Raw genomic sequence first — 98,738 nt, 5'->3', positions numbered from 1 at the left:
GGCCCATCGAATGGCCAGATCAGGAAACATCGCGAGACATCGCGAGAGACATGGCCCGATGCGCTCCCACTTCCTCCGGCATCGCTTCTCCCTGATCCGCAGCGCGTTCGTGTAACCCGTCAGCTTGCCCATATCCACGACATACGTGCACGGGTTCTACACTCCCATCCCTCGCAGAACACGCTAATTCTGGTTTCGTTCGCATAGCAGCAACCCCAAGGGGACAGCTCTCTCGCAGGCGAAAAACCAGCAACAAGGCAGCTTCAATAACTCCCTTCAGAGTCTTCTTGAGCGTTTCGCTGCATCGCTTTGTCTTAACATCCTCCTCAAAATACTGTATAAATATACAGTGAAAATGGTCGCCCCTATCTTTGTCCGAGGCCGGGCAGGGCGGAGCGTTCCTTATTGAACGAGCGTGACTATGGCAGCAGCGATTCACCTGATGACAACAACGCTGTCGTCACAATTGAGGCGTCAGGTGTGGCAGGGCAATGAGCTTGCCGAGGCGGACTCGCGGGCGATTTCCAGCGGCTATGCCGCGCTGGATCAACTGCTGCCGGGGCAGGGTTGGTCGACCGGCGGCCTGACGGAGTTATTGATTGAGCACGAAGGAGTTGGCGAACTGCGCCTGCTGGCCCACGCGCTTCGGCATCTTACGGCACACGCTGCACGAAACGTCATGCTCGTAGCGCCCCCTTATCAGCCTTGTGCTTCGGCACTGAGGGCTTGGGGTATCGATGTCGAGCGCGTCTTATGGATACGCTCGGGTGAAGACCAGGCGCTGTGGGCTGCCACTCAGGCATTGAAGCAGGATGGCGTCGGAGCAGTGCTGGTATGGCTGTCGAATGCGCGCGCCGATAAGGTTCGGCGCCTCCAGGTGGCGGCTCAGGAGTCGGCGTCGTTGGCATTTTTAATCCGCCCTGTCGAGGCAGCCACGCAATCTTCGCCGGCGCCATTACGAATGATCTGCGAGCCGCTCTTACCGGCCAATGCGCAGACGATCAATCGTCGTCAATGGTTGCAGGAGATCGGCATCTCGATCGACATTTTCAAGCGCCGCGGGCCGCCGCTAGTTGAGCCTCTACGTCTCATTTTGCCGTTACAAAGCGTCTTGTTGCCGGAAAACCGAGTCGGCAGCAATCAAGGACGAGAGATCAAACATGCTGTGGATCGCAGTCACATTGCCACTCTTATCGCTGGAAGCAGTGAAACCACTGGAGCCGCTTCCGGATGGTTCGCCCGCGAAGCCGAATCGGTGTGAGCCGGGCGACAAGGCAAGCCAACCTTCAGGTGCCGAAAACGTCACGGAGGTGCGCTGCTATGCGCTGGCCGATCACGCGCACATCTTGATGCCGGATTCCGATGCATTGCGTGCTGGAGTGCATGCGGGTCATCCGCGCTCGTACGCATTGGCTTTGGCTCCTGGTCTCAAGATGCTTGCCGCGGATACAGGCCGCGAAACCCAGGCGTTCGAAGCGATGGCGCTCGCTTTGCTGACGTACACACCGAAGGTGTCGCTCGCGCACGCGCACACCTTGTTGCTGGAAGTCGGCTCTGGTTTGCGGATGTTTGGTGGCTTGCGCAAGTTGCTGGCACGGGTATCCGCGACGGTGGCTGAATTCGGCTATACGGCGCGCATCGCGTGCGCTCCAACAGCTTGGGGCGCGTGGCTTTTGGCGCAGGCGCATGCTGCCCGGCAGGGGCACCGTTGGCATGTGATAAAGGAAACGTTGCTTGTGCGCGTCCTCGACCGCGTATCGGTGTCGTTGCTGCCGGTTGCGCAGGCGCATCGGGATGCGTTTACACATATTGGTTGCTCGACGCTGGCCGATTTGCGTCGGTTGCCAAGGTCGGGTGTCGTACGGCGGTTTGGCAGCGGCATTCTGGATTTGCTGGCGCAAGCATATGGCACGCGTCCAGATCCGCGCGAATCGTTTTGTGCGCCGGCATCGTTTCATGCGCAGCTGGAATTGCCGTCACGGGTCGATAACGCTGACGCACTGCTATTCGCCGCACGTCGGCTGATTGCGCAACTGGCGGGCTGGTTGAGCGCGCATCATGCCGCGCTCAGTGGTTACACGTTATTGCTCGAACACGAATTGGCATCCCGTCACGCGCCGAAGACGTCGAGCTTGAAGGTCGCATGGGCTATACCGTCGCGCGATGCCGAGCATCTGATCTGGCTGTTGCGTGAGAAATTGAATCAGACGGTTCTGGTGGCGCCCGTGATCGAGTTGAAGCTGGTTGCGGATGAGATTGGCGAGTATGCAGGGCGGTCGGACACTTTGTTTCCAATGCCCGAATCAGATGGCGATTCGATCGCACGGCTGCTCGAACGTTTGAGCGCGCGGTTGGGGCCGGAGAACGTGTTACAGATGTCGGTGCAGGACGATCATCGGCCTGAGCGGGCAATGCGCGTCGAGGCCTACCAGGCGCAAGCGTTTTCGCGCAAGAGGCGTTCGTCTGCGAAAGCCAGGAAAAAAATCAAAGCGGATAAAACCTGGCTGACCGATGAGTTGCAGCTTGCTGCATTGGAAAGTGTGCGCGCAGACGACGATACGGCGACACAGACGACACAGACGACACAGGCAGAACAGGCAGAACAGGCGGAGAGCGCAGCAAACACAGCAGACATATTCCAACAGCCTGACAAAACGAGTGGTGCTAAAAGCAGCCGCATATTCGCCAGGCAACCTGTCGATGCCCAAGCTTCACTCGATCTGCCCGACAGTGCATTGCCATCGCAGCCTCGCCCCGTCTGGATGCTCGACAAACCGCTGCGCCTGATGATGCGCGACCAGCGGCCGATCTATCGTCGGCCGCTGAAAATGCTCACGCGTACCGAACGGATCGAGGCCGGGTGGTGGGACGGTAATCTTGTCGAGCGGGATTACTACGTCGCGGCAGACGATCGTGGACATATGTTCTGGGTGTTCCGTGAACGTCTTAATGGTGAGTGGTATTTGCAGGGTTTGTTTGGCTGAGCATCATGGCAAATTCTCAGCCCTCGTTCACATTGGAGCAGACGCTTGCAGCCCAACTGCCGCCCTATGCGGAACTGCATTGCCTGACTAATTTCTCGTTTCTACGCGGCGCTTCGCATCCGCATGAACTCGTCGAGCAGGCGATGTCGCGCGGCTATAGCGCGCTCGCGATCACCGATGAATGCTCACTGGCAGGCGTCGTGCGTGCGCACACGAGGGTGAGAGAAATCAAACAGGAGCGGGAGCGCCAACAGAAGGAGCGCGAAGACAAGGCGAAAGCCGCGCAAGCAGGAACGTCTTTAGAGGAAGCAGCAATGCCGGCGGCCGCAGCGTCAGCGGGTTCGCAACAGGAATCCCCACAACAGGAATCCCCACAACAGGAATCCCCACAACAGGAATCCCCACAACAGGAATCCCCACAACAGGAATCCCCACAACAAGAACCCACCCAACAAGAACCCACCCAACAAGAACCCACCCAACAAGAACCCACCCAACAAGAACCCACCGACCAGGAAGCACTAAAACCCATCCCTCACCTAATCATCGGCAGCGAACTCAACCTGACGAACGATGCAGGTGAACCCTTCTGCACACTGGTTGCACTCGCAATCAACCGCAATGGCTACGGCAATCTTTCCGAACTGATCACGCTCGCCCGCTCGCGTGCCGACAAGGGCAGCTATCGCCTCAGCCCATCTGATTTCACTGATGCGTTGCCGCATCTCGAACATCTCAAAACCTTGCCCGATTGCGTCCTGATTCTTGTGCCGCAACGTACGGCGACGCTCTCACACACGTTGCGCTGCGCGCATTGGCTCGCCTCATTGGCTCCGCAACGCTCATGGATCGCACTAGAGCTCTGGCAAACCGGCAGCGACGATCTTCAGATTGACGCGTTGCGGATGATTTCAAATGCGAGCGGTTTGCCTCTGGTGGCGGCAGGTGGTGTCCTGATGCATGCGCGATCGCGCAAGCCACTGCAGGACACCCTGACCGCGATCGGCCTCGTCACTCCGCTATCGGCGTGTGGTCACGCGCTCGAGGCCAATGCCGAGCGGCATATGCGCACTCGCGTGCGGCTCGGCAAACTGTACCCTCACGCCACGCTCGAAGAAACGCTGCGTATTGCAGCCCTATGCCGCTTCTCGCTCGACGAACTCAAGTACGAGTATCCCGAAGAACTGGTGCCCAGCGGCGAAACGCCGTCGAGTTATCTGCGCAAGCTGGTCATGGCCGGCGCAATCGAGCGTTGGCCCGACGGCATGGATCTGAAACGAATTGGTCAGATCGAGAAAGAGCTGTTGCTGATCGCCGAATTGAAATACGAAAAGTACTTTCTGACGGTGCACGATATCGTGCGCTTCGCGCGCTCCAGAAACATTCTGTGCCAAGGTCGCGGTTCGGCGGCAAATTCGATTGTGTGTTACTGCCTGCATGTGACGGAAATCGATCCGGTCAACATGAATATGCTGATCGAACGGTTCATCTCGCGTGCACGCAACGAACCGCCTGATATCGACGTCGATTTCGAGCATCAGCGCCGCGAAGAGGTGATTCAATATATCTACGGTAAATACGGCCGTCATCGGGCGGCGTTGACGGCATCGCTGATTACGTATCACGCGCGCAGTGCACTGAAGGATGTCGGTAAGGCATTGGGACTCGAAGCGTCGCTGATCGAACGGATCAGTAAATCGCAGCAGTGGTGGGACGGCACGGAAGCGGTCGCCAAATATCTGGCTGAAGCGGGTTTCGATGCCAGATCCCATATCACGCGCAATCTGATTCGCCTCACCCAGGAGTTGCGCAACTTTCCGCGTCATCTGTCGCAACACGTCGGCGGCTTTGTGATCGCGAAAGACAAGCTGTCGCGACTCGTGCCGATCGAAAACGCGACGATGAAAGACCGCAGCGTGATCGAATGGGATAAGGACGATATCGACGCGCTCAAGCTATTGAAAGTCGACGTGCTGGCGCTCGGCATGTTATCGGCGATTCGGCGCGCGCTGGAATTCGTCGCATTGCGGCGCGGCTTTCCGAAATTCAGGGTGCAGGATATTCCTCGCGAGGATCGAGCCGTCTACGAAATGTGCGGCCATGCCGACACGATCGGCGTATTCCAGATCGAATCGCGTGCGCAGCAAAGCATGTTGCCGCGGCTGAAGCCCAACAAGTACTACGATCTCGTGATCGAAGTCGCGATCGTGCGACCCGGGCCGATTCAGGGCGGCATGGTGCATCCGTATTTGCGCCGTAAGCAGGGTCTCGAGGCAGTGGACTACGCAAAGGATGAATTGCGGCCGGTGCTCGAACGTACGCTCGGCGTGCCGATTTTTCAGGAACAGGTGATGCACCTCGCGATGGTTGCCGCGCTCTACACCGGTGAGCAAGCCGACCAGTTACGACGAGCAATGGCTGCATGGCGACGCAGCGGCAATCTGGCGAAGTATCAGAAGGATCTGACCGACCGCATGTCGGCGCGTGGTTATGAGCCCGATTTTATCGCCCGCATCTGCAAACAGATCGAAGGCTTCGGCGAGTATGGCTTTCCGGAGAGTCACGCGGCCAGCTTCGCCTTGCTCGTCTATCTCAGCGCGTGGTTGAAACGTTATGAGCCGGCCGCTTTTCTGGCGGGTTTGCTCAACAGTCAGCCGTTGGGATTTTATTCGCCGTCGCAACTGGTGCAGGACGCGAAGCGTCACGGCGTCCCTGTATTGCCGCCCGACGTAACCTTGAGCGATTGGGAATCCACCTTCGAGCGACGCGGTCAGGAAGGGCAACGGATTTCATCGAGTGAGACCTGTTTGCATCGTCAGCAGGGCGTATTATCCGCGCAGCAATTACGCGACCTGTCACTGCGGCGCTTCACGGTGGCCCGGACGATCCGGCGCGCGGCAAAACGGCTGACCGCACGCGTCTTCCAGGCGTCGAATACCTATGGTGCACGCGGTCCGGCGGTGCGCATCGGCATGCACTTGATCAAAGGTTTTTCACAGGTGGCTGCCGAACGCATCATGGCGGCTCGCAGCGACGCGCAGTTTACCGACGTCGACGATCTGGCGCGCCGCGCGGCATTGACTCGGCGTGATCTCGAAGCGCTTGCCGCGGCGAACGCGCTGGTCAGCATCGCAGGCCATCGGCGCGAAGCGTGGTGGGCGGTGACCGCGCAGCACACGGTGCCCAAGCTGCTGCGCGATGCGCCGATCGACGAAGCGCGGTTGGCATTGCCGCAGGCAGCCGAAAGTCACGAGATCGTCGACGATTACGCGAGCCTCGGCCTCACGCTCAATCGTCATCCGCTCGCATTCTTGCGCGAGCGTCTTGTCAAACAACGTTTTCGCACGGCAGCCGAACTCGCCGCGTGTCAGCACGGCACGCTGGCGCGCGCTTGCGGCATCGTCACCGTGCGGCAGCGGCCGGGCACGGCAAACGGCACGGTGTTCGTTTCCATCGAAGACGAGACTGGCTCGATCAATGTGATCGTCTGGCCATCGCTGGTGGAAAAGCAGCGCAAGGTGCTACTGGGTGCATCGTTGCTCGCGGTGTATGGCGTCTTGCAGCGTGACGACGGCGTTTCTACCGGTGGTCACGGCGCCGGCAACGTGGTGAACGCCAATCAGGCGGCCAACGTGAAAAAGAAACAGAAGGGCGAGGTCGTTCATCTCGTTGCGCATCGACTCGAGGACCACAGTGAATGGCTCGGCGATCTGGCTACGGCCAGCCGCGATTTTCATTGATGCCGATCTGCAGCCGCCAGGCTTGCAGGCCCGATGCCAGGCAGCCTGTCGACGAGCCGTGGAACGTGGGCGCCACCTGTCGCGGTTAAGCCCGCAGCCGGGCGCTACGCCGGCATTTCACCTCGCCACGGAAACCCCGCCAGTACTTGCCGGATCGCCACGTCGAACGGCGTGCGGCGGCCGATGCCGAGCGCCTCGAGCCGGTCCGACGCCAGGTGGCAGTTATGCGGACGCGGCGTGGCGTCAGTGGGCAGGTGCTGTGGCGTCAGTTGCGCATTGAGTTGCAACGCTTCTGCAAGTCGCATGGCGATTTCATACTTATTCATTGGCTCGCCGCCCGACCATTGCACGATGCCGTGGATCGTTTCACCATTCGCATGCCGTTCGAGCATCTGCCGGATCACGAACGCGACGTCCGGCGTAAAGGTGGGATAGCGAATCGCCCATGCATCCATGACCGCCGCGTTGCCATCGCGCGAAGCCGATGCGGCAATCGCCGGCACGAGACTCGTCACCGCCGATTCTGCCCAATCAACGATCGGCCCATACAGCAGTGGCAAACGCAGCACGCAGCCGAGATCGGTGGAAGCCGTCAGCGCGTGCTCGCCTTCGAGTTTGCTGCGCCCATAGGCATTGAGCGGCGCGGGCGCGCAATCGTGCTGATAGGGCGGGTGAGTGCCGTCGAACACATAGTCGGTTGAGATCGAGAGCGTCCATGCGCCGCGACGCCTTGCGGCTGCAGCCAGTGTGCGTACCGCCTCGACGTTTAACGCCCGGGCGAGCGCCGGGTCGTGCTCGCATACATCCGGCCGACGTTCCGCTGCAGCAATCACGAGCGCGTCCGGCGCTTCGCGCTCGACAAATTGCTCGACCGCCCGCGCGTCGCGAATATCCAGCGCAACGGTGTTCGGTCCCGGCCGGCTGAACGCCGTAGCGACAATTTGCCAGCCTGCCTGTCGCGCCAGTTCGTCGACGAGAACCCGGCCGAGCAGTCCGGAAGCACCAATGACAGCAACTTTGAACATACAGGCCAGCCTAGCGGGCCGAGCCGTTGGTCACGGCCGTAACCGTGTAGCCGGCCTCGTCGATAGCGGTCTTCAGCGTGTCAGCGGATTGTGCCGATTCGACCGCCACACGGCCGGATGCCAGATCGACGTGTACCTGCGCGGCCCCATCGTGTTCACGAATCGCATTCGTGACCGCAGCCACGCAATGCTGGCAGCTCATGCCTTCTACCTGGAATTCGATCGTCATGGGAATTGCCTTAAAAAAGTAAATGCTGCGATGGTTGAATTATGCCTGCCGATGCGCATTTGAGTAGCTGACCTTCCCACCATGGGAAGGTGTACGATCGACGCGCACACTGGGGAAACAGTCATGAATATCGGTGAAGCGGCCCGCGCGTCGGGCGTCACGGCGAAGATGATTCGCTACTACGAAAGCGTGGACCTGCTGGCGGCAAAGGCGCGCACGAGCGCCGGCTATCGCGTATACGGGCCGCAGGAGGTTCATTCGCTGCGTTTCATCCGGCAGGCGCGCCGGCTAGGTTTTCTGGTCGAAGACATCCGCCGGTTGCTGGCGCTGTGGCACGACCGCTCGCGCGCCAGCGCCGAAGTGAAGGCGATTGCGCTGGAGCACGTCGCGGAACTTGATCGCCGCATTGCCGAACTGACCGACATGCGCGACACATTGGCGCACCTGGCGGATCATTGCCACGGTGACGAGCGCCCCGATTGCCCGATTATCGAACGGCTCGCGGATACCGATCTGGTGTCGGGGAAGGGTTGTCATCCGATTTGAGTCGGTTGGGTGCAACCCTGATCGGAGATTTGGGGCAGCCGGGCAGTCAAAAGCACTGTGATGGTGCAAAATAATTTGGGGCAATATCAGGCGTCTCGAAAAAATCATCTTGAATTGAGCTAAATCAATGACTTAAGTGCACCGTAAGCGTGCACCATTCCAAAACGGAATGCACGTCATGCGGGCATTTCACTGGCAAGGTTGCACCATAGGGCTATAATCCGGGTTAACCCTTTTACGGGAAATCCCTGATGCAAAACTCACCGGGGATTCAATCTGATCCTTGGAGAACATCATGTTTGCATACGTACTTGAAAAGCTGAGCACCTGGTTTGAAACCGCAGAACGCAGCCGTCGTGAAGCCTATCTGGCATCATCGTCGGATATCGTTCAGCTCGAACAACGCATTCGCTCGCTCGAAACCAACGGCTACTCGCTGTAAGTTTCAATCGCATTGAGTTTGACCCGGCAGCGCTAGTGCGGCCATCGCGGTAAAGTGTTGAGCCCCGTATAGACGGGGCTTTGTCACATCTGGGCCGCGAAAAATTGCGCGCAAGCGGCGCGCCGACGCTACTCATGGCCAATAACGACTAGCCTGACAGTTACCGGCGCGGTAAGGTAAAGCGTTTTCTGCGCAATCCGGCATTTTCAAACCTAACCGGTCCGCCCAATGCTTCCTGTCCGCTTGCTCAAAACCGTGGTGGTCATGGCCGTCGCGGCCTCGCTGACAACGGTTTTCGCCGTACCCGCGACTTTCGCCGCGTCCAGCAATAACGCCCGCAAGCCCGTGATACTCGATTCGCAGGGCGGGATAAGCGACGGTCAGAGCGGCACCGTGCTGCAGACCGCGCCGCTTTCGCGACAGCCGATCGTAGAGGCGCAACCCATCGCGACGCCTACCGAGTTGGCGCCCAATTCGTCGATGCCGGTTGTTGTCGCGCCTTACATCCCGGTGCCTGTCGGCGGTGGCACGCCTTATCCACAACCACGGCCACAACCTCGTCCGGCGCCGCGCGCGCAATAAGCGTCTTTTCACGCGCTACCTCCCGGTCGTTTCTTTTCCGTCTGTTGAGCCTCGAGCGGCGGCTCCGCTGTCGTGCCGCCGCATGTGCACGCAAGCCTGCGGCTAATAAGCGAGACTCTGTGCGGCATTCGGGTTTCGGCGCATGGCGTGCAAGAAACCGTCCGACGACAATCGTTGCGCGCTCTCTCGCCCGCGATGTGGGCCATGCACGATGCGTTGCACCATCGCATCGAATGAAAACAGAACAAGGAGACATTCAATGCCTACTCACTGGATGCGGCGTGCCGCCGGTATTTGCGCGACATTGATCGCGCTGATCGTGACCACGGCACCGCCCGGTGTCGCGTTCGCCAAGGACACACCGGAGAAACCCACGCTGACGATGGCCGTCGGCGGTTTGCCGGGCCTCTACTATTTGCCGGTACTCGCCGCGCAGCAGTTGGGCTACTTCAAGGACGAAGGGCTCGACGTTACGCTAGAAGATTTTGCGGGCGGGTCGAAGGCGCTGGAAGCGGTCGTGGGGGGCAGCGCCGACGTGGGAGCTGGCGCATTCGAGCACACGCTGTTCATGCAGGCAAAGGGGCAACGCTACCGTGCGTTCGCGCTGATGGGCCGCGCGCCACAGATCGTCGTCGCTGTGTTGAAGTCGAAGGCGGATCAAATCAAGACATTGGCGGACTTCAAGGGGGCGAAAGTCGGCGTGAGCGCGCCGGGTTCGTCGACGGATCTGGTGCTCACCGTGGCTTTGCGCAAGGCCGGCGTGCAACGCAACGAGATTTCGGCGATCGGCGTGGGCAGCGGGGCCACGGTACTCGCCGCGGTGAGCGGCGGTCAGCTCGACGCGTTGTCGAATGTCGATCCGATGATGACCAAACTGACGCGCAGTGGCGCGATCAAAGTGCTGGTCGATACACGTACCGTGAAGGGCACGCAGGAGATATTCGGCGGCACGATGCCGGCGGCGACGCTCTATGCATCGGAGACTTTCATCCAGAAGTATCCGAAGACGACGCAGGCGCTCGCCAATGCGATCGTGCGCGCGGACCGCTGGTTGCAGACCGCGAGCGATGCCGACTTGCTGAAGATGGTGCCGCCGGCTTATTTGCTCAACGATTCGGCACTCTATGTGGAGTCGTTCCACAACGTGCGCGACGCGTATTCACCAGATGGCTTGATGCCCGCGGATGGTCCGGCCACCTCATTGCGTGCCTTGTCGTCGTTCGATAATCGGCTCGATCCGAAAAAAATCGATCTGAACGCGACTTATACCAACGACTTCGCTCGTAAGGCAGCAGAGCAACTCAAGTGACGCTCCCGTGCGCAAACTAGCAGAGCGGATTGAGTGCCATGAGATGGTTCCGCGCAAACCGCGATCGTGCCGTGCCTGGCCGCCACGCTACAAGTTCGCGCGGAGCCCGCAGCGACGCTCAATCGCCGCGATATTCGACCTTGAACTGCGCGGCCTTGTCCTCGCCGAGCGCCTGGACCAGCCAGGGCATCTGGTCTTTCAGCGTTTTCGCCAGCGTATAAGGCGGGTTCAGGATGAACATGCCGCTGCCGAACAAGCCGAAGCCGTCGGTCGGCGGATTGCTGACGGTCAGGCTCACATGCAGCCAGTTGCGCTCCTGCAGCTTTTTCAACTGATCGGGGAAGCGCTGCGATTCGAGGCGTCTTACCTGCGGATACCAGACCGCGTAGGTGCCGGTCGGAAAGCGCTTCAGGCTTTCTTCGACGCAGCGCAGCGTGCGCGTGTAGTCGCGCTTGTCTTCATACGACGGATCGAGCAGCACCAGCGCGCGGCGTGGCGCCGGAGGCAACAACGCCAGGATGCCGTCGAAGCCGTCGCCCGCATAAAGCATCGCGCGGCGGCCTGCGTCGCGGAAGTTATGGCGTAGCACGTCGATTTCAGTGGTGTGCAGTTCGAACAGGCGCATGCGGTCCTGCTCGCGCATCTGCCGCCACGCGATATACGGCGAACCCGGGTAGAAGCGCAACTGGCCGTCCGGATTCAGCGCACTCACTTCGTCGACGTAATCCGCGAAGATCGGTGGCAGGTCGTTACGCTCCCATAGCTTGGCGATGCCGGTCTGGAACTCGCCCGTTTTGGTCGCGTAGCCTTCCTTCAGCGAATAGACGCCGGCGCCCGCGTGCGTGTCGATATACCAGTAGGCTTTGTCCTTCTGGCCGAGGTAGCGCAGTAGCTGCAACACGACGGCGTGTTTCAGAACGTCGGCGTGATTGCCTGCATGAAAGGCGTGGCGATAGCTGAGCATGATGAGGAGACGCTGAAAGAGGGCGTGGCCGGTCCAGGGCGGATTCGGCGATGCGAGTGCAATGCGGCAGCACAACTGAAGTGCGGCGCGGTCGCGTATTGTACGCGACCGCGCGTTGCCCTCCGCAGTGCGTTACGCGGAACACGGCCCGGATGGCGCGCGGGCCATGCTCCGTGGTCCGGCGAGCGGCTGATCAGTCGTGGGCGTCGCCGATGATTTCCTCGATCCGTTGCTTGATCTCCGGCGTGATCTGCTCGGCCACATCGGCGGATTTCATGTTCTCAGCGATCTGTTCGACGCGCGACGCGCCGGTGATGACCGTGCTCACATGCGGATTCTTCAGAATCCACCCAATCGCCAACTGGCCGACCGTGCAGCCCAGCTCGTCGGCCAGTTCGCCCAGCTTGCCGACCACGTTGTTCTTGCCGGCATCGGTGACCTGCTTGCGCAGCCACTCGTAGCCTTGCAGTTGCGCGCGGCTATCGGCAGGTACGCCGTCGCGGTACTTGCCCGTCAGCAGGCCGGATGCGAGCGGACTCCATGTGGTCAGCCCAAGGCCGATATCCTCGTAAAGCCGCTTATATTCCTGCTCGACGCGCTTGCGGTGAAACAGGTTGTACTGCGGCTGCTCCATGACGGGTTTGTGCAGGTGATGCCGCTCGGCGATATCGTAAGCCGAGCGGATTTCATCGGCGCTCCATTCGGACGTGCCCCAGTACAGCGCCTTGCCGCGTGTGATCATGTCGCTCATGGCCCAGACGGTTTCCTCGACCGGCGTGTTCGGGTCAGGACGATGACAGAACACCAGATCGACATAATCGAGTTGCAGGCGTTTTAGCGACGTGTCGATCGCATTAAGCAGATATTTGCGGTTCAGCGTGTGGTACTGGTTCGGCGCTTCGTTGAGCCCCCAGAAGAATTTCGTCGATACCACATAGCTCACGCGCGGCCACGCCAGTTCCTTGAGCGCCTGGCCCATGATCTCTTCGGACTGGCCGGCGGCGTAAACCTCCGCGTTGTCGAAGAAGTTGACTCCCGCATCGCGCGCGGCCGCGAGGGATTCGCGCGCCGCACGATGATCCACCTGATTGCCGTAGGTGACCCATGAGCCGATGGACAGTTCGCTGACTTGCAGGCCGGAACGGCCCAGACGTCGATAATTCATGCATTCCTCCTTGATAGTGATGCCGCCGGAATCCCGCTGAAAACGCCTAGTTTAAAGAGATAAGGCTCGATGTGCGGTTTACGGATGCAGTTCACACGGTTCATGCACAATAGCAGCGTTGGCCGCAGTGCAGCATTCGGCCAAACGGCCTATGCCGTTTGGCGGACTTCACGCCGCCTGCGGCCCATGGTCTCATTGCTCATCAACTGCATGGAGGTTCTGGATGTCATCACTGAACACGAATCTGAATGGCAAGGTCGCGGTGGTTACCGGCGCCGCGAGCGGCATCGGCAAGCAGATTGCGCTCACGCTGTCCGCCGCGGGTGCCGCGGTCGCGATCGCCGACCTGAACCAGGACGGCGCGAACGCCGTCGCTGAAGAAATCAAAAAGGGTGGCGGAAAAGCCATCGGCGTGGCGATGGACGTCACGAACGAAGACGCCGTCAACCAGGGCATCGACAAAGTCGCGGCCGAGTTCGGCTCGATCGACATTCTGATTTCCAACGCCGGCATTCAGATCGTCAATCCGATCGAGAACTACTCGTTTTCCGACTGGAAGAAGATGCAGGCAATCCACGTGGACGGCGCCTTCCTCACCACCAAGGCCGCGCTCAAGCACATGTACAAGGACGATCGCGGCGGCATCGTGATCTACATGGGCTCGGTCCATTCGCACGAAGCATCCCCGCTGAAATCCGCCTATGTGACGGCCAAGCATGCACTGCTGGGGCTTTCGCGTGTACTGGCCAAGGAAGGCGCGAAACACAATGTGCGCTCGCATGTGGTGTGTCCAGGCTTCGTGCGTACGCCGCTCGTCGACAAGCAGATTCCCGAGCAAGCCAAAGAGCTCGGCATCAGCGAAGAAGACGTGGTCAAGCGCGTGATGCTGGGTGGCACGGTCGACGGGATTTTCACCACGGTGGAAGACGTCGCGCAAACGGTGCTGTTCCTGTCCACATTCCCGACGGCGGCGCTGACCGGCCAGTCCTTTATTGTGAGCCACGGCTGGTATATGCAATAAGGAGGCGCCCATGGCGCAACGCAATCTCAAGCGGGCGCGCGTCGGCGCGTCCGGCGGTGGGGAAGGCGAGGGTGCCGGCCCCGCGCCCGCCGCGCATCCCGGCCGGCATCTCCATTTGCCTAACTACGAAACCGTCGCGTTGATGCTGCAAGGCGGCGGTGCGCTGGGTGCCTATCAGGCCGGCGTCTTTCAGGGACTTTACGAAGCCGGCATCGAGCCGAACTGGCTTGCCGGCATTTCGATTGGCGCGCTGAATACGGCCGTCATTGCTGGGAATCCGCCCGAGAAACGCGTCGAGCGGCTGCTGCAGTTCTGGGAGACGATCTGCCAACCGGCGTTCGGGCCGCCGTTGCCGGCTTTTATCGAGCATGCGCTGTTCAATTCCAGCGACGCCATTCGCAAGGCCTTCACGGCCACCCAGGCAATCGGCGCGATCGTGGAAGGCCAAAAGGGCTTTTTCGTGCCGCGTTTCCCGCCGCCGTTGCCCACCGTTTCCGGGCCGCCGCAGTTGGCGAGCTACTACGACACCACGCCGCTGAAAGCAACGCTCGAAGCTTTATGTGATTTCGACCGGATCAATTCCGGTGAGATGCGTGTGTCGGTGGGTGCGGTGAATTGCGGTACCGGCAATTTTGCGTACTTCGATAACAGGCATACGAAACTGAAGCCGGAGCATTTCATGGCGTCAGGTGCGTTGCCGCCGGGTTTCGCGGCGGTCGAGATCGACGGCCAGTACTATTGGGATGGCGGCTTGATGTCGAACACGCCGCTCTACGAGGTGATTCAGTCCACGCCGCGTCGCGACACGCTCGCGTTTCAGGTCGATCTATGGAGCGCGATCGGGCCGGTGCCGGACAACATCACTGATGTTCAAGGGCGCATGAAAGACATTCAGTACTCGAGCCGCACGCGTCTCGTGACCGATATGCTGCAACGTTCGCAGCGTTTCCGGCATGTGCTGCGCGAGGTGCTCGATCGCGTGCCGTCCGACCAGCGCGACGATCCGTGGTGCAAGCTGGCGGATGATCTATCGTGTTCGAAGCGCTACAACGTCATCCATCTCATCTACCGGCACAAAGAGTACGAAGGACACTACAAGGACTTCCAGTTCGGTCTGTCGACAATGCGTGAGCACTGGCAGAGTGGTCTGGAAGATATTCGTCACTCGCTTGCTCAACCCGATTGGCTGGCCATGCCTGACAACGACTCCGGGTTTGTCACGCATGATATTCATCGGGATGCGCGCTGAAGCGGTAGCAACTCGTGTGGTGCGGTCGCATCAGAGTTGCAGTAGCAGCCAATAAAAAACGGCGCCCGAAATGGGCGCCGTTTCTACAAGCAGTTCAGGCAGCCTAAGTAACACGAGCTAACACGAGCAGCCCAGGCGGCATCAGCAAAGCGCGCGCAATAGTCGCTCGCGCTCTGAATGCCTTACTTCAACACGTGAGCGATTGCGCCAGCCACCAGGTCGAGGTTGCGCGTATTCAGCGCAGCCACGCAGATGCGGCCCGTGCTCACAGCGTAGATGCCGAACTCTTCACGCAGACGGTCCACTTGCGGCGCGGTCAGACCCGAGTACGAGAACATGCCGCGTTGTGCGTTCACGAAGCCGAAATCGCGATCCACGCCGCTTGCCTTAAGACGTTCGACCAGACCGTTGCGCATCGCGCGAATGCGGTCGCGCATTTCGCCGAGTTCCGTTTCCCACGTGGCGCGCAGTTCTGCCGACGCGAGCACCGCTGCGACCACCGAGCCGCCGTGCGTAGGCGGGTTCGAGTAGTTGGTGCGGATCACGCGCTTCAGTTGCGACAGCACGCGAGCCGATTCTTCCTTGCTTGCCGTGATGATCGACAGTGCGCCGACGCGCTCGCCATACAGCGAGAACGACTTTGAGAACGACGACGACACGAACACGTTCAGTTCCGATGCCGCGAACAGGCGGACTGCTGCAGCGTCGGAATCGATGTTATCGCCGAAACCTTGATACGCGATGTCGAGGAACGGCACCAGATTGCGCGCCTTGACGACTTCGACGATCTGCTTCCATTGGTCGACGCTCAGGTCGACGCCGGTCGGGTTGTGGCAGCACGCGTGCAGCACGACTACCGTGCCTGCGGCATAGCTGTTCAGCGCGCCCAGCATGCCTTCGAAATTCACTCCGTGCGTGTGCGCGTCGTAGTACGGGTAGGACACGACTTCGAAGCCGGCGCCTTCGAACAGCGCGCGGTGGTTCTCCCAGCTCGGGTCGCTGATCGCGACCTTGGCCGAAGGATTCAGGCGCTTCAGGAAATCGGCGCCGATTTTCAGCGCGCCCGTGCCGCCCAGTGCTTGCGCCGTTACGACGCGGCCTGCGGCGATCAGCGGCGAGTCGTTGCCGAGCAGCAGCTTTTGCACGGCGGCGTCGTAGGCAGCGATGCCTTCGATCGGCAGATAGCCACGCGGCAGCGCGGCTTCGACGCGTGCCTTTTCCGCGTCGCGCACGGCGCGCAGCAGCGGAATCTTGCCTTCTTCATTGAAGTACACACCAACACCAAGGTTGACCTTGGTGGCGCGCGCATCGGCGTTGAAGGCTTCGTTCAGGCCCAGAATCGGGTCGCGGGGAGCAAGTTCGACGGCGGAGAACAGAGACATGATGGGTAGCAGCGGTAGTGAGAAGAAGGCGGCTTCGAGCGCGGGCGGCCCGGCCAAAGGTGTCTGACAGACGATTCAGACAGAAGGCGGGCCTCGGCGAGCGAGCGCAACTTGCCATTGTAGCGAATCCGCGAGCGTTTTTCGGACGACAACGCCTGTTGGGCTGAATTATTTGCTTGAAAAACAGGCACTCAGGCGTCATCTGCTCGTAGTGGATCTGCGCGGGACGGCCGCAAGCGAGCCGCCAGGCAAGCCCTCGAGCAAGCCCGCAAAACGGGGCCGCAAGCATCCCCCCGCCGCCCCAGCCCCCTACGCAGACCCGCTCGGCTCGGGTTTCCACAACCCGTTAGAATAGTTCTTTGCCCAAGGCCCGGTGCCGCTCCCCATGTCCGAACAACATCTGACTGAAGCCGACGAGACGCTCGACGAATCCAAATTCGTCACGTTCGAAGGCTCGCCGTTCCAGCTTTACCAGCCGTATCTGCCCGCCGGCGACCAGCCGACGGCGATCGACACGCTCGTCGAAGGCGTGGAGGACGGTTTGTCGTTCCAGACGCTGCTCGGTGTGACCGGCTCCGGAAAAACTTTCACGATGGCCAATACCATCGCGCGGCTCGGCCGGCCGGCAATGGTGTTCGCGCCGAACAAGACGCTGGCCGCGCAACTCTATTCCGAGTTCCGCGAGTTCTTTCCGCGCAATGCGGTCGAGTACTTCGTCTCGTACTACGACTACTACCAGCCGGAAGCGTACGTGCCGCAGCGCGATCTGTTCATCGAGAAAGATTCGTCGATCAACGAGCACATCGAGCAGATGCGCCTGTCGGCCACCAAGAGCCTGATGGAACGGCGCGACGTGATCATCGTCGGCACGGTGTCGGCGATTTACGGTATCGGTAACCCGTCGGAATATCACAAGATGATTCTGACGCTGCGTACCGGCGACAAGCTCGGCCAGCGAGACATCATCGCCCGGCTGATCGCGATGCAGTACAACCGCAATGAAGCCGACTTCCAGCGCGGATCGTTCCGCGTGCGCGGCGACACGATCGATATTTTCCCGGCCGAGCACGCCGAAATGGCGGTGCGCATCGAGTTGTTCGACGACGAGGTCGAGACGCTGCAACTGTTCGATCCGCTCACCGGCCGCGTGCGGCAGAAGATTTCCCGCTTTACCGTGTACCCGTCGTCGCACTACGTGACGCCGCGCGATACCGTGGTGCGCGCGGTCGAAACGATCAAGACCGAATTGCGCGACCGGCTCGAATTCTTCTATAGCGGCGGCAAACTCGTCGAAGCGCAGCGGCTCGAGCAGCGCACCCGCTTCGATCTGGAGATGTTGCAGGAGCTGGGCTTCTGCAAGGGCATCGAGAACTACTCGCGGCACTTCTCGGGTGCGGCCCCGGGCGAACCGCCGCCGACGCTGGTCGACTACTTGCCCTCCGATGCGCTGATGCTGCTCGACGAGTCGCACGTGCTGATCGGTCAGTTGAACGGCATGTACAACGGCGACCGGGCGCGTAAAGAGAACTTGGTGGACTACGGTTTTCGCTTGCCGTCGGCACTCGATAATCGCCCGCTCAAGTTCAACGAGTTCGAGCGCAAGATGCGCCAGGTCGTGTTCGTGTCGGCTACGCCAGCCGATTACGAGCAGAAAACGGCAGGGCAGGTGGCCGAGCAACTGGTGCGTCCTACTGGCCTCGTCGATCCGGAAATCGAGGTGCGGCCGGCGCGCACACAGGTCGACGATGTGCTCGCGGAGATCAACGAACGCGTCAAGGTCGGCGACCGCGTGCTGGTCACCGTGCTGACCAAGCGGATGGCCGAGCAACTGACCGAGTTTCTGGCCGATCACGGCGTCAAGGTGCGTTACCTGCACAGCGACATCGATACGGTGGAACGGGTCGAAATCATTCGCGATTTGCGGCTGGGCACATTCGATGTGCTGGTCGGGATCAACCTGCTGCGCGAAGGGCTCGATATTCCGGAAGTCTCGCTGGTCGCCATTCTCGACGCGGACAAGGAAGGTTTCCTGCGCGCCGAGCGCTCGCTGATCCAGACCATCGGCCGGGCCGCGCGGAACGTGAACGGTAAGGCGATTCTGTATGCGGACCGGGTGACCGACTCGATGCGCCGGGCGATCGACGAAACCGAGCGGCGGCGCGCCAAGCAGATCGCTTTCAACCTCGAAAACGGGATTACGCCGCGCGGGGTGGTCAAGCGGATTCGCGACATCATCGACGGGGTGTACAACGTCGACGACGCGCGCGCCGAGCTGAAGGAACAGCAGACTCGCGCGAAATTCGAGGACATGTCCGAGAAGCAGCTCGCCAAGGAACTCAAGCGTCTCGAAAAGCAGATGATGGAGCACGCCAAGAATCTCGAGTTCGAAAAGGCCGCACAGACTCGCGACCAGCTAGCGTTGCTGCGTCAGCGCGTGTTCGGCGCGAACGTCGGCGATCACGTGCCTGGCGTCTAATAAAGCGCGCTTCCGCCCTGGGCGCGGCAATGTGCCGTGCCCAGTCTCACCAAGCCTGGCAACACGCCAGGCGTCCCGCCATCACCTCCTCACATCCGATTCCTTAAGACGGCCTTAAGACCCTGCTGCCATGAGGCTTGGCCTTCCGCCAGATTTGTTCTCCCTGGCGAAGAATGATAAACTCGACCAATATTGAGAATGGTTCGCATTAACGTTCGCATATGCGGTTTGCTTGCGGTCAGCGCCCATTTTTTTTGCGGCCTGCGCCGTGCACCAAGGCATGCGCAACGCACTGTTCCAATGGGTTCGATTCCAGTCAGATAAAAAAACAAGGAGTTTCAATGCGGATTTCCTCATTTGTGCGCGGCGGCGCCGCAGCAGTGGCCGCGATGGCGGCCTTCTCGGCAACGGCCGCGGAATACCCGATCGGCCAGCATAAAATCCAGGGCGGCATGGAAATCGGCGCGGTCTATCTGCAGCCCATCACCATGGAACCGGAAGGCATGATGCGCAAGGCGTCGGAGTCGGACGTTCACCTCGAGGCCGACATCCACGCAGTCAAGAACAACCCGACGGGTTTCGCCGAAGGTGACTGGATGCCGTATCTGCAGGTGCGTTATGAACTGACGAAAGCGGGTTCGAATCAGACCCAGAAGGGCGACATGATGGCGATGGTCGCCAACGACGGTCCGCATTACGGCGACAACGTCAAGCTGCAAGGTCCGGGCAAGTACCATCTGAAGCTGATCGTCGAGCCGCCGATGCAAACCGGCCATATGGCTTTCGGCCGCCACGTCGACAAGGAAACCGGCGTGGGTCCGTGGTTCAAGCCGATTACGCTCGAATACGACTTCACGTTCGCGGGTATCGGCAAGAAGGGCGGCTACTGAGCGCCGCGCACACAGATCGTTACCGTCACGGCTCGCCACGCATCGCTGCGTGGCCGCGCGTCAGTGGGTGAATGAATGCAGCAGGCGGCGTGCGGGTCATGAAACCCGCCGTCGCGTTTTCCGGAAGGGCTAATGAGAGTTAACCGAAAGATCGCGATGTTCGCCGTGACCGCTTTGCTGGCGGGCGCCGCGCACGCAGCGGATCTGCCGACCTTCAAGCTGGAAATGAACGACGGCAAGCTGAATCCGGTTCGTATCGAAGTGCCGGCGGGGCAGCGTATCAAAATCGAAATCCACAACACCGGCAAGGGCGCCGCCGAATTCGAAAGCGTGCAATTGCGTAAAGAAAAGGTGCTGGCGCCGGGCGGGGAATCGTTCGTCGTGATCGCGCCGCAGCAGCCGGGCGAGTACAAGTTCTTCGACGATTTCCATCAGCAGGCGCAGGGCGTGATCGTCGTGAAATAGTGGCTTGGGATGCGAGCGCGGGCCCTGAGCAGCCGGGTCACACGTTCGCCAAAGCAGTAGAAGGTTGAAGGGAGAGCTTGGATGGGTCAGATTCTATTCATCGTGTGGCGGGAAAGTGTCGAGGCTTTGCTGGTCGTCGGCATCCTGTACGCGTGGCTGAAAAATGGCGACGACGATGCGCGCCGCGGTTTGCCGTACCTGTGGGGCGGCGTGGCCGCCGGTGTGATCGCGGCGATCGCGCTGGGCGCGGCGCTGGTCGGTGTCACCGACGTGCTCTCCGGTGACGCACAGGATTATTTCCAGACCGCGATGGTGCTGGTCGCGTGCGTGCTGATCGTGCAGATGGTGCTGTGGATGAAGCAGCACGGCCGCACGCTCAAGCGCGAGATGGAACAGTCGCTGCAAAAGAGCAAGCGCGATTCGAACTGGTGGGGCGTCGCGTTGCTGGTCGCGCTGGCGATCGCGCGTGAGGGCAGCGAAACGGTGATCTTCCTGTACGGCCTCGGTTTCGGCCAATCGGGTCATGTGGATGGCAGCCAGATTCTCGCGGTCGTGATCGGCCTCGGTCTCGCGTTCCTGACTTTCTACATCTTGCAGCTAGGCGGCAAGTTCTTCTCGTGGCGGCTCTTCTTCCGCGTCACGGAAATCATGTTGCTGTTTCTCGGCGCGGGTCTGTTCCAGACCGGTGTGGACAAGCTGATCGACAAGGAAATCCTGCCGACGATCGTCGACCAGGTATGGAATTCGTCGGCCATTCTCGATGATTCGAGCACGTTCGGTTCACTGGTCGCGACGCTCACCGGTTATCGCGCTCACCCGGCATTGATGAATCTGCTCGCCTACGCGGTGTATTGGGCGGTCGTCTATTTGCTGGTGCGTCGCGCGAATCGCAAGCCGGCGCAGCAGACCGCGGGGCGCACGGCATGAGCACCCTGATGACCCGCCCCGGGCGCCTCGCCGCGGCCGGTCAGTGGATGCAGCGCCACGGCACTGCGATCCGCGGCATTCAGTGGGTCGTCGTGGCGGTGTACGCGTTCCTGATTCTCGTGCCGGCGGTGATGCCCCTGCCGGACGACACCGCCCATCTGTGGAATAACCTGACGCTTGCCGCGCAGTTCGTGTTCTGGGGCATCTGGTGGCCGTTCGTGCTGCTGTCGATGGTGATGCTCGGCCGCGTCTGGTGTGGCGTGCTGTGTCCGGAGGGCGCGCTTGCCGAATTCGCCAGCAAATACGGCCGCGGCTGGGCGATTCCGCGCTGGATGCGCTGGGGTGGCTGGCCGTTCGTCGCCTTCGGTATCACCACCATCTACGGCCAGATGGTCAGCGTCTACCAGTATCCGAAGGCGGTGCTGCTGGTGCTCGGCGGCTCGACCTTTGCGGCGATGATCATCGGCTTGCTGTACGGACGCGAGAAGCGTGTCTGGTGCAAGTATCTGTGCCCCGTCAACGGGGTTTTTTCGCTACTCGCGCGTCTCGCGCCGTTCCATTACAAGGTCGATGAAGATGCGTGGCGACGTTCGTACAAGAACGGCGAACATGGGCATCGGGTGATTCCGATCAATTGCGCGCCGCTGGTGCCGCTGCGCAATATGAAGGGCGCGTCGGACTGTCATATGTGCGGCCGCTGCAGCGGACATCGTGACGCGATCGCGTTGACGTGGCGTGCGCCGTCGTCGGAAGTCGTGCAGCTCGGCGACAAGCAGGCCAACCCGTGGGATACCGCGTTGATCCTGTACGGCCTGCTCGGCATCGCGATCGGCGCGTTCCACTGGACCGCTTCGCGCTGGTTCGTCGACCTGAAGATGTTCTTCGCAACATGGCTGGTCGATCACGACATCACATGGCCGCTCGACACCAACGCGCCGTGGTTTCTGTTCACGCATTACCCCGAGCAGAACGATGTGTTCTCGTGGCTCGACGGCACCATGGTGATCGGCTATATCCTCGCCACGGCGCTAGTGTATGGCACGGTACTGCTGATGTTGCTGATGGGCGCGACGCGCATGCTGGGGCGTTTCAGCGCTGTGCGTCTGCATCATTTGACGCAAGGTCTGATTCCGATTGCCGGCGCCGGCGTGTTTCTCGGTTTGTCGGCGACCACGCTGTCGTTGCTGCGCGCCGAACATGTGTCCCTGTGGTGGGCATCGGACATGCGTATCGCGATTCTGGCGATTGCCAACCTGTGGAGCGCGTGGCTCGCCTGGCTCGTTACACGCCGCTATAGCGAGCGCTTCGTTGAACGCGGCCTTGCGATGGTTTGGTTTGTCGCGGCGCTGGGTGTGGTCGACAGCGCCTGGTGGCTGATGTTCTGGGGCTGGGCTTCGAAGTAAGTCTGAACGCTCCGGCACGCTCCAGGAACCAGGAGCCGCGCCCGTGCCAAACAAAAAGCCGTGGAGATGACCGCATCCCACGGCTTTTTAATTTCTGAGTCCGCGATACACGTCGTTTCGTGCATCCGCGTTGGGTGAGAACCAAAAAAGCGGCCTGGCTGGCTGCGACGGCTGGCTTGGTGTCTGCACGAAGGGGTCTAGTTCTCACGTGCAAGCCGTCGTGGCTGGCTAATGCCCAACACCTCTCGAGGAGGTGGTCCCCACAATACCCGGTACTGACTGCTATTCGTTGCCGCCTGTCACTTCGTCAAAATCAGCTTGCCTAAACGCGTTGCACGCAGTTGGTAGGTTTCGCCGTTGTGCACGATGCTGACGTGGCTATGTCCTTGCAGCAGGCTGTCGCTGCGCACGACCCGATCCGACGTGTCGCCCGAACCGTTGGCGCGATCCGCGGCGGGTTTCGCGACCGTTGCCGTTGCCGTCGATGCCTTCGGACGGCTGGTCAGCGCGGCCGCCGGGCGGCGCAGGCTGAGTGTGGAAGAGCGCGTGAGATCGGTCATTCGTTTTAGCTGTTAGACGATTCGATGAGTTAATTCTAAATGATAACTATTCCTATTTACAAGAAAGAGAAATTCATCGGATTCGACTTTCGATAGCTAAATGACAGGAGAGAAAAACGATAGGGAAAGGCAGTCCATCTTCCAAAGGCCGCCTCGAACAATACGGCGGCGGGGGCGGGCAGTGCGCCCGCACACGCGTCAATGCAACGAACCGGGTTCCTGCCTGGTCTGCACGTACTGGCGGATCAGCCGCACGGTATCGATATCGTTCTCGCGATACGCCGATTTCACGATTTCCTGCGTTTGCACCGCGTCCTGATCGTCGGAGACGGGCAGGGTCGTCGCGTATTCGAAGCGCAGGAACAACTGCAGTTCGTCAGGCTGCTCGATCGTCATTGTCAGCGAGCCGCCGACATACTCCGCGGTCGGCAGAATATCGTAGCGCACGCTCTGGCGATCCTGCAGCGTGACGCGATCACGCACGGTGGCCTGGCCGTAGTGCAACTCACGTTCGAGCGTGTCGCCTTCGCGCGAAAGAATGGTGCAGCTGTCGAGTCCTATCACGAACAGTTGCGGCTGCTCGGCGCGCAACACGAGGCCCTCCCACAACTGCTCGCGGGTCATCGAGTCGACAAGCGGATTCAACGGATCGTTGATCTGGATAAGGTGTTCGAAATTCAAAACGACGGCTTCCTATGAAAGCGTTGCAATACACGGGCTCCGTTGGCCGGCCTTTCCCGCATCACGTGACTGGCTCAGGCGACGGCAAGACCCGAGCGGATCGTGATCGAATGCGTAAGGATCTTGTGAACTGGGCACGCATTGGCGATTTGCAAGAGTCGTTCCCGCTGCTCGTCGGAGAGATCGCCTTCCAGCACGATTTTGCGGTCGATGGTCGAGCCCGCGTCGCCGGTTTCGATCGACAGCGCTACGCGCACGTCGGCGAGCGGCCAGCCTTTGCGCTGAGCGTACATCTTCAGCGTGATCGACGTGCAGGCGCCGAGGCTCGACAGCAACAGCGCGACGGGCGTCGGCCCGCGATCGCCGCCGCCAAGCGACTCGGGTTCGTCGGCGAGCCACGTGTGCTTGCCGTCGTCGAAAAGGACCTGGAAATTCGTCGAACCGATGTGGGCGGTGACGGTGGACTCTGCCATGCGCGCTCCTGAACAGGGACGGAAATCGCCACGCGCCACGGTCTGTCATGGTGAGACAGCGTGGCGCGCGGCATGAATTGCTATTGTGAACGAATTTATCGGCCTTCGCGCCGGTGGCGGGGCGCTAAGGCCTGCTTTGGCGCCGCTTTGCACGGGCGCTTCGCGGCATCATGGCTTGTGTCTGAGCAGCCACGCCCCGTCAGCGTGCCGCTCAGTGCTCAAGGCGTTCAATGCGTGATCGCGCCCATGCGTCCTGCCTGGTAGTCGATCACGGCCTGGCGGATTTCGTCTTCGGTGTTCATCACGAACGGACCGTAGCGCACCACCGGTTCTTTCAGCGGCACGCCGCCGAGCAGCAGCACTTCGAGCGGCTCCTCGCCTGCTGTGAGCGTCACCGATTCGCCATCGTTCTGAAACACCACCATCTTCTGGGCGCCGATTTCCTGGCGCGCCTCGTCGGCGCCGTAGAAGCCCTTGCCGGACAAACTGTAGGCAAACACGCGATAGTCGGCCGGCACCGGTTGCTGGATCGTTGCGCCCGGCTGCAGCGAGAAATGCTGAAACAGGATCGGTGTGCGGGTTTCGATCGCGGCCCTCACGCCGAGCGCTTCGCCGGCGATCACCTTGACGCGCACGGTGCCGTCCGCGGACGTCGCGACCGGAATGCGCGCCGACGGCATCTCCTGATAACGCGGCTCGATCATTTTGTCGCGGCGCGGCAGATTCACCCACAACTGCAAGCCGTGCACGCGGCCGCCGCTGCGCACGAATGACGGATCCGGCATCTCGCTATGCACGACGCCTGCGCCTGCTGTCATCCATTGCACGTCGCCGGCATGCAGGGTCCCCGAATGGCCCGCCGAATCCTTGTGGCCGAACTGCCCCTCGAGCACGTACGTGACCGTCTCGAAACCACGATGCGGATGATCCGGCGCACCTTTGGCCTCGCCCGGGGCGTAGTCGATCGGGCCCATTTCGTCGAGCAGCAGAAACGGGTCGAAATCCATCAGCAGGCGGGTCGGAAACGGGCGGTTGACGATAAAGCCGCCACCTTCGGTCGTGCGAACAGCGGGAAACGTGCGTTCGATCGTGCGGTTCGTGCTCATCAAATGTCACCTCTGAAAATGGGGAATAGCGTTATTTTTGAAACATAGCGCTATTATAGGGACCGTTTTCTTGGGCGCCAGCCGCCGTCACGCAATGGATTGTTCTATTACTGGAACGATGAGATGAAGATCGATTCACACAATCTGAATGACCTCATGTATTTTTCGCAGGTCGTCGAACACGGTGGTTTTTCCGCCGCCGAGCGCGTGCTGGGCATTTCCAAGTCGCGCCTCTCGCGCCGGCTGACCGAGCTGGAAGCCTCGCTGGGCGTACGTTTGCTGCAGCGCTCCACCCGCAAGCTGGCGCTCACCGAAGCCGGCCAACTCTTCTACCAGCACTGTCAGGCGATGCTGAGCGAGGCGCAGGCGGCCGTCAATGTCGTCCAGCAACTGCGGTCGTCGCCGCGCGGCACGGTGCGCGTCAGCGTGCCAGTGACGATTTCGCAGACCATCCTGTCGCAAATCCTGCCGGAATTCATGCATCGCTATCCGGAAGTACGCGTGGTCATGCGCGTGACGAACCGCGTGGTCGATCTGTTCGAGGATTCGATCGACATCGCGTTGCGCGTACGCTCCGATCCGCCGGAAAACGCCAATATCGTCGTGCGCCCGTTGTGGCGCACGCAGCAGATGCTGGTCGGCGCGCCGAGCCTGTTGCAGCAGAACGCGCCGCCGCTATTGCCTGCCGATCTGAACCGTTTTGAAACGCTCGACGTGCCGACCGGCGACGGGCGCCACGTCTTCGATCTGATTGCCCCCGACGGCACGCGCCACTCGCACGAACACGAACCGCGTCTCGTCACCGCCGATTTGATGACGATTCGGGAAGCGGTGTTGTCTGGCGTCGGGATCGCCGCATTGCCGGAGATGATGTACGGCAGTGCATTGCGCGCGGGCCAGTTGTCGCCGGTGATGCCGGGTTGGACCTTTCCGACGCCGCAGTTGTACGCGGTATTCGTGTCGCGCCAGGGGATGGTGCCCGCGGTGCGCGCGTTCGTGGACTATCTGGTCGAAATGCTCGATCCGGACGAAGGCAAGCACATCATGGGCGAGTGTCCGACGCGTGCGGTAGTGGATTTTGGAGAGCCAGTTCTCGCCCTCGCGTCATAGCACTTATTACGTGCGGCAACATCGCTTTTAGCATTTAAGCGCCGCTTGTCATGAGTACTTTCAATGGCGGTTTGCTTGAATGCGCGCGTTCGCGGGCCTATAGTGAAATCCCTTCGCTAAGGAGTCTCTTATGCGGAAACTCATGGCCGCTATGATAGCCGGCCTGATAGGGCTGACCGCGCTGTCCGTGTCGATCACGGCTGTCGCATGCGGTGATTCGAGCTATCAATCTTCTTCGACCGATGGCAAATAATCCCGCCGCCCGAAGGCGCCGAGTGCGCACAAAAAAGGCCTTCATCTGACGATGAAGGCCTTTTACTTTTAGCCCTTGTTTCAAGGGCTTTTCTTTTTTTTCGGCAGGCGCTGCTTAACAGTGGCGCGCGGCTCTGCGGATCGCCTGGCCTTATTTGTCTTATTTGCCTTTAGGCTGCGTGACAAAGCCGATCTTCGTGAGGCCACCGGCTTGCGCCGCCGACATCACTTCGGCCACTTTCTCGTACGGAACCTTACGGTCCGCGTCGAGATGCAGCTCCGGCTGCGGATTCGCTTGTGCAGCCTGTGCGATCTTCTCGTGCAGTGCGGCTTCATCGACCTTCTTGTCGTCCCACAAAACGTTGCCGTCCGCGTCGACGCTGACCGTCACTTGTGCGGGTTTCGTGTCTTCCTTCTGACTGCTCGCATGCGGCAGATCGATTTTGACCGCGTGACGAATCACCGGAATCGTCACCATGAAGACGATCAGGAGAACCAACATCACGTCGACGAGTGGCGTCATGTTGATTTCATTCATCAGGCCGTCGTCATCGTCGCCGGCGAAGGGGCTCATTGCCATTGGAATGCCTTGTCGATCAGTTGGCGCGCGTGGCGAGGCGCAAACCGTCGCCGCGCTTGGACGACGACAGACGGGCGCCCGTCACGAAGAATGCGTGCAGACCATGTGCAAAGCGGCTCAGCTTGGCGACGAGCGCCTTGTTGGCGCGCGTCAGTGCGTTGTAGCCGAGCACGGCCGGAATCGCGACGAACAGACCGAACGCCGTCATGATCAGCGCCTCGCCGACCGGGCCCGCGACCTGATCGATCGACGACTGACCGCTCGCGCCGATCGCCAGCAGTGCGTGATAGATGCCCCACACCGTGCCGAACAGGCCGACGAACGGCGCCGTGCTGCCGATCGAGGCGAGAATCGCCAGACCGCTTTGCATGCGTGCGACGCTTTCGTCCATCGTGTCTTTCAGGCAGCGCGTCACCCAATCCGATACGTCCATGCGATCGTGCAGATGCGGCTGCGTCTGATGATGGTGATCGGCCGCTTCCTGACCGGCCAGCGCGAGTGCCAGGAACGGATTGTCCTGCGGCGTCGACTGGCCGGAGCCGAGCTTTTTCACACCGTCGGCGAGGTCGTCCGAATGCCAGAACTGTTGTTCGGCGTTCTTCGTGAGACGCTTCAGACGCATCACGTTCCAGCCTTTGATGACGATCACGCTCCACGACATCACCGACATGATCAACAGCGCGAGCGCGATACCGCGCGTCACGAAGTCCCCTTGCGCCCACACGTGCGCCAATCCGTAGTTTTGCATTGCAATTCCTTTTTTTTTGAAAGCTGCTTCAATCGTTCAGATTGAAGTTGTAAGGCTGGGTGGCCGTGGCCCGAATGGCCTGGCCGTTCTCGAGATAGGGCTTGCACGAACTCGCGTGCGCGGCGGCGATCGCGGCGTCGTCCAGACGGCTGAAGCCGCTGCTCTTTTTGAGCGAAATGCTTTCGACTTTCCCCGTCGGTCCGATCACGAACGTCACATAGGCCGTACCGGTTTCGCCACGGCGCTTCGACAGCGCGGGGTAGTCCGGCGTGATCATGCTGCACTCAATGTGTGACACGTTCTTGGGCGCGGTGATGTCCATCGTCGGACGGCCGACTGCCGGCGCAGCCTGAGCGGCCGGTGCGGCTGGCGTTGGATCAGCCGGTGCGACCGGCGTAGGCGCCGGCGCGGCCGCCTCGGGCAACGGTGTAGGCGTTGGCTTGGCCGTCAGTATCGGCTTTGGCTGGATCTTGGGCTTGGTATGGACCGGCGGCGTTGGCTTGGGCGGCGGCGGTGTGGTCGATTGCACCGCAACGGGCGCGGCCACGGGCGCCGGCGCCAGCAGTTGCGCGGTCATGACGCGCGCTTCGAGCGGCGGCTGCACGGGGTCATGACGCAAGGTCAGGATCACCGCCAGCAACGCGACGTGAATCGCCGCAACGGCGGCAGTCGCGGTCCAGACTCGGGAATTGATTCGGGCGGACGAAGCCGGCGCGACGCCGGCTGAAACGGTATGCGAGGCCTGCATATTTAGCGTGGCGACGCGCCGCGGCGCGTCAGACAAGACAGCGTCATGTTCGGAAGATCAGCAGCGAAATGAACAAAGTAGTCACGAAACCAATCAGCAATTCCATCTCGAACTCCTGTAAGGATGAGCGGGTAGCTGGCTTGTACGGATACTGGCTTGCTGACGGCAGTGGGATAACACGTGAAGCAGGGCGAACAGCAACGCATGAAGCAATGAGCCCTCGCGTGGCGTGAGCCGCGCTCTAAAACCGGTCTTGCGTTCGTAAATTCAGGCGGCCTTGCGTTCGTAAAACGTCAGCGGCATGGCCTGCGAGTGATGTTCGAAGCCGCAGCGGCTCGCACACACACCGCTTTCCATCATGACGTCGCGGACGGAATCCGCGCACTTGCCACAGCAGGAGGCGACGCCGAGCTCGAACTGGAGTTCGTCGAACGAATCGACGCCTTCCGCGATCGAGGCACGGATCTTTCGGTCAGAAACAGACTTGCAGACACAGACAATCATGGTAGGCGTCATAGCTAACGTTAATGCGAACTATTATCATTTTGATTGAGCCGTTTGGCAAGCGTCCTGCATGATTTTTTGTAACAAAACCAGACTCTTAGAAGGGTTTCGCCTAAGGGAGGGGCTTCGGCGTCGGCGGCGAAAAAAGGCTTAAAACGCCAAAAAACTGCGCGGAAAGGCCTCGAGACGGCCCCAAAGCACAGCGCAAGAGGGACTTTATGCGGCTTGGGAATCCGGCGCGGCCGTGCGGCGCGAAGGGATGACAACCTGTTCGACGGCCGCGTCGATCTGCAGCAAGGTCGCGGCGAGCTGTTGCTGATGGGAGCCGTCGCCTGTTGAGTAAAAGCGGGGCAAAACAGCGTCCGGGTTGTCCGGGGCGGCGCGTAGGCCGTGCTGGTCGAGTACCCGTTCCAATTGACGCGCGATGGCCACACTCGTATCGATCAGCATGAGCCGTTCGCCAACGATGTCGCGGATCGCCGCGTCGAGGAAGGGGAAGTGAGTGCAGCCGAGCACCAAGGTATCGGCGCCGGCATCGAGCATGGGCTGCAGGTAATTGCGCAGCAGTGCGCGCAGTTCGGCGGAGCCTACGTCGCAACGTTCGACCGCTTGCACCAGCCCGTGGCCCGGCTGGCAAAGAAAACGGCAATCGGCGGCGTAGCGCTCCAGTAGCCCCTGAAAGCGGGCGCTGCGCAAGGTCACCTGGGTGGCGAGCACGCCGGCGACACGCGTTTTCGACTGCAGCGCGGCCGGTTTGACGCCCGGCTCGACGCCTACCAGCGGAATCGTCAGCTTTTCGCGAACTAGTGCGATCGACTGTGCGGTCGCCGTGTTGCACGCGACCACCAGCGCCTTCGCGCCTTGTCTCACGAGCCATTCCCCGATTGCCAGGGTGCGGTCGGCGATGAAGTCGTCGTCGCGCTCGCCGTAGGGGGCGTAGAGCGAGTCGGCGACGTAGATGAGCGCTTCGTGAGGCAGTTGCGCCCGGACCGCCCGTAGCACTGACAAACCGCCCAGACCCGAGTCGAAAATGCCGACCGGCGCCCACGAGTCGCCACCTGAGGCGGCAATCCGGGCACTCGAAGACGGCGATTCTGCAGGCATAGGCGATAAGGACGCGCGCGGCACAGCGGTCACGGAAAACTCACGAAAACGGAGAGGTGCTCAAGTATATCGCCCGCCCGGCGCCTATCTTGCCAAATAAGCTGATAAATAGAGCCGCAAACAAGCCGGCAAAAAACTCACGCACGAGACGGCGTATGAGAACACTCACGAGCCGCCGCGCGGGTTTTTCCAACCCGTCCGATCAGGACTCGATCGAACCCATCGCGGTTTGCTGATAATTCTGGATGCCGACCTTGTCGATCAGGTCGATCTGCGTTTCGAGCCAGTCGATGTGTTCTTCGGTGTCGTCGAGAATCTTCACGAAGATTTCACGCGAGATGAAATCGCGAACCGATTCGCAATACACGATTGCTTCCTTGCAGGTGCTCTGCGAAATCTGTTCGAGCTTCAGATCGCATTCGAGGATCTCTTTGGTTTCCTCGCCGATCAGCAGCTTGTGCAGGTCTTGCAGATTCGGCAGGCCGTCGAGCATGAAAATACGTTCGATCAACCAGTCGGCGTGTTTCATTTCGCCGATCGACTCATCGTATTCATGCTTGCCGAGTTTCTCGAGACCCCAGTGCTTGTACATCCGCGCATGCAGGAAGTACTGATTGATGGCGGTGAGCTCGTTCTTCAACTGGGAGTTCAGATACTCGATGACTTTCTTGTCGCCTTGCATGGGTATTCCTTATAGGGGATTTGAATTTTCAACAACAATAAACGCCGGACCTGAAAAAGCCAAGGAAATGGACACAGTTTTTAGCCTTGATTCGCAAGGTTTTTGCGTGATGCGTACCGTTCTCATTCCACGATAAAAAAGCCGGGGTTTGAGGCCCCGGCTTGCGCTTTTTCGGCTGATGTTCTTACCGATCAAACTGTCGCGACCGGAATCTTGCCGATCCTGGCTTGCCATTCCTTCGGACCAGTCTGGTGCACCGAGGTGCCGTTCGAATCGACGGCGACCGTGACCGGCATGTCCTGCACGTCGAACTCGTAGATCGCTTCCATGCCGAGGTCTTCGAACGCGAGAACCTTCGCGCTGCGAATGGCTTTCGACACGAGATAAGCGGCGCCGCCCACGGCCATCAGATACGCGGCCTTGTGCTTCTTGATTGCCTCGATCGCCACCGGGCCGCGCTCGGCCTTGCCGATCATCGAGATCAGACCGGTTTGCGACAGCATGGTCTCAGTGAACTTGTCCATGCGCGTTGCCGTGGTCGGGCCGGCAGGGCCGACTGCCTCGTCACGCACCGGATCGACCGGGCCGACGTAATAGATCACGCGATTCGTGAAGTCGACCGGCAGCTTTTCGCCCTTCGCCAGCATATCGGCGATGCGCTTGTGCGCGGCGTCGCGACCCGTCAACATCTTGCCCGACAGCAGCAGCGTCTGGCCCGGCTTCCAGCCCGCGACTTCTTCCGGCGTCAGCGTATTCAGATCGACGCGCTTGCTCTTTTCCGTGTCCGGTTCCCACTGAACCTTCGGCCATGCGTCGAGCGACGGCGCTTCGAGCTTCGCCACCCCCGAGCCATCCAGCGTGAAGTGCGCGTGACGGGTTGCCGCGCAGTTCGGGATGATCGCGATCGGCTTGCTCGCCGCGTGCGTGGGCGCCGTCATGATCTTCACGTCGAGCACGGTAGCGAGACCGCCGAGACCTTGCGCGCCGATGCCGAGCGCGTTGACCTTCTCGTGCAGTTCCACGCGCAGTTCTTCGATCCAGTCTTGCGGGCCGCGTGCGATCACGTCCTGAATGTCGATCGGATCCATCAGCGATTCTTTTGCCATCACCATGGCTTTCTCAGCCGTGCCGCCGATGCCGATGCCGAGCATGCCCGGCGGGCACCAGCCCGCGCCCATGGTCGGCACGGTCTTCAGAATCCAGTCGACGATCGAGTCCGACGGATTCAGCATCGCGAACTTCGACTTGTTCTCTGAGCCGCCGCCCTTGGCCGCGACCTGCACGTCGACCTTGTCGCCCGGCACGATCTCGTAGTGGATCACGGCCGGCGTGTTGTCCGTCGTGTTCTTGCGCGCGCCTTCCGGCGGGCTCACGATCGACGCGCGCAGCACGTTGTCCGGGTTCAGATAGCCGCGGCGCACGCCTTCGTTGATCATCTCGGTGACGCCCATGGTCGCGCCATCCCAACGCACGTCCATGCCGACCTTGACGAACACCGTGACGATGCCGGTGTCCTGGCAGATCGGGCGCTTGCCTTCGGCGCACATGCGGCTGTTGGTGAGGATCTGCGCGATCGCATCTTTCGCGGCCGGGCTCTGTTCGAGCTCGTAAGCGCGGCCCAAGGCCTGGATGTAATCGAGCGGGTGGTAATAGCTGATGTACTGAAGCGAATCAGCAATGCTCTGAATCAGATCTTCCTGTTTGATGACGGTCATGGCTAGCTCAGTGGGGACAGGGGCGCTTGTTTTCAGACTCGCGCGACAGTGCGGTCAGTCGTGCGCCTTCGGGGGAGGGGAAGCGTTCGAACCCAGCGCGTGCAAACCCGCGGGTTCCTGAAAATGTTTGGGATGCGTATGGGTGGTGAGACGGTCGACAAACGCCATCACCAGCGCCGAGATGAGGAAGGCGACGTGAATGATCACCTGCCACATGATGGTGTGCGTTGAATTCTGGTCCGGGCTGATGAAGGTCTTCAGCAGATGGATCGACGAGATGCTGATCAGCGCCATCGACAATTTGACCTTGAGCACGCCGGCGTTCACATGGTCGAGCCATTCCGGTTCGTCCGGATGACCCTCCACGCCGAGGCGCGACACGAAGGTTTCATACCCACCGATGATCACCATGATCAGCAGGTTCGAGATCATCACCACGTCGATCAGGCCGAGCACGACCAGCATGATGTTGGTTTCGTCGAGCGTCATGGACGCCGTGACCAGATGCCAGACTTCTTTGAGGAACAGCACGACGTAGACCGCCTGGGCGACGATCAAACCCAGGTAGAGCGGCAGTTGCAGCCAGCGGCTCATGAAGATGATGGCGGGCAGCGGGCGCATCGGGCGGCGCGGACGGGCAGAGTCGGGTCGCGTAGCGGACATAGGCAAAGAGTCGGATGAAACGCAGGTGACGGAACACGGGCTAAATGTGCCGACCCGGGCGCTCAGATCAAACGCGCGGGTCAAGCATGCAAACCGGGGCGCAGACGGCGCGGGGCACGGCCAGGGTAGGCCGGACAAGCTTACGTCGGGCGCGCCATTGTACAGCGTCTGTTGAATTTGCCGCGGCGCGGCGGGCGGTTTGAGAGGGCCGGCGTTGGCGTGGCTCCCGGCGTTGCCGTGGCTCCAGGTGGGCAACGGTCTTTAGTGGGCGCTAGCTTCGGCGGCCGTCTGCAGCAGGCAGCCGCCGTTCACAGGCGGCCAGGCCTCCCAGCAGGAAGCGAGTCTTGACAGGCGGCGCCGTTCACGAGGCTACCGGCGGCATCCGCTTGACCTTCAGACTCGCCAGCCCGATCCCTGCGACCACGCCAAAGGTTTCGAAGGTATCAAACGTATCAAGCGCGTCACTTGCGCGGCGCGCCGCTGTAGAGATCGTAGGGTGCACCGCATGCCTGATCCGCCGCGGCAAAATGCGCGACGATACGCGCGCGTCCGGGACTTCGGTCGCCCTCGGCTGCGAAGATGCGCAAGTTCTTCAGACGCAGCGGTGTTCCGGGCAGCACGGCGACGCAATCCGCAAAGAGGGCGGTCGACAGATTCTTCTGCGGGACCGATTCGTCGAAGATCGAGAACAACAGGTACGCGCCGTCGCGCCATTGCGCCGCAGCCAGGTGCCTTGCCAGGGCGGCCGCGTTGGACGGCAGCACGAAGGCGCACTGAGCGTTGAGGTCCACAAAGCATCGGTCGCGGTCGCCTTGCAGCGCGGCAAGCCCGTCGCGAGTGATCTGCGACACGCGGTACGAGATGCCGACATAGTTCTGCATCGATTGCAGTTCATCGAGGAAGCGTTGCACGAGCGCATCGGGCAACGAACCACTACGCAGCGACTCGCCGATAGGGCGATGGCCGCCGTCGACAAATTGGCTCATGGCGCTGTAGAGCCCTGCATTGGAGCGCCGCACGAGGTCGTCGAGTCGATGGCGATCGACGGGGCCGAGCCTTGGAGAAGAGTTCATGGTGTTCCAGGAGGGAAGTTCGGGGCAGTGATCGGGCCATGAAGCAAGCTATGAAGCAGGCAATGAAGCAGGGGCATGAAGGGGGACGAAGCGGGCCATGAAGCGGGACCTGAAGCAAAGCCGCTTGCTGTTGTGCTGCCCCGCTTCCGGCCGGCGTCGATGCGACGGCCGGCCGTGAGCTCAGGGCTCGGTTAAGCGGCGCCGCCTCCAGCCGCCCCCGCCTTGCCCATCATCGAAGTGACCATGCCGAGCAGTGGCATCGCGGCTGAAAGGGCCGTCCCGATCAGGCTCATGATCTGACTCAACGCGCCCGCCATGTCGCCGCCGCCACCGCCGCCACCCTGTGCCGCTGCGGCCTGGGTGCCGAAGTCGCCGTCGTTCGCGGCTGCGAGCTGGTGATGCGCCATGGCGGCCGGCGGCATATTGCCGGCAGCGCCGGTGTCGTCGGGCGAAAACATCCGCACGGAGCTGAAGCTCGCGTTCGTCTGGATGTCGTTTTGCGCCGCGTCCGGCAAATTGCCCATATCGAACGGCATGCTGCCGCCGACCGTGTTGATTGCATTGCTCATTGTGAAATCCTGGTGATTAAAAGTTAAACCGTTCGGTTGCCGTTTTAGCGTGAACAATCACAGTGGGTGCTCCACGGTTGATTCCCGGCTGTGAGAGAAATTTGGTCTGATTATTTCGATAAACCCCCTTGCGTTGGTTGGTGAGATTTGCGTGCTGTGTCTGGATCGATTGCATTTATGCCGATTGGATATTTCTGTTCGAGTATTTGCGTGACGCAGATGATTCTGATGAACCCGGTGAAGTTACAGATGGTTTCTTGTGTCATGTCGATTTCGAGAGCCCATTTGGAAATCAGTTTTCCTACTGTCAGAGATTCCTGACGTGCAATTTCCTCGATGATTCGCCAATAGATTTCCTCGAGTCGCAGACAGGTTGCGAATCCGTTAATTCTGACGGAGCGTAGTCTTGGTCTTGCGAGTTGAGGGGTGAAGTTGCAATACCGTGTCATCCGCATGTGGGCGCGCATGTAGGAATTGAGGAATGACGCGCTTCTATTAAGACGTTGAAGCAGAACAGTGCGCTTAATAATGGCGGGAAAGACTGTCCGGTACGGACTGAATTGCACGAGTTGGCTGTCATGATCGGATTAATCGAGTTGTCAGTTCCGTAATCCTCGCTCTACAGGAAAAGAGCAGGTCATACAGATGTATGACTTATCGATATATGCACTTCATCTGTATTTTTGGATAAGGGGAGTCCGCGGAGTAAATGCGAATTCAGACAAATTCTGCGTATTGGAATTCTGTCGGGTTGGGCGGAATCGTGCCGCTGCATCTGTGCTTTAAGCACTGCCCATGTCTTATATGTGTATGACCTTGGGCATGGAAAACATCATTAAATTTCTGGGTAACGGAGTCAATAAACGTAGCCAGGGATTTTTAATGCTTATGATGCGGCGCAACGATTCGACCATTGAGAAGGAGAAGGGCGGCGACGAACGTCCGGATTTGCCGTCGTGCGCCTGCCGGGCCGCCTTGCGTTACGTCGCGGGTCCGCTCGGGCTCGCCTCGGCCGTGTTGCTCCTGCCGGCGGCGCACGCCGCGACACCCGCATGGCAAGGTGCGCCGATTCACTACGCAGTAAACGGCGCCCCGTTACCCGACGTATTGCGCGACGTGCTCGCCGTCGAAGGCTTGAGCGCCGACATCGGCCGCGACGTGAAGGGACTGGTCAATGGCCGCTTCGACGACACGCCGGGCAATGTCTTCATCCAGTTGATCGAGGCATACGGACTTGTCTGGTATTTCGACGGCAAGGCGATGCATGTCGCGAGCGCGTCGGACGTGCGCAGCCGGGTGATCCCGTTCGCGCCGATGACTCGCGAGGCCGTTGCGTCCCTGCTGCGCAATCTCGATCTCGACGACGCCCGGCTGCCGGTTAAATACTCCGCGACCACCGTCAAGGTAGCGGGCCCGTCGAAATTCGTCGACGCGGTGGCCGAGGCGATCGACAAGGCCCAGCGGCAGACCACCGTCGCGCCGTCGTTCGACGAGACCGTCATCCGCGTTTTTCCGTTGCGTTATGCACAGGCGGAGGACGTCCGTTACGCGGTCGGCGCACAGGAGCAGGTCGTGCCGGGCGTCGCTTCGCTGCTGCGCCGCTTGATGACGGACACCTGGCAGGCCACGGCCCAGCGTGCCCCGCGCTCGCACGCCGATGTGCGTGCCGATGCTCGCAATGCGCGCGGCGGGCCGCCGCCGTTGCCGAGCCTGCTCGGCCTCGGCCTTGCCGGCACACCGCCTGACAACGCCGCCGAGCCGGCCGCCCCGCTGCCCGATTCCGGCTCCGACACCGCCCAGCCCGTCGCGACACCCGCGCGGCGCAACATCGTCGCTGATCAGCGCAGTAACTCGGTGGTCATCAGCGACCTCGTGTCGATGATGCCGAACTACGAGCGCGCGATCGCGATGCTCGATCAGCCGCAGGAGCTCGTTGAGATCGACGCGGTGGTGATCGACGTGTCGTCGAATGCGGCGCGCTCGCTCGGCGTGCGCTGGGGCGGCGCGAACGGGCGTATCAACGTGGCCTCGGGGACCGCGAGCGCGCCGACGAGCTTCCGCGCGGTGGACCTGGTCACGCCGGCAAGCGCGGCGGCCGGGCTCAATCTTGCGACGCTGATCGGCAACTCGGCGCAATACCTGTTTGCCCAGATTCATGCGCTGGAGGAGGCCGGTCAGGCGCGTGTGCTGTCGCGCCCGCAAGTCTTGACGCTGAACAACACGGAAGCGGCGTTGACCTCGCGCAGCACGGTGTATGTGCGGGTTGCGGGCAACCAGGCCGTTGACCTGTTCAACATCGATACGGGGATGACGCTGAAGGTGACGCCGAGCGTCGAATCGACCGGCGAGCCGCGTCGCAACATCCGGCTCAACATCCAGATCGAAGACGGGACGTTCAACACGTCGGCATCGGTGGACGGCATCCCGAAGGTCGACAACCACTCGGTCGTCACTCAGGCGATCGTGCGCGACGGCGAGAGTCTGCTGATCGGCGGCTATCAGTATGAACGTAGTGAAAGCACCACGTCCAAGGTGCCGCTGCTCGGCGATGTGCCTTATCTCGGCGCGTTGTTCCGCGATACCCAGACCACGCGCGAGCGCCTCGAACGGCTGGTCCTGATCACGCCGCGCCTGAAGCGTCTGGCGAGTGATGGAGTGTCGAATACGAATACGGCGCAGGGCGCTAGTGGGATGACGATCGGTACCGCCGTTTCAAGTCCCGATACATCTTCGGTTGGAACGGCAGTGACGGCGAGCGCGTTGCCGGTAGCGACGATGTTATCGGCGAGCGACGCGCCTCTTGCTGCGCGTCCACGGCCGCGGCAGCAACCACAACAGGCACAACAGGCCCAACAGGCCCAACAAGCCCAGCAAGCCCAGCAAGCCCAACAACCGCCTGCCCCCAATGTGCCGTCAGCGGTCGACGCGGCATTGCGGGCGCTGGCCCAGCCCACCGCGCCCGCTGCTCCGCAGCCGTCTCCGTCACCGGCCCTGTCTGCGCCGGGCTTGCCGCTGGTCAGCAAGATGCCATGGGAGAACCGCCATGACCGCTGACGCACAGATCGTCGTGATGGACGGCGTGCACACCGGCGCAAGCGTGGTGCTGTCGCCCGGTAAGCCGTTGCGCATAGGCAGTGGCGGCGAAGCCGATCTGATGGTGATCGACGAAGGCGTCGAACTGCTGCACGCCACCGTCGAGTTGCACGGCGCAGCACTCGCGCTGGTCGCCGACGCTGCGCACGTCGCTGTGTTTGGCCGGCCTGTGCCGCCGGGGCGGCGCGTACTTCTTGAGCGCGGCGCGTGGTTTTCCGCAGGGGCCATCACGTTCCAGTTCTGCGGCCGCGATGCGCCGGGTCCGACGATGGCGCGCGACGCCGAGCGAGCCTACCTGCGCCGTCATGCGCCGCTGGCGTACATCGCGCGGCACTGGACCGATGCATCGCCGGTGACGCGAGCCGTGGCCGTTGCGGTGCCGGTTGTATTTGCACTGCTCACGTGGACCGCTTCCCACCAATGGCCGAGCGACACACCGCCCGCAGTTCGTGCGAACGACGCGTTCCGGCTGGTGAAGACGCACCTCGACCCGAAGACCGGCGCACTCATTTACGAGGGCTACGTCGAGTCGGCCGCCGACCTGGCGGCGCTGACCGCCAGTGCCTGGTCGCGGCAACGCGCGCCCGTGATGCATGTGTTCGTGCTCGCGCAACTACGCGAGCAAGTCGACGAATTTCTCGCGCGCTACTACCGCGGCGCCGCCGTGTATGCCACGCAACCCGGTGCATTCGCCGCGACGCTACCCGACGCGCACGGCTTTCTGTCGCCCGAATCGTGGGACTACGCACGTGTCGCGCGTCTCGCCGGCGCCGAAATCAACGGACTGCGCGGTCTCACTTTTCCCGGTCATGCCCAGGCGGGTGAGCGGGTGCGGGTGCCGCTCGAAGCACTTGGCCTGAATCTGCTCGCGAGCCGTCACGCGTTCTGGCTCACGGATGCGCAAGGCGTGCGCTATTTCGTCGGCGCGCGGCTGCCGATCGGACGGGTGACGCGCATCTCGGCTTGCGCCGCGGAGCTCACGCGTGACGACGACGGTTCGGTCTACGAATTCTTTCTGGATGCCGCCCATGCTGGAAAAAACTGCCGGTAAAAGCACGCTTGGCGCGTGCGCCGATCTCCCGCTCGAAGCGCGACTTGCCGAAGCCGGCGGTGCGGGGCGCGAGTCGATCGTGGCACGTCTGACCACTGAGATAGACGCCATGAACAGCGCACTGCCGGGTGCTTCGTCGACTGTGCGAAGGGAACTGATTCTGCTTGTCGAGTGTTTGCGCGCGGCTCGGCAAGTGGTGGAACGAAGCGTCAGCTTCACAAACGCGCGCGATAAAAGGTAAGGAATAGAAATCATGAATCAGGTCAATACGACGATGTCCCCGAATCTGGGCGGCAACTTCGCCGGCGGCACGGGCGGCTCGACGGTCGGCGCAAGCGGCGGCCTGTCGGCTCAGAAGGTGGCCGAAGTGCTGGCGAAGATCCTCGAGAAACAGAACCAGGACTTCGACAGCAAATTGCAGCAGGCCGAAGGCACCGACGACAAGCAGCAGAACGCCGCGATGATGAAAGTGCAGCAGGCAATGGGCGCGGTGAACACGACCCAGAGCATTGCGACGGCTTGCGTGCAGGGTCTCACCGACGCGCAGAAGGAAACGGCGCGCGCCTCTCACTAACGCATTTCCCGTTTCACTTTAACCAGGACGGAGACGCCTTGCGGCGTCTTCGGGGAGCCATCGCCGATGCAGGACGACACCTTGGAGCTGCTGATTTCGATCGGTCATTACGCACGCGTGCATAAACGCTTCGATGAAGCGCGTTATCTGTTCGAGCGGCTTGCCAAGCTGTATCCGCAGCGGGCATTTCCGTATCTCGGGCTGGGGCTGGTCGAGATCGACCGGGCGAATTACCGCGCCGCGTCCCTGCTGTTCGTGCGCGCCGTGGAAGTCGCGCCCGACAGTGCGCTGGCGCGTGCATGGCTCGGCGTGTGCCAGGTGTTCGAAGGCCACTACGCGCTCGGTGCACGAACGCTGATCGCGGTGGCGGATGGCGACGAACCCGGCGCGGGTTCGATGGCCGCGGCGTTCCTGAATCTGCCTGAATGCTCGCCTTATCGCCACGCCGCTCGTGCCACCCAGGCTGAGCGCGCCGTGGGTCCCATTTCAACCATTGAACGACTGACTATTCGAGGCAGCCATTGATATGTTGCACGTCCCTGTCACAACCTTGCCGGCGCAGTCCGGCGCAGTGTCCCCGCAATCTTCCGTATCGCCCATGCCTGGCGCGACCGTACGGGTCGCCGACGGGACGGCCGAGCAGGGCTCGCTGATCGAGCGTCTTCTGGCGCACGCGCAGGACGTGCAGGACACGTCGGCGCAGCAGCTTTCGCAGCACCTCGACCAGCTCGACGCCGGCCGCATCTCGACCTCCGACATGCTGCGCCTGCAGGCCGACATGGGCGCTTTCTCGGTGCGGGTGCAAATGACGGTGCGCGTTGCCGACGAGACCGGCCGCGCCATCCAGACGCTGTCGCAGCGAAGCTGATGCGGCGCGCCCTGATCCTGCTGCCGGTGCTGCTGCTCCTCGTCGGCTGTAGAACCTCGCTATTCGAAGGCCTGGACGAGGACCAGGCGAACCGCATCATCGCCGCGCTCAGTCATCACGGCGTCAACGGTTATAAGGAGCGCAACGCGGACCGTACCTGGAACATTTCGGTCGACGACGCGGACGCGGTCGTGGCCACCGAACTGGCCAGCGCCTACGCGCTGCCGCGCGGCGGCCATGCGAATCTCGGCGAGCTGTTCAGCCGCCAGGGCTTGATTTCGAGCCCCGAGGAAGACCGTGTCCGCTATGTGTACGGGCTCTCCCAGGAGTTGTCCGAAACGCTCGAAAAGATCGACGGCGTGCTGCTGGCCCGCGTGCACATCGTGCTCCCCGAAAAAGATCCGATGGATCCGGCGCAGGACACACTGCCGTCGGCGTCCGTGATGATGCGCTATCGCAGCGACTACAACCTCGAGCTGATGCGCGACAGGATTCGCGCGCTGGTGGCGGGGAGCGTCGAAGGCCTGACCCCGGCGCGCGTGTCGCTGACGCTGCTGGCGGTCACGCCGGTGCTGACCTTCCCAGGCCGATGCGCGGACGGCGGCGATGTCGCCAGTGCCGCGGGTGCGGTGGTTGCCACGGATTGCGTGCGTGACGGCAACCCGTCGCGCACCACGGCGATGTTGTGTGTGCTGGCTCTGCTCGTGCTGCTGGCCGCCGGCTTCATGTGGTTGTGGCGTTCGCAAACCCGCACGTGGTTCGGACGGAAGACACGCGTCGCCGCAGCGAAGGCCGGCCCGGGACAACCTGCGCAGGCGGCTCCGCAAGCGCCGCGCGACGGGTCCGAGGCGCACATCGCTGAGACCGTAGCCGGCGCTTCGAAGTCCGCGAACCGTACGGGAGATGACGCATGAAACACGCCTACACCAGCGCACCCGCTTATTGGGTGCATGACAGCTGGCTCGAATCGGGGCGTCCCATTCGTCAGGTTCGTCACGTTCGTCACGAGCGGCACGCGCGAGCCGCGCACGCTTTTCTGTTCGACCGTTACCCACAACTGAGTCAGGTGAGCCTGGCTGGCTTGCCGCCGGCGTTGCCGCTGTGGCCACGGCCGGCGTGCGCGCGTCTGTGCCGGATCGTCGCCGCGCTTGCATTCGCCCGCTCGTTGCGCCGCATCGTTGCCGCGCCGGCGCGCATGGCGTTCGCGGCCGGCGTCGCGCCGCATCTGCTCGGCACGCTGCAACGGCACCCGCGTAGCGGCACGGCGGACCTGAGCGTCGAACCAATACCGTCGCTGTTCAACCGGCGCGATATGACGGCGCTCGGGTTGACGCTGGCGACCCACGTCGCCGCCGACTCTCCCTATGCGTTCTGGTGGAGCCTGCGCTTGCCACGAGAAATCGTGGAGGCAGCGGCGCGCTATCGCGTGCACGGCCTGTCAGCGCTCGAAGCTCAACAGCTGATCGCCGACGCGCGGCGTGTGATGGAGGGGCCGGCATGCTGATCTGTCGAATGGGCGCATGGCGAATCGAAGCCGACGGCCATCTGAGTGCGCTCGAACTGGCGTCGGTCGAGGGCCTGCGCGCGGTCGAGGCGCAACGCGCGAGTGAAGCGGCAGGTGAGCGCGTGCGCCTCGCGCAGCAGGCGCGCGAACTCAAACTGCGGGCCTGGCGTCACGGGCACGCGGCCGGCAAAGCGGCGGCGTTGCGCCAGCAGGTCGGACGCATGGCCGCGGCGGCCTTTGCCGCGCAGCGTCTCGAGGACCGGCTGACGCAGATCGTGTTGGGGGCGGTGAGCGCCATCGTCGGCGACTTGCCGCCCTCGGCCGCGTTGACCAATCAGTTGCGGCGCGCGGTCGCGGTGTCGCAATCGCAACGGCTCGTTTCCGTGCGCGTCGCACCGGCGGCGTTCGAGGAAGCGAGACAGTTGATTGCCGTGGTCGAACATGAACTCGCCGCGCCGTTTTGCACGGTGCTGGCCGATGCCGGCTTACCCGCGCATTCGTGCGTCATTGAAACGGAGGCCGGCGTGATCGATGGCGGTCTGAAAGTGCAGTTGCGCGCGCTGGAACGCGACATCCGCGACGGTGTCGCCGCGGTGCTGCGCACTGACGACCTGGCCGACGGCGTGTGCCGCACGACCTTCGACATGGTCGAGCAGGGCGTGCGGCACACGTTGGCCGCGCTAACCGCGCCGCTTGTGCTGCCGCCCCGGCAGGCCTCTGCGTCCGAGCGGGCGCGCGTCTTTCAGCGGCCGTTCGTGCGGGAGGTCGCATGACGCTCTGGCCGGACCTGGAAAGCCTCGCGCCGGCGGACGCCGAGCGTCACAACCTGGCGATCGGCCACTTCGGCCGGCCGCGGGTGGTGCGTGTCGGCACCGGCCGTTTCACGCTGGAGTTCGAAGCGTGCCGGGCACGCTATCCACTGCGCTTGTCGGGCATGGCGGCACAAGTGCCGTTCAGCGCCACCTGCGATGCCGGCGCGCTATCGCCGGAACTGTCGCCCGCGGTGGTCGGCGCGCGCGGAGATACCGCCGTGACGCATGTCGCCGACGCGTTGAGCGACTGGTTGTGCGCGCTCGAAGGCCTGTTCGGTTTCACGCTCGAACTCACCGACGTGGCGTTCGACGCGGTCGCGCCGCCGGGCGCCTACGGCATTGCCGTCACTCACGCGACGAGCGGCCGCGCGGCCCACTTCTCGTTCTGCAGCCCCGCGGTCGATGCCTGGCTGCGGCGCCATCCGCCGGTCAGGCCGTCCAGCGGCGCGCTGCTGCGCCGCCTGTACGTCCGCATGCCGATCTGCCTCGCGGGCCCGTCGATGCCGTTGCCGCGTTTGCGCAAGGTCGCGGTGGGCGACGCGCTGCTGTTCGACAGTCAGTCGTATTACCTGCGCGTGCCTCTGCGATTGGGCGCGTGCCGGATCTTGTTGAAGTTCACTGAGGAGCACACCTTGATAGACCATGTCCTGAATGATGAAACCCCGCCCGTCGAAGTGACCAGCGAATTGCTGCCGATCGACGCCCTGACCTTCGCGTTCGAAGCGGTGCTCGGCACGCTGTCGTTGTCGGTCGCCGAACTGGCTCATCTGCGCCAGGGATCGATCGTCGCGTTCCGGCTGCCTTCGCGTGAGCGCAGCGTCACGCTGCTCTGCCAGGGCATTCCGTTTGCCCGCGGCGAGCTGATCGATATCGACGGTTCGCTCGGCGTGCGCGTGACCCGGCTGACCCAGGCAGACGTACCGGCATGATCGCGCAACTCGACCAGCTGCAGGTTGTCGGCATGTTCTTCATGCTCGGCCTGCTACCGCTCGCGGTCGTGATGACGACTTCCTTCACGAAGTTCAGCATCGTGCTCACGCTGCTGCGCTCGGCGCTCGGCGTGCAGCAGGCGCCGAGCAACCTGGTGATCTCGGGGCTCGCGCTCGCGGCGACGCTGGTCGTGATGTCGCCGACTCTGGCAAAGATCGAAAGCGCTTTGCCGGTCGGCGACAACGGCGAACTCGCGTTGCCGCGTCCCGCTGAACTCCTGCAGGCAGTGCGCGGTCCGCTCGGCGAATTCATGCTGGCGCATTCGCGGCCCGACGAACGCAAGTTTCTCGTCGGCGCCGCGAAGCGGATCGATCCACAGCGCGAGCCCCACGAAACCGATCTGCAACTGCTGATTCCGGCGTTTCTGATCGGCGAGATATCGAGCGGCTTCGAAGCGGGCTTTCTGCTCTATATCGCGTTTCTGGTGGTCGATCTGGTCGTGGCCAACGTGTTGACCGCCATGGGCATGGTGATGCTGTCACCGAGCACGGTATCGATTCCGTTGAAGTTATTCATTTTCGTGTCGGTATCAGGCGTTTCGAAGCTGATGCACGGCCTGATCGTCGGCTATGTCAAATGAACAGTGTTCCGTCTCTTGCCACCTTGTCCAGCGATGCGCTCATGCTGGTGTTCTGGTTGTCGTTACCCGCGCTTGCCGTCGCGACCGTAGTCGGTTTGCTGGTGGGGCTGTTGCAATCGGTGACGCAGATCCAGGATCAGAGTCTGCCGTACGGGGCCAAGATCATCTGCGTCGGCGCGGTGCTGATCGTGACGGCACCTTGGGCGAGCCGAGAACTCGCGCGCTTTCTCGCCCACGTGTTCACCTTCATCGCGGCGGGGCGGTTGCATTGAACGTGGACTACCTCGACTATCTCAAGGGCTTTGCGTTTTGCGCGATCCGGCCCGCCGTGGCGCTCTACCTGATTCCGTTCGGGCAGAGCGGCTCGCTCGGCATTCTGTTGCGGCTGCCGATGGTGCTGGCGCTGGCCATGCTGCCGCAACATACCGGCTGGCCGCCGCACCTGCTGCCGGCAATCGGGGTGGAAGCGGCGACCGGCGTGGCGCTCGGCCTGCTGCTCGGCACGATCTTTCATGCGGCGGCAGCGGCGGGCGCGGTGCTCGATCAGCAGGGCGGTTATGCGAGCGCGGCGGTCTACGATCCGCACTTCCAGCAGGAAGCGGCGCTCTTCGAAACGCTGTTCCTGCAGTTTGCCGCGCTGACCCTGTTCACGGGACCGGGCCTGCCGCTCCTGTTCGGTTTCTTCACCGATGCGTGGGTGCTGTGGCCGCCGGGCCGCTGGCGCGTCGACCTGACCGACGTGTTCCGGCACATCGCCCTGACCGACCTGGCCGGAACGCTGGCCGAAGGCGTGCGGCTCGCCAGTCCGCTGCTCGGTCTGATGCTGCTGATCGACGTCGCGTTCGGGCTGATGTCGCGGCACGCGAAACGGCTCAACCCGTTCGCCACCGCACGGACCGTCAAGGCAATGATCCTCTCGTTTGCCGCGATGCTGAGCGTGCCCGCGCTGTTTGCGCAATTGCGTCTCGCATTCGATCACGTGATCCATTTGCCATGAGCGATAAGAGCGAAGCCCCGACCCCCAAGCGGATCCGCCGTGCCCGCGAGGACGGCGAGATCACCAAGAGCACCCATCTGACGGTGGCGTTCAGCGGCCTCGTCTGGTGGCTGTACCTGTTTATCGAGGCGCCGCACCTGTATGCGCTAGGCACGCGGCTGATCCTGCATGTGACGGTTCAGGACCAGGCGCTGCCGTTCGGTGACCGGCTTGTATCGACGCTTGCCGCGCTGAGCGCTTTTCTGCCGGTCGTGTTGATCGCGCTCGGTGTCGGGGCGCTCGCGGTGCTCGTGCCGGAGTTGCTGCAAACGCGTGGCCTGATCGCGTGGAAGCGCGTCACACCCGATGTGAAGCGTCTGAATCCGCTCAACGGTCTCAAGCAGATGTTCAGTCTGCGCCTGCTGTGGGACACGGTGCTGACCTTGCTGCAATTCGCGGTGCTGCTGTTTCTGTTCGTGCAGGCGCTCGCCACGTGGTTGCGCCAGCTCGCGCCGATGTGGGCCTTCTCGTTACCGGTTCAGCTCGGCTATACGGCGGGCTCGCACTCGCATCTGCTGATTGCAATGGCGGCGTCGCAGATCGCGCCCGCCGTCGCCGACTATTTCATTCAGCGCTTCTTGTTGCTGCGCAACCTGCGCATGGACAAGAGCGAAATCAAACGGGAGTTCCGCGACGACGAGGGCGACCCCTACGTCAAAAACCGTCGCCGCGCGCTTCATCGGGAGCTTGGGCAATAACATGTTGAATCGTTCAATTCTGAGCCGCTACGATCTCTCGGCCATCTTCGCGCGTCACGCCGACGTTGCGGTCGGCATCGGTATTCTGACTGTGCTCGCGCTGCTGATCGTGCCGGTGCCGCCGTTCGTGCTCGACCTCTTCATCTGCGTGAGTTTCGCGTCCAGCCTGACGATGCTGACCACCACGCTGTATGTGTCGAAGGCCGCGGATCTCGCAAGTTTTCCATCGTTGCTGCTGATCACCACGTTGCTGCGTCTCGCGCTCGCGATCGCGTCGACCAAGATGATCCTGCTGCATGCGCACGCCGGCCAGATCATCGGCGCATTCGGTGAAATGGTGGTGGGCGGCAATGTGGCGGTCGGGCTGGTGGTGTTCATCGTGCTCGCGGCGATCCAGTTCATCGTCGTCGCGAAAGGTGCGGACCGGGTCGCCGAAGTGGCCGCGCGCTTCACGCTCGACGGCATTCCGGGCCGCCAGATGAGCATCGACGCCGACATGCGCAACGGCGTGATCAGCGCGGCCCAGGCGAGCCGGATGCGCGCCGCGCTCGAACGCGAGACGTACTTCTACGGCTCGCTCGACGGCGCGATGAAGTTTGTCAAAGGCGACGCGGTAGCGGGCATCGTGGTCGCACTGGTGAATATCATCGGCGGCCTCGCGGTGGGTATCGCGCAGCGCGGCATGTCGTTCGCCGACGCGTTGCATGCCTACACGATTCTCACGGTCGGCGATGGTCTCGTCTCGCAGATTCCGTCGCTGATCGTTTCGGTGGCGGCCGGTATTCTCGTCACCCGCGTGGCGTCGGCCGACGGTGACGATGCGCATCTCGGCGGCGACATTTACCGGCAACTGGCGATGCATCCGAAGGCGATCGGCATGGCCGGGATTGCGTGTCTGTCGCTGGCGGCGATTCCCGGTTTTCCGCACCTTCAGTTTCTGGTGGCCGGTGGTCTGCTGCTCGCGCTCGCGGTCACGCTAATGCGCAACGCCGCGCTCGCGACGAACTCGCAGCGCGCGCTGATGCCCGAGATGACGCGCGACGGCGGCAACTACGTGCCGCGCATTCTTGACGACGTTGAGCTCGGCACCAGTGCGGCCTTGCGGCTGCGACTCGGCTTCGATGCCTTCGATGCGTTGCGGCCCGAAGCGCTGAACCGGCGGCTCGGTCAACTGCGCCGCAATCTGATGGTCGATCTTGGCGTGCCGTTTCCCGGCCTCGCGTTGCTGCGCGATGCGCGGCTGGCGCCGGAGCGCTACATCGTGGATATCGAGGATGTGCCGTTTGCGAGCGGCACGCTGGTCGCCGCGCATACGCTGATGAGCGGCGACGAGAGCCGCATCGTGTTCGACGGGGTCGAGGGCTACCGGCCGCGCGCCCCGAAATCGGTCTGGGTGCCGAACGCGAAGGCGGCCGCGGTCGACGATCCGGAGATCCACAAGGCAAGCGTCGACGAGGCGCTATGCGATCACCTGGCGGAGATCTGCGAGCGTTCGGCGGCCGATTTTCTCGGCACCCAGGAGACGCGCTTCCTGCTCGATCAGTTGTCGATCGAATTTCGCGAGCTGGTCGCGCAGGCGGGGCAGGCCGCGAGCACGGTGCAGCTCGCCGGCGTGTTGCGGCAATTGCTGCAGCAGCAGGTGCCGATTCGCAATCTGCGCGCGATCCTCGAAGCCGTGGTGCGCGTGCCGGCGGGTGAGCGCACGCTCGACCGGATGGTGCGCGAGGCGCGTATCCAACTCGGGCGGCAGATCGCACGCGGTTACGCCGACTTGCAAAGCTGGACGATCTCGGCGGCCGTGCTCGACCCGGCATGGGAAGCCAGCCTCGAGGCGCAAATTCGCAGCGGCGTGGACGGCGAGCCGCAGTGCGTGCTGTCGGCGGACGAGCTGACTCGCACCCAGCAGTTGCTGGCCGCGGACCTGTCCGAGATTCGCCTGATTGTCACGAACGCGGTGCTGCGTCCGCATCTGGCGCGGTTACTGCGCGACTTCGGATTGCGCATTGACGTGCTGGCGATCGAAGAGATTCCACTCGACGTCTTCCGTATCCAGACCATCGCGACGCTTGGCGCGCCATAAGGAGGAGATCATGCGAGCGACGCAAAGTAGTGCGCCCCTGTTCATGTCCGCGCCGAGCTTGCGCGGGCGGGTGGTCGAAGCGCGCGGCGTGATCGTGCGGGTCGTGGGTGTCTCGTTGCGCGTCGGCGAAAAAGTGCGCCTGGTGCGGCCGGACACCCTCGAAGCACAGTATGGCGAAGTGGTCGGCTTTACCCACGACGGCGCCCTGGTGATGCCGCTGGCGGGTCTGGCCGGCCTGTCGGATATCACGGAGGTACAGGGTTGCGGTTCGGCATGGGGCAGCGTCGCGGCGGCGGGATTGCTGGGACGCGTGGTGGACGGGCTCGGCAATCCACTCGACGGCGGGCCGCTGCCGCCGCCCGCCGCGGCCGCACCCGCGCAAGACATGCCGGGCGATGCCGCGGCGACGCTCAATCCGCTCGAACGGCCCGTCATCAGCGCGCCGTTCGCCACGGGGGTGCGTGCGATCGACGGCCTGCTGACCTGCGGCGTCGGTCAGCGCACAGGCATCTTCGCGCCGGCCGGCGGCGGCAAGAGCACGATCATGGGCATGATCGCGAACGGCGCGTCGACTGATGCGATCGTGGTTGCGCTGATTGGCGAGCGCGGCCGCGAGGTGGCCGAATTCATTCACGATCATCTGGAACAACGGCGCGCGTCGACGATTGTGATCGCCGCGACCTCCGACCGTCCCGCCGCGGAGCGGATCAAGGCCGCGCAACTGGCATCGCAGATGGCGGTGGGATTGCGCGCAACCGGGCGCAATGTGCTCCTGCTGTTCGACTCGCTGACGCGCTATGCACGGGCCCTGCGCGAGCTCGGCCTCGCAGTCGGCGAGCCGCCGCTGCGCGGTGGCTTTCCGCCGAGTGTGTTTGCGCAGCTGCCGCGCCTGATCGAATCCGCTGGTGTGACCGCGCAAGGCAGCATCACCGCGTTTTATACCGTGCTTGCGGATGAGGCCGATTTGTCGGATCCGGTGGCGGAAGAAGCGCGCTCGTTGCTCGATGGGCATATCCAGTTGTCGTCGAAACTCGGCGCGTCAGGCCACTATCCGGCGATCGACATCCTGCGCAGCCGCAGCCGCTTGATGAATCGCGTCGCGGATCCCACGCAACGTGCCGACGCGAACCGGGTGCGCGACTGGCTGGCGCGTTACGAGGAGGTCGAGATGCTGTTGCAGATCGGCGAATACGAGCGGGGCCACGATCCCGAGACGGACCGGGCGATCGATCAGCGCCCGGCGATCCAGCGCTTTCTGCGTCAACCATACGACCAGTGCAGCCCGTGGGCCCAGACGCGTGCACAGCTACATGGCTTGTGCGCCGGCGACAGCCTGGCATGATGCGCGGCGCTGCGCAGGAGGCGGAGCTTTGGCAACTGCTCGCGCGAGTGCGCGGCTTGCGGGTGCGCCGTCGGCTGCGTGCACTGGCCGATGCGCGCCGGCGCGAGCGGCAGGCGGCGGCCGCGGTGGCCGACCAGCTTGCCGCGCTGGAACGGCACGCCGAAGAACGGCTGCACGTGCTCGGCTTCTGCCGGCGCGATCAGCGCGCCGGTGGACAATGGCATGCGACGCTGCGTGCGCACGACGCGCGCCTTGCCGACTTGCAGCGGCAACTGGACGACGCGCAGCAAGCGCACGCGGCGGCGCGCGGCGAAGCGGCCGAGTCACTGCGGAACTGGAGCGTCGAGCGGGTTCGGCATGACGACGCAAAGCACCGCTGGCGGGTCGCGCTCGCGCGCGTGGCATGCACGGCGGATGGCGGACGGGACGGGGGCTAGCGCCGCCGGAAAGGCGACGCTAGCCCATGCGGTCAACACCGCTTAGGCATGCGGATCAAACTGCATGAACATCTGCGTCGCCCGGCGCAGATCGCCCGATTGATCGCGACCGAAGTGGTAGTTGCCAAGATCGAACTCAGTCATGTAAGCCGGCGCAAGCACGCCGTTCAAGACCATGCCGAATGCTGCGGCAGCGCGGTCTCTCATCGGCAGATTCGGGTCCGAAACGTCGCGGGCGAAGGTCCAGGCTTCGCGCGCCGACGCACTGGCGTGAGCGATTTCTCCCGCATTTACTTTATGCAGATTATTGATGATGGTATCGGCAGACTGGTCCGATAGATTGATGTTGAGGCGTTTCAGCAAATCGTTGACTATTTTCACGGAGCTGGGATACGAACCCGGCGAATTGCCCGTTGGTGAGTTCGTCGCCGTGTCGTTGACTCGATCGCGGTTGGCCATATTGTTGTTGCCGCTCCCAGCAGCGCTGGAATTGCCGCCCTTGAGTCCGACGTTGTCATGCACCTGCCAGTTGCCCTGCTCGTCGAGTCCGACGGGATATTGAAGTTTCGCGGGGTCGCCGGGCTGATAGACGCGCCACGTGCCGTTGTCTTTGTCGTATCTGACCGGCCAGTTTTGCTCGCCTGCCTGGATATAAGATTGGCCCTGTTCGTCCCTGAAGACGCCCGGACTGTTTGGGTCAGCGCCAAGGTTGCCCTTCGGCTTGCCTGCGTATTGCGTGGGCACATCGAAGTGCGAGCCGCTCGCAGAGGGCGCGTTCGCCGCGATGTCGTCTGCGTGCGGTGTATCGGCCTGCGATTCACCTGTGCTGGAGTGGGGCGCCCCGGATTGGGCAGGCTTCGATTGAACGGGCGCACCTGGTGCATCACCATGATCTGTCGATGGACTCGCCGAAGGCGCGGGCTGCGTGCCGGACTTCGTGTTCGACGGAAGTTCGGATGAGGGTTTCTCTGCTGGCCGGGCCGGCTGGCCGCTCTTGACAGAACTGCCCGGCACCTCCGGCTGAACGTTCGGCTGCGGCAGTTGTGGGTTGCCGTTCGGATCTTTCTCGCCCGCGGCCCCACGCGTGATAGTCAATCCATCGCCGATGACGGGCAGTTGCTCCAGTATGCCATCGACCTTCTTGCCGGTTTTCTCACCGCTATGTGACTTATCGTCCGTCGCGATATCTTTGATCTTACCCATGGTTTGTCCCGGATGCGTCGCGCCATCCTTGAAGCCGCGCTTAAAGACATTCCATGGTGTCTCGGCCTGGTTGGTGTCGCGGTGCGGTTGCTGCACCGGGAAGCTTCCCAGATAGATATGTTCGCCGTTAGGGCCCAACTTCCAGCGGGTCCCGACATTTTTAATCTGCACTGGGTCCGCAGCGGAACTGTCATTGGACGATACCGCCCGCTGCGTACTGCTGGAACCGGAGGTATCGAAGACCGCGGGCTGCGCCGGTCGCTGAGCAGCCTGCCCACCGTGTTGCGCTGTTGCGAACTGCTCAAAGGCGTTTTGTTGATTGCTGGATGATTCGACTTTCATTGTGTGATCCTGAATTAAATCAACTGTCGAAATCGGCTTTGCCGAACACGTCTCCGAAGGAGAGGTGTGCATCCATTGAAACGCATGGAGTCCGAGTAACGGTCTAATTTGCCGCTGCATTCGCGTGTGTCTTTTCGCCGCATCGTGCGGTGAAGAGACAGGTGTGTCGGCGGTGCGGTGTGCTTAGGCGGTGTCCGCGCGCTCGGTGCTCGTATGGGTGGATTCGATGCGCTGCCCGGGGACGGTCGGTGCGCGTACAGGCAGGTCGCGCGCGCGACCGGAGAGGGTCCGTGTGCGGACGGTCGGATGCCGCACGCATGCGTTGATCGCGAGTGCGGCATCCATAGGGACAACGGCAGACGCCGTTGTCCCCAGTAGCGTGCGGTCCGCTTACTTGTTGGCCTTGCTGATGTCGGCCGCTGTCGGCTCCTTGCCGGTGGTCGGATCGATCCAGCCGCTGCCGTTACGGTTGGCCTGGACGGTGTAGCCGTCTGGCGCGGCGGCGTCGAGCGCACGGCCGTCGCGGCTCTTCTGCACGCTGAGACCTGCCTTGTCTTCCTGGCTCAGCCCCGTGACCTGGTACGCCTGATTGCCGCGGGTAATCGTCACCTGATCCGCGTACGACACCGACTTGTTGTTCGCGCCCGGCTGCGTGCCGACCGTGACCTTGGTGTTGTCAGGCAGCATGAAAGTCATCGGGCCGTTGAACATCGCCGTCGACTTGCTGGAGCTGTTCTCGTGCTGGGTCAGGTGCGGGTCGCCCCAGACCTTCGTCGTATCGCCGGTTTTCGCGTTGGTCATGGTCATCGACGAGTCCGACTTGTTGAAGTCGAGCTTGTAGTCGCCGAGATCGATGCTCGCCTTGTTGTTGCTGACCGCGGTGTTGCTCCATTGCGTCTCGTTGGTCTTGCTGGAGTTGTTGCAGCAGCAGTCGTTGCGCGATGAGACGTTGATGTTGGTCTGGGTGTAGTTGCTGTTGCGGTTGTCGCAGCGATTATCGGCGCGGATGTCGGGGAGACTGTCATACCGGTTGTCGCATCGGTAGTCATTGCGGCTGGGGAGCGGCGAAGTGGGATAGTTGCCGCGATTGTCATTGCCATTGCCACGCCATTCGATCGGTGGCAGGTTCGCGGCCTGAGCGCGGCCGCTGGTCGACCCTTGCGCGAAGAACGTGCTGCCCTGACCATTCCCCGAGTTCTGGCTGAAGACGGAGAACGATGTCTTCGAGAAGCCGCTCAGCATGTTCGACATCTGGCTGGACTGGTTGAAACCACTGTTGAGACCGTTATTGAAGCCGCCGCTGAAACCGCCGGTGGACACGCCATTGAACCCGGCTGCAGGGGAGCGCTGCGTTTGCGCGCCGCCGCCAAGGAAAGCGTTGATGTTGCCCTGGAGCGAGAGCAACGGAGTGTTCAATTGCATGGCTGCTTGCATGTGGTCGTTCCTGAACGAAAAGAGTCGGCTTGAGCTGGACAGTCGGAGCCGCGTCGCCGACGGTATGAGATTGGCTCCGCTGATGAAATAGTAGCGAGATCAGTTTTTAATTCGGCATACTTATCTATAGAGATACGCGATGTCGGCGAATTGGTTGAGTCGGCAGATTGCGGTGATGGGCCGTCTCGTCGTTGCCGTACCCATCGCCGCGTGTATGTCATGTTGTCAGCGGTCCCGCCGGGTTCGCACTGCGACTTACAGGTGGCTGCGGCAGCTGAGGTTTGGGCTGTAACGTCGTATAGACCGGTGTCATTCCCGGCGGATAGACCAGTTCCTGCTCGCCGGTATGAATGTTCTTCGCGAAAGTCGCTTCAGTGATCGGCACCTCGGTCAGACGTATGCCGATACGGGAAGCGTGCGTCCCGTCTGGAGACTTTGCTGTGGCGACTTCGTCGACTCTGAATACAGTGTTGGGCTGGAATATCCATTCGGTCTCGTGGGGGGCCAATGTGGTAACGCGATTAATAAAGGGCGTTGCCGACTTCGACTGGATGTCGTAAAGCGCTAACGCACCCCCGTACCTGCCTACATAATCGTTGTCCGCCACGGCTGCCTTTGCGTATTCATTCTCGCTGGCGGCGGACATGAAAGCCGGCGAATTGGTCACGTAGTCGCCCACTTTGAGCGTACCCTCGTAGTTGGCAGGGACCTTCGCAAAACGAATCAGGTGAGTGTCGCCGGGCGGTTTTGGCAGACTGCTCAGCGCGGTCTGCAACGCCTGGGCGCGCGTGGCGGTGTCGCTTTCATGGGAACGATCGCGCAGCTGCTGATTGAGTTGGAAATTGATATCGTCGTAGGTCGAGTCGGTCGAGTAGGTGTCGCTGACATCATCCAGATAAGTCCAGTCTCTGAGGGCGTGTTGCTGGTCGGATGGAAGATGATCGAATGCGGCTCGGTAGACTGTGGTGAAGTTCAGATCCTTGAGCCAGTCGTTTGCCGCGGAGTGCCATGTCGCCGGATCGAGCGTTTGCAGCATGTTGGCGGAGGGCGGGGCGCCGGTCTCGGTCGTGACGTGATAGGCCTGCTCGAACGGGGGCATTTCCGCAGCTTCCGAAGACCCAGACGAATCAGAGGATGCGGGAGATCCCGGAGATTCTGACGATCCCGAAGATGACGGACTGTCCGGGTACATCCCGCCTTTGAGCCCGACATTGTTGTGGACCTCCCAGTCACCCTGGGCATTGAGCCTGACCGGATATTGAGGCCGGTACGCGTTATCGGGCTGGTACACGCGCCAGGTGTTGTTGTCCATATCGAAGCGCGCGGGGTAGGTCTTCCCGCCGCTGTTGATGTAGTGCTGCCCGTTGTCGTCGATGAGTACGTTTTTCCAGCCCATGGCGGCTTTCAGTGAATCGGCCTCGGGCTGTACGGCGTAGCTGTCAGGCAAGCTTGCCTTCGTCCCGCGGATGCGCTGCGACGCGTCAGCGGCGGCCGCGTCAATACTCATGCCCTGCGCGGCGGCATGGACCGCCGGCCGTGTGCTTTGCACGCCTGCCTGGCCGGACTGGATGGCTGGCCCGGATGGGAGAGGAGCCCCTTTGTCGCCGGTCGTGATCGGGTGTTCGGGCAGGTGTCCCTCGGAACCTGCCCTGACGACGGCTCCAGCTTCCTTCGCGGCGAGCCGCTCGGCGAAGGCCGCCTCGCCTCCGCCCGCGACGAGCCCAAGCAGGCCGGCTGCGAGGTCGATGCCCAACCGCGTATTTGGCGACAGCGACGAATGCGGGTCGAGCGCTGCCGTGACCGGAGCGAAGGGTGTCAGGCCGAGCAGAAAACGCGTGGCGCCCTCGAAAACCTGCAAAGCCAGCTTTTCTCCACGGACGCGTGGCGTGATCGAATAATCCTTGTACGACGAGTCGTGCAGCACGGCGTTGTACTGGTCGGCCAGATCGCGGACATAGTCGGGGCCAGCCGGCGGCAGGTTATTCAGGATGTCGAGATAGCTTTTCTGGGCATCGACACCAGAAGCGTTGAGTTTTCGTCCCGCCTCGACTGACCAGTTGACGAGCTTGTCGTGCAGCGAGGGATCGTCCCGCATCCGTTGCGTGAACGCCAGCAGCCGACGGTCTGCCTGCTCGTCGCGACCGGAGCCCGGATTGGTGCTGTACAACTGGCGGCCGATCAGCTCGTAGCGTTTGCCCGGATCATTGGTGATCATCTCGGCTTCGTGGATGATCCGGTTGACTTCCCCATTCGCCGCTGCCCATTTGCCGCCTTCCTGGGTCGTGTGTCGGTCGATCGCTGTGCCAATCTCGTGCTGCAGATTGTGCTTCAGTTCGGCCGCCAGCGCGAAATAACGCTCACGGGCAGCCGGCGTCGCGGCGCTGACAAACCCCGCCCGCAGCCGGCCCAATGCGCTGAGTTGCTGGCGCTCGCCTAGTTCGGTCAGATAACCTGCACCGACCGGCCGGTTGAAGACACCCAATGCGCGTTCGACCGGATCGTTCTCCGCGATAGTGGCGCGGTCGATCAGCGCGTCGCCCAGTTTCGACAATTGTTCGTCGGCGCGTCGACGGCCATCGGCGTCCTTGCTGTCGCGGAAGGCGACGTCGAGTGTTGCAAGGGCGCCGGCGTAGGCCTGGTGCTCGGCCTGAGGCAGTGTGCTGATCTGGGCCTGGAGGGCATTGACGCGCTGCTCGAAGTCCTGAACCTCGGGCGGGTAGCCTTTGAGGCTCATCTTCAGATCTGTCTCCAGCTTCGCCTGGTTCTGCTCGTCGGCGTCGTTGCTCCTCGACAGATGCGTCATGTTGGACAGCGTCTTCGTGTCGTATGCGGCGAGCAGTTGCTTGAGCTCGGTTTGGGTGGCGCCGATCAGTATCGGCCGCGCGGAGGGTGTGGAGGGTGTGGAAGGTGTGGGTGGCGTGGAGGGCGCGGACGGCGCGGAGAATGCGGCCCGTCCTGAGGGTGACGCCGCGATGGCGGGCCTCGCCAATGCCGTCGCCGACACCAGAGCCGCTGAAGACGGCGTTGACACCTGGGTAGCGCTGTCGGCAGCGCGCTGGTGTCGGTCAGCAATGACGCCGCCGTGACCCTGAGATCGTTGCGGCGAGCCCGGCGGCACGCGTTCGTCGCCGCTTGTGCCATGCCGATCGCGTGCGGATGCCTGGCCGGCGTCAGTCAAATCGAACGACGTGTCGCGGATAGGCGGCGGCCGCCGCTGCGCCGACTGTGGGGCGTCGGGTGGCAGAAGGATATCGCTGGCCGCATCGAGACGTTGCTTGGTCAAAGCGGCGCTAGTGGAACTGCCAGTGGACGTCGTCATATGAATGCTCCTGTTCCATGCAGGGTGAAGAGCCTGCGCGAGCCGGGCTCGCGGATGGGCATCGATTGCGATGCATGCTCAGGAGACCACCCCAGGACCAACCCTGGGTGTCATTCCTGTATGACAGCGCTTTGCATGTCATGCGAGGGCGAAGTTCATGACAGGGCCCGAGCGCTTCAGTTAACATGGGAAACCTGCGCAAGCGAGCCGATGCAGGGCGCAGGGCAGGCGGCGTAAGTGACGGGTAAGTTGCTGCAGTTATCTTGACTGCAATCCGACAACGGGTTGCTCAGGTGACGCAGTGCCGCACTCGCCCCCGTTGTCCGTGGATCAGGAGACGCGTGCCGCGTCATTTGCTCGCGGCACGAAGGCCCGCCCCCGGCGCGCCGGCACAGGTTTTAAGTTTCATCTTCACCAAGGGGTTGTCGATGTCTGCGATTGAATCTGTTCTTCAGGAACGCCGTGTTTTCCCACCCTCCGCTGAAGCAGTGGCCGGTGCGACGATCTCCGGCATGGATGCGTACCGGGCGCTGGCCGCCGAAGCGGAGCGCGACTACGAAGGTTTCTGGGGGCGCCTCGCTCGCGAGACGCTAAGCTGGAACACGCCCTTCACCAAGGTGCTCGACGAATCGAAGGCGCCTTTCTACACGTGGTTCGAAGACGGCCAGATCAACGCGTCGTATAACAGCATCGACCGTCATGTCGAAGCCGGTAACGGCGAGCGCGTCGCGATCATTTTCGAAGCCGACGACGGCACCGTCACCAACGTCACCTATAACGATCTGCTGCAACGCGTGTCGCGCTTTGCGAACGCGCTGAAAAAACGCGGCGTGAAGAAGGGTGATCGCGTTGTGATCTATATGCCGATGTCGATCGAGGGCATCGTCGCAATGCAGGCGTGCGCGCGCATTGGCGCGACGCATTCGGTGGTGTTCGGCGGCTTCTCGTCGAAGTCGCTGAATGAGCGCCTGGTGGATGTGGGCGCGGTGGCACTCGTGACCTCGGACGAACAGATGCGCGGCGGCAAAGCGCTGCCGCTCAAGAACATCGCCGACGAAGCCATTGCCATGGGCGGCTGCGATGCGGTGAAGAGCGTGATCGTCTATAAGCGCACGGGCGGCAAGATCGCATGGAACGACAGCCGCGACCTGTGGATGCACGAACTCACGCAGGCCGAATCGGATCAGTGCGCGCCCGAGTGGGTTGGCGCCGAGCATCCGCTTTTCATCCTCTATACGTCGGGGTCGACCGGCAAGCCGAAGGGCGTGCAGCACAGCACCGGCGGCTATCTGCTGTGGGCTGCGCAGACCATGAAGTGGACCTTCGACTGGAAGCCCACGGACGTGTTCTGGTGCACCGCCGACATCGGCTGGATCACCGGCCATAGCTACATCACGTACGGTCCGTTGACGCTCGGCGGCACTCAGGTCGTCTTCGAAGGCGTGCCGACTTATCCGAACGCCGGCCGCTTCTGGGACATGATCGCGAGGCACAAGGTCTCGCTGTTCTATACGGCGCCGACCGCGATCCGCTCGCTGATCAAGGCCGCCGAGGCGGACGAGAAAGTGCATCCGAAGAGCTACGATCTGTCGACGCTGCGCATCATCGGCACGGTCGGCGAACCGATCAATCCGGAAGCGTGGGTCTGGTATCACGAGAACGTCGGCGGCGGCCGTTGTCCGATCGTCGATACGTGGTGGCAAACCGAAACTGGCGGCCACATGATCACGCCGCTGCCTGGCGCCACGCCGCTGGTGCCGGGTTCATGCACGTTGCCGCTGCCAGGCATCATGGCGGCCGTGGTCGATGAAACCGGGCAGGACGTGCCGAATGGGCAGGGCGGGATTCTGGTGGTGAAGCGTCCGTGGCCGTCGATGCTGCGCAACGTGTGGGGCGACCCGGACCGCTACAAGAAGAGCTACTTCCCCGAAGAACTCGGTGGCACGCTGTACCTCGCCGGCGATGGTGCGGTGCGCGACAAGGACACGGGCTACTTCACGATCATGGGCCGCATCGACGACGTGCTCAATGTGTCCGGCCACCGCCTCGGCACGATGGAGATCGAGTCGGCGCTGGTGTCGAATCCGATCGTGGCGGAAGCGGCCGTGGTGGGCCGTCCCGATGCGACCACCGGCGAGGCCGTGTGCGCATTCGTGGTGCTCAAGCGCGCGCGTCCTGAAGGCGAGGAAGCGGTGAAGCTTGCCAACGAACTGCGCAACTGGGTCGCCAAGGAGATCGGTCCGATCGCCAAGCCGAAGGACATCCGCTTCGGCGAGAACCTGCCGAAGACGCGCTCGGGCAAGATCATGCGCCGCCTGTTGCGCTCGCTCGCGAAGGGCGAGGAGATCACCCAGGACGTGTCCACGCTGGAAAATCCGGCGATTCTGGACCAACTCGGCGAGTCGCTCTGAGCCTGGGCTTATTGGGCTTATTGGGCTTATTTGGGCTTACCTGGGTTTGCCCGCGTAGGCGGCAGGGGCGCATAGCACGATGCGCCCTTGACCGGACCCAGGTATAGGTATCGGCCATTTAGGTCGGGCAGCAGTCAAGGCCACTGCGAGCCACCGCGCGGACAATCCCGATTGCCTGTCCGGTGGCTTTTTGATACACAGGCGCATGGCCGCGCCGCACCACTCCTCTCACGCTACGCTCAACCCCGCGCCCGAACCCCCGGCGGTCTCGGCGGCGATGGCGCGCGCGCATCAAAAGTATTGGCGCTTCAATCTCGCGTTGATCGCGACGTTGATGACGGGGGGCTTCGTGGTGTCGTTCGTTTTGCCGCTGCTGGCGCCGGCGTTGGATAAGGTGCGCTTTGGCGGCTTCAGGTTGCCGTTCTATTTCGGTGCGCAAGGGGCGATTCTGATCTATGTCGCGTTGATCTTCGCTTATATCGTGCTGATGCAGCGCGCCGACCGCCGTCTGCAACGCGCGTTCGATGCGGATGCCAGTGCTAGCCGCGCCAGCGCCGGTACGAGTGCCAGTGCCGGTACGAGTGTCAGTGCCGGTGCCGGTGCCGGTGCCAGCGCGCCCACTGCGCGTGGAAACTGAGCCGATGACGCTCACGAACCGGCTGATCCGCTCATACGCGTTTTATACGCTCGGCTTCCTGCTATTCATCTATGTGATGTGGCGCATCGAGCGGAACACCGGCCCTGGCGTGTGGATCGGCTATGTGTTCCTGTTCGTGCCGATTGCGGTCTATGCGGTGATCGGCTTGCTATCGCGCACGTCCGACCTCGTCGAGTACTACGTCGCGGGGCGGCGCGTGCCGTCCGCCTTCAACGGCATGGCGACCGCGGCCGACTGGTTGTCCGCGGCATCGTTCATCGGTCTCGCCGGGTCGATCTATGCAACTGGATATGACGGTCTCGCTTACCTGATGGGCTGGACCGGCGGCTATTGCCTCGTCGCCTTCCTGCTCGCGCCGTACGTGCGCAAGCTCGCGCGCTACACGATTCCCGATTTTCTCGGCACGCGTTTTTCGAGCAATGCCGTGCGTGGGCTTGCCGCGTTAGCCGCGATCCTATGCTCGTTCGTCTATCTGGTCGCGCAGATCCAGGGTGTCGGCCTGATTGCGACGCGTTTTATCGGCGTGGATTTCGCGGTCGGCATTTTCTGCGGGCTGGCCGGCATTCTCGTGTGCTCGTTTCTGGGCGGCATGCGTGCAGTGACGTGGACCCAGGTCGCGCAATACATCATCCTGATCGCGGCGATTCTGATTCCCGTGTCGATGATCGCGCATAAGGATGGCCTCGGCTGGGTGCCGCAGTTCAACTACGGCCGTTTGATGGAACGCGTGGAGGTGCTGGAAAAGCAGGTGCGCGACGCGCCACTCGAGCAGACCGTGCGCGACGATTACCGCCGGCGCGCCGCGTCGATGCAGATGCGGCTCGATACGTTGCCGCAATCGTTCGTCGACGAGAAGCTGCGCCTCACCCAGGAGGTGGCGGATTTGCGGCGTCATAACGGCCCGCTGCGCGAGATCAAGGAGCGGGAGAGGGCGCTGGAACAGTTTCCACGCGATGCCGCCGCCGCACAGATCGTCTGGACTCAACGCCGCGACGAGATGCTGATGCGCGCGGCGGCGCCGGTGCCGATGCACGAGCCGTTTCCCGCCACGAGCGATGAGGACCGGCGCACGCATGAGCGCAATTTCCTGTCGCTGCTGCTGTGCCTTTCGCTTGGCACCGCGAGCCTGCCGCACATCCTGACGCGTTACAACACGACGACTTCGGTGGCGTCCGCGCGCCGCTCGGTCGGCTGGACGTTGTTCTTCGTCGCGCTGTTCTATCTGACGGTGCCCGTGCTGGCCGTGCTGATCAAGTATGAGATGCTGACCAATCTCGTCGGTCATCACTTCGCTGATTTGCCGCAATGGCTCACACAGTGGCGCAAGGTCGAGCCGAGTCTGATCAGCCTCGCCGATACGAACGGCGACGGAATCGTGCGCTGGAGCGAGATTCAGATGCAGCCGGACATGGTCGTGCTCGCCGCGCCCGAGATCGCGGGGCTGCCGTATGTGATGTCCGGGCTGATCGCGGCGGGCGCGTTGGCCGCCGCGCTTTCGACTGCCGACGGTTTGCTGCTGACCATCGCCAACGCGTTATCGCACGACGTCTACTATCACATGGTGGATCCGACGGCATCGAGCCAGCGGCGCGTGACGATCTCGAAGATTCTGTTGCTGGGGGTGGCATTGTTCGCTTCGTATGTGGCGTCGCTCAACACGGGGAATATTCTGTTTCTGGTGGGCGCGGCGTTTTCGCTGGCGGCTTCGAGCCTGTTTCCGGTGCTGGTGCTGGGTGTTTTCTGGAAACGTACGACGCGGCTTGGCGCGGTGGCGGGCATGGTGGCGGGGCTGGTGGTGTGCATTTACTACATCGTGTCGACGTATCCGTTCTTCACGCAGATGACGGGCTTCGCGGGCGCGCGGTGGTTCGGAATCGAGCCGATCAGCTCCGGCGTGTTCGGCGTACCGGCGGGGTTTCTGGTGGCGATCGGGGTGAGTCTGGTGGACCGCAAACCGGACGCTTATACGAGGGCGCTGGTGGACTACATCCGGCATCCTTGAGTGGGCCTGTTTTGCGGGTTTGGAGAGGGGTGTGGCGCAGGGCGCGAAGTTTGCTATAATTCGGCTCCCCGCCGGAGAGATGGATGAGCGGTTTAAGTCGCACGCCTGGAAAGCGTGTATAGGTTAATAACCTATCCGGGGTTCGAATCCCCGTCTCTCCGCCAGGACACCTCTGGCCTATAAAATGCCTGATTTATAAGGCCTAATCGTGTTGGTGAGTTCTCGCCTACCACACAGCTTTGCCAAGCATCCCACACATTGAGCAGGGCGGAAGTGACCGCCCCCAAGGTTTTATCGGACCGGCGGAAGCATCACGTCTATCGCTGTAATGAGCCCTTCGATCTTGCGCTCATCAATCGAGAGGCATTTGATTGGATGGAGATTGGCCTTCCAGCGCCCGCGTCTTCATCTGCAATTGCTCGATGAGCACTCCGCGTAGGACATGCATCCAGAAGTCCAAGCCAGCGAGCATGCCAACCTGACATGGTGCGTAGCGCGATACGTGTATTTTGTCGCTTCCCTGCGGTTCACGCTGAAGCTCCCTCCCTTTTCCACGCACGAGCGTCGTCACGCGCAGCCCCTTAGGCGCGCATCAGGCAACACGCGCGATTCTCTGACGCTGGGCGCGCGCATCCTGGATGCCTCGGTTCTGCTCGGGAACCGTCTTGTTTGTTGAACATCATGAGCATTTACCTATCCTTGGTAACAGGCGGCCGGGTTATTCGGTCACGATGTCCCAATCGGACGGAGGGCCCCGCATGTTCGAAGCATCCCGCGATGCTGCTGCACGTAGCCGGGAGGCGCGGGTGATGCGCCGCTGGGTGGTCTCCACTTCGCCCGCGTAAAGAGCGGCTATCACGTGTCACGATAGTAGCCCGCCGTCCGCCAATAGAAGCGCCCTCCGGCCTCCGATCCGCTGCCACACTCTTACAAAAAGAAAGCCCCACGTAAGTATAAAAACTAAATAAATAAACTTGCTCTAAACTACCAGCCGCCCAAGCCAGCCTAGTAGAGAGCAAGAAGCCAATGCCCCAGCCTTCAGCCGATCCCACCGGCGGTCCTAACTTCAGTTTGCCCAAACACCCCACCTTCCAACGTTTCTGGTGTACCCGCATCCTCTCGTCGCTGTCTTTCCAGATGCTCGCCGTGGCAATGGGCTGGCACATCTACGCGCTCACGCATAGCGCTTTCGCATTGGGCCTCGTCGGCCTCGCCCAATTCCTGCCGATGTTCCTGTTGACGCTCGTGGTCGGTCACGTCGCCGATCGGTACGATCGTCGCCGGATCGCGGCCGTCTGCCAAAGCCTCGAAAGCGTCGCTGCATTGCTATTCGCCTTCGGCACCTTCGGTGGCTGGATCAGTGCGCCGGTTATCTATGTGCTGGCCGCATGCGTCGGCGCGGCCCGCGCTTTCGAATCACCCGCGGTTGCCTCGTTATTGCCGGCCGTCGTGCCGCGCGGGCAATTGCCCAAAGCCACGGCATGGGCGACCTCCGCGAATCAGTCCGCCCAGATCGCCGGTCCGGCATTGGGCGGCCTGCTCTACGGCATCGGCCCGGGCGCGGCCTATCTCGCATGCACGCTGTCGTTCGCGGCCGCTGCGGCTACCGTGTGGGCCATTCCGTTGCAGGCCAGGGTGGCGAGCCGCGCGCCGGTCACGCTCGAGTCGGTGTTCTCCGGCATCGCTTTTATCCGCAAGGAGCCTGTGATACTCGGCGCGCTTTCGCTCGATCTGTTCGCCGTGCTGTTCGGCGGCGCGACCGCGCTGTTACCGGTTTTTGCACGCGACATCCTGCACACAGGCCCGCTCGGTCTCGGCCTGCTGCGCTCGGGCACCGCCATCGGCGCGCTCGCGGGCACCATCTGGCTTGCCCATTTCCCGCTGCGTAATCGGCCCGGCGCTGCGATGTTCGGTGGCGTGATCGCGTTCGGTGCCGCCACGATCGTGTTCGGTCTATCGCATCAATTCCTCGTGTCGCTCTTCGCGCTCATGGTGCTGGGCGCATCGGACACCATCAGCGTCGTGGTGCGCCTGTCGCTCGTGCAACTGCGTACGCCAGACGAAATGCTGGGTCGTGTCAGCGCGGTCAATTCGCTGTTCATCGGGACATCGAATCAACTGGGCGAGTTCGAGTCCGGCGTGACAGCAGGATGGTTGGGCGCGCAGCCGGCCGTGCTGCTGGGCGGCGCCGCGACGATCGCCATCGCGTTGTTGTGGATGCGGTTTTTTCCGGAACTCAAGCGCACGCGTTCGCTGGAGCGAGAGGAAGCGCTCGCGCCGAGCAGTTGATCGATACGGCTCACGCGCAACGACGTCCATCGCACCGTCGCGAGAATCGAAGCCACCACGATCAAGGCGCCGCCGATCCACGCCACCGTTGAAATCCGTTCACCTAACCAGATGCAGGCGAACAGCGCGCCGAAGGCCGGCTCGCTCCCCATCAGCAGTGACACGCGCGTTGGGCTGCTGCGCTTGATCGCGAAGTTCTGCGCGAAGAACGCGAATAGCGTGCATGCAATCACCAGATAGCCGACATAGCCCCAGAACCCGGCGTGCCCGGCGAGCGACGGCATCGGCTGCCACTGTTGCGGCGCAAACAGTAACGCCACCGCGGCGCTGCCGAACGCCACCACGCCCGACTGAACCGTGGTCACCGACAACGGCGGCAACGCGGAGTCGCGCATCACCCGTTTAGTCACGCAGACATTCAACGCACGCAGCAGCGCGGCGAGCAGAATCAACGCGTCGCCGGAACTGAAACTCAGCGCGCCATCCCCCGCCAGCAGCCAGGCGCCGAATAGCGAAAGGGCGACCGCCATCCATTCGATGCGGCTCGGCCTGCGTTTGAGCAGCCACCATTCGACGAGCGGCGTCAGCACCACGCACAGGCTGATTAGAAACGCCGCATTGGCCGCGCGCGTCAACAGAATGCCGAAGGTCTCGCAGAGAAAGATACCGAGCAGCAGCGCGCCCGCGATGAGCACGCCCCGCAGCGTGCGGGCATCGGCGGCGCGCAAATGGCGCAATGCGGGCGACAGGATGACAAAGGTGATGCCAAAGCGGATCGTCAGCAAACCCAGCACCGGATAGAACACGAGAGCGCTTTTGACGACGCCGTAACTGGTGCCCCACACCACGGCAACCGCGAGCAGCATCAGATCGGAAAGCAGAAGCAGGCGTTGTTGTTTCGACATGGCGGGGTGGACCTCAAGCGGATGAGCAGGTATTGCGCCCATATTGTCGAATTTTGCGCGCGAGGCGATAATCGGGTCGCCACGCACAGCTTTTATGTCTCAAACGCATTAATAGGCGTCCCCTCAGCGAGTTTCTCACGATGAACCCAACCGACCTTTTCGCGTTGCTGCCGGATATGGCGGTTTTCGCGCGCGTCGTCGATGCCGGCAATTTTTCGGTGGCCGCGCGTCAGCTCGGCAGTACGCCGTCTACCGTCAGCCGTCAGATCAAGCGGCTCGAGGACGCTTTGGCGACACGTTTGCTCGAACGGTCGACGCGCACGGTGCGGGTTACGGAATCGGGTGCCCAGGTCGTGCGTTTCTGCCGCGACATGGTGAGCGCCGCGTCGGGCGCGGTGGACGCTGCCGGGCAACTGGCCGATAGACCGCAAGGCAAGGTCAGCGTGAGCGCGCCCACCGCGTTTGCGAAGACCGTGATTCATCCGCTGATTCCCGGCTTCCTGCGCGCGTATGAGGAAGTCGACCTGCAACTGCTGTTCACCGATCACGACGTCGACCCGCTCGCCGACGATGTCGATCTGGTGATCCGCCTCACCGAGCATCCTCCGCAGGGGCTCGCGGGACGCAGGCTGGGCGCGGTGCGCTGGCTACTGGCCGCGTCGCCGGCTTATTTACGCGAGCGCGGGATGCCCGCGCAACCGCGCGATCTCCTCAAGCACGACTGCATTTATCTGGGCGAAACCGCCGATGACAACCGCTGGCGCTTTCGCCGCGGCACGGAGACGCAAAGCGTCGACGTGAAAGGGCGTTACATTGCCAATCATGCCGGCGCGCGGCTCGAAGCGGCACTGCTGAATTTTGGCATTGCGAACTTGCCCGAATTTGCCGCTACCGATGCATTGCTGAGCGGCGATCTGGTGCAGGTGCTGCCCGACTGGAATCTCGAAGCGCGTGCTTACGTGGGGGCGGTGTGGTTGTTGTATCCGCCGAACCGCTTCTTGCCGCCCAAGGTAAGGGCATTGATCGACTATCTTGTCGAGCACATTCACGAAGCGGCTTAAGCAGCGCAGTTCAAGTTCATCGCGCAACGCGGACGCGCGTGGTGCTGGCGTAGGCGCGGATGTCTGGCGAAGGACGAAGGCGGAATCGCTCGCGTCATCACGATTCATCGCGCCCATCGAGGTGAAGCGCGTTCACACCCCGGGTGTGGAGATACGCCGGCGGCGCTGATTACGCATCGTCTTGCTTGAAGCGATCTTGAACGGCTACCAGTTGATCGTCGGTGGTGGCGACGATCCATAGACGGGCGCGCTCGGCCATCAGGCGATTGTGATCTTTCAGGACGCCCATCGACACGGCGGTTTTCCACGCGACGGGTGCGGCGCGGCTGGTTCTTCCAGAGGGTGTGCCGACCAGCAATGCGTAGGGTCCGAGGGGTAGCGAGACGAATGGCATGGCCGGCTTGACGCGCACGCGCCAGTCGATGAAGGGTGAATCGCTGAACAGCAGCGGCGTGGGCAGACCGTGCAGCACGGTGAAATCGTAGAGCGCGAGTTGTTCACGCATGGGTCCGTAGACCCGGCGAATATCGTTGACGAGTGCCGCGCGGATTTCGTCGTCGAACATTGCTTCCTGGGTGTAGTGGTCGACGGCTTGCTGCGCGTCGTGCTGATAGGCGCTGAAGATCGCGAGGTCGACGCAATCGTGGACTGCGCGTTGGACTTCCGCGGCCGAGCCGGCTTCTTCGGGTTTGCCGAGTTGCGCGGCGCGCAGAAAGCGTGCGAGGGCGGCGTCCTGGGTTGACGGGCCGGTGACCTGTGGGTCGTCGGCGGTGTCTTTGTCTAACGGGACGTAGAGGTATTTTTCTGCTGCGAAGCGGGATTTTTTGCCGTCATCGAAGCTGATCTCGCCGTTGGCGCAGTTTAGAAATCGAGTGCCGATGTGGCCGTGTTCCCAGACGTAGTTTTTGAGGAAAGGGCGCAGGGGGTGGAGTGGGTCTGGTTGATGCATTTTGGTTTTGCACTCCGTGCGGGTTGGGGTTTGGGTATGGTCACATGGAATTGCGGTTTTTATTTGGGTTTTTTTGGGCGCGTGACGCTTGGTTGTTTGCCTTCGGCGTTGGCCTTTCCCTGATCTGGTTGCCTGCGTGGCGCTTTGTTTGTGCCTACGGCGTGGGCCTTTCCTTGATTCGTTATTGGTTTATTAGCGTTGCCCCTGTGCGGGGCGGCACTTACTTTCTTTGCCGCGGCAAAGAAAGATAAGCAAAGAAAGCCGCTCAACCCGCTAATTCTTAAGCGGGTCCCCCGCACAGCCACGGTAGTGGTGCATCTGGAATCTGTGTTCCCGCGCATTCGACGTGAGTGACAAGGCGCTCATACTTCCCGCCTCGCACTACGCGCTCTCCGGAAGGGTCGATCATCGAAGCTGTGGCTTCGGTCGTGCGCGGTGGGGCCATCGGCTTCGCCTCGGCGCGAGCTGGTCTGCCGAGAAAGCGCGTATCCGCTGCGAGGCAGCACGCGGAGATAAAAAATCAACGGCTTTATCAGGGCAGCAGGCCACGGCTCATGCTTCACTTGGCACGACGTGCACGCATCCCCCCATCCCTTCGCCTGCGTGCGCCTTCGGCTTGCTTGTTTCTCCCACGGTCACCCGGATGCATCGCCGAGGCGAAGCCGATGGCCCCACCTGCCTCAAACGAAGCCGCCGGTTTGCACGATGAGCCCTTCCGGCGAGCACGCAGTGCGAGGCGGGAAGTATGAGCCCTTTGTCACTCACGCGAAGTGTGCGAGAACACAGATTCCAGATGCACCACTACCGTGACTGTGCGGGGGACCCGCTTAAGAGCTGGCGGGTTGAGCCGCTTTCTTTGCTTATCTTTCTTTGCGGCGGCAAAGAAAGTAAGTGCCGCCCCGCACAGGGGCAACACTAATAGACCAATAAGAAATCAAGGAAAGGCCAACACCGTAGTCACACAGCCGAAAAGGCCACCCCCACAGGCCCACACCCGAAAAGCCCAACGCCGCAGGCACACACCCAAACTGAATACACCATTTTCAGCGATAATCAGCCTCATTCCCTCGATCCCCGGCCTGACCCGCGCCGTTTCCAGCGCGACTCAACCAGTTCGAAAGCCCTTTCCCGATTCCACGCGGATTCATTCAAAGCTCGTCTCATGAGCAAGCCTGCCAATCTCCCGCAACAGTTGGACCACATGCTTCGGCAAGCCATCGCGCTTCAGCACAACGGCGCATTCGCCGAAGCCGAAGAACTCTATCGCGAGATCCTCGACCTCAAACCACGCCATTTCGACGCGCTGCAATTGTTGGGCTCGCTCGCGCTGCAAACGGGTCGTCTGCAAGAGGGCATCGAGTTGCTCAGAAGGGCGCTTGCCATCAACGCGAGACAGGCGCCACTTCATTCGAATCTCGCGTATGCGCTCAATAGCCTGCAACTTTTCGACGAAGCCCTCGCGTGCGCCGATCGCGCACTCGCATTGCAGTCCAAATTCCCGGACGCACTGAACAATCGCGGCAACGCACAGGCCGGCCTGAATTTGCCGCTTGAGGCGCTCGCCAGCTTTGATCGCGCGATCGCGTTAATGCCGGATTTCGCGCAAGCCTGGAACAATCGCGCCTGCGTGCTGCGCGATCTGGGCCGTCCTGCCGATGCACTGACAAGCTGCGACCACGCACTCGCATTGCAGCCGAACTATCCCGATGCATGGAGCAATCGCGGCAATGCGCTCAGCGACCTTAATCAGCCGCAAGAAGCGGAGCGTAGCTATCGGCGTGCACTTGAGCTCTCGCCTGCGTTTGCGGATGCCTGGAACAATCTCGGCCTGACCCAGATCGATCTCAACCAGCACGCTCAAGCGTTGTCGAGCTACGAGCGCGCGCTGGCGGTGAATCCCGCAGCAGCGGAAACACATTGGAATGAATCGCTTTGCCTGTTGCAATTGGGGCAGCTCGAGACTGGGTGGCAGAAATACGAATGGCGTTGGGAACGCCGCCGCATCAAGGCGAGCAAGCGCGCCTTCACACAACCCCTTTGGCTGGGGGATTTTTCAGTCGACGGCAAAACGATTCTGCTGCACGCCGAGCAAGGTCTCGGCGACACGCTGCAGTTTTGCCGCTATGCCGCGCTAGTGTCAAAGCTCGGCGCCAAAGTCGTGTTGGAAGTACCGTCCGAATTGATGCGGCTGATGTCCACGCTCCACGGCGTGGATCAATTGATCGAAGCGGGGCAGGCACTGCCGCCGTTCGATTGTCATTGCCCTCTATTGAGCCTGCCGCTTGCGTTCAAGACCGATCTCACGACCATTCCCGCAACGACGCCTTATCTGTTCGCGGACCCGCAAGCAACGCGTGAATGGGCCGCGCGTATCGCAGCACAAGCGCCAGGGCGCTTGAAAGTCGGGCTCGTCTGGGCAGGTGGCAATCGGCCGCATGTCGCCGAGCTCCGCAAGAACGACGCACGCCGTTCGATTACGTTCGAGCGGCTCGCGCCGGTTCTCGATGTGCCGAACGTGCAGTTCTTCAGTCTGCAGAAAGGCCCGGCCGCGCTGCAATTAACGCGTAACGATCCGCACGCGAGCGTCGTCGATTACACAGAAGAACTCGATGACTTCGCCGACACCGCCGCGTTGGTGGCGAACCTCGACCTGGTGATATCGGTGGACACATCCACCGCGCATCTCGCTGCCGCGCTGGATAAACCGGTATGGATCCTGAACCGCTTCGACAGTTGCTGGCGCTGGATGCTGGAACGTACCGATTCGCCCTGGTATGCACAAGCGAGGTTGTTCCGGCAGCCGGCACTGGGCGATTGGGACAGCGTCATTCGAAGTGCGCGTGACGCGCTGGCCGCATTGAACGCCGAGCGAAAACCGGCGGTGCAATGAAGACAAGGCGCCGTCCCTGCGTTGGCTGAACAGGTCGGGACGGGGCGCTTCATCCGTCGCCATGACAGTGCTCTTTAATCCGCGCGACACCCGTCATCCCAACGCGAGGCCGCCGGCACGTTTGCACAGACGCGCGTAGACTGAACGTCCGTTTATCGATGGTTACGCCACGGAGATTGATCAATGGAATACAGACATCTGGGTGCATCCGGTTTCAAGGTGCCAGTCCTGAGTTTCGGTACGGGCACATTCGGCGGCAAGGGCGAATTTTTTCAGGCGTGGGGCGCCACCGATGTCGCCGAAGCGCGTCGCCTGATCGACATCTGTTTCGATGCAGGCGTTACGATGTTCGACAGCGCGGACATCTATTCGAGCGGCGCTTCCGAGTCGGTGCTCGGCGAAGCGCTCAAGGGCAAGCGCGACAAAGCGATCATTTCGACCAAGGCGACCTTTCGTTTCGACGACGGTCCGAACAATGTCGGCTCGTCACGTTTTCATCTGATCCAGGCGGTGGACGCGGCGCTCAAACGTTTGCAAACCGATTACATCGACCTGTTCCAGTTGCACGGTTTCGACGCGAGGACGCCGGTCGCCGAAGTCATGTCGACGCTCGACGACCTCGTGCGCGCGGGCAAGATCCGCTACACGGGCGTGTCGAATTTCTCTGGCTGGCATCTGATGAAATCGCAGGACACCGCGGATCGTTACGGCTATCCGCGCTACGTCGCGAATCAGACTTACTACTCGCTGATCGGCCGTGACTACGAGTGGGAGTTGATGCCGCTCGGCGTCGATCAAGGCGTGGGCGCGGTGGTGTGGAGTCCCCTCGGCTGGGGGCGTCTCACCGGCAAGATCAAGCGCGGTCAGCCGTTGCCGGAAACGAGCCGTCTGCATAAAACCTCCGACATGGGGCCACCGGTGCCGGACGAATATCTGTTTCGCGTGCTCGATGCGATCGACGAGGTCGCGGCCGAAACCGGCAAGACCGTGCCGCAGATCGCGCTGAACTGGCTGCTGCAGCGTCCGACCGTTTCGACCGTGCTGATCGGCGCGCGTAACGAAGAACAGTTGCGGCAGAACCTGGGCGCAGTGGGCTGGAATCTGACGCCCGAACAGGTGGCGAAGCTCGACGCTGCCAGCGCTGTACGTCCCGCGTATCCGTACTGGCATCAGGAAGGATTTGAGGAGCGTAACCCGAAGGCGGTTTAAGCGTGCTGCCTGGCGTAGCCACCGGGTAACGACTCGCGCCGGCTCGACTTGCTACCTGGCGAGTCGGCCGGAGCGTCCTCGTCGTCATCCCTGATCAACGCTTGACCTTCGCTTCGAGCAGATCGCCCATGCCGATCCGTCTCGCGATCTCGATGCGCACGTGCGCCCGTCACCAGGATGACGTTCTGTTGCATGTCTCTTCTCCGATTCGATGAACGTGATACGACGTTTAAAGATGCTGTGAAAACAGCGCCTTCTGCATCTTCACGTCGGCTTAAGCCACGCCGCCGTTGGCACGCAGGATCTGGCCATTGACCCAGGCCGCATCCGGGCCGGCGAGGAAGGACACCACCGACGCGATGTCGTCGGGCTGGCCGAGGCGTTGCAGCGGCGGCATCTTCGCGAAGGTCTGAATCTGTTCTTCAGTCTTGCCGTCGAGGAACAGCGAGGTCGCGATTGGGCCGGGCGCAACAGCGTTGACGGTGATGTTGCGGCCGCGCAGTTCCTTGGCGAACACGTGCGTGAATGCCTCGACGGCCGCCTTGGTGCCGTTGTAGATCGCATAGCCCGGCATGTTCAGCGCCAGCGTGGTGCTCGAGAAGTTGACGATGCGTCCGCCGTCGTTCATCCGTGCGGCCGCTTCGCGCAGGGTGTTGAAGGTGCCGCGCACGTTGATGTCGAAAGTCTGGTCGTACAGCGCGTCGCTGGTGTCGGCGAGCGGCACCGTCTTCAGCACGCCGGCGTTGTTGACCAGCACGTCCACTTTGCCGAGCTGCTGTTCAGTGGTTTCGAACAGGCGACGCACGTCGTCGGCTTTCGATACATCGGCTTTCACCGCGATGGCACTGGTGCCCGCTGCCGTGAGTTCGGCGACCAGCGCATCAGCCTCCGTCGAACTCGATGCGTAGTTCACGACAACCGCAAAACCGTCCTTGGCGAGGCGTTGCGCAACGGCTGCGCCAATGCCACGGGATGCGCCGGTAACGATGGCGACTTGCGCGCGCTGGGTCGTGTTCATGATTCGTTTCCTTCTGTGTAGTCGGTTGGTGAGATGAATCATGGACGCTTTTCTCGTTGAGATAATCGGGCTAGACTTGCCATAATAATTCCATTTACTTTAATAATCGGCCGGTGAGCCGCTCGTAAAGGCGTTGAACATGGATCGTTTCGAGGAAATGCGGGTCTTCGTGCGGATTGCGGAACGGCAGAGCTTCACGCGCGCTTCGGACGATCTGCAGATTCCGCGCGCCACCGTCACTAATTTGATGAAGCGTATGGAGCAGCGGCTCGGCGCGCGGCTGCTCGAGCGCACTACGCGCTCGGTGCGGTTGACGCACGACGGAGAGGCGTATTACCGGCGCTGCGTGCGGTTGATTGCCGATATGGAGGAGGCGGAGGGCTCGTTTTCCAACCTCGCGCCGAAGGGCCTGTTGCGCGTGAATCTGCAGGGCACCTTGGCGCGGCACTTCATCGTGCCGGCGCTGCCTGCGTTTCTCGCGCGGTTTCCCGACATCGAGCTGACGATCGGCGAGGATGACCGGCTAGTCGATCTGGTGCGTGAAGGGATCGATTGCGTGTTGCGGGCGGGCAATCTGCAGGATTCGTCGATGGTGGGGCGGCGCGTGGCGCAGCTGCCGCAAGTGACGGTGGCGAGTCCGGCTTATCTGGAGGCGTATGGCGAGCCGGGCGATCCGACGGACTTGTCGATGCATCGGGCAGTCAATTATCTGTCCAGTGCGACCGGCAAGCCGGTGCCGCTCGAATTCAGAGTCGATGGCCGCGATACGGCGGCCTACTTGCCGTCGGCGGTGTCGGTGACCGGCGCCGATCTCTACACGGGCGCGGCGATAGCGGGGCTCGGCATCGTGCAGGTGCCGCGGTACCGTGTGGCGGGAGAGCTGGCAGCGGGGCGGCTGAAGATCATCCTCGCGGACTTCCCGCCGCCGCCGATGCCGGTTTCGGTGCTGTATCCGCAGAATCGTCAGTTGTCGTCGCGGGTGCGAGTGTTTGCGCAGTGGTTGCGCGATATTTTTGAGGCCGCGAGTGTGCAGACGGGGACGGGGGGACCATGAGGGACGCTGTTGCCATGATGACTCGAACCGTTGTTGTAACTTTGGTTGGTATGCGGCGTCGATATGTTTCGCGTGATGCGCGGGCGGTGTGTTGTTTTGTGCGGGGCGAGCGGGTTATCGTGGGATCATGTGCGCCGTGCTGGGCGATATTGCTTTTTGCACGGTACGGAATAACAGGAGCAGGGCGATGATCGATGGACTGGTGGGCGGGCGATTGTACGGCGAGGCGCAGATTCGCACGGGACAGAACGGGAAGCGGTTCGTGACCTGCAAGGTGCGGGCGACCACCAACGATGGCGATACGATTTTCGTCAATGTGATTGCGTTTGATGATGATGTGCAGGCGGCGCTGCTTGCGATTGCTGATTCAGATAGTGTCGCGTTGAGTGGGGCGTTGACGCCCAAGGTTTGGACTGACAAGAATGGGTTGGTTAAGGCCGCTATGGATATGGTTGCACATAAAGTGCTTGTGGGGTATCGGGGGGAGGGGTGAGGGTTTGTTTGCCTGCGGCGTTGGGGTTTCCTTGGTTTGTTTGCCTGCGCGGCGTTTGGTTGTCTGTGCTTTTATGGCGTTGGCCTTTCCTTGATTTGTTATTGGATTATTAGCGTTGCCCCTGTGCGGGGCGGCACCTACTTTTCTTTGCCGGCCGCAAAGAAAAGATAGGCAAAAGAAAGCGGCTCACACCGCTAGCTTATAAGCGGGTCCCCCGCACAGTCGCAGTAGTGGTGCATCTGGAATCCGTGCTCTCGCACATTCGGCGTCAGTGACTAAGCCGTCATCAGCGCCCACTCCGCACTGCGTGCGTCGCGGTTGGGTATGCTTGGGAAACCAGCCGCTTCGTTCACGCGCACAGGGGACCATCGGCTTCGCCTCGGCCAAGCGCCCCCCGCAAACATGATCACCTCCTTCAATTGAAATGTCGGTGTTGCACTTGCACTTGCATTCGCCCCATAGCTATGGGCGCACCCGCACCCGCACCCGCACCCGCACCCGCACCCGCACCCGCACCCGCACCCGCACCCGCACCCGCGTTGAGAAGCCGAAAGGCGGAGAACCGAGAAGCCGGAAAGCCGGAAAGCCGAGAAGCCGAGAAGCCGAGAAGCCGAGAAGCAGAGAAGCAGAGAAGCAGAGAAGCAGAGAAGCAGAGAAGCAGAGAAGCAGAGAAGCAGAGAAGTTCAGAAGTCGAGAAGTTCAGAAGTGGAGAATCCGCAATTGGTGCCTCGGTGGCTATGCGATGACGAGCTAGGGTACGGGGCGAAACGCGAGGGCGAAGGCGTTGAGATTGGTGTTGTGAAATGCTCTTCGGCGCGCGCAGCGTCGCTGGAAGAATGACGGCTTTGTCACTGACGCCGAATGTGCGGGAGCACAGATTCCAGATGCGCCACTACCGTGACTGTGCGGGGGACCCGCTTAAGAGCTGGCGGGTTGAGCCGCTTTCTTTGCTTATCTTTCTTTGCGGCGGCAAAGAAAGTAAGTGCCGCCCCGCACAGGGGCAACGCTAATAGACCGATATCAATTCAAGGAAAGGCCAAAAATCCAGACGAGGAAAGGCCAAAAATCCAGACAAGGAAAGGCCAAAAATCCAGCTCAAGGAAAGCCCAACGCCGTAAGCAACCAGACAATAAGCGCCGCGCAGGCAAACAAAACAAAGCGCGCCGCGCAGGCAAACAAACAAAGCGCCCCGCGCAGGCAAAAAACCTTCATTTCCCCTCACCAAGATACTCAACAAACCGCTCCGCGACAGGCTCCGAATCCCCCGCCCTCCGTAACAACAAAACCTGCGATAAAAGCGTCTCGCCCTGCAAGGGCAAAAAGCAAACCCGTGGATCCTGCACCTGCCGCAAGGTAAACGGCACCAACGCCACCCCCATCCCGAACCCGACCATCGTCACCACGGTCTGCCACAACCGCGCCTCGTGCCGAATCAACGGACTAAAGCCCGCCCCGACACACTGCGCAATGATCAGATCGTGGTAATGCGGCGACACCGTCCGCGGAAACAGAATAAACGGCTCCTGCGACAACGCCCGCAGGTCGACCCTGCGCTTTCGCGCCAGCGGATGATCCACCGGCAAACAACACAAAAACGGCTCGGAAAAAATCGGCGTCGAAACCACATCCGACGGAAAATTGCCCCAATGCGCGCAGCCCATATCGATCTGCATCCGCTGGATCGCATGCACCTGTTCGCTGGTGTTCATCTCCTTCAGAATGATTTCGACGCCCGGATAGTCGGCCTCGAAACGCCTCACCGCCTGCGGCATGCCGCGGTACAACATCGAATTCACAAAGCCGATCCGCAAGCGGCCAGCCAGCCCGTGCGCCGACCGAACCGTGATGCGCTCGGCCTCGCCAGCCTGCAGCAGCAAGCGCCGCGCTTCGCCAAGCAACACCTGCCCCGCGTTCGTCAGGGCAACCGTCTTGTTGGTGCGCGCGAGCAGTTGCACCCCCAGCTGATCCTCGAACTTGCGAATGTCGAAACTGAGCGCCGGCTGCGATATGAACAGCCGCTTGGCCGCGCGGCCGAAATGCAATTCCTCGGCGACCGCCACGAAGTAACGCAATTGCTTCAGGTCCACGGCAGTCTCCGGTTCTTTTATCGATAAGCAACGTCTATCGTACCGGATATAAGTTGTATTAGACGATTATCGAAGCCGCTTCTATGCTCCTTCCACAAAGGAGACACGCATGAGCGAAATCATCACGCAGCCGGAGCACGGCTCGTCCAACATTCCCGACAGCCGCGGCATCAACTTCTTCAGCAGCGATCCTGACTTCGCCCGTTTGCTCAAACTGCATCTCGGCGACGCGCTGTATCGGGAACTTGAAGGCCAGCTCGTTTCGCTGGGCCAGCGCGCGTCCGACGAACTCGACGTCTGGGCACTGTCCGCCGACAAGAATCCCCCGCAATTGCGGCATCGCACCCGGCGCGGCGAAGCGCTGCAAAGCATCGACAAGCATCCCGATTACGTCGCGCTGGAACGCGTGGCTTACGCGGAATTGGGTCTGGCGTCGATGAGTCATGACAGCCGCGAAGGCAAGCAAGCTCCGCCGCCACTGGTCAAGTACGCACTGACATTTCTGTTCGTGCAAGCGGAATTCGGCCTGTGCTGTCCCGTCAGCATGACCGATTCGCTCACGCGAACGCTGCGCAAATTCGGCGCGCCCGAACTGGTCGCGCGATTTTTGCCGAGGCTGGCGTCGCGCGATTTCGACACGCTCTTCCAGGGCGCGATGTTCATGACAGAACAGGCGGCGGGCTCGGATGTTGCCCGTATCGCGACGCGTGCGGCGCTCGAAACCGGCGAGAACGGTGAGCAAGCGTGGCGTCTGTACGGCGACAAATGGTTCTGCTCGAACGCCGACGCCGATCTCGCGATGGTGCTCGCGCGCGTGGACAATGCGCCGGCCGGCATCAACGGCCTCGGACTCTTTCTGCTGCCGAAGACGCTGCCCGACGGCTCGCGCAACAGCTATCGGATTGTGCGTCTGAAGGACAAGCTAGGCAGCCGGTCGATGGCGAGCGGCGAGATCGTGCTGGATGGCGCCGTCGCCCATCTGATCGGCGACGTGGGGCGCGGCTTCCATCAGATGGCCGACATGATCAACATGTCGCGTCTTTCGAATGGCGTGCGTGCGGCGGGCTTGATGCGCCGCGCGCTTACCGAGGCGCTGAACATCGCGCGCAATCGCGAAGCGTTCGGCCGCAAGCTGATCGATATGCCGCTGATGCAGCGGCAATTGCTCAAGATGATGCTGCCCGCCGAGCAGGCTCGCTCAATGTTCATGCGGATCGCCTTGCTGCTCGAAAAGGCCGATGCGGGCGATCGGCAGGCAGCGAAATGCGTGCGCATCCTCACACCGTTGATCAAATTCCGTGCTTGCCGCGACGCCCGCCGCGTCACCGGCGACGCGATGGAAGTGCGCGGCGGCACGGGCTACATCGAAGAGTGGAGCGACGCGCGTCTCGTGCGCGATGCGCATCTCGGCTCGATCTGGGAAGGGACCAGCAACATCGTTGCGCTCGACGTCGCGCGCGCGGCCAAGCGGGACGGCGCGCTCGAACCGCTGCGCACGTATTTGCAGGATCTGCTCGGCACTGCCGGATTGCCCGCGGAGAGTCTCAAGGTGCTTCGTTCGACTTTGACGCGCGCTTGCGATGCGTTGGCCAGCGTCGCCGAGACCGGCCACGATGAATCGGTCCGGCGGGCGGGCACGGCCCTGTATCACGCCAGCACGGCTGTACTCATGGCCTGTGAAGGCGTGCGCCTCGCGCCGGATTTCCGGCGTCTCGCGCTGAGCCATCTGGTGTTGCGGCACAAGTTGTTGCCATTCGATCCGCTCGATGTGCGGACGTCTCCGGATGAAGGCGACGTCATTGATGCGCTGGTCAATGCCCGCAGCGTCACGCTCGACGAGGCACTGCAACTGCTACCGGCAGGGAGTGCGCAATGACCGGACCCGTGAACGACGGTGCGCAAGCAACCCGGGCACCACAAGCACCACAAGCACCACAAGCACCACAAGCACCACAAGCAGCACAAGGCGCGCTACAAGGCATCAAAGTCATCGATCTCAGCCGTGTGCTGGGCGGCCCTTACTGCACTCAGGCGCTGGCCGACCACGGCGCCCAGGTCATCAAACTGGAGCCGCCCGGCGGCGACGAAACGCGTGGCTGGGGGCCGCCGTTTTACGGTGACACCGCGTGGTACTTCGCGGGCGTGAACCGCAACAAGCAGGGCATCGCCGTCGATCTCTCGCGCGACGAAGGCCGCACCATTCTATGGAAGCTGCTCGAAGACGCCGACGTGCTGGTCGAAAACTTCAAACCCGGCACGCTCGCGCGCTGGGGCATGGACTACGAGCGCGATTTGCGCGAGCGTTTCCCGAAACTGATTCATTGCGCGGTCTCGGGCTTCGGCCCCGACGGCCCGCTCGGCGGCTTGCCCGGCTACGACGCCGCGATTCAGGCGATGACCGGCTTGATGAGCGTGAACGGTGAACGCGACGGGCCGGCGACGCGTGTCGGCTTGCCGGTCGTCGACATGGTCACGGGTTTGAATGCGCTGGCCGGCATTCTGCTGGCGCTTGCCGAACGCATCAGAAGTGGGCGTGGCCAATCGATCGATATCGCGCTGTACGACTGTGGCGTGTCGCTCCTGCATCCCCATCTGCCGAACTATTTCGGTTCGGGCCGCACGCCCCAGCGCAGCGGCAACGCGCATCCGAACATCACGCCCTACGACAGCTATCGCACCGCGACTGCGCCGATCTTTCTCGCCGTCGGCAACGACCGGCAGTTCGCGCGGTTGTGCGCGCATCTCGGCGCGCCGGAACTGGCGGACGATCCGCGCTACGTGGATAACCGCAGCCGCTGCGCGCATCGCGAGCCGCTGAAGGATGCGCTCGAAGCGCTGCTTGCATCACACGACTGCGAGCCGCTTGCACAGGCATTGATCAATGCAGGCGTGCCATGCGGGCCGGTGCAAAGCGTCGATGTCGTCGCGCGCCATCCGCACACGCTGCATCGGGGCATGGTGATCGAGATGGGCGAGTATCGCGGCACGGCGTCGCCGATCAAGCTGTCGCGCACACCGGCCACCTATCGCAGTGCGCCGCCGACGCTCGGCGGCGACACCCGCGAGGTACTCGACGCACTGGGCATCGACGCGGCAACCCAGCAACGTTTGCTCGAAGCGGGCGTGCTCAAAGCCTGAGCGCAGGCCAGCAGTTTTCCGGCGACGGCACGCAGAAGCCGCGCCATTCAAAAGAACGACCCTGGAGACGAAAGACATGAATCGCGAGTCAGACGACCACGCCGCAGGCCGGCAACCCACCCGTGCCGCAGCGGCGGCCTTTGTCGGCACCACGATCGAGTGGTACGACTTTTATATCTACGCGACCGCCTCCGCGCTGATTTTCGGCAAGCTGTTCTTTCCGGGCAGCGATCCGTTCTTCGCCACGCTGGCCTCGTTCGGCACCTTCGCAGTGGGCTTTTTTGCACGGCCGTTCGGTGGCCTCGTGTTCGGCCACCTGGGCGATCGCATCGGCCGCAAGAAGGCGCTCGTGGCCACGCTGGCGATCATGGGTGTCGGTACGGTCGGCATCGGTTTCCTGCCGACGTACGCGAGCGCCGGCGTCTGGGCGCCGGTGTTGCTGGTGCTGCTGCGCGTCGCGCAGGGCGTTGCGATCGGCGGCGAGTGGGGCGGCGCGGTGCTGATGGCAAGCGAACATGCGCCACAGGGACGGCGCACTTTCTTTGCGTCGTTTGCGCAACTCGGCAGTCCGGCCGGATTGATCCTGTCGTTGCTCGCGTTTCGCGCGGTGGCGTCGATGGATAAAGAGGCCTTTCTCAGCTGGGGCTGGCGCTTGCCGTTTCTCGCCAGCGCGGTGTTGCTGGTGGTTGGCTTGCTGATCCGTGCGGGTGTCGACGAATCGCCTGAATTCAAGGCGCTCAAAGCGCAACGGCGCGTGGCTGCGCTGCCGGTCGCCGAGGTGGTGCGCGACGCGTGGCGCACTTTGCTGCTGTGTCTGGGCGCGAATGTGATCGGCGTGGCCGGCGCGTGGTTCGTCAACACCTTCATGCTGAATTACACGACGCAGACGCTTGGGCTCGATCGGTCGTTGATTCTCGATTGCCTGTTCGTGGTGGCGTTCATTCAGTTGTTCACACAGCTAGGCTCAGGGTGGTTCGCGCAACGCATCGGTACGGGAAGGTTTTTGAAGGGCGCAGCGGCGTTGGCGATGCTGTCGCCTTATCCGATGTTCGCGCTGGTATCGACCGGGCGGCCGGTGGCGATTGTGATCGGCATCGCACTGGCGGTCATGTGCATGTCGAGTTCCTATGCCGTGATGGCGGGATTCATGTCGACTGCGTTCGCGGTAAGAGTCCGCTATTCGGCTATTTCCCTGTCGTACCAGGTGTGCGCCGCGCTGGCCGGCGGCCTGACACCTTTGATCGGCACGCTGCTCGCGCATCGGTATCCGGGGGCATGGTGGCCGCTGGCGGTGTTTTACAGTGTTCTCGCCGGGATCTCGCTGGTGTGCATCGGCACGTTGGAGCGCCGCAAGCGAGGCGCGGCGCAAGGTGTGGTCGAAGTGGCTTAGGTTCCGATGCGTTGCCAGGCATAAACCCGCTATTTCGTGGTTAAGTTCATCCCGAACCCCCAAAAGCATCCTAATATCGAGGCGAACTGAAAAAACGACGGGGGAAACCATCATGCATCGTCATCGTTCGCTAGGGGTTGTGACAGGCGCATCGCCGCTTGCCGGCGTCGACGTGTTGAGCCGGATGAGCGCGGCCTGGCGCCGGACAGGCGCGGCCAGGTCATTCGATTTCGTGCTCGAGCAGCAAGCATGGCCGGGACCGGCGTCGCTAAGCGCGGCGAGCGTGCCATTCAAGATCCATGTATTGGACACGATTCGCGCCTTCGAGAAACGCGGGGTCGACGCGATCGTCTTGCCGTGCTTTCTCAGTCACATCTTCATCGACGAACTCTCCGCGAACGTGGCGCTGCCGATCGCCAATCTCATGACCGCGCTCACGGCGCATGTGCGGCAGGTCTTTCCGTCGGTCCGCCGCGTCGGCGTGCTGACCTCCGACACGATCCGCAATAACGGCCTGTTCGAACGCTATTTCGACAATGCGCGGTTCGACGTGCTGCATCCGCGTAACGAAGAAGGTGTCGATCGCGTCACGAGTGCCGTGTACGGTGACGAAGGCATCAAAGGCGGACATCTGGTTGGCCGCCCAGTCGAATTGCTGCGTGCGGCTTGCGCGGACCTCATTGCTCAAGGCGCGGAAATCATTCTGCCCGGGCTCACTGAAATTCCCATGGTCGCGCACGCGCTCGGCGCGCTGGAAGTGCCGCTCGTCGACCCCAATCTGGTCTACGCGCGCTACCTCGCCACGGCGCAATATCCGCAGCGGGAGCGGCGTTTCAAGCTGGGCGTGGTGGGCGGTGTCGGCCCAGCGGCAACCGTCGATTTCATGGCGAAACTGGTGCGCAACACGCCGGCCGCACGCGACCAGGATCACATCAAGGTGATGGTCGAGCACAATCCGCATATTCCGGATCGCACCGAGGCACTGCTCGGTCACGGCGAAGATCCGACCCTCGCGCTCTACGCGGCCTGCAAGACGCTGGAAGAGGGCGGCGCCGATCTCATCGCGATTCCGTGCAATACGGCGCATGCGTTCATCGAACGGATCCAGCCGTCATTGACCATTCCGATCGTCAACATGCTGGCCTGCACCGCTGATTATCTGCGCGAGACCTTCCCCGGCCTGCGCGAAGTCGGCCTGCTGGCCACCTCGGGCACGCTTGCAAGCCGCGTCTACGAGAAGGCGCTCGACACGTGCGGCTTCGTGCAGATCGCGCCGGCCGCGGCCGCCCAGGCGCGGCTGATGAACGCGATTTATGGACCGCGCGGCGCCAAGGCGGGCTACACCTCGGGCGAGTGTTGCGATGACCTCGCCGCAGCGCTGGATGACCTGATCACGCAAGGCGTGCAGGTCGTCGTGCTGGGCTGTACCGAGTTGCCGCTGCTGCTGCGCGGTTCGACGCTGGCGCGGCCAGGTGGGCTGGCAGTGCGGCTGGTCGATCCGACCGACGTGTTGGCAAAACGCTGCGTGGCTTATGCGCTGGGCGAAAGCCCAGCGGTAGATGCGCGCAGTGCGCGAGGTGTTTTGGACACCGCCTTGTCTGTGCGTGTCAGCGCGATCTGAACGGCCGGCGTAATTAGAAAAATGTACAGCTGGGATATGTCAGGTTGAATGCGCGAGTCCGTTACGATCAAATCGAAGAGTGCGTAAGGCCACACGAGACAGTTGTGGCCGATGAGCTAGCGCAGGCCGGGTGCGGCAGCACACGCGCGACATCGTTAGACGGCAACCACCGTGCGGCTCGCAGGCCATGTTCGTGATGAGCGTGGACATGCGCCCGAATACTCGAATCCAGTAAGCCAATGCGCCGTACCCGCGGCGGTGTTTTGCCGAGGGCGGCCAGGGTCTGCGCGTGGATACCTCTTCTATGGCGATTCGTCGATGACCGATTGATCGGTGAGTCGGGACGTGGGCTGAGAACAGGGAGTATCAAAATGAGCGTAACCGTCGTTCAGCGCAATGCAGTCGATCCTGAGGAGTATGGAGTACCAGGTAACGTGCGTGATGCAGCGTCGTCCGTACAGGAGGGCGTGCAGTCGAAAGCGGATGGGCAGCCGGCAAGGCAGCAGGCGATGCATCAGATGCTTCGTTCAGGGAAGGATCTGACGAAATATGACGCGCAGGGTAAGGAGCGTAAATCGGTGGCGCCGGCGAATACCGCTGCGCATTGCGCGCCGAAGGGGAGTGCGGCCGTGCAGCCGTCTACGCTGGGGCGCGTCCAGACTGCGATGGCGCGTCAGGGAAACGCTCCGGACGCCCGTGCCGGCAACGCGGCAGTGGCGGCTTCGGCCAGTGTTGGAGCTGGTGTATCACCGGCCAGCAACGCCGCCCAAAAGTTCATTGACCGATACGACGGCGGCAGCGGCAAACCATCGCTGAACTATTCAAACGATCAACGCGCGGCCAGGCAGCTTGCGCAGTATTCGGACCTCTCGTTGACAGGGCTGCCGCCGTCAACCGTCAAGGATGACCAGGCCATTGTCGGACTGACCGCACAACTCGCGCAGATGGATGAGTCGACGCGCGAGTCCTATTCCGCCCGCGCAATGAAGGCGCTCCAGCAGCCACCGGCGCAACGGAGTGCGGCGATTGCCGCGCTCAAGGCCGATGTGTCGAAGGAGCTGAGCAATATCGAGCAGGATCCGGTTCGCCGTCTCGCTGCGATGTTTAACGCGCCGGTCGGTGTCCAGTATCTGCAAGACGGAGGACGCGCTCAGATGAGGGCATTGCGCCAGCACTATGAAGCCTTTGTCGCTCCAGGCGCGAGCGACGCGACGCGTGCACAGGCACTCAAGAGCGCCGTGCAGCTCAAGAAGCAGATGCAGACGGACATCCAGAAGGCGGTGACCACGCAGACTGCGAGCGAACAGCAGGCATGGACCGCGTCGACGCAGCGGGTCGAGCGGATCCTGAACGAAGCGGAGCACTACACCGCCCAGAACATCCGTCTGCCGACGTATACGGACGACCCGCAATGGAATGACAAGCGTGCCGAGGCATACGCGCAGACATACGGTTATCAGTCGATCGGCGAAAAGCTATTGTCAGATGACGGACTGTCGCAGCAGGAGCGCGACAATCCCGGCTATTGGCATGCGCCGGGCATGCAACGCTCCGCGAACGAGAAGGCGCGTGACCTGCTGATCTTCCAGCAAGGGCTGAACGATCCGAATTCCATCATCTTTAAGCGCGTCCATGCGCTGGAATCGGGCGCTGTGCATGAACTGACCGCGAACGGCGACAAGGGCCACTATCTGGATCAGGTCGGGACGCCGAAGCTCTACTGGGACATCGGCCAGGCGTTGCCGCAGGCGGACGGAAAGTATGTGCAGAACCTGGCGCAGAAATACATCGATACGACAAAGGACCTCGACCAGAAAAGCCGGCAGATGATGCGCGAGCACACGCCTGATACGCTCGACAAGGTCCTCTATGCAACGGGCAAGGTGCTCAACAGCCTGATGCCGCTGCCGGGGATGGACTGGTTGGCCGGCCAGTTGCTGGATGCGGCGATACCGAACCACGGCGGGTTGAGTTCGGGAGAAGAGGCGGTGCTCGACACGACGCTGATGATCGGCGGCCTGCTGATGGGCGGTCTCGACAAACTACCGATGCTCAAGGGCAAGTTCGGGCTGGGCGAAGCTTCGGAAATGGAGTTGGGGAAGTTGCACCCGGTCGAGGCCAACGTGGAACCGTCGTTGCCGATGTCGGCAAAGGAGCGGATCGCGCGAAGCCTCGGCGCACTGCCGGACCCAACTGCCCCCAAGGCGCCCCAGCAGCCGAACAGTCCGTCTGGCGAAGCGGGATCGGTCCAGAAAACAGGGGCGGCAGGCTCGGAGCAGGCGTCGGCGCCTCGCGCGGAAGGGCTGCCGGTTCCTTCGTCATACGAAGAGTCGCGGCCATCGGGCGAACTGGACTGGCGCAACAACGTGTTCGTCGACAAGCAGGGCGGCCGGCATATCGAGAAGGACGGCCACTGGTACAAGGTGAAGTACGACGCGGACAACGGCACGCTACGGGTGATTCATCCGCATGATGCGAGCAAGCCGACGTATCCGGTGCGCATCGCCGCTGATGGAACGTTCGAGGTACATGGCGACGTGGGGCTTAAAGGGGGCGGCCCGAAACCGACGCCGGAGCTTACCCCGGAGCAGAAGCGCGAGATACTCCGGCGGCTAGATGGATGGCAGACGCAGCGGCAGGTGGCCGATGCTATGGGCTTATCGCCAGAGCGGGTACGGCAGGTCGCACATGAGGAGGCTATGAGGGTGCGGGACGAGATACGTCAAATTCCGGACGATACGCTACACGGGATTATGGAAGGGCTCAGGCGGGGGCTAAGCGTGGACGACGTGGCTGCGGGCACGAAGACATCATATGCCACCGTGCGTAGCGTTGCCCAAGAGTACGGTATAGCGCTGGCAATCGACCGTCGCGTCCCGATAGAGACTAGGCAGGCGGCTGCCGACATGCTCTCCGCGGGGCGCTCCATGGCTGAGGTTCACAGCCGGTTTAAGTTGAAATATAACGTAGTGAGGGCAATCGCCCATGAGTACAACCTGGTCGTTCCCGTACGCCGTGGCGCGATACCCCCGAAGACCAGCGAGGAGGCGATTGATTTGTTGAAGGAGGGGATGAAGCCCGCCGCTGTGGCGAGGAAGCTAGGTGTGGCAAAGGCTACGGTGTACAGAATAGCGCGCGACAACGGTATAGCCCTACCGTCTGTTTCAGGTATTGCCCTGGATGTACGCCAGCAGGTCATCGACCGGATGAATCAAGCGCGGGCACAGAAGACCATGGGGGAGCAACGGGAGATAAAGGAGAACATTTCAAAGGATCTCGGGATTTCGTCGTCAGCGGTCGACCGGATTTATGGCGAATACAGACTGGAAGAGGGCGCGCTCGATGCCTTTGCCGAGGCGGATCCCGCGATGCTAGATGCGCTTGAGGGAACATAGCAAGGCGCGAGGCGCGGGCTTCCGTTTCCCCGCAACCGGGTACGTCGACAGGCCGGGAAACTGGGCACCCGGGCGCGGTGGGTTCGTCGGAACCTGCCCCGAAACGTCAGCGTCTAGAACCAGACGGCAGCGCCGCTGCGGCGGAGTCAGAGGGCGGATTGATCCCGGCGTTTATGGACGAAGTCCTGGACAGTCTCGGTCCGGCGAAGTTGCAATTGGTACAGGACCTCATAGACGACGTTATTCTCCAGCAGCAAGCCGCGCAGTCGCATCCGGTAGCAGCTGGTTCGCCCCAGCCGGGGACCTCGAGTGGTGGCGAAACCAGGCCTGCAGGCCAGCCGGAACTCGAGGGCGAGAGTCCGCAGCTTGCCGCGGATGCCCAGGCGATCGCCCAGTCTCTTTCCGACGAACAGATTGCCTATATTTTGAACCTCCTGGACCAGGGCAATATCCCCGACACGGAGAACCCGCATCAGTGAAATACAGGTCGGGTTGGTTTTAAGGTTTCGGCTGTTCTGCTGACCCACTTCGACTGCGCCCGGTCCGCTTGTGAAAGCGCCGGGCGCGCGGTCATTTTCCACCGACGCATGCTCGCCCGCGCGCGACCCTGACCATCGCCGACAGGCGGTCCGGCATGATTCTGCCGCTGAGACCCACGCGCCATACCCTACGCCGATCCGTAGCCTCCAGGATAGAAAACTGTATAAATATACAGTATAGTAACCCCCTGCAACCTGGGTCTTTGGCGTGTCTTCCCGCCGGCTCGGGCACACTGAACTTGCGCGGTCGCGAGGCGTCCGTGAGAGGTGGTCCACTCATTCAGACGGTCGGAAAAATTGGCATCTAACGGAATCATCCGCATTCGCGGCGCACGCCAGCACAACCTGAAGAACGTCGATCTCGACGTACGCACCGGCGAAATGACGGTCGTCACCGGCCCCTCCGGTTCAGGTAAATCGAGTCTCGTGTTCGACACTTTGTACGCGGAAGGGCAACGGCGCTACGTCGAAACCTTCAGCGCCTACGCCCGGCAGTTTCTCGACCGCATGGACCGGCCGCAAGTCGACCGCGTGGACGGCGTGCCGCCCGCCATCGCGATCGACCAGACCAACCCGGTGCGCAGTTCGCGTTCCACCGTCGGCACCATGACGGAGCTGAACGATCACCTGAAGCTGCTGTACGCGCGCGCGGCCGAGCTGTTCGACCGCAAGACCGCGCACCAGGTGCGCCACGACACGCCCGAAACGATCTACGCCGAATTGCTTGAGCGCACGGCGGAGCATGACCCGCGGCTGGTCGTCACGTTTCCGGTCGAGTTGCCGGAAACGGCCTCCGAGCAGGAAGTGGAGCAGTGGCTTTCCGCGAGCGGCTACACGCGCGTGCAGGCGCAGCGCGAAGTCGATTCGCCCACCGGCAAGCGCAAGCTGCTCGACGTGGTGGCCGACCGCTTCCGTTTGCGCTCGGTCGACAAGCAGCGCGTGGTCGAAGCCATCGAGGCGTCGCTCAAGCGCGGCGCCGGCCGCGTCAACATTTACGTGCTGCCCGCCGCGCCGGAGGCGCCGGAAGCCAAAGAAGCCGAGCCGCAAATCTGGCGTTTCTCCACCGGCCTGCACAGCCCCGAGAGCGATCTGCGCTATGCGGATCCGCAGCCGGCGCTGTTCTCGTTCAATTCGGCTTACGGCGCATGTGAGGTCTGCCGCGGCTTCGGCCGCGTCATTGGCGTCGACCTCGGCCTCGTGATCCCCGACGCGCGCAAGACCCTGCGCGAAGGCGCCATCAAGCCGATGCAAACGCCGGCCTGGAAAGAGTGCCAGGACGACCTGATGCGCTATGCGGCGAAAGCCGATATCCGCCGTGGCACGCCTTGGGGCGAGCTGACGGACGCCGAACGCGACTGGGTCATCAACGGTTCGCCGGATTGGAACGGCAAGTGGCAAAGCCATTGGTACGGCGTCAAACGCTTCTTCGAATATCTCGAATCGAAAGCGTACAAGATGCACATCCGCGTGCTGCTGTCGAAATACCGCAGCTACACGCCGTGCGAAACCTGTGGCGGCGCGCGTCTGAAAACGGAATCGCTGTTATGGCGCCTCGGTAACAAGCAGAATGCGGATGAGGGGCTGGCGCCCGAAAAGCGCTTCATGCCGCGCGGCGTCGAGTGGACGCGGGCGCAACTGGAATCCTTGCCGGGTCTGACTGTGCACGATCTGATGCTGATGCCGATCGAGCGCATCCGGCGGTTCTTCGACGAGATCAGTTTGCCGAGCACACTGCTCGACGACGCACTCAAACTATTGCTCGCCGAAGTGCGTACGCGTCTGAAGTATCTGTGCGACGTCGGGCTCGGCTATCTGACGCTCGACCGGCAAAGCCGCACGCTCTCGGGCGGCGAGGTGCAGCGGATCAATCTGACCACGGCGCTGGGCACGTCGCTGACCAAAACCCTGTTCGTGCTCGACGAGCCGAGTATCGGCCTGCACCCGCGCGATCTGAACCGGATCGTCGAGGCCATGCATCGGCTGCGCGACGCGGGCAATACGCTGGTGGTGGTCGAACACGATCCCTCGGTGATGCTCGCTGCCGATCGCCTGATCGACATGGGCCCGGGGCCCGGCGAACGGGGCGGCTCGATCATTTACGACGGTGTGCCCGAGGCGATCCGCTCGTCCGGCACGCTGACCGGCGAGTATCTTGGTGGTCGCCGGCACGTGGCGGACGCGGCGCACTGGTCGCAGCGGCCGGTGGATGCCGGCACGCCGCGCATCGTGCTCGAAGGGGCAACCGAACACAATCTGCGGGACGTCAGCGTCGAAATTCCATTGGAGCGGCTCGTCTGCGTAACAGGGGTGTCGGGCTCAGGCAAGTCCACCTTGCTGCAGGATGTGCTCTATCCGGCCATGGCGCGGCATTTCGGTCTCGCCACCGAATCGCCCGGCGCATTCAAAAGCCTGACCGGTGCCGACCAGGTCACAGACGTCGTATTCGTCGACCAGTCGCCGATCGGCAAGACCGCACGCTCGAATCCGGCGAGCTACGTCGGCGCATTCGACGAAATCCGCAAGCTGTTCGCCAAAGCGCCGCTCGCGCAGCAACGCGGCTACGGCCCCGGCATGTTCAGCTTCAACTCCGGCGACGGGCGCTGCCCGACCTGCGGCGGCTCGGGTTTCGAACACATTGAAATGCAGTTCCTGAGCGACGTCTATCTGCGCTGCCCGGATTGCGACGGGCGCCGTTATCGTGCGGAACTGCTCGAAGTGAAAATCGAGCGCGGCGAGCCGGCGCGCGCGTTGAGCATCGCGGACGTACTGGAACTGACGGTGAGCGAAGCCACCGCCTACTTCGCGAAAGATGCCGAAGTATTGCGCGTGCTGCAGCCCATCGTCGATGTCGGCCTCGAATACGTGAAGCTCGGCCAGCCGGTGCCCACCTTGTCCGGCGGCGAGGCACAGCGGCTCAAGCTTGCGGGCTTTCTCGCGGAATCGGCGCAGGCACGTACCGCGCGCAGCGCAAAACAGCCGGTCGCAAAACGCCTGTTCATGTTCGACGAGCCGACCACCGGCCTGCATTTCGACGACATCGCCAAACTGATGCAGGCGTTCGGCAAGCTGCTGGCGAGTGGTCATTCGCTGATTGTGATCGAACACAATCTCGACGTGATCCGTGCAGCCGACTGGCTGATCGACCTCGGCCCTGAAGGCGGTGACGGCGGTGGCAGGGTGCTGTGCGCGGGCACGCCGGAAGACGTCAAGCTCTGTGCTGAGTCGCATACCGGCGAAGCATTGCTGCAATACGACCGCGCGATGAATGCAGCGGCCGAACCTGCGTCGCAGGGCATTCCACTGCAGAAGGCACTGAGCGCGGCGCGTGCGCGAAGGGCGATTGAAGGCGAGGACGTGGTGCGCATCGTGAATGCGCGCGAGCACAACCTGAAAGCGCTGGATGTGGATATTCCGCACGGCAAGTTCAATGTGATTACCGGCGTATCCGGTTCGGGCAAGTCCACGCTGGCCTTCGACATTCTGTTCCACGAAGGGCAACGCCGTTACCTCGAATCGCTGAACGCATACGCACGCTCCATCGTGCAGCCGGCCGGGCGCCCCGAGGTGGACGCGGTCTATGGCATTCCACCTACCGTCGCGATCGAACAGCGTTTGTCGCGCGGTGGCCGCAAGAGTACCGTGGCGACCACCTCCGAAGTCTGGCACTTCCTGCGCCTGCTCTATGTGAAGCTCGGTCTGCAACATTGCATCCACGACGGCGCGCCGGTCACATCGCAAAGCGTCGAATCGATTGCGGCGCAATTGCTGCGTGATCACAAGGGGCAACACGTCGGCTTCCTCGCGCCGCTCGTCGTCAACCGCAAAGGCGTCTATACCGACCTCGCGAAGTGGGCGAAAGCGCGCGGCAATACGCATCTGCGTGTGGACGGCGAATTCGTGCCGGTGGACCCGTGGCCCAAGCTCGATCGTTTCCGCGAGCACACCATCGAATTGCCGGTGACCGACCTCGTCGTGTCGCCGGACAAGGAAGCGGCGCTGCGCCAGGCGCTCGACCAGACGCTCGAAATCGGCAAGGGCGTCATGCATCTGCTGGCGCCGCTCGACGGCTTGCATGACGCGATCAGCGGCGGCCATCCCACCGCGAAACTCGGTGCGGTGAAGGTCCTGTCCACCAAGCGCGCCTGCCCGGTCTGCGGCACGAGCTATCCCGAACTCGACCCGCGCATGTTCTCGTACAACAGCAAGCATGGCTGGTGCACGACCTGCGTCGGCACGGGCCTCGCGTTGACGCGCGAACAACGCGCGGCGTACGACGATACCGTGATGGCCGAGGACAATCGCGGCCGCGAGCAGAGTTTGCCTTCAGAGGAACAGGAACCGGAAGGCCTCGTCGACGAACCATGTGCGGATTGCGGCGGCACGCGTCTGAACCCGACCGCACGCGCGGTCACGTTTGGCGAGCAGGCCATTGTCGACGTCGCGCAATGGACGGTGTCCGACACGCGTGCGTGGATCGATACGTTGGAGATGACTGGCCGGGACGCGGAAATCGCGCGCGACGTGGTGAGCGAAATCGGCAGCCGTCTGCAATTTCTGGAGGAAGTCGGGCTCGGTTATCTGAGTCTCGATCGCGCGGCGCCGAGCCTGTCGGGCGGCGAAGCGCAGCGTATCCGGCTTGCCGCGCAACTGGGCAGCAACCTGCAAGGCGTGTGCTACGTGCTGGACGAACCGACCATCGGCTTGCATCCGCGCGACAACCAGATTTTGCTCAACGCGTTGCGCAAGCTGGGCGAAAAGGGCAATACGCTGGTGGTGGTCGAGCACGACGAGGACACGATCCGGCGTGCCGATCACATCATCGATATCGGGCCGGGTGCGGGCAAGCGCGGTGGCACGCTGGTCGCGCAAGGTAGTGTGGCCGATCTGTCGGCGCAGCCCGATTCTCTGACCGGGCAGTTTCTCGCTCATCCGATCGTGCATCCGTTACAGCCGCGCCGCGAGGTGGTCGCGCCGAGCAAACGCGCAGCCGCGGTGCCGGAGAACTGGCTGACGGTGCACGGCGGGAACTTGCACAACCTGCAAAACGTTACCGTTGGGATCCCGCTTTCGCGTCTTGTCGCGGTGACGGGTGTGAGCGGTTCAGGCAAGTCGACGCTCGCGCGCGACGTGCTGATGGCCAACTTGCTGGATGCGGTCGGGCGTTCGGTGCTGTCGTCGCCGGCCACGCGGCGTGCGCGCGCGGCGGCCGAGACGCAACCGGCGGCGAACCGGCGTTCAAGCGTGTTGGCGCGCACGGCGCCGCGCGCGCCGCTGAACGTCACGCACGCCTGGCAAGGCTGCGCTGCGATCACCGGTTGGGAAACCATCGACCGTGTGCTCGAAGTCGATCAGACACCGATCGGCAAAACACCGCGGTCGTGTCCGGCAACTTACATCGGCGTATGGGATGCGATCCGCAAGCTGTTCGCCGGCACGCTCGAAGCGCGTGCCCGTGGTTATACGGCATCGCGTTTCTCGTTCAACACCGGCGAAGGACGCTGCCCGGCATGCGAGGGGCAGGGCGTGCGTACCATCGGCATGAGCTTCCTGCCCGACGTGAAGGTGCCATGCGACGTTTGCCACGGCCAGCGCTTCAATCCGGAAACGCTGGCGGTCACATGGCGCGGCAAGAACATCGGCGACGTGCTGACCATGGAAATCGACGAAGCCGTCGAGTTCTTCGGACCGATCTCGAACATCGCGCATCCGTTGCAATTGATGAAAGACGTCGGGCTCGGCTATCTCACGCTGGGCCAGCCGTCGCCTACGTTGTCGGGTGGCGAAGCGCAGCGTATCAAGCTCGTCACCGAGTTGAGCAAGGTGCGCGACGACATCACGCGGCGCGGTCAGAAGCCGCCTCATACGCTGTATGTGCTGGACGAGCCGACTGTCGGCTTGCATATGGCGGACGTCGCGAAGCTGATTCGCGTACTGCATCGTCTCGCGGACGGCGGCCATAGCGTCGTCGTCATCGAGCACGATCTCGACGTGATCGCCGAGGCGGACTGGATCATCGATCTCGGTCCGGAAGGCGGTGTCGGCGGCGGCACCATCGTCGCCGCTACGGACCCCGAGGGATTGTGCCGCGTTGCCGCCAGCCACACGGGTGCGGCGCTGCGTCCGGTGCTCGCGCGAGCGCAGAACGATGTGGCCGTGGTGGCAATAGAGGGCACGAACGGCTGAGCTAGCGGAACGGTGCAATAGGTCTTGCGCCTTTCCTGCCGGGCTGTTCGTTCTGATTCTGAATAGACGCTTGCGCACAGCAGTACACGCAGCCAGAAATACCCAGTCGCTGCCGGCGTGGTCCGCGGGCGCGGCAGATTCTATGAGACCCATCCATGATTGACGAACGTTGGGCGCAAGCCGCCCTGTCGCTTACGAGCCGTGCGGCGTTCTGGTCGCTGCGCATTGTCGATGAACAAGTCGACGATCACGAGATCCGCAACGACATCGCGCAACCCATGCGCACGGTACGCGATCGCGGCGCGATGCTGACCGCATGGGTGGGCGCGGGAGCGGGCTATGCGGCTACCCCGAATCTGAGTGCCACTGGCTTGCAGGAGGCGCTGAATCTGGCCACGGCGCGCGCGGAAGCGAGCGCGGCCTTATCGTTGATCGACCATCGCGAGGTGGCGCGTCCTGCGGTGAGCGGCCACTACGTGTCGCCGAATGCGCAGCACGCGTTGCCGAGCCGCGCCGAATGGTTGGAGCGCCTCGCCGTGGAATGCGCGGGCGCGAATCTCGACGCGCGGATTGTCGAACGCGTCGCGGCCGTGCAGATTACGCATACCGATCAGCTCTACGTCACTGGCGACGGCGTACGGATCGATCAGCAGTTCCAGTTCGTGATGCCGCAATTGAGTGTGGCCGCGCACGCGAACGGCGATACCCAGGTGCGTACTCTTGGCGGCAACTACGGCACCCTGGGGCAGGGCGGCATGGAGGTGCTGACGCGCTTTGGCTTCGAGGGCTCGGGCGCGCGTGTCGCGAATGAAGCGCTGCAATTGCTGGCCGCGCCCAATTGCCCATCGGGCAAGCGCGATTTGCTGCTGATGCCCGATCAGATGATGCTGCAGATTCACGAATCGATTGGCCATCCGCTCGAACTCGATCGTATTCTCGGCGACGAGCGCAACTTCGCCGGCTGGAGCTTCGTCAAAAAGGACATGTTCGGCTCGTACCGCTACGGTTCGGAACTGCTGAACGTGACCTTCGACCCGGAATTGCGCGAAGAAGCGGCAGCGTACGCATTCGACGACGACGGCACTGAAGCGAAGAAACACTATCTGATCCGCGACGGCGTGCTCGAGCGTCCGCTCGGCGGCGCGCTTTCGCAGCAACGCGCGCAGATGGCGGGCGTGGCGAATTCACGCGCGTCGAACTGGAACCGGCCACCGATCGACCGGATGGCGAATCTGAACATCGAACCCGGCGAGAGCTCGCTGGAACAGATGATCGGCAACATCGAACACGGCATTCTGATGCGCACGAATACGTCCTGGTCGATCGACGACCATCGCAACAAGTTCCAGTTCGGTTGCGAGTTCGGTCAACTGATCGAAAGCGGCAAGCTGACTCAGATCGTCAAGCAACCGAATTATCGCGGCATCTCGGCGAATTTCTGGCGCAGCCTGAGCGCGGTGGGCAACGCTGACACGCGCGAGGTTTACGGCACGTCCATGTGCGGCAAGGGTGAGCCGGCTCAGATCATTCGCGTCGGCCACGCATCGCCGGCGTGTGTGTTCAGCAATATCGACGTGTTTGGAGGCGCATGATGAGCCAGTTCATGTCGTCGCGTTCTGCGGTGTTGGTCGATTGGCAACAGCATTTCACGTCGCTTGCAGATGCGATCGAAAGTTTGCAGCAAGGCGCGGAAACCACGCTGAGTTCATTCGCCGGCGAGCAGTCCGACTTTATCCGCTTCAACGCGGGCAAGGTGCGGCAGATCGGCAGTGTCTCGCAAGGCAAGCTGACCTTGCGTTTGATCGACGGCGCGCGGCAGGCCTATTCGACGTTGACCGTCTGCGGCGATCTGCAACAGGATCTGGACGAGGTGAGCGCGGCGCTCGCCACCTTGCGTGAAAGTCTGCGCGGTGCGGCGGACGATCCGCATCTGTTGTTCGACACGTCGACTTGGCAGCGCACCACCCAACGTTCAGGCAAGCTGCCGGAACCGGAGAGCCTGTTGCGCATCGTTGCCGAATGCGCACAAGGACTCGATTTCGTGGGCTTTTATGCGGGCGGCACGATCGTGCGCGGTTTCGCGTCCACGAGCGGCAGCCGCGGCTGGTACGAAGTCGATAACTTCAATTTCAGCTGGTCGCTATACGATCCGAGCGGCCGCGCGATCAAAACGACTTACGCCGGCGACGCGTGGAGCGAGGCCGTTTTCGCCCGCAAGGTCGAGCAGGCCGCTGCGCGTCTGCCCATGCTCGCGCGCACGCCGCGCACCTTGGCGCCCGGGCGCTATCGCTCGTATCTCGCGCCTGAAGCGCTCGCGGAATTGCTCGGCGTGACGGCATGGAGCGGTTTCTCCGCGCGCGCCCAGGCGAGTTCGCGTAGCGAGCTATATAAACTGCATGTGGGAGAAATCGCAGTCGACCCACGCGTCACGATCAGCGAAGATCTGAATCTCGGCATTACGCCTGGCTTTAACGATGACGGCTACCTGCGCGAGAGCGTGCCGTTGATCCAGTCCGGCCACAGTGCCGAACACCTGACCAATGCACGCAGCGCGCGCGAATATGGATTGACGCCCAACGGTGCGCTGGCGAACGAGTCGCCCGCGGCGCTCTCGATGCAAGCGGGCGATCTGCTTGAAGAAGACGTGCTGGCGAAACTCGATACCGGTCTCTACATCGGCAATCTCTGGTACGTGAATTTCTCGGACCGGATGAATTGCCGCCTAACCGGCATGACGCGCTTCGCGACCTTCTGGGTCGAGCACGGGCAAATCGTCGCGCCGCTCGAAGCCATGCGTTTCGACGACAGTTTGTACCGTGTCCTCGGCAGCGAACTCGAACAACTCGGCGCGCAAGCGGAACTGCTCCTGAGCGATTCGACATGGGGCGAGCGCGCCACGGGCGGCATGCAATTGCCTGGCATCCTGACAAGGTCGTTCGAATTGACGTTGTGAGCCTGTGAATCAAGACGCGCCGCTAAACGCTCACACTAGCCCGCCGGGGTCGCCGATACTTGCGAAGGCGCCATGGTGGCTGAGCTTTGCGAAGTTGTCATGTTTGCGGCCGGCAGGCAGTCGGCGCGATATTCGGCTTGCACTTTTTGTTCTGCCGCTTGCAGATCGCTGGGGTATTCGTCATCGTCGCCGCCGGGGTTGTAGCCGACCGCTTCCAGTTCGCTAAGCTCCTGCATCAACTGTTTGTGCGTGACTTCGCCTTTGAGTTGTTTGAAGGGGTAGCTGTTGCATTGCTGCGGCGTGAGGCCGGGCGCGGCCATTGCCGATGCGCTGCCGATCAGCAGAAGGGTGGCGACGAGTGTGCTGGTTGCGAGTTTCATTTTGATACCATCCACGATAAAGGTTCGAGTCGGACCGCAAGGGAAGCAGCGGGATGGCAGAAGGTTAGTTGAGGCGTCCTACCGGAGTGACGTCGGGGAAATGAAATTTGTTTTAGTGTGTGGTCGTTCGTTTTCAACGGACTAACGGCGAACTTAAATTTTTCTTCATGAAGCGGATATTCACTCGCCATGTAAGCGCGTGTAGCCTGCACACAAGCAATGAGGCAAAGCGGCGACAGCCGTCGAATCGCACGCCCGTGCTCTGAAACGCGCAAGCCGAATATGGCATCATGTCCTACTACTGATAACCGGTCGTGCCCGCCGCTTGCATCGGTAGAGCGGGCTGCGGCGCATGCAATGATCATGTCGCGAGTACTGACGATCGAAGACGATGAAATTACCGCGACTGAGATTGTCGGGGAACTGGAAAGCCGCGGCTTCACCGTCGATTGGGTGGCCAACGGCCGTGACGGTATGGCGCGCGCGCTCAGCAAGGATTACGACGTCATCACGCTTGACCGCATGCTGCCGGGCGTGGACGGTCTCACGATCCTCACCACCATGCGCAGCATCGGCATTCAAACGCCGGTGCTGATGTTGAGCGCGCTGGGCGATGTGGACGAACGGGTGCGCGGCCTGCGCGCCGGTGGCGACGACTATCTGACCAAGCCTTTCGATCCCGAAGAAATGACCGCGCGCCTCGAAGTGCTATTGCGCCGCAGTCAGGTACCGGCCACATCACTCGAAACGCATCTGCGGGTCGGCCCGCTCGAGCTCGATCTGATTTCCCGCAAGGTTCAGCGCGATGGCGAAGAGATCGACTTGCTGCCCACCGAATATCGCGTGCTTGAATTCATGATGCGGCAGGCGGGACAGACCATCACACGCACCATGCTGTTCGAGGCGGTGTGGGGTTACCACTTCGACCCGGGCACCAATCTGATCGACGTGCACATGGGCCGGCTGCGCAAAAAAATCGACCCCCCCGGCGTCACGCCAATGATTCAGACCGTGCGGGGCTCGGGTTATATCCTCGCATGAGCAGGGCATTCTGATGGACCCAACCTCCCCGGTTCAGTCCGCGCTCGGACAGCGCTGGCATTCCACCACGTTTCGCCTGCTATCCATCTATGCGGTTATTTTTTCGCTTTCGGTGATGCTGTTGCTGGGCTATATCGGCTGGGCCGTGACCGGCGATATGGAGCGCGAGACCGATGTGGTGATGGACTGGCAACTGGTCTACTTCGATTCAGTGCCTGACGCGGGTCTTGCCGACGCGATTCATCGGCGTATCGAACACGAGCGCATGCACACCAATTACTACGGTCTGTTCGCCGCGGACGGACATCTGATGGCCGGTGACGTGCTGAAGTATCCGTCGCAATTGCCCACTGATCGCTCCGGCGAAACGCTCGACCTCGTGCTTTCGCTGGTGCGCAACGACCAGACGCCTGTGGTTCGCGCTATGGCCGAACGGCGCAACGACGGCTCGACGCTGGTCATCGCGCGTGATCTGACACATATCCTGCGGATTCGCGAGACCATCATCAACGCACTGGTGGGCGGCGGAATCGTGTGCCTGCTGGCGGGCGTGGCGGGGGGCCTCGCGCTGAGCGTGCGGCAGATGCGCCGGCTGAAAGCGATCCGGCGGGTCACGCAGCGGATTGCGCAGGGCGATCTCGCGCAGCGCTTGCCGATTGGCGGACGCGATGAAGTGGATATGCTCGCGCATCTGGTGAACCATATGCTCGCGGAAGTCGAGCGTCTCATGAATGAAGTGAAGGGTGCGTGCGATGGCATTGCACACGATCTGCGCACGCCGCTCGCGCATGTGCGAACCTTGCTGGCGCATGCGGCGGAGCGCACCAATACGCTCGACGACGCCGCGCTGTCGAAGCTCGTCGAGCGCGCTCGCACTGAGACGGATGCATTGCTCGACCGCTTTCGCGCGATGTTGCGTATCTCCGAGATCGGCACGCTGAAGCGGCGCGGTGGTTTCGGCGAAATGCAACTGGAGACATTGGTGGAGGAGGTGGGTGAACTCTACGAACCACTCGCCGAGAGCCGCTCGATTCAGCTATCCGTGGATGTGCAACCCGTCGACGCGATTCATGGCGACCGTGCGTTGCTGTTTGAGGCCTTGAGCAATCTGGTGGATAACGCGATCAAGTTCACGCCTGAAGGCGGGGCGGTGCGCATGGAACTTCGACAGACTTCGGCGGGGCCACAGGTGGATATCGTCGATAACGGGCACGGCATTGCCGCGGATGAGCGCGATGCGGTCCTGCAGCGCTTTTATCGTGGGGAAAGTACCCGGCACCTGGCTGGATCGGGGTTGGGTTTGAGCATTGTTTCAGCGGTGATGCGGGTGCATGACTTCACGATGAAGATCGGGAATGCGAAACCTGGCACCCGGATTAGCATCGAATGCTGGTCGAGGACGCTTGCATGAGGTCTGGTTTCTTTCTTGTCATGGCAGGTGGTAAATGCGCATCCTGTTTGTTGGACCTCCTCATCCGGAAGCTGCGTGGCTGTTCAAGGCGCTGCAAGAGAGCGCGCATAGTCTGCAACGGGCTGACGATCTGCGGGACGGGGTTTTTCTTGCTTCGCAGGAACCGTACGATGCGGTTGTCTTGATGGTGCTTGAGGTTGGGTTTTACTCTTCTTTGCAGGGGTTTATTGGAGAGTTCGCTGCGGCGGCGAATGGGGCGGCGATTGTCGCCGTGCTTGGGATGGCCACCGCGCGGGATCGGACAAGGGTTTTGCGCGCCGGCGCGGATGCGTGTTTTTGTCAGCCTTATTCGTTTATTGAAATGCATGAGAGGATGGCCGCTTTGCAGCGGGTTGGGGGCGGGCGACTGGCCGTCGGCGGGGGGGCTGGGTTTTCTGCCGCGGCTTCTGTTTTGCCCGCTGAGGGTGGGGCTTGCCTGGATGCCGCTACGCGGGAACTCGTTTTTGGCGGACGGCGGGTTGCCGTTACGCGGCGGGAGTTTCTCTTGCTTGAGTGCCTGTTGAAGCAGGTCAATGCGCCGGTGGCAAGGGATCAGCTGATCCGTTATGCGTGGCCGGAGAAGGAGGATGTTGATCCTTCTAGTGTCAATCTTGTTGTGTCCCGGTTGCGGAGGAAGCTTGTAGGGGATGTGCCTCAGGTGAGGATTGAGACTGTTAGTCGGTTTGGGTATCAGGTTTCTGTATAAAGGGTTTTTCTTGCGGGGCGCTTTTGGGGGGTGTTTGCCTGTGGTGTTGGGGTTTTCCTGGTTTGTTTGCCTGCGCGGCGCTTGTTGTCTGTTTGCCTACGGCGTTGGCCTTTCCTTGCTGTGTTATTGGTGTATTAGCGTCGCCCCTGTGCGGGGCAGGCACCTACTTCTCTTTGCCGCCGCAAA

General features: G+C 62.2%; 80 protein-coding genes, 1 tRNA gene and 1 pseudogene. 54 read left to right on the top strand and 28 right to left on the bottom strand.

What is annotated here, in order from left to right:
* The first annotated feature begins 421 nt into the window (after positions 1-421).
* The 3 genes from imuA to PQR53_RS33105 are packed head-to-tail and all read left to right on the top strand — an operon-like array spanning position 422 to position 6,724.
* Complete coding sequence (gene imuA / locus PQR53_RS33115) at positions 422-1,261, top strand: translesion DNA synthesis-associated protein ImuA (RefSeq protein WP_408463812.1); 840 nt, start codon at positions 422-424, stop codon at positions 1,259-1,261.
* Positions 1,161-2,984 carry a Y-family DNA polymerase gene (locus tag PQR53_RS33110; RefSeq protein WP_408463824.1) on the top strand — a complete coding sequence of 608 codons (1,824 nt, stop codon included), beginning with the start codon at positions 1,161-1,163 and terminating at the stop codon, positions 2,982-2,984. The genes imuA and PQR53_RS33110 overlap by 101 nt, the downstream gene beginning before the upstream one ends.
* 5 nt (positions 2,985-2,989) lie before the next feature.
* Positions 2,990-6,724 carry an error-prone DNA polymerase gene (locus PQR53_RS33105; protein WP_408463809.1) on the top strand — a complete coding sequence of 1,245 codons (3,735 nt, stop codon included), beginning with the start codon at positions 2,990-2,992 and terminating at the stop codon, positions 6,722-6,724.
* 104 nt (positions 6,725-6,828) lie between these two features.
* Here PQR53_RS33105 and PQR53_RS33100 read toward each other — a convergent pair whose 3' ends face one another.
* Together PQR53_RS33100 and PQR53_RS33095 are read right to left on the bottom strand one after the other, a co-directional pair.
* Entirely contained in the window at positions 6,829-7,749 is a 921-nt protein-coding gene (locus tag PQR53_RS33100) for a dTDP-4-dehydrorhamnose reductase family protein (protein WP_408463806.1), read from the bottom strand.
* Positions 7,750-7,759: 10 nt separating this feature from the next.
* Positions 7,760-7,978: a heavy-metal-associated domain-containing protein gene (locus PQR53_RS33095; RefSeq protein ID WP_408463803.1), complete on the bottom strand. Its 219-nt coding sequence runs from the start codon at positions 7,976-7,978 to the stop codon at positions 7,760-7,762.
* Between the two features lie 123 nt (positions 7,979-8,101).
* Here PQR53_RS33095 and cueR point away from each other — a divergent pair, with 123 nt between their 5' ends.
* The 4 genes from cueR to PQR53_RS33075 all read left to right on the top strand — a co-directional run bounded on the left by cueR (position 8,102) and on the right by PQR53_RS33075 (position 10,857).
* Entirely contained in the window at positions 8,102-8,524 is a 423-nt protein-coding gene (gene cueR, locus PQR53_RS33090; protein ID WP_120293352.1) for a Cu(I)-responsive transcriptional regulator, read from the top strand.
* Positions 8,525-8,819: 295 nt separating this feature from the next.
* A complete protein-coding gene (locus tag PQR53_RS33085; protein ID WP_074284875.1) occupies positions 8,820-8,966 on the top strand; it encodes a DUF3563 family protein in 147 nt (48 codons plus the stop codon).
* A gap of 228 nt (positions 8,967-9,194) precedes the next feature.
* On the top strand, positions 9,195-9,548 hold the full coding sequence (locus PQR53_RS33080; RefSeq protein WP_408463801.1) for a hypothetical protein: 354 nt from the start codon (positions 9,195-9,197) through the stop codon (positions 9,546-9,548).
* A 259-nt stretch (positions 9,549-9,807) separates the two neighbouring features.
* Positions 9,808-10,857 carry an ABC transporter substrate-binding protein gene (locus PQR53_RS33075; protein ID WP_408463798.1) on the top strand — a complete coding sequence of 350 codons (1,050 nt, stop codon included), beginning with the start codon at positions 9,808-9,810 and terminating at the stop codon, positions 10,855-10,857.
* Between the two features lie 118 nt (positions 10,858-10,975).
* Here the strand turns inward: PQR53_RS33075 and PQR53_RS33070 are convergent, their stop codons facing one another.
* Complete coding sequence (locus PQR53_RS33070; protein ID WP_408337264.1) at positions 10,976-11,821, bottom strand: 23S rRNA (adenine(2030)-N(6))-methyltransferase RlmJ; 846 nt, start codon at positions 11,819-11,821, stop codon at positions 10,976-10,978.
* A 193-nt stretch (positions 11,822-12,014) separates the two neighbouring features.
* The gene (locus PQR53_RS33065; protein WP_408463795.1) at positions 12,015-12,986 is read right to left on the bottom strand and encodes a potassium channel beta subunit family protein; all 972 of its coding nucleotides are present in this window, start codon (positions 12,984-12,986) and stop codon (positions 12,015-12,017) included.
* 223 nt (positions 12,987-13,209) lie between these two features.
* On the opposite strand from PQR53_RS33065, the gene PQR53_RS33060 reads away from it, so the two are divergent.
* Together PQR53_RS33060 and PQR53_RS33055 are read left to right on the top strand one after the other, a co-directional pair.
* Positions 13,210-14,007: a 3-hydroxybutyrate dehydrogenase gene (locus PQR53_RS33060; protein ID WP_408463792.1), complete on the top strand. Its 798-nt coding sequence runs from the start codon at positions 13,210-13,212 to the stop codon at positions 14,005-14,007.
* 10 nt (positions 14,008-14,017) lie between these two features.
* Entirely contained in the window at positions 14,018-15,256 is a 1,239-nt protein-coding gene (locus PQR53_RS33055; protein WP_408463789.1) for a DUF3734 domain-containing protein, read from the top strand.
* Positions 15,257-15,438: 182 nt separating this feature from the next.
* On the opposite strand, the gene PQR53_RS33050 is transcribed toward PQR53_RS33055, so the two are convergent.
* On the bottom strand, positions 15,439-16,638 hold the full coding sequence (locus tag PQR53_RS33050; protein ID WP_408463786.1) for an amino acid aminotransferase: 1,200 nt from the start codon (positions 16,636-16,638) through the stop codon (positions 15,439-15,441).
* Positions 16,639-17,023: 385 nt separating this feature from the next.
* Between PQR53_RS33050 and uvrB the strand changes: the two genes are divergently transcribed.
* From uvrB to PQR53_RS33025, 5 genes are all read left to right on the top strand, one after another.
* Positions 17,024-19,114, top strand: coding sequence for an excinuclease ABC subunit UvrB (uvrB, locus tag PQR53_RS33045; RefSeq protein WP_408463783.1), 2,091 nt, complete (start codon positions 17,024-17,026; stop codon positions 19,112-19,114).
* 341 nt (positions 19,115-19,455) lie between these two features.
* On the top strand, positions 19,456-20,004 hold the full coding sequence (locus PQR53_RS33040; RefSeq protein WP_408463781.1) for an iron transporter: 549 nt from the start codon (positions 19,456-19,458) through the stop codon (positions 20,002-20,004).
* Positions 20,005-20,136: 132 nt separating this feature from the next.
* Positions 20,137-20,469, top strand: coding sequence for a cupredoxin domain-containing protein (locus tag PQR53_RS33035; RefSeq protein ID WP_408463778.1), 333 nt, complete (start codon positions 20,137-20,139; stop codon positions 20,467-20,469).
* Positions 20,470-20,550: 81 nt separating this feature from the next.
* Entirely contained in the window at positions 20,551-21,396 is an 846-nt protein-coding gene (locus tag PQR53_RS33030) for an FTR1 family iron permease (protein WP_408463775.1), read from the top strand.
* Positions 21,393-22,799, top strand: a complete 1,407-nt coding sequence (locus PQR53_RS33025) for a 4Fe-4S binding protein (protein WP_408463772.1) — start codon at positions 21,393-21,395, stop codon at positions 22,797-22,799. Before PQR53_RS33030 ends, PQR53_RS33025 begins: the two co-directional genes overlap by 4 nt.
* Positions 22,800-23,098: 299 nt before the next feature.
* On the opposite strand, the gene hemP is transcribed toward PQR53_RS33025, so the two are convergent.
* The 4 genes from hemP to PQR53_RS33005 all read right to left on the bottom strand — a co-directional run bounded on the left by hemP (position 23,099) and on the right by PQR53_RS33005 (position 25,619).
* Positions 23,099-23,359, bottom strand: coding sequence for a hemin uptake protein HemP (gene hemP / locus PQR53_RS33020; protein WP_323046995.1), 261 nt, complete (start codon positions 23,357-23,359; stop codon positions 23,099-23,101).
* Between the two features lie 198 nt (positions 23,360-23,557).
* Positions 23,558-24,040, bottom strand: a complete 483-nt coding sequence (locus tag PQR53_RS33015; RefSeq protein WP_179741699.1) for an SRPBCC family protein — start codon at positions 24,038-24,040, stop codon at positions 23,558-23,560.
* Between the two features lie 74 nt (positions 24,041-24,114).
* On the bottom strand, positions 24,115-24,513 hold the full coding sequence (locus PQR53_RS33010) for an OsmC family protein (protein WP_323046992.1): 399 nt from the start codon (positions 24,511-24,513) through the stop codon (positions 24,115-24,117).
* A 227-nt stretch (positions 24,514-24,740) separates the two neighbouring features.
* A complete protein-coding gene (locus tag PQR53_RS33005) occupies positions 24,741-25,619 on the bottom strand; it encodes a pirin family protein (RefSeq protein ID WP_408463767.1) in 879 nt (292 codons plus the stop codon).
* 123 nt (positions 25,620-25,742) lie between these two features.
* Between PQR53_RS33005 and PQR53_RS33000 the strand changes: the two genes are divergently transcribed.
* Positions 25,743-26,729, top strand: coding sequence for a LysR family transcriptional regulator (locus PQR53_RS33000; RefSeq protein WP_408463764.1), 987 nt, complete (start codon positions 25,743-25,745; stop codon positions 26,727-26,729).
* A 412-nt stretch (positions 26,730-27,141) separates the two neighbouring features.
* Here the strand turns inward: PQR53_RS33000 and PQR53_RS32995 are convergent, their stop codons facing one another.
* From PQR53_RS32995 to PQR53_RS32945, 11 genes are all read right to left on the bottom strand, one after another.
* Positions 27,142-27,561: an ExbD/TolR family protein gene (locus tag PQR53_RS32995; RefSeq protein WP_408463761.1), complete on the bottom strand. Its 420-nt coding sequence runs from the start codon at positions 27,559-27,561 to the stop codon at positions 27,142-27,144.
* A 16-nt stretch (positions 27,562-27,577) separates the two neighbouring features.
* Positions 27,578-28,309 carry a MotA/TolQ/ExbB proton channel family protein gene (locus PQR53_RS32990; RefSeq protein ID WP_179741704.1) on the bottom strand — a complete coding sequence of 244 codons (732 nt, stop codon included), beginning with the start codon at positions 28,307-28,309 and terminating at the stop codon, positions 27,578-27,580.
* A 28-nt stretch (positions 28,310-28,337) separates the two neighbouring features.
* Positions 28,338-29,057, bottom strand: coding sequence for an energy transducer TonB (locus PQR53_RS32985; protein WP_408463821.1), 720 nt, complete (start codon positions 29,055-29,057; stop codon positions 28,338-28,340).
* Between the two features lie 267 nt (positions 29,058-29,324).
* Positions 29,325-29,561, bottom strand: a complete 237-nt coding sequence (locus PQR53_RS32980; RefSeq protein ID WP_408463758.1) for a (2Fe-2S)-binding protein — start codon at positions 29,559-29,561, stop codon at positions 29,325-29,327.
* A gap of 216 nt (positions 29,562-29,777) precedes the next feature.
* A complete protein-coding gene (murI, locus tag PQR53_RS32975) occupies positions 29,778-30,665 on the bottom strand; it encodes a glutamate racemase (protein WP_408463755.1) in 888 nt (295 codons plus the stop codon).
* A gap of 202 nt (positions 30,666-30,867) precedes the next feature.
* Complete coding sequence (gene bfr / locus PQR53_RS32970) at positions 30,868-31,347, bottom strand: bacterioferritin (protein ID WP_074284854.1); 480 nt, start codon at positions 31,345-31,347, stop codon at positions 30,868-30,870.
* A gap of 191 nt (positions 31,348-31,538) precedes the next feature.
* Positions 31,539-33,062: a fumarate hydratase gene (locus PQR53_RS32965; RefSeq protein ID WP_408463752.1), complete on the bottom strand. Its 1,524-nt coding sequence runs from the start codon at positions 33,060-33,062 to the stop codon at positions 31,539-31,541.
* Between the two features lie 54 nt (positions 33,063-33,116).
* A complete protein-coding gene (locus PQR53_RS32960; RefSeq protein ID WP_408463749.1) occupies positions 33,117-33,683 on the bottom strand; it encodes a TIGR00645 family protein in 567 nt (188 codons plus the stop codon).
* Positions 33,684-34,186: 503 nt separating this feature from the next.
* Positions 34,187-34,798 carry a hypothetical protein gene (locus PQR53_RS32955; RefSeq protein ID WP_408463746.1) on the bottom strand — a complete coding sequence of 204 codons (612 nt, stop codon included), beginning with the start codon at positions 34,796-34,798 and terminating at the stop codon, positions 34,187-34,189.
* A gap of 191 nt (positions 34,799-34,989) precedes the next feature.
* Positions 34,990-35,367 (bottom strand): hypothetical protein, encoded by a 378-nt coding sequence (locus tag PQR53_RS32950; protein ID WP_408463743.1) that lies wholly within the window; start codon positions 35,365-35,367, stop codon positions 34,990-34,992.
* Positions 35,368-35,477: 110 nt separating this feature from the next.
* The gene (locus PQR53_RS32945; protein WP_408463818.1) at positions 35,478-35,816 is read right to left on the bottom strand and encodes a ribbon-helix-helix domain-containing protein; all 339 of its coding nucleotides are present in this window, start codon (positions 35,814-35,816) and stop codon (positions 35,478-35,480) included.
* A 433-nt stretch (positions 35,817-36,249) separates the two neighbouring features.
* Between PQR53_RS32945 and sctC the strand changes: the two genes are divergently transcribed.
* From sctC to PQR53_RS32860, 17 genes are all read left to right on the top strand, one after another.
* Positions 36,250-38,421: a type III secretion system outer membrane ring subunit SctC gene (gene sctC / locus PQR53_RS32940; protein ID WP_408463740.1), complete on the top strand. Its 2,172-nt coding sequence runs from the start codon at positions 36,250-36,252 to the stop codon at positions 38,419-38,421.
* Positions 38,411-39,511, top strand: a complete 1,101-nt coding sequence (locus tag PQR53_RS32935) for an FHA domain-containing protein (protein ID WP_408463737.1) — start codon at positions 38,411-38,413, stop codon at positions 39,509-39,511. The genes sctC and PQR53_RS32935 overlap by 11 nt, the downstream gene beginning before the upstream one ends.
* Positions 39,489-39,752, top strand: coding sequence for a hypothetical protein (locus PQR53_RS32930; protein WP_408463734.1), 264 nt, complete (start codon positions 39,489-39,491; stop codon positions 39,750-39,752). The genes PQR53_RS32935 and PQR53_RS32930 overlap by 23 nt, the downstream gene beginning before the upstream one ends.
* Before the next feature lie 12 nt (positions 39,753-39,764).
* On the top strand, positions 39,765-40,085 hold the full coding sequence (locus PQR53_RS32925) for a hypothetical protein (protein ID WP_179741715.1): 321 nt from the start codon (positions 39,765-39,767) through the stop codon (positions 40,083-40,085).
* A 66-nt stretch (positions 40,086-40,151) separates the two neighbouring features.
* Positions 40,152-40,610, top strand: a complete 459-nt coding sequence (locus PQR53_RS32920) for a tetratricopeptide repeat protein (RefSeq protein WP_408463731.1) — start codon at positions 40,152-40,154, stop codon at positions 40,608-40,610.
* Positions 40,611-40,683: 73 nt separating this feature from the next.
* Complete coding sequence (locus PQR53_RS32915) at positions 40,684-40,953, top strand: acyl carrier protein (RefSeq protein ID WP_408463728.1); 270 nt, start codon at positions 40,684-40,686, stop codon at positions 40,951-40,953.
* Positions 40,953-41,867 carry a type III secretion system inner membrane ring lipoprotein SctJ gene (sctJ, locus tag PQR53_RS32910; protein ID WP_408463725.1) on the top strand — a complete coding sequence of 305 codons (915 nt, stop codon included), beginning with the start codon at positions 40,953-40,955 and terminating at the stop codon, positions 41,865-41,867. Before PQR53_RS32915 ends, sctJ begins: the two co-directional genes overlap by 1 nt.
* Positions 41,864-42,457, top strand: coding sequence for a hypothetical protein (locus PQR53_RS32905; protein WP_408463722.1), 594 nt, complete (start codon positions 41,864-41,866; stop codon positions 42,455-42,457). Before sctJ ends, PQR53_RS32905 begins: the two co-directional genes overlap by 4 nt.
* Positions 42,451-43,230 (top strand): FliH/SctL family protein, encoded by a 780-nt coding sequence (locus tag PQR53_RS32900; RefSeq protein ID WP_408463719.1) that lies wholly within the window; start codon positions 42,451-42,453, stop codon positions 43,228-43,230. The genes PQR53_RS32905 and PQR53_RS32900 overlap by 7 nt, the downstream gene beginning before the upstream one ends.
* Complete coding sequence (locus PQR53_RS32895; protein WP_408463716.1) at positions 43,227-44,198, top strand: FliM/FliN family flagellar motor switch protein; 972 nt, start codon at positions 43,227-43,229, stop codon at positions 44,196-44,198. The genes PQR53_RS32900 and PQR53_RS32895 overlap by 4 nt, the downstream gene beginning before the upstream one ends.
* The gene (locus PQR53_RS32890; protein ID WP_408463713.1) at positions 44,195-44,839 is read left to right on the top strand and encodes an EscR/YscR/HrcR family type III secretion system export apparatus protein; all 645 of its coding nucleotides are present in this window, start codon (positions 44,195-44,197) and stop codon (positions 44,837-44,839) included. Before PQR53_RS32895 ends, PQR53_RS32890 begins: the two co-directional genes overlap by 4 nt.
* Positions 44,836-45,111: a type III secretion system export apparatus subunit SctS gene (gene sctS, locus PQR53_RS32885; RefSeq protein WP_179741723.1), complete on the top strand. Its 276-nt coding sequence runs from the start codon at positions 44,836-44,838 to the stop codon at positions 45,109-45,111. Before PQR53_RS32890 ends, sctS begins: the two co-directional genes overlap by 4 nt.
* 2 nt (positions 45,112-45,113) lie before the next feature.
* Positions 45,114-45,836 (top strand): EscT/YscT/HrcT family type III secretion system export apparatus protein, encoded by a 723-nt coding sequence (locus tag PQR53_RS32880; protein WP_408463815.1) that lies wholly within the window; start codon positions 45,114-45,116, stop codon positions 45,834-45,836.
* Positions 45,833-46,573: an EscU/YscU/HrcU family type III secretion system export apparatus switch protein gene (locus PQR53_RS32875; RefSeq protein ID WP_408463710.1), complete on the top strand. Its 741-nt coding sequence runs from the start codon at positions 45,833-45,835 to the stop codon at positions 46,571-46,573. Before PQR53_RS32880 ends, PQR53_RS32875 begins: the two co-directional genes overlap by 4 nt.
* A gap of 1 nt (position 46,574) precedes the next feature.
* Complete coding sequence (locus PQR53_RS32870) at positions 46,575-48,653, top strand: flagellar biosynthesis protein FlhA (RefSeq protein ID WP_408463707.1); 2,079 nt, start codon at positions 46,575-46,577, stop codon at positions 48,651-48,653.
* 10 nt (positions 48,654-48,663) lie between these two features.
* Positions 48,664-49,995, top strand: a complete 1,332-nt coding sequence (locus PQR53_RS32865; protein ID WP_408463704.1) for a FliI/YscN family ATPase — start codon at positions 48,664-48,666, stop codon at positions 49,993-49,995.
* The gene (locus tag PQR53_RS32860) at positions 49,992-50,432 is read left to right on the top strand and encodes a hypothetical protein (protein ID WP_408463702.1); all 441 of its coding nucleotides are present in this window, start codon (positions 49,992-49,994) and stop codon (positions 50,430-50,432) included. The genes PQR53_RS32865 and PQR53_RS32860 overlap by 4 nt, the downstream gene beginning before the upstream one ends.
* Before the next feature lie 42 nt (positions 50,433-50,474).
* Here the strand turns inward: PQR53_RS32860 and PQR53_RS32855 are convergent, their stop codons facing one another.
* The 3 genes from PQR53_RS32855 to PQR53_RS32845 form a co-directional block, all read right to left on the bottom strand.
* On the bottom strand, positions 50,475-51,977 hold the full coding sequence (locus PQR53_RS32855) for a hypothetical protein (protein WP_408463699.1): 1,503 nt from the start codon (positions 51,975-51,977) through the stop codon (positions 50,475-50,477).
* Positions 51,978-52,367: 390 nt separating this feature from the next.
* The gene (locus PQR53_RS32850) at positions 52,368-53,411 is read right to left on the bottom strand and encodes a DUF1521 domain-containing protein (protein WP_408463696.1); all 1,044 of its coding nucleotides are present in this window, start codon (positions 53,409-53,411) and stop codon (positions 52,368-52,370) included.
* A 217-nt stretch (positions 53,412-53,628) separates the two neighbouring features.
* Positions 53,629-56,730 carry a hypothetical protein gene (locus PQR53_RS32845; protein ID WP_408463693.1) on the bottom strand — a complete coding sequence of 1,034 codons (3,102 nt, stop codon included), beginning with the start codon at positions 56,728-56,730 and terminating at the stop codon, positions 53,629-53,631.
* 428 nt (positions 56,731-57,158) lie between these two features.
* Between PQR53_RS32845 and acs the strand changes: the two genes are divergently transcribed.
* The 5 genes from acs (at position 57,159) to PQR53_RS32820 (ending at position 64,090) form a co-directional block, all read left to right on the top strand.
* Positions 57,159-59,141 carry an acetate--CoA ligase gene (gene acs, locus PQR53_RS32840; protein WP_408463691.1) on the top strand — a complete coding sequence of 661 codons (1,983 nt, stop codon included), beginning with the start codon at positions 57,159-57,161 and terminating at the stop codon, positions 59,139-59,141.
* A 205-nt stretch (positions 59,142-59,346) separates the two neighbouring features.
* Positions 59,347-59,778 carry a DUF4212 domain-containing protein gene (locus PQR53_RS32835; protein ID WP_408463688.1) on the top strand — a complete coding sequence of 144 codons (432 nt, stop codon included), beginning with the start codon at positions 59,347-59,349 and terminating at the stop codon, positions 59,776-59,778.
* A 4-nt stretch (positions 59,779-59,782) separates the two neighbouring features.
* Positions 59,783-61,801: a sodium:solute symporter family protein gene (locus PQR53_RS32830; RefSeq protein ID WP_408463685.1), complete on the top strand. Its 2,019-nt coding sequence runs from the start codon at positions 59,783-59,785 to the stop codon at positions 61,799-61,801.
* A 73-nt stretch (positions 61,802-61,874) separates the two neighbouring features.
* Positions 61,875-61,965: transfer RNA gene (locus tag PQR53_RS32825), tRNA-Ser, on the top strand.
* Positions 61,966-62,827: 862 nt separating this feature from the next.
* Positions 62,828-64,090, top strand: coding sequence for an MFS transporter (locus PQR53_RS32820; protein WP_408463682.1), 1,263 nt, complete (start codon positions 62,828-62,830; stop codon positions 64,088-64,090).
* 8 nt (positions 64,091-64,098) lie between these two features.
* Here PQR53_RS32820 and PQR53_RS32815 read toward each other — a convergent pair.
* A pseudogene (locus PQR53_RS32815) lies at positions 64,099-64,995 on the bottom strand (DMT family transporter); the annotation flags it as partial.
* A gap of 140 nt (positions 64,996-65,135) precedes the next feature.
* On the opposite strand from PQR53_RS32815, the gene PQR53_RS32810 reads away from it, so the two are divergent.
* Entirely contained in the window at positions 65,136-66,056 is a 921-nt protein-coding gene (locus PQR53_RS32810) for a LysR family transcriptional regulator (RefSeq protein WP_408463679.1), read from the top strand.
* A gap of 169 nt (positions 66,057-66,225) precedes the next feature.
* Here PQR53_RS32810 and PQR53_RS32805 read toward each other — a convergent pair whose 3' ends face one another.
* Positions 66,226-67,005, bottom strand: a complete 780-nt coding sequence (locus tag PQR53_RS32805) for a hypothetical protein (RefSeq protein ID WP_408463676.1) — start codon at positions 67,003-67,005, stop codon at positions 66,226-66,228.
* Positions 67,006-68,167: 1,162 nt separating this feature from the next.
* Here PQR53_RS32805 and PQR53_RS32800 point away from each other — a divergent pair.
* Both PQR53_RS32800 and PQR53_RS32795 read left to right on the top strand, forming a co-directional pair.
* A complete protein-coding gene (locus tag PQR53_RS32800; protein ID WP_408463673.1) occupies positions 68,168-69,895 on the top strand; it encodes a tetratricopeptide repeat protein in 1,728 nt (575 codons plus the stop codon).
* Positions 69,896-70,078: 183 nt separating this feature from the next.
* Complete coding sequence (locus PQR53_RS32795) at positions 70,079-71,104, top strand: aldo/keto reductase (RefSeq protein ID WP_408463670.1); 1,026 nt, start codon at positions 70,079-70,081, stop codon at positions 71,102-71,104.
* A 274-nt stretch (positions 71,105-71,378) separates the two neighbouring features.
* On the opposite strand, the gene PQR53_RS32790 is transcribed toward PQR53_RS32795, so the two are convergent.
* Entirely contained in the window at positions 71,379-72,122 is a 744-nt protein-coding gene (locus PQR53_RS32790) for an SDR family oxidoreductase (RefSeq protein ID WP_408463667.1), read from the bottom strand.
* A 139-nt stretch (positions 72,123-72,261) separates the two neighbouring features.
* Between PQR53_RS32790 and PQR53_RS32785 the strand changes: the two genes are divergently transcribed.
* A complete protein-coding gene (locus PQR53_RS32785; protein WP_408463664.1) occupies positions 72,262-73,176 on the top strand; it encodes a LysR family transcriptional regulator in 915 nt (304 codons plus the stop codon).
* A 187-nt stretch (positions 73,177-73,363) separates the two neighbouring features.
* Positions 73,364-73,669: a single-stranded DNA-binding protein gene (locus PQR53_RS32780; RefSeq protein ID WP_179732997.1), complete on the top strand. Its 306-nt coding sequence runs from the start codon at positions 73,364-73,366 to the stop codon at positions 73,667-73,669.
* Positions 73,670-74,877: 1,208 nt separating this feature from the next.
* Here the strand turns inward: PQR53_RS32780 and PQR53_RS32775 are convergent.
* Entirely contained in the window at positions 74,878-75,756 is an 879-nt protein-coding gene (locus PQR53_RS32775; protein WP_408463661.1) for a LysR family transcriptional regulator, read from the bottom strand.
* A 109-nt stretch (positions 75,757-75,865) separates the two neighbouring features.
* Here PQR53_RS32775 and PQR53_RS32770 point away from each other — a divergent pair, with 109 nt between their 5' ends.
* The 9 genes from PQR53_RS32770 (at position 75,866) to PQR53_RS32730 (ending at position 94,975) form a co-directional block, all read left to right on the top strand.
* Positions 75,866-77,632, top strand: a complete 1,767-nt coding sequence (locus PQR53_RS32770; protein ID WP_408463659.1) for an acyl-CoA dehydrogenase family protein — start codon at positions 75,866-75,868, stop codon at positions 77,630-77,632.
* A complete protein-coding gene (locus PQR53_RS32765) occupies positions 77,629-78,894 on the top strand; it encodes a CaiB/BaiF CoA transferase family protein (RefSeq protein WP_408463656.1) in 1,266 nt (421 codons plus the stop codon). Before PQR53_RS32770 ends, PQR53_RS32765 begins: the two co-directional genes overlap by 4 nt.
* Positions 78,895-78,970: 76 nt before the next feature.
* A complete protein-coding gene (locus PQR53_RS32760) occupies positions 78,971-80,284 on the top strand; it encodes an MFS transporter (protein ID WP_408463654.1) in 1,314 nt (437 codons plus the stop codon).
* Between the two features lie 112 nt (positions 80,285-80,396).
* The gene (gene cuyB, locus PQR53_RS32755; RefSeq protein ID WP_408463651.1) at positions 80,397-81,905 is read left to right on the top strand and encodes a cysteate racemase; all 1,509 of its coding nucleotides are present in this window, start codon (positions 80,397-80,399) and stop codon (positions 81,903-81,905) included.
* A 371-nt stretch (positions 81,906-82,276) separates the two neighbouring features.
* The gene (locus PQR53_RS32750) at positions 82,277-85,300 is read left to right on the top strand and encodes a helix-turn-helix domain-containing protein (RefSeq protein ID WP_408463648.1); all 3,024 of its coding nucleotides are present in this window, start codon (positions 82,277-82,279) and stop codon (positions 85,298-85,300) included.
* A gap of 173 nt (positions 85,301-85,473) precedes the next feature.
* Entirely contained in the window at positions 85,474-85,779 is a 306-nt protein-coding gene (locus PQR53_RS32745; protein WP_408463645.1) for a hypothetical protein, read from the top strand.
* A 357-nt stretch (positions 85,780-86,136) separates the two neighbouring features.
* A complete protein-coding gene (gene uvrA / locus PQR53_RS32740; protein WP_408463643.1) occupies positions 86,137-92,022 on the top strand; it encodes an excinuclease ABC subunit UvrA in 5,886 nt (1,961 codons plus the stop codon).
* Positions 92,023-92,177: 155 nt separating this feature from the next.
* On the top strand, positions 92,178-93,614 hold the full coding sequence (locus tag PQR53_RS32735; RefSeq protein ID WP_408463640.1) for a TldD/PmbA family protein: 1,437 nt from the start codon (positions 92,178-92,180) through the stop codon (positions 93,612-93,614).
* Entirely contained in the window at positions 93,614-94,975 is a 1,362-nt protein-coding gene (locus tag PQR53_RS32730; RefSeq protein WP_408463637.1) for a TldD/PmbA family protein, read from the top strand. Before PQR53_RS32735 ends, PQR53_RS32730 begins: the two co-directional genes overlap by 1 nt.
* 35 nt (positions 94,976-95,010) lie before the next feature.
* Here PQR53_RS32730 and PQR53_RS32725 read toward each other — a convergent pair whose 3' ends face one another.
* A complete protein-coding gene (locus PQR53_RS32725; protein WP_408463634.1) occupies positions 95,011-95,355 on the bottom strand; it encodes a DUF4148 domain-containing protein in 345 nt (114 codons plus the stop codon).
* Between the two features lie 363 nt (positions 95,356-95,718).
* On the opposite strand from PQR53_RS32725, the gene PQR53_RS32720 reads away from it, so the two are divergent.
* Genes PQR53_RS32720 through PQR53_RS32710 form a run of 3 tightly spaced genes read left to right on the top strand, consistent with a single transcriptional unit; the run spans position 95,719 to position 98,552 of the window.
* Positions 95,719-96,396, top strand: coding sequence for a response regulator transcription factor (locus tag PQR53_RS32720; RefSeq protein WP_408463631.1), 678 nt, complete (start codon positions 95,719-95,721; stop codon positions 96,394-96,396).
* A 13-nt stretch (positions 96,397-96,409) separates the two neighbouring features.
* On the top strand, positions 96,410-97,807 hold the full coding sequence (locus tag PQR53_RS32715; protein ID WP_408463628.1) for a sensor histidine kinase: 1,398 nt from the start codon (positions 96,410-96,412) through the stop codon (positions 97,805-97,807).
* Between the two features lie 34 nt (positions 97,808-97,841).
* Complete coding sequence (locus tag PQR53_RS32710) at positions 97,842-98,552, top strand: winged helix-turn-helix transcriptional regulator (RefSeq protein WP_408463625.1); 711 nt, start codon at positions 97,842-97,844, stop codon at positions 98,550-98,552.
* Positions 98,553-98,738: the final 186 nt, after the last annotated feature.

The organism is Paraburkholderia fungorum, from assembly GCF_046027605.1.
Lineage (GTDB): Bacteria > Pseudomonadota > Gammaproteobacteria > Burkholderiales > Burkholderiaceae > Paraburkholderia > Paraburkholderia fungorum_F.
Note: the sequence above shows the minus strand (reverse complement) of the source record. Positions and strands in the feature narration are given on the sequence as shown.

Bases quoted from the DNA above. Each gene is read 5' to 3' on its own strand.
- imuA (WP_408463812.1), top strand. From the start codon at position 422: ATGGCAGCAGCGATTCACCTGATGACAACAACGCTGTCGTCACAATTG.
- PQR53_RS33110 (WP_408463824.1), top strand. From the start codon at position 1,161: ATGCTGTGGATCGCAGTCACATTGCCACTCTTATCGCTGGAAGCAGTG.
- PQR53_RS33105 (WP_408463809.1), top strand. From the start codon at position 2,990: ATGGCAAATTCTCAGCCCTCGTTCACATTGGAGCAGACGCTTGCAGCC.
- PQR53_RS33100 (WP_408463806.1), bottom strand. From the start codon at position 7,749: ATGTTCAAAGTTGCTGTCATTGGTGCTTCCGGACTGCTCGGCCGGGTT.
- PQR53_RS33095 (WP_408463803.1), bottom strand. From the start codon at position 7,978: ATGACGATCGAATTCCAGGTAGAAGGCATGAGCTGCCAGCATTGCGTG.
- cueR (WP_120293352.1), top strand. From the start codon at position 8,102: ATGAATATCGGTGAAGCGGCCCGCGCGTCGGGCGTCACGGCGAAGATG.
- PQR53_RS33085 (WP_074284875.1), top strand. From the start codon at position 8,820: ATGTTTGCATACGTACTTGAAAAGCTGAGCACCTGGTTTGAAACCGCA.
- PQR53_RS33080 (WP_408463801.1), top strand. From the start codon at position 9,195: ATGCTTCCTGTCCGCTTGCTCAAAACCGTGGTGGTCATGGCCGTCGCG.
- PQR53_RS33075 (WP_408463798.1), top strand. From the start codon at position 9,808: ATGCCTACTCACTGGATGCGGCGTGCCGCCGGTATTTGCGCGACATTG.
- PQR53_RS33070 (WP_408337264.1), bottom strand. From the start codon at position 11,821: ATGCTCAGCTATCGCCACGCCTTTCATGCAGGCAATCACGCCGACGTT.
- PQR53_RS33065 (WP_408463795.1), bottom strand. From the start codon at position 12,986: ATGAATTATCGACGTCTGGGCCGTTCCGGCCTGCAAGTCAGCGAACTG.
- PQR53_RS33060 (WP_408463792.1), top strand. From the start codon at position 13,210: ATGTCATCACTGAACACGAATCTGAATGGCAAGGTCGCGGTGGTTACC.
- PQR53_RS33055 (WP_408463789.1), top strand. From the start codon at position 14,018: ATGGCGCAACGCAATCTCAAGCGGGCGCGCGTCGGCGCGTCCGGCGGT.
- PQR53_RS33050 (WP_408463786.1), bottom strand. From the start codon at position 16,638: ATGTCTCTGTTCTCCGCCGTCGAACTTGCTCCCCGCGACCCGATTCTG.
- uvrB (WP_408463783.1), top strand. From the start codon at position 17,024: ATGTCCGAACAACATCTGACTGAAGCCGACGAGACGCTCGACGAATCC.
- PQR53_RS33040 (WP_408463781.1), top strand. From the start codon at position 19,456: ATGCGGATTTCCTCATTTGTGCGCGGCGGCGCCGCAGCAGTGGCCGCG.
- PQR53_RS33035 (WP_408463778.1), top strand. From the start codon at position 20,137: ATGAGAGTTAACCGAAAGATCGCGATGTTCGCCGTGACCGCTTTGCTG.
- PQR53_RS33030 (WP_408463775.1), top strand. From the start codon at position 20,551: ATGGGTCAGATTCTATTCATCGTGTGGCGGGAAAGTGTCGAGGCTTTG.
- PQR53_RS33025 (WP_408463772.1), top strand. From the start codon at position 21,393: ATGAGCACCCTGATGACCCGCCCCGGGCGCCTCGCCGCGGCCGGTCAG.
- hemP (WP_323046995.1), bottom strand. From the start codon at position 23,359: ATGACCGATCTCACGCGCTCTTCCACACTCAGCCTGCGCCGCCCGGCG.
- PQR53_RS33010 (WP_323046992.1), bottom strand. From the start codon at position 24,513: ATGGCAGAGTCCACCGTCACCGCCCACATCGGTTCGACGAATTTCCAG.
- PQR53_RS33005 (WP_408463767.1), bottom strand. From the start codon at position 25,619: ATGAGCACGAACCGCACGATCGAACGCACGTTTCCCGCTGTTCGCACG.
- PQR53_RS33000 (WP_408463764.1), top strand. From the start codon at position 25,743: ATGAAGATCGATTCACACAATCTGAATGACCTCATGTATTTTTCGCAG.
- PQR53_RS32995 (WP_408463761.1), bottom strand. From the start codon at position 27,561: ATGGCAATGAGCCCCTTCGCCGGCGACGATGACGACGGCCTGATGAAT.
- PQR53_RS32990 (WP_179741704.1), bottom strand. From the start codon at position 28,309: ATGCAAAACTACGGATTGGCGCACGTGTGGGCGCAAGGGGACTTCGTG.
- PQR53_RS32985 (WP_408463821.1), bottom strand. From the start codon at position 29,057: ATGCAGGCCTCGCATACCGTTTCAGCCGGCGTCGCGCCGGCTTCGTCC.
- PQR53_RS32980 (WP_408463758.1), bottom strand. From the start codon at position 29,561: ATGATTGTCTGTGTCTGCAAGTCTGTTTCTGACCGAAAGATCCGTGCC.
- murI (WP_408463755.1), bottom strand. From the start codon at position 30,665: ATGCCTGCAGAATCGCCGTCTTCGAGTGCCCGGATTGCCGCCTCAGGT.
- bfr (WP_074284854.1), bottom strand. From the start codon at position 31,347: ATGCAAGGCGACAAGAAAGTCATCGAGTATCTGAACTCCCAGTTGAAG.
- PQR53_RS32965 (WP_408463752.1), bottom strand. From the start codon at position 33,062: ATGACCGTCATCAAACAGGAAGATCTGATTCAGAGCATTGCTGATTCG.
- PQR53_RS32960 (WP_408463749.1), bottom strand. From the start codon at position 33,683: ATGCGCCCGCTGCCCGCCATCATCTTCATGAGCCGCTGGCTGCAACTG.
- PQR53_RS32955 (WP_408463746.1), bottom strand. From the start codon at position 34,798: ATGAACTCTTCTCCAAGGCTCGGCCCCGTCGATCGCCATCGACTCGAC.
- PQR53_RS32950 (WP_408463743.1), bottom strand. From the start codon at position 35,367: ATGAGCAATGCAATCAACACGGTCGGCGGCAGCATGCCGTTCGATATG.
- PQR53_RS32945 (WP_408463818.1), bottom strand. From the start codon at position 35,816: ATGACACGGTATTGCAACTTCACCCCTCAACTCGCAAGACCAAGACTA.
- sctC (WP_408463740.1), top strand. From the start codon at position 36,250: ATGCTTATGATGCGGCGCAACGATTCGACCATTGAGAAGGAGAAGGGC.
- PQR53_RS32935 (WP_408463737.1), top strand. From the start codon at position 38,411: ATGACCGCTGACGCACAGATCGTCGTGATGGACGGCGTGCACACCGGC.
- PQR53_RS32930 (WP_408463734.1), top strand. From the start codon at position 39,489: ATGCTGGAAAAAACTGCCGGTAAAAGCACGCTTGGCGCGTGCGCCGAT.
- PQR53_RS32925 (WP_179741715.1), top strand. From the start codon at position 39,765: ATGAATCAGGTCAATACGACGATGTCCCCGAATCTGGGCGGCAACTTC.
- PQR53_RS32920 (WP_408463731.1), top strand. From the start codon at position 40,152: ATGCAGGACGACACCTTGGAGCTGCTGATTTCGATCGGTCATTACGCA.
- PQR53_RS32915 (WP_408463728.1), top strand. From the start codon at position 40,684: ATGCCTGGCGCGACCGTACGGGTCGCCGACGGGACGGCCGAGCAGGGC.
- sctJ (WP_408463725.1), top strand. From the start codon at position 40,953: ATGCGGCGCGCCCTGATCCTGCTGCCGGTGCTGCTGCTCCTCGTCGGC.
- PQR53_RS32905 (WP_408463722.1), top strand. From the start codon at position 41,864: ATGAAACACGCCTACACCAGCGCACCCGCTTATTGGGTGCATGACAGC.
- PQR53_RS32900 (WP_408463719.1), top strand. From the start codon at position 42,451: ATGCTGATCTGTCGAATGGGCGCATGGCGAATCGAAGCCGACGGCCAT.
- PQR53_RS32895 (WP_408463716.1), top strand. From the start codon at position 43,227: ATGACGCTCTGGCCGGACCTGGAAAGCCTCGCGCCGGCGGACGCCGAG.
- PQR53_RS32890 (WP_408463713.1), top strand. From the start codon at position 44,195: ATGATCGCGCAACTCGACCAGCTGCAGGTTGTCGGCATGTTCTTCATG.
- sctS (WP_179741723.1), top strand. From the start codon at position 44,836: ATGAACAGTGTTCCGTCTCTTGCCACCTTGTCCAGCGATGCGCTCATG.
- PQR53_RS32875 (WP_408463710.1), top strand. From the start codon at position 45,833: ATGAGCGATAAGAGCGAAGCCCCGACCCCCAAGCGGATCCGCCGTGCC.
- PQR53_RS32870 (WP_408463707.1), top strand. From the start codon at position 46,575: ATGTTGAATCGTTCAATTCTGAGCCGCTACGATCTCTCGGCCATCTTC.
- PQR53_RS32865 (WP_408463704.1), top strand. From the start codon at position 48,664: ATGCGAGCGACGCAAAGTAGTGCGCCCCTGTTCATGTCCGCGCCGAGC.
- PQR53_RS32860 (WP_408463702.1), top strand. From the start codon at position 49,992: ATGATGCGCGGCGCTGCGCAGGAGGCGGAGCTTTGGCAACTGCTCGCG.
- PQR53_RS32855 (WP_408463699.1), bottom strand. From the start codon at position 51,977: ATGAAAGTCGAATCATCCAGCAATCAACAAAACGCCTTTGAGCAGTTC.
- PQR53_RS32850 (WP_408463696.1), bottom strand. From the start codon at position 53,411: ATGCAAGCAGCCATGCAATTGAACACTCCGTTGCTCTCGCTCCAGGGC.
- PQR53_RS32845 (WP_408463693.1), bottom strand. From the start codon at position 56,730: ATGACGACGTCCACTGGCAGTTCCACTAGCGCCGCTTTGACCAAGCAA.
- acs (WP_408463691.1), top strand. From the start codon at position 57,159: ATGTCTGCGATTGAATCTGTTCTTCAGGAACGCCGTGTTTTCCCACCC.
- PQR53_RS32835 (WP_408463688.1), top strand. From the start codon at position 59,347: ATGGCCGCGCCGCACCACTCCTCTCACGCTACGCTCAACCCCGCGCCC.
- PQR53_RS32830 (WP_408463685.1), top strand. From the start codon at position 59,783: ATGACGCTCACGAACCGGCTGATCCGCTCATACGCGTTTTATACGCTC.
- PQR53_RS32820 (WP_408463682.1), top strand. From the start codon at position 62,828: ATGCCCCAGCCTTCAGCCGATCCCACCGGCGGTCCTAACTTCAGTTTG.
- PQR53_RS32810 (WP_408463679.1), top strand. From the start codon at position 65,136: ATGAACCCAACCGACCTTTTCGCGTTGCTGCCGGATATGGCGGTTTTC.
- PQR53_RS32805 (WP_408463676.1), bottom strand. From the start codon at position 67,005: ATGCATCAACCAGACCCACTCCACCCCCTGCGCCCTTTCCTCAAAAAC.
- PQR53_RS32800 (WP_408463673.1), top strand. From the start codon at position 68,168: ATGAGCAAGCCTGCCAATCTCCCGCAACAGTTGGACCACATGCTTCGG.
- PQR53_RS32795 (WP_408463670.1), top strand. From the start codon at position 70,079: ATGGAATACAGACATCTGGGTGCATCCGGTTTCAAGGTGCCAGTCCTG.
- PQR53_RS32790 (WP_408463667.1), bottom strand. From the start codon at position 72,122: ATGAACACGACCCAGCGCGCGCAAGTCGCCATCGTTACCGGCGCATCC.
- PQR53_RS32785 (WP_408463664.1), top strand. From the start codon at position 72,262: ATGGATCGTTTCGAGGAAATGCGGGTCTTCGTGCGGATTGCGGAACGG.
- PQR53_RS32780 (WP_179732997.1), top strand. From the start codon at position 73,364: ATGATCGATGGACTGGTGGGCGGGCGATTGTACGGCGAGGCGCAGATT.
- PQR53_RS32770 (WP_408463659.1), top strand. From the start codon at position 75,866: ATGAGCGAAATCATCACGCAGCCGGAGCACGGCTCGTCCAACATTCCC.
- PQR53_RS32765 (WP_408463656.1), top strand. From the start codon at position 77,629: ATGACCGGACCCGTGAACGACGGTGCGCAAGCAACCCGGGCACCACAA.
- PQR53_RS32760 (WP_408463654.1), top strand. From the start codon at position 78,971: ATGAATCGCGAGTCAGACGACCACGCCGCAGGCCGGCAACCCACCCGT.
- cuyB (WP_408463651.1), top strand. From the start codon at position 80,397: ATGCATCGTCATCGTTCGCTAGGGGTTGTGACAGGCGCATCGCCGCTT.
- PQR53_RS32750 (WP_408463648.1), top strand. From the start codon at position 82,277: ATGAGCGTAACCGTCGTTCAGCGCAATGCAGTCGATCCTGAGGAGTAT.
- PQR53_RS32745 (WP_408463645.1), top strand. From the start codon at position 85,474: ATGGACGAAGTCCTGGACAGTCTCGGTCCGGCGAAGTTGCAATTGGTA.
- PQR53_RS32735 (WP_408463640.1), top strand. From the start codon at position 92,178: ATGATTGACGAACGTTGGGCGCAAGCCGCCCTGTCGCTTACGAGCCGT.
- PQR53_RS32730 (WP_408463637.1), top strand. From the start codon at position 93,614: ATGAGCCAGTTCATGTCGTCGCGTTCTGCGGTGTTGGTCGATTGGCAA.
- PQR53_RS32725 (WP_408463634.1), bottom strand. From the start codon at position 95,355: ATGAAACTCGCAACCAGCACACTCGTCGCCACCCTTCTGCTGATCGGC.
- PQR53_RS32720 (WP_408463631.1), top strand. From the start codon at position 95,719: ATGTCGCGAGTACTGACGATCGAAGACGATGAAATTACCGCGACTGAG.
- PQR53_RS32715 (WP_408463628.1), top strand. From the start codon at position 96,410: ATGGACCCAACCTCCCCGGTTCAGTCCGCGCTCGGACAGCGCTGGCAT.
- PQR53_RS32710 (WP_408463625.1), top strand. From the start codon at position 97,842: ATGCGCATCCTGTTTGTTGGACCTCCTCATCCGGAAGCTGCGTGGCTG.